Annotated in this window: 100 protein-coding genes, 2 tRNA genes and 3 pseudogenes (2 of these 105 running past the window's edge); 57 read left to right on the plus strand and 48 right to left on the minus strand. The window is 64.1% G+C overall.

The window, feature by feature from the left end; genetic code table 11:
- The 4 genes in view from B9Z01_RS03140 to B9Z01_RS03155 are tightly spaced (at most 13 nt apart) and all read left to right on the plus strand, a layout consistent with a single transcriptional unit that may run on beyond the window.
- On the plus strand, window positions 1-802 hold the end of the coding sequence (locus B9Z01_RS03140; RefSeq protein WP_085480781.1) for an efflux transporter outer membrane subunit. The gene continues 830 nt to the left of window position 1, outside the view; only the last 802 of its 1,632 coding nucleotides appear in the window; its start codon lies off the left edge, out of view; the stop codon is at window positions 800-802.
- A gap of 11 nt (window positions 803-813) precedes the next feature.
- A complete protein-coding gene (locus B9Z01_RS03145; protein ID WP_085480782.1) occupies window positions 814-3,030 on the plus strand; it encodes an FUSC family protein in 2,217 nt (738 codons plus the stop codon).
- Window positions 3,020-3,220, plus strand: coding sequence for a DUF1656 domain-containing protein (locus tag B9Z01_RS03150; protein ID WP_085480783.1), 201 nt, complete (start codon window positions 3,020-3,022; stop codon window positions 3,218-3,220). Before B9Z01_RS03145 ends, B9Z01_RS03150 begins: the two co-directional genes overlap by 11 nt.
- A gap of 13 nt (window positions 3,221-3,233) precedes the next feature.
- A complete protein-coding gene (locus B9Z01_RS03155; protein ID WP_085480784.1) occupies window positions 3,234-4,109 on the plus strand; it encodes an efflux RND transporter periplasmic adaptor subunit in 876 nt (291 codons plus the stop codon).
- A gap of 93 nt (window positions 4,110-4,202) precedes the next feature.
- Here the strand turns inward: B9Z01_RS03155 and B9Z01_RS03160 are convergent, their stop codons facing one another.
- Window positions 4,203-5,918: a methyl-accepting chemotaxis protein gene (locus B9Z01_RS03160; RefSeq protein WP_085480785.1), complete on the minus strand. Its 1,716-nt coding sequence runs from the start codon at window positions 5,916-5,918 to the stop codon at window positions 4,203-4,205.
- A gap of 478 nt (window positions 5,919-6,396) precedes the next feature.
- Here B9Z01_RS03160 and B9Z01_RS03165 point away from each other — a divergent pair, with 478 nt between their 5' ends.
- The 7 genes and pseudogenes from B9Z01_RS03165 to B9Z01_RS03190 all read left to right on the plus strand — a co-directional run.
- Window positions 6,397-7,650 carry an MFS transporter gene (locus tag B9Z01_RS03165; protein WP_085480786.1) on the plus strand — a complete coding sequence of 418 codons (1,254 nt, stop codon included), beginning with the start codon at window positions 6,397-6,399 and terminating at the stop codon, window positions 7,648-7,650.
- Between the two features lie 424 nt (window positions 7,651-8,074).
- A complete protein-coding gene (locus B9Z01_RS03170; RefSeq protein WP_143808799.1) occupies window positions 8,075-8,656 on the plus strand; it encodes a hypothetical protein in 582 nt (193 codons plus the stop codon).
- A gap of 160 nt (window positions 8,657-8,816) precedes the next feature.
- The gene (locus B9Z01_RS03175) at window positions 8,817-9,323 is read left to right on the plus strand and encodes a lysozyme inhibitor LprI family protein (protein WP_143808800.1); all 507 of its coding nucleotides are present in this window, start codon (window positions 8,817-8,819) and stop codon (window positions 9,321-9,323) included.
- Window positions 9,324-9,407: 84 nt separating this feature from the next.
- Window positions 9,408-9,872: a lysozyme gene (locus tag B9Z01_RS03180; protein ID WP_244195913.1), complete on the plus strand. Its 465-nt coding sequence runs from the start codon at window positions 9,408-9,410 to the stop codon at window positions 9,870-9,872.
- An 82-nt stretch (window positions 9,873-9,954) separates the two neighbouring features.
- Complete coding sequence (locus B9Z01_RS34620; protein ID WP_143808801.1) at window positions 9,955-10,407, plus strand: hypothetical protein; 453 nt, start codon at window positions 9,955-9,957, stop codon at window positions 10,405-10,407.
- A 195-nt stretch (window positions 10,408-10,602) separates the two neighbouring features.
- Window positions 10,603-10,906, plus strand: a pseudogene (locus B9Z01_RS03185) (IS5/IS1182 family transposase); the annotation flags it as partial.
- 258 nt (window positions 10,907-11,164) lie between these two features.
- Window positions 11,165-13,081, plus strand: a pseudogene (locus B9Z01_RS03190) (propionate--CoA ligase); the annotation flags it as partial.
- A 157-nt stretch (window positions 13,082-13,238) separates the two neighbouring features.
- Here the strand turns inward: B9Z01_RS03190 and B9Z01_RS03195 are convergent.
- From B9Z01_RS03195 to B9Z01_RS35830, 3 genes are read right to left on the minus strand one after another with little or no spacing between them, the layout of a single operon-like run.
- Window positions 13,239-14,081: a 5'-methylthioadenosine/adenosylhomocysteine nucleosidase gene (locus B9Z01_RS03195; protein WP_244195914.1), complete on the minus strand. Its 843-nt coding sequence runs from the start codon at window positions 14,079-14,081 to the stop codon at window positions 13,239-13,241.
- 8 nt (window positions 14,082-14,089) lie between these two features.
- Window positions 14,090-16,441 carry a UvrD-helicase domain-containing protein gene (locus tag B9Z01_RS03200; protein WP_085480790.1) on the minus strand — a complete coding sequence of 784 codons (2,352 nt, stop codon included), beginning with the start codon at window positions 16,439-16,441 and terminating at the stop codon, window positions 14,090-14,092.
- A complete protein-coding gene (locus B9Z01_RS35830) occupies window positions 16,417-16,704 on the minus strand; it encodes a hypothetical protein (RefSeq protein ID WP_208625843.1) in 288 nt (95 codons plus the stop codon). The genes B9Z01_RS03200 and B9Z01_RS35830 overlap by 25 nt, the downstream gene beginning before the upstream one ends.
- A gap of 651 nt (window positions 16,705-17,355) precedes the next feature.
- On the opposite strand from B9Z01_RS35830, the gene B9Z01_RS03215 reads away from it, so the two are divergent.
- Window positions 17,356-20,244 carry a valine--tRNA ligase gene (locus B9Z01_RS03215; RefSeq protein WP_085480791.1) on the plus strand — a complete coding sequence of 963 codons (2,889 nt, stop codon included), beginning with the start codon at window positions 17,356-17,358 and terminating at the stop codon, window positions 20,242-20,244.
- A 67-nt stretch (window positions 20,245-20,311) separates the two neighbouring features.
- Complete coding sequence (gene galU, locus B9Z01_RS03220) at window positions 20,312-21,193, plus strand: UTP--glucose-1-phosphate uridylyltransferase GalU (RefSeq protein ID WP_085480792.1); 882 nt, start codon at window positions 20,312-20,314, stop codon at window positions 21,191-21,193.
- Window positions 21,194-21,378: 185 nt separating this feature from the next.
- Here galU and B9Z01_RS03225 read toward each other — a convergent pair whose 3' ends face one another.
- From B9Z01_RS03225 to B9Z01_RS03240, 4 genes are all read right to left on the minus strand, one after another.
- Window positions 21,379-21,606 (minus strand): sulfurtransferase TusA family protein, encoded by a 228-nt coding sequence (locus B9Z01_RS03225; protein ID WP_026225937.1) that lies wholly within the window; start codon window positions 21,604-21,606, stop codon window positions 21,379-21,381.
- 163 nt (window positions 21,607-21,769) lie between these two features.
- Window positions 21,770-22,846 carry a Gfo/Idh/MocA family oxidoreductase gene (locus B9Z01_RS03230; protein ID WP_085480793.1) on the minus strand — a complete coding sequence of 359 codons (1,077 nt, stop codon included), beginning with the start codon at window positions 22,844-22,846 and terminating at the stop codon, window positions 21,770-21,772.
- Window positions 22,846-23,862, minus strand: a complete 1,017-nt coding sequence (gene iolG, locus B9Z01_RS03235) for an inositol 2-dehydrogenase (RefSeq protein WP_085480794.1) — start codon at window positions 23,860-23,862, stop codon at window positions 22,846-22,848. The genes B9Z01_RS03230 and iolG overlap by 1 nt, the downstream gene beginning before the upstream one ends.
- Entirely contained in the window at window positions 23,855-24,739 is an 885-nt protein-coding gene (locus tag B9Z01_RS03240; protein ID WP_085480795.1) for a MurR/RpiR family transcriptional regulator, read from the minus strand. Before B9Z01_RS03240 ends, iolG begins: the two co-directional genes overlap by 8 nt.
- Before the next feature lie 277 nt (window positions 24,740-25,016).
- On the opposite strand from B9Z01_RS03240, the gene B9Z01_RS03245 reads away from it, so the two are divergent.
- The 7 genes from B9Z01_RS03245 to iolB all read left to right on the plus strand — a co-directional run bounded on the left by B9Z01_RS03245 (window position 25,017) and on the right by iolB (window position 34,239).
- Window positions 25,017-26,063, plus strand: a complete 1,047-nt coding sequence (locus B9Z01_RS03245; protein WP_085480796.1) for a sugar ABC transporter substrate-binding protein — start codon at window positions 25,017-25,019, stop codon at window positions 26,061-26,063.
- A gap of 203 nt (window positions 26,064-26,266) precedes the next feature.
- Entirely contained in the window at window positions 26,267-27,457 is a 1,191-nt protein-coding gene (locus B9Z01_RS03250) for an ABC transporter permease (RefSeq protein ID WP_085480797.1), read from the plus strand.
- Between the two features lie 11 nt (window positions 27,458-27,468).
- Window positions 27,469-28,275 carry an ATP-binding cassette domain-containing protein gene (locus B9Z01_RS03255; protein WP_085480798.1) on the plus strand — a complete coding sequence of 269 codons (807 nt, stop codon included), beginning with the start codon at window positions 27,469-27,471 and terminating at the stop codon, window positions 28,273-28,275.
- Window positions 28,276-28,372: 97 nt separating this feature from the next.
- Complete coding sequence (locus B9Z01_RS03260) at window positions 28,373-30,424, plus strand: bifunctional 5-dehydro-2-deoxygluconokinase/5-dehydro-2-deoxyphosphogluconate aldolase (protein WP_085480799.1); 2,052 nt, start codon at window positions 28,373-28,375, stop codon at window positions 30,422-30,424.
- Window positions 30,421-32,484: a 3D-(3,5/4)-trihydroxycyclohexane-1,2-dione acylhydrolase (decyclizing) gene (iolD, locus tag B9Z01_RS03265; RefSeq protein WP_085480800.1), complete on the plus strand. Its 2,064-nt coding sequence runs from the start codon at window positions 30,421-30,423 to the stop codon at window positions 32,482-32,484. Before B9Z01_RS03260 ends, iolD begins: the two co-directional genes overlap by 4 nt.
- Window positions 32,485-32,494: 10 nt before the next feature.
- Complete coding sequence (iolE, locus tag B9Z01_RS03270) at window positions 32,495-33,436, plus strand: myo-inosose-2 dehydratase (protein ID WP_085480801.1); 942 nt, start codon at window positions 32,495-32,497, stop codon at window positions 33,434-33,436.
- Between the two features lie 2 nt (window positions 33,437-33,438).
- Complete coding sequence (gene iolB, locus B9Z01_RS03275; RefSeq protein WP_085480802.1) at window positions 33,439-34,239, plus strand: 5-deoxy-glucuronate isomerase; 801 nt, start codon at window positions 33,439-33,441, stop codon at window positions 34,237-34,239.
- 64 nt (window positions 34,240-34,303) lie between these two features.
- On the opposite strand, the gene B9Z01_RS03280 is transcribed toward iolB, so the two are convergent.
- From B9Z01_RS03280 to B9Z01_RS03290, 3 genes are all read right to left on the minus strand, one after another.
- Window positions 34,304-36,736: an LPS-assembly protein LptD gene (locus B9Z01_RS03280; RefSeq protein WP_085480803.1), complete on the minus strand. Its 2,433-nt coding sequence runs from the start codon at window positions 36,734-36,736 to the stop codon at window positions 34,304-34,306.
- Between the two features lie 6 nt (window positions 36,737-36,742).
- Complete coding sequence (gene bamA / locus B9Z01_RS03285) at window positions 36,743-39,037, minus strand: outer membrane protein assembly factor BamA (RefSeq protein WP_338047354.1); 2,295 nt, start codon at window positions 39,035-39,037, stop codon at window positions 36,743-36,745.
- A 751-nt stretch (window positions 39,038-39,788) separates the two neighbouring features.
- Entirely contained in the window at window positions 39,789-40,229 is a 441-nt protein-coding gene (locus tag B9Z01_RS03290) for a hypothetical protein (RefSeq protein WP_085480805.1), read from the minus strand.
- A 624-nt stretch (window positions 40,230-40,853) separates the two neighbouring features.
- Between B9Z01_RS03290 and B9Z01_RS03295 the strand changes: the two genes are divergently transcribed.
- Window positions 40,854-41,996, plus strand: coding sequence for a porin (locus B9Z01_RS03295; protein WP_085480806.1), 1,143 nt, complete (start codon window positions 40,854-40,856; stop codon window positions 41,994-41,996).
- 305 nt (window positions 41,997-42,301) lie between these two features.
- Here the strand turns inward: B9Z01_RS03295 and B9Z01_RS03300 are convergent, their stop codons facing one another.
- On the minus strand, window positions 42,302-43,300 hold the full coding sequence (locus B9Z01_RS03300) for a cupin domain-containing protein (RefSeq protein WP_085480807.1): 999 nt from the start codon (window positions 43,298-43,300) through the stop codon (window positions 42,302-42,304).
- Window positions 43,301-43,414: 114 nt separating this feature from the next.
- Between B9Z01_RS03300 and B9Z01_RS03305 the strand changes: the two genes are divergently transcribed.
- A complete protein-coding gene (locus B9Z01_RS03305) occupies window positions 43,415-43,954 on the plus strand; it encodes a carboxymuconolactone decarboxylase family protein (protein ID WP_085480808.1) in 540 nt (179 codons plus the stop codon).
- Between the two features lie 77 nt (window positions 43,955-44,031).
- Here B9Z01_RS03305 and B9Z01_RS03310 read toward each other — a convergent pair whose 3' ends face one another.
- The 9 genes from B9Z01_RS03310 to B9Z01_RS03350 form a co-directional block, all read right to left on the minus strand.
- A complete protein-coding gene (locus B9Z01_RS03310; protein ID WP_085480809.1) occupies window positions 44,032-44,754 on the minus strand; it encodes an ABC transporter ATP-binding protein in 723 nt (240 codons plus the stop codon).
- Window positions 44,751-45,599 carry an ABC transporter ATP-binding protein gene (locus B9Z01_RS03315; protein WP_085480810.1) on the minus strand — a complete coding sequence of 283 codons (849 nt, stop codon included), beginning with the start codon at window positions 45,597-45,599 and terminating at the stop codon, window positions 44,751-44,753. Before B9Z01_RS03315 ends, B9Z01_RS03310 begins: the two co-directional genes overlap by 4 nt.
- A complete protein-coding gene (locus B9Z01_RS03320) occupies window positions 45,596-46,888 on the minus strand; it encodes a branched-chain amino acid ABC transporter permease (RefSeq protein WP_085480811.1) in 1,293 nt (430 codons plus the stop codon). The genes B9Z01_RS03315 and B9Z01_RS03320 overlap by 4 nt, the downstream gene beginning before the upstream one ends.
- A 133-nt stretch (window positions 46,889-47,021) precedes the next feature.
- Window positions 47,022-47,960 carry a branched-chain amino acid ABC transporter permease gene (locus B9Z01_RS03325; protein WP_085481167.1) on the minus strand — a complete coding sequence of 313 codons (939 nt, stop codon included), beginning with the start codon at window positions 47,958-47,960 and terminating at the stop codon, window positions 47,022-47,024.
- A 14-nt stretch (window positions 47,961-47,974) separates the two neighbouring features.
- Window positions 47,975-48,424 carry an acyl-CoA thioesterase gene (locus B9Z01_RS03330; RefSeq protein WP_085480812.1) on the minus strand — a complete coding sequence of 150 codons (450 nt, stop codon included), beginning with the start codon at window positions 48,422-48,424 and terminating at the stop codon, window positions 47,975-47,977.
- A gap of 141 nt (window positions 48,425-48,565) precedes the next feature.
- Window positions 48,566-49,714 carry an iron-containing alcohol dehydrogenase gene (locus B9Z01_RS03335; RefSeq protein ID WP_085480813.1) on the minus strand — a complete coding sequence of 383 codons (1,149 nt, stop codon included), beginning with the start codon at window positions 49,712-49,714 and terminating at the stop codon, window positions 48,566-48,568.
- A 114-nt stretch (window positions 49,715-49,828) separates the two neighbouring features.
- A complete protein-coding gene (locus B9Z01_RS03340) occupies window positions 49,829-50,359 on the minus strand; it encodes an NUDIX domain-containing protein (RefSeq protein ID WP_085480814.1) in 531 nt (176 codons plus the stop codon).
- A gap of 77 nt (window positions 50,360-50,436) precedes the next feature.
- Window positions 50,437-51,468: a threonine aldolase family protein gene (locus tag B9Z01_RS03345; protein ID WP_085480815.1), complete on the minus strand. Its 1,032-nt coding sequence runs from the start codon at window positions 51,466-51,468 to the stop codon at window positions 50,437-50,439.
- 167 nt (window positions 51,469-51,635) lie between these two features.
- Window positions 51,636-53,021, minus strand: coding sequence for a YbfB/YjiJ family MFS transporter (locus B9Z01_RS03350; RefSeq protein WP_085480816.1), 1,386 nt, complete (start codon window positions 53,019-53,021; stop codon window positions 51,636-51,638).
- Between the two features lie 100 nt (window positions 53,022-53,121).
- Between B9Z01_RS03350 and B9Z01_RS03355 the strand changes: the two genes are divergently transcribed.
- Complete coding sequence (locus B9Z01_RS03355; protein ID WP_085480817.1) at window positions 53,122-54,072, plus strand: LysR family transcriptional regulator; 951 nt, start codon at window positions 53,122-53,124, stop codon at window positions 54,070-54,072.
- Window positions 54,073-54,331: 259 nt separating this feature from the next.
- Here the strand turns inward: B9Z01_RS03355 and alaS are convergent, their stop codons facing one another.
- Complete coding sequence (gene alaS, locus B9Z01_RS03360; RefSeq protein ID WP_085480818.1) at window positions 54,332-56,968, minus strand: alanine--tRNA ligase; 2,637 nt, start codon at window positions 56,966-56,968, stop codon at window positions 54,332-54,334.
- Between the two features lie 305 nt (window positions 56,969-57,273).
- On the opposite strand from alaS, the gene B9Z01_RS03365 reads away from it, so the two are divergent.
- On the plus strand, window positions 57,274-58,494 hold the full coding sequence (locus tag B9Z01_RS03365) for a CaiB/BaiF CoA transferase family protein (protein ID WP_085480819.1): 1,221 nt from the start codon (window positions 57,274-57,276) through the stop codon (window positions 58,492-58,494).
- 197 nt (window positions 58,495-58,691) lie between these two features.
- On the opposite strand, the gene B9Z01_RS03370 is transcribed toward B9Z01_RS03365, so the two are convergent.
- A complete protein-coding gene (locus B9Z01_RS03370) occupies window positions 58,692-59,261 on the minus strand; it encodes an RBBP9/YdeN family alpha/beta hydrolase (protein ID WP_085480820.1) in 570 nt (189 codons plus the stop codon).
- 139 nt (window positions 59,262-59,400) lie between these two features.
- Complete coding sequence (gene ggt / locus B9Z01_RS03375; RefSeq protein ID WP_085480821.1) at window positions 59,401-61,185, minus strand: gamma-glutamyltransferase; 1,785 nt, start codon at window positions 61,183-61,185, stop codon at window positions 59,401-59,403.
- A gap of 412 nt (window positions 61,186-61,597) precedes the next feature.
- On the opposite strand from ggt, the gene B9Z01_RS03380 reads away from it, so the two are divergent.
- Together B9Z01_RS03380 and B9Z01_RS03385 are read left to right on the plus strand one after the other, a co-directional pair.
- A complete protein-coding gene (locus B9Z01_RS03380; RefSeq protein ID WP_085480822.1) occupies window positions 61,598-63,322 on the plus strand; it encodes a glutamine--tRNA ligase/YqeY domain fusion protein in 1,725 nt (574 codons plus the stop codon).
- 49 nt (window positions 63,323-63,371) lie between these two features.
- The gene (locus B9Z01_RS03385; RefSeq protein WP_085480823.1) at window positions 63,372-64,433 is read left to right on the plus strand and encodes a transporter substrate-binding domain-containing protein; all 1,062 of its coding nucleotides are present in this window, start codon (window positions 63,372-63,374) and stop codon (window positions 64,431-64,433) included.
- Between the two features lie 41 nt (window positions 64,434-64,474).
- On the opposite strand, the gene B9Z01_RS03390 is transcribed toward B9Z01_RS03385, so the two are convergent.
- Window positions 64,475-64,942, minus strand: a complete 468-nt coding sequence (locus tag B9Z01_RS03390) for an NUDIX hydrolase (RefSeq protein WP_085480824.1) — start codon at window positions 64,940-64,942, stop codon at window positions 64,475-64,477.
- A 112-nt stretch (window positions 64,943-65,054) separates the two neighbouring features.
- Complete coding sequence (locus tag B9Z01_RS03395; protein ID WP_085480825.1) at window positions 65,055-65,438, minus strand: hypothetical protein; 384 nt, start codon at window positions 65,436-65,438, stop codon at window positions 65,055-65,057.
- Window positions 65,439-65,733: 295 nt separating this feature from the next.
- On the opposite strand from B9Z01_RS03395, the gene B9Z01_RS03400 reads away from it, so the two are divergent.
- The gene (locus B9Z01_RS03400) at window positions 65,734-67,296 is read left to right on the plus strand and encodes a metal-dependent hydrolase family protein (RefSeq protein ID WP_143808804.1); all 1,563 of its coding nucleotides are present in this window, start codon (window positions 65,734-65,736) and stop codon (window positions 67,294-67,296) included.
- A 90-nt stretch (window positions 67,297-67,386) separates the two neighbouring features.
- Here the strand turns inward: B9Z01_RS03400 and B9Z01_RS03405 are convergent, their stop codons facing one another.
- Window positions 67,387-68,238 (minus strand): glycosyltransferase family 2 protein, encoded by an 852-nt coding sequence (locus B9Z01_RS03405; RefSeq protein ID WP_085480826.1) that lies wholly within the window; start codon window positions 68,236-68,238, stop codon window positions 67,387-67,389.
- A gap of 822 nt (window positions 68,239-69,060) precedes the next feature.
- On the opposite strand from B9Z01_RS03405, the gene B9Z01_RS36040 reads away from it, so the two are divergent.
- Together B9Z01_RS36040 and B9Z01_RS35405 are read left to right on the plus strand one after the other, a co-directional pair.
- Window positions 69,061-69,225, plus strand: coding sequence for a tyrosine-type recombinase/integrase (locus B9Z01_RS36040; RefSeq protein WP_244195927.1), 165 nt, complete (start codon window positions 69,061-69,063; stop codon window positions 69,223-69,225).
- Window positions 69,226-69,591: 366 nt separating this feature from the next.
- Entirely contained in the window at window positions 69,592-69,744 is a 153-nt protein-coding gene (locus B9Z01_RS35405) for a hypothetical protein (protein ID WP_167387405.1), read from the plus strand.
- Window positions 69,745-69,937: 193 nt separating this feature from the next.
- On the opposite strand, the gene B9Z01_RS03415 is transcribed toward B9Z01_RS35405, so the two are convergent.
- Window positions 69,938-70,219 (minus strand): hypothetical protein, encoded by a 282-nt coding sequence (locus B9Z01_RS03415; RefSeq protein ID WP_085480827.1) that lies wholly within the window; start codon window positions 70,217-70,219, stop codon window positions 69,938-69,940.
- On the minus strand, window positions 70,200-70,718 hold the full coding sequence (locus B9Z01_RS03420; protein WP_085480828.1) for a DUF2778 domain-containing protein: 519 nt from the start codon (window positions 70,716-70,718) through the stop codon (window positions 70,200-70,202). The genes B9Z01_RS03415 and B9Z01_RS03420 overlap by 20 nt, the downstream gene beginning before the upstream one ends.
- A gap of 212 nt (window positions 70,719-70,930) precedes the next feature.
- On the opposite strand from B9Z01_RS03420, the gene B9Z01_RS03425 reads away from it, so the two are divergent.
- A complete protein-coding gene (locus B9Z01_RS03425) occupies window positions 70,931-71,158 on the plus strand; it encodes a hypothetical protein (RefSeq protein ID WP_085480829.1) in 228 nt (75 codons plus the stop codon).
- Between the two features lie 328 nt (window positions 71,159-71,486).
- Window positions 71,487-71,951 carry a hypothetical protein gene (locus B9Z01_RS03430; protein ID WP_085480830.1) on the plus strand — a complete coding sequence of 155 codons (465 nt, stop codon included), beginning with the start codon at window positions 71,487-71,489 and terminating at the stop codon, window positions 71,949-71,951.
- A gap of 829 nt (window positions 71,952-72,780) precedes the next feature.
- Here the strand turns inward: B9Z01_RS03430 and B9Z01_RS03440 are convergent.
- The 3 genes from B9Z01_RS03440 to B9Z01_RS03450 all read right to left on the minus strand — a co-directional run bounded on the left by B9Z01_RS03440 (window position 72,781) and on the right by B9Z01_RS03450 (window position 74,327).
- Window positions 72,781-73,020: a hypothetical protein gene (locus B9Z01_RS03440; protein WP_143808807.1), complete on the minus strand. Its 240-nt coding sequence runs from the start codon at window positions 73,018-73,020 to the stop codon at window positions 72,781-72,783.
- Window positions 73,021-73,186: 166 nt separating this feature from the next.
- Window positions 73,187-73,263, minus strand: a tRNA-Arg gene (locus tag B9Z01_RS03445).
- A 233-nt stretch (window positions 73,264-73,496) separates the two neighbouring features.
- The gene (locus B9Z01_RS03450; protein ID WP_085480833.1) at window positions 73,497-74,327 is read right to left on the minus strand and encodes an undecaprenyl-diphosphate phosphatase; all 831 of its coding nucleotides are present in this window, start codon (window positions 74,325-74,327) and stop codon (window positions 73,497-73,499) included.
- 637 nt (window positions 74,328-74,964) lie between these two features.
- Here B9Z01_RS03450 and B9Z01_RS03455 point away from each other — a divergent pair.
- From B9Z01_RS03455 to B9Z01_RS03475, 5 genes are all read left to right on the plus strand, one after another.
- Window positions 74,965-75,873, plus strand: coding sequence for an aldose epimerase family protein (locus tag B9Z01_RS03455; RefSeq protein ID WP_085480834.1), 909 nt, complete (start codon window positions 74,965-74,967; stop codon window positions 75,871-75,873).
- A 335-nt stretch (window positions 75,874-76,208) separates the two neighbouring features.
- Window positions 76,209-76,919, plus strand: a complete 711-nt coding sequence (locus B9Z01_RS03460) for a peptidoglycan DD-metalloendopeptidase family protein (protein WP_085480835.1) — start codon at window positions 76,209-76,211, stop codon at window positions 76,917-76,919.
- Window positions 76,920-77,065: 146 nt separating this feature from the next.
- A complete protein-coding gene (locus tag B9Z01_RS03465; protein ID WP_085480836.1) occupies window positions 77,066-77,392 on the plus strand; it encodes a hypothetical protein in 327 nt (108 codons plus the stop codon).
- A gap of 906 nt (window positions 77,393-78,298) precedes the next feature.
- On the plus strand, window positions 78,299-78,607 hold the full coding sequence (locus B9Z01_RS03470) for a DUF2288 domain-containing protein (RefSeq protein WP_085480837.1): 309 nt from the start codon (window positions 78,299-78,301) through the stop codon (window positions 78,605-78,607).
- Window positions 78,604-79,959: an MATE family efflux transporter gene (locus B9Z01_RS03475; RefSeq protein WP_085480838.1), complete on the plus strand. Its 1,356-nt coding sequence runs from the start codon at window positions 78,604-78,606 to the stop codon at window positions 79,957-79,959. Before B9Z01_RS03470 ends, B9Z01_RS03475 begins: the two co-directional genes overlap by 4 nt.
- A gap of 545 nt (window positions 79,960-80,504) precedes the next feature.
- On the opposite strand, the gene B9Z01_RS35410 is transcribed toward B9Z01_RS03475, so the two are convergent.
- Window positions 80,505-80,675, minus strand: a complete 171-nt coding sequence (locus B9Z01_RS35410) for a hypothetical protein (protein WP_167387423.1) — start codon at window positions 80,673-80,675, stop codon at window positions 80,505-80,507.
- Window positions 80,676-80,851: 176 nt separating this feature from the next.
- Between B9Z01_RS35410 and B9Z01_RS35415 the strand changes: the two genes are divergently transcribed.
- From B9Z01_RS35415 to B9Z01_RS03500, 6 genes are all read left to right on the plus strand, one after another.
- Window positions 80,852-81,028 (plus strand): hypothetical protein, encoded by a 177-nt coding sequence (locus B9Z01_RS35415; RefSeq protein WP_167387424.1) that lies wholly within the window; start codon window positions 80,852-80,854, stop codon window positions 81,026-81,028.
- A 445-nt stretch (window positions 81,029-81,473) separates the two neighbouring features.
- A tRNA-Pro gene (locus tag B9Z01_RS03480) sits at window positions 81,474-81,550 on the plus strand.
- A gap of 591 nt (window positions 81,551-82,141) precedes the next feature.
- Window positions 82,142-82,408, plus strand: coding sequence for a translation initiation factor IF-1 (gene infA, locus B9Z01_RS03485; RefSeq protein WP_085480839.1), 267 nt, complete (start codon window positions 82,142-82,144; stop codon window positions 82,406-82,408).
- A gap of 325 nt (window positions 82,409-82,733) precedes the next feature.
- Entirely contained in the window at window positions 82,734-83,024 is a 291-nt protein-coding gene (locus tag B9Z01_RS03490) for a hypothetical protein (protein ID WP_085480840.1), read from the plus strand.
- Window positions 83,025-83,099: 75 nt separating this feature from the next.
- Window positions 83,100-83,339, plus strand: a complete 240-nt coding sequence (locus B9Z01_RS03495; RefSeq protein ID WP_085480841.1) for a hypothetical protein — start codon at window positions 83,100-83,102, stop codon at window positions 83,337-83,339.
- Window positions 83,340-83,409: 70 nt separating this feature from the next.
- Window positions 83,410-83,625, plus strand: a complete 216-nt coding sequence (locus B9Z01_RS03500) for a hypothetical protein (protein WP_085480842.1) — start codon at window positions 83,410-83,412, stop codon at window positions 83,623-83,625.
- Window positions 83,626-83,700: 75 nt separating this feature from the next.
- Here the strand turns inward: B9Z01_RS03500 and B9Z01_RS36045 are convergent, their stop codons facing one another.
- A complete protein-coding gene (locus tag B9Z01_RS36045; protein ID WP_085480843.1) occupies window positions 83,701-83,925 on the minus strand; it encodes a hypothetical protein in 225 nt (74 codons plus the stop codon).
- A gap of 188 nt (window positions 83,926-84,113) precedes the next feature.
- On the minus strand, window positions 84,114-84,317 hold the full coding sequence (locus tag B9Z01_RS03510) for a cold-shock protein (RefSeq protein ID WP_085480844.1): 204 nt from the start codon (window positions 84,315-84,317) through the stop codon (window positions 84,114-84,116).
- A 511-nt stretch (window positions 84,318-84,828) separates the two neighbouring features.
- On the opposite strand from B9Z01_RS03510, the gene rpsU reads away from it, so the two are divergent.
- Window positions 84,829-85,041, plus strand: a complete 213-nt coding sequence (gene rpsU / locus B9Z01_RS03515) for a 30S ribosomal protein S21 (protein ID WP_085480845.1) — start codon at window positions 84,829-84,831, stop codon at window positions 85,039-85,041.
- A gap of 170 nt (window positions 85,042-85,211) precedes the next feature.
- Here rpsU and B9Z01_RS03520 read toward each other — a convergent pair whose 3' ends face one another.
- Both B9Z01_RS03520 and B9Z01_RS03525 read right to left on the minus strand, forming a co-directional pair.
- Window positions 85,212-85,409: a hypothetical protein gene (locus tag B9Z01_RS03520; protein WP_085480846.1), complete on the minus strand. Its 198-nt coding sequence runs from the start codon at window positions 85,407-85,409 to the stop codon at window positions 85,212-85,214.
- 237 nt (window positions 85,410-85,646) lie between these two features.
- Window positions 85,647-85,934 carry a hypothetical protein gene (locus B9Z01_RS03525; protein ID WP_085480847.1) on the minus strand — a complete coding sequence of 96 codons (288 nt, stop codon included), beginning with the start codon at window positions 85,932-85,934 and terminating at the stop codon, window positions 85,647-85,649.
- A gap of 640 nt (window positions 85,935-86,574) precedes the next feature.
- On the opposite strand from B9Z01_RS03525, the gene B9Z01_RS03530 reads away from it, so the two are divergent.
- Both B9Z01_RS03530 and B9Z01_RS35840 read left to right on the plus strand, forming a co-directional pair.
- Window positions 86,575-86,862, plus strand: coding sequence for a hypothetical protein (locus tag B9Z01_RS03530; protein ID WP_085480848.1), 288 nt, complete (start codon window positions 86,575-86,577; stop codon window positions 86,860-86,862).
- A gap of 208 nt (window positions 86,863-87,070) precedes the next feature.
- Window positions 87,071-87,355, plus strand: a complete 285-nt coding sequence (locus B9Z01_RS35840) for a hypothetical protein (protein ID WP_085480849.1) — start codon at window positions 87,071-87,073, stop codon at window positions 87,353-87,355.
- 17 nt (window positions 87,356-87,372) lie between these two features.
- Here B9Z01_RS35840 and B9Z01_RS36050 read toward each other — a convergent pair.
- Both B9Z01_RS36050 and B9Z01_RS03540 read right to left on the minus strand, forming a co-directional pair.
- A pseudogene (locus tag B9Z01_RS36050) lies at window positions 87,373-87,488 on the minus strand (IS30 family transposase); the annotation flags it as partial.
- Window positions 87,489-87,540: 52 nt separating this feature from the next.
- Window positions 87,541-90,021: a GcvT family protein gene (locus tag B9Z01_RS03540; protein ID WP_085480850.1), complete on the minus strand. Its 2,481-nt coding sequence runs from the start codon at window positions 90,019-90,021 to the stop codon at window positions 87,541-87,543.
- Window positions 90,022-90,420: 399 nt separating this feature from the next.
- Here B9Z01_RS03540 and B9Z01_RS03545 point away from each other — a divergent pair, with 399 nt between their 5' ends.
- The 11 genes from B9Z01_RS03545 to B9Z01_RS03595 all read left to right on the plus strand — a co-directional run bounded on the left by B9Z01_RS03545 (window position 90,421) and on the right by B9Z01_RS03595 (window position 102,965).
- Window positions 90,421-91,233: a DeoR/GlpR family DNA-binding transcription regulator gene (locus tag B9Z01_RS03545; RefSeq protein ID WP_085480851.1), complete on the plus strand. Its 813-nt coding sequence runs from the start codon at window positions 90,421-90,423 to the stop codon at window positions 91,231-91,233.
- A 246-nt stretch (window positions 91,234-91,479) separates the two neighbouring features.
- Window positions 91,480-92,655, plus strand: coding sequence for a 2-aminoethylphosphonate--pyruvate transaminase (locus tag B9Z01_RS03550; protein ID WP_085480852.1), 1,176 nt, complete (start codon window positions 91,480-91,482; stop codon window positions 92,653-92,655).
- Window positions 92,656-92,666: 11 nt separating this feature from the next.
- Window positions 92,667-93,929, plus strand: a complete 1,263-nt coding sequence (gene phnA, locus B9Z01_RS03555) for a phosphonoacetate hydrolase (RefSeq protein ID WP_085480853.1) — start codon at window positions 92,667-92,669, stop codon at window positions 93,927-93,929.
- Window positions 93,930-94,053: 124 nt separating this feature from the next.
- Window positions 94,054-95,502 carry a phosphonoacetaldehyde dehydrogenase gene (gene phnY, locus B9Z01_RS03560; RefSeq protein WP_085480854.1) on the plus strand — a complete coding sequence of 483 codons (1,449 nt, stop codon included), beginning with the start codon at window positions 94,054-94,056 and terminating at the stop codon, window positions 95,500-95,502.
- Window positions 95,503-95,565: 63 nt separating this feature from the next.
- Complete coding sequence (locus B9Z01_RS03565) at window positions 95,566-96,597, plus strand: 2-aminoethylphosphonate ABC transporter substrate-binding protein (RefSeq protein ID WP_085480855.1); 1,032 nt, start codon at window positions 95,566-95,568, stop codon at window positions 96,595-96,597.
- Window positions 96,597-97,751 (plus strand): ABC transporter ATP-binding protein, encoded by a 1,155-nt coding sequence (locus B9Z01_RS03570; RefSeq protein WP_085480856.1) that lies wholly within the window; start codon window positions 96,597-96,599, stop codon window positions 97,749-97,751. Before B9Z01_RS03565 ends, B9Z01_RS03570 begins: the two co-directional genes overlap by 1 nt.
- A complete protein-coding gene (locus B9Z01_RS03575; RefSeq protein WP_085480857.1) occupies window positions 97,744-98,646 on the plus strand; it encodes a 2-aminoethylphosphonate ABC transporter permease subunit in 903 nt (300 codons plus the stop codon). Before B9Z01_RS03570 ends, B9Z01_RS03575 begins: the two co-directional genes overlap by 8 nt.
- Window positions 98,630-99,427 (plus strand): ABC transporter permease subunit, encoded by a 798-nt coding sequence (locus B9Z01_RS03580; protein ID WP_085480858.1) that lies wholly within the window; start codon window positions 98,630-98,632, stop codon window positions 99,425-99,427. The genes B9Z01_RS03575 and B9Z01_RS03580 overlap by 17 nt, the downstream gene beginning before the upstream one ends.
- A 113-nt stretch (window positions 99,428-99,540) precedes the next feature.
- A complete protein-coding gene (locus tag B9Z01_RS03585; RefSeq protein WP_085480859.1) occupies window positions 99,541-101,220 on the plus strand; it encodes a Na/Pi cotransporter family protein in 1,680 nt (559 codons plus the stop codon).
- A 301-nt stretch (window positions 101,221-101,521) separates the two neighbouring features.
- Window positions 101,522-101,980, plus strand: a complete 459-nt coding sequence (gene sixA, locus B9Z01_RS03590) for a phosphohistidine phosphatase SixA (RefSeq protein ID WP_085480860.1) — start codon at window positions 101,522-101,524, stop codon at window positions 101,978-101,980.
- Between the two features lie 172 nt (window positions 101,981-102,152).
- On the plus strand, window positions 102,153-102,965 hold the full coding sequence (locus tag B9Z01_RS03595; protein ID WP_085480861.1) for a GNAT family N-acetyltransferase: 813 nt from the start codon (window positions 102,153-102,155) through the stop codon (window positions 102,963-102,965).
- Between the two features lie 143 nt (window positions 102,966-103,108).
- Here the strand turns inward: B9Z01_RS03595 and ppx are convergent, their stop codons facing one another.
- Window positions 103,109-104,758: an exopolyphosphatase gene (ppx, locus tag B9Z01_RS03600; RefSeq protein ID WP_085480862.1), complete on the minus strand. Its 1,650-nt coding sequence runs from the start codon at window positions 104,756-104,758 to the stop codon at window positions 103,109-103,111.
- 204 nt (window positions 104,759-104,962) lie between these two features.
- On the opposite strand from ppx, the gene ppk1 reads away from it, so the two are divergent.
- Window positions 104,963-107,026, plus strand: coding sequence for a polyphosphate kinase 1 (ppk1, locus tag B9Z01_RS03605; protein ID WP_085480863.1), 2,064 nt, complete (start codon window positions 104,963-104,965; stop codon window positions 107,024-107,026).
- Between the two features lie 39 nt (window positions 107,027-107,065).
- Here ppk1 and B9Z01_RS03610 read toward each other — a convergent pair whose 3' ends face one another.
- The 8 genes from B9Z01_RS03610 to pstS form a co-directional block, all read right to left on the minus strand.
- Window positions 107,066-108,238: a Fic family protein gene (locus tag B9Z01_RS03610; RefSeq protein ID WP_085480864.1), complete on the minus strand. Its 1,173-nt coding sequence runs from the start codon at window positions 108,236-108,238 to the stop codon at window positions 107,066-107,068.
- Between the two features lie 347 nt (window positions 108,239-108,585).
- Window positions 108,586-109,899: a phosphate regulon sensor histidine kinase PhoR gene (gene phoR / locus B9Z01_RS03615; RefSeq protein WP_085480865.1), complete on the minus strand. Its 1,314-nt coding sequence runs from the start codon at window positions 109,897-109,899 to the stop codon at window positions 108,586-108,588.
- Window positions 109,900-109,967: 68 nt separating this feature from the next.
- On the minus strand, window positions 109,968-110,669 hold the full coding sequence (gene phoB / locus B9Z01_RS03620; protein ID WP_085480866.1) for a phosphate regulon transcriptional regulator PhoB: 702 nt from the start codon (window positions 110,667-110,669) through the stop codon (window positions 109,968-109,970).
- A gap of 26 nt (window positions 110,670-110,695) precedes the next feature.
- Window positions 110,696-111,400, minus strand: coding sequence for a phosphate signaling complex protein PhoU (gene phoU, locus B9Z01_RS03625; protein ID WP_085480867.1), 705 nt, complete (start codon window positions 111,398-111,400; stop codon window positions 110,696-110,698).
- 28 nt (window positions 111,401-111,428) lie between these two features.
- Complete coding sequence (gene pstB, locus B9Z01_RS03630; RefSeq protein WP_085480868.1) at window positions 111,429-112,277, minus strand: phosphate ABC transporter ATP-binding protein PstB; 849 nt, start codon at window positions 112,275-112,277, stop codon at window positions 111,429-111,431.
- A gap of 17 nt (window positions 112,278-112,294) precedes the next feature.
- Window positions 112,295-113,191 carry a phosphate ABC transporter permease PstA gene (gene pstA, locus B9Z01_RS03635; protein WP_085480869.1) on the minus strand — a complete coding sequence of 299 codons (897 nt, stop codon included), beginning with the start codon at window positions 113,189-113,191 and terminating at the stop codon, window positions 112,295-112,297.
- Entirely contained in the window at window positions 113,188-114,189 is a 1,002-nt protein-coding gene (gene pstC / locus B9Z01_RS03640; RefSeq protein ID WP_085480870.1) for a phosphate ABC transporter permease PstC, read from the minus strand. Before pstC ends, pstA begins: the two co-directional genes overlap by 4 nt.
- A 176-nt stretch (window positions 114,190-114,365) precedes the next feature.
- On the minus strand, window positions 114,366-114,789 hold the end of the coding sequence (pstS, locus tag B9Z01_RS03645; protein ID WP_085480871.1) for a phosphate ABC transporter substrate-binding protein PstS. 608 nt of this gene lie beyond the right edge of the window; the window shows 424 of its 1,032 coding nt (coding positions 609-1,032); its start codon lies beyond the right edge, outside the window; the stop codon is at window positions 114,366-114,368.

The following is a 114,789-nucleotide window of genomic DNA, read 5'->3' on the forward strand; positions in this document are numbered from 1 at the left end:
GTCGCTCGCCGCGCCCGCCGGTCTGCCGTCCGCGCTGCCCGCCGACCTGATCGGCCATCGGCCCGACGTCGTCGCGGCGCGCTGGACGGTCGCCGCGCAGGCGCGCGGCATCGACGTCGCCAAGGCCGACTTCTATCCGGACATCAACCTGCTCGCGTCGATCGGCGGCTATGCGGCAATGGGGCCGCTGTTCCAGTTCCTGAAGAATCCGTCGCATAGCTGGAGCGTGGGTCCGGCGCTGTCGCTGCCGATCTTCGACGGCGGCCGGCTGCGCTCGCAGCTCGGCGCGGCATCGGCGGGCTACGACGAAGCGGTGGAGCGCTACAACCAGTCGATCGTGAGCGCGCTGAAGGACATCTCCGACCAGGTGATCCGCATGCGTTCGCTCTCGACCCAGGCCGACGACGCCGACCGCTCGGTCGCCGCGGCCCGCAAGAACTACGATCTCTCGCGCGAAGGCTACCGGCGCGGCCTGACCGACTATCTGAACGTGCTGGTCGCGCAGAGCCAGTTGCTGCGCGCGCAGGAAGGCGTCGCGAAGATCCAGGCCGAGCGCCTCGGCGCGCATGCGTCGCTGATGACCGCGCTCGGCGGCGGGCTCGACGAGCCGGCCAATGGGCCGCAGGACAGCGAAACGCTGCCCGCGCATGGCAAGGGCAAGAGCGGCGCGGCGGGTAGTGAAGCGGCGAAAGTGGCGGCCGCCGGTGCGGATGGGCATGCGGATGCAAGCGCAAGCGCGAACACCGCCGCTATCGCCTCGCGCACCACCCACGCGCCCGCTTCTGCTTCCGCTCCCGAGTAAGGCAAACGGCCATGTCCGCCTCTCCTTCCTCCACCGCGCGCCCGGCGTCGCTTGCCGCGTGGTACGCGGCCGCCGCCGAATGGGCGCGCACCGACGGCCTCACGTGGGTCTATCTGTTCAAGGCGCTCGCCGCGTGCTTTCTCGCGCTCGGCATCGCGATGAAGCTCGACCTGCCGCAGCCGCGCACCGCAATGACCACCGTCTTCATCGTGATGCAGCCGCAAAGCGGCGCGGTGTTCGCGAAGAGCTTCTACCGGATCTGCGGCTCGCTCGTCGGCCTCGTCGTGATGCTCGCGCTGATCGGCCTGTTCGCGCAGCAGCCTGAGCTTTTCATCCTCTCGACGGCGATCTGGGTCGGCATCTGCACCGCGGGCGCCGCGCGCAACCGCAACTTCCGCTCGTACGGCTTCGTGCTGGCCGGCTATACGGCCGCGCTGATCGGCATTCCCGCCTCGCAGCATCCGGACGGCGCGTTTCTGAGCGCGCTCACGCGCGTCGCGGAAATCGTGGTCGGCATCATCTGCGCGGGCGCGGTGAGCGGTCTCGTGTTCCCGCAGTTCGCCGGCATGCAGATGCGCAGCACCGTGCGTGCGCGTTTCTCGGGCTTCGTCGAATACGTGTCGGCGTCGCTTGCCGGGCGCAACGACCGCGCGCAGATCGAAGCGACCAATGCGCGCTTCGTCGCCGATATCGTCGGCTTCGAGGCGGCGCGCAGCGTCGCGGTATTCGAAGGCCCCGATTCGCGCATGCGCGGCGGCCGGCTCGCGCGTCTGAACAGCGAATTCATGACCGCCTCGACGCGCTTTCACGCACTGCATCAGTTGATGAACCGTCTGCGCGCGAGCGGCACGCATGGCGCGGCCATCGCGATCGCGGCGCTGGAGCCCTACTTCAAGGAGATCGCGCCGCTGCTCGCGAAGTCGGGTGAACCGGTGCTCTCCGCAGCCGATGCCGCGCACGCCGCGGCCCAGCTCGACACCTACAAGGCCGAGCTGCCGAAGCGCGTGCGCGCGACCCGCGCCGAACTGGAGACGCACCCCGACGCGCCGCTGCTCGACTTCGACACCGCCGCCGAACTGCTGTATCGCTTCATCGACGATCTGCACGCCTACGCGGCCACCTATGCGTCGCTCGCGGTCGACACGCACGAGCGCGAGCGCTGGATCGAGCGCTACGAGCCGAAGACCAACGCGATCGCGGCGGGCGTCGCGGGTCTGCGCGCCGCGATCGTGATGGTCGTGCTCGGCGCGTTCTGGATCGCGACCGCGTGGCCGAGCGGCGCGACGCTCACGCTGAACGCGGCGGCGATCTGCGCGCTGGCGTCGTCGGCGCCGGATCCGAAGCGTACCGCGTTCCAGATGGCGGGCGGCACCATGCTCGCGGCGCTGATGGGCATGATCGCGGTGTTCGGCGTGTTTCCGCACATCGACGGCTTCGCGATGCTGTGCGTCGCGCTCACGCCGTTCCTGCTGCTCGGCGTGTTCATGACCACGCGCCCGGCGCTCGCAGGCTACGGCGTGGGCTACTGCATCTTCTTCTGCTTTCTCGCCGGGCCCGACAACGTGATGCACTACGACCCGAGCTCGTTCATGAACGACGCGCTCGCGCTCGTGCTGTCGATACTCGTCTCGTCGATCGCGTTCGCGGTGCTGTTGCCGCCGTCGACGCCGTGGCTGCGCAACCGCCTGCTCATCGACCTGCGCCGTCAGGTCGTGCTGGCCGGCAGCGCTGGCATGCGCCGTGTACGTTCGCGCTTCGAGAGCGGCGCGCGCGATCTGATGTTCCAGATCAACGCGCTGTCGCAAAACGCGCCCGAACTGAAGCGCGACACGCTGCGCTGGCTCTTCTCGGTGCTCGAAATCGGCAACGCGGTCATCGATCTGCGCCACGAAGTAGCCGCGCTGCCCTCGCATGCGTGCCACGCAAAAACGGCGCCGTGGCGCGTCGCGCTGCGCAGCCTGATCGATGCCTTGAGCGCCCTCTTCGAGCGGCCGCGCGAGGAGTGCTTCGAGCGCGCGCTCGCGGCGACCACCGCTGCCATCGCCGAAGTGCAGCAGATGATGGCAGGCTTCACGCCGTCGCGCGAAGAACGCCACCAGTTGCTGCGCATCCTCAGTCAACTGCATTTCATCCGCACCGCGCTGCTCGATCCGCAGTCGCCGCTTGCCTCGGCGATGCATGGACGCGGCGGCGCGTCAGAAGAAGAAGGAGTTCCTCATGCCACGTGATATCGCCGTGCTCGATGCCTACGTGCCGGCCATCGTGCTGCTTTTCATCGCGGGCGCCGCGCTCACCTGGCTGCTGGACCGCGCGATCGCCTATACCGGCCTCTATCGCGTGGTGTGGCATCCCTCCCTGTTCCGGGCCAGCTTGCTCGTATCTGTGTGCGGCCTTCTCGGCCTCGCCGTTTATCGTTGATCAAAGTCGAAACATGACCATCCGAAATCTTGTGGGCTTCATCGCGACAGCCGTCATTTTTGTCGTCGCGATACTGATTGGCCGCGTGCTGTGGATTCACTACATGGACGAACCGTGGACCCGCGACGGGCGCGTGCGCGCCGAGATCGTCAACGTGGCGCCCGACGTGTCGGGCGCGATCGTCGATCTGCCGGTCAAGGACAACCAGTTCGTGAAGAAGGGCGACCTGCTCATGCAGATCGATCCGTCGCACTACCAGATCGCGGTCGAGCAGGCGCAGGCGGCGGTCGCCGCGCGCAAGGCTGAATTGCAGATGAAGCGCGACGACGCGCAACGGCGTGCCGACATGGACGCGCTCGTGGTGTCGAAGGAAAGCCGCGAAAACGCCACGCATACCGCGTCCGCCGCCGATGCCGCGTACCAGCAGGCGCTCGCCGCGCTCGACGCCGCGAAGCTGAACCTCGAGCGCACGCGCGTGGTGTCGCCGGTCGACGGCTACGTGACGAACCTCTCCGTGTTCCGCGGCGACTATGCGACGGCAGGCGCCGCGAAGCTCGCGATCGTCGACAGCCACTCGTTCTGGGTCTACGGCTACTTCGAGGAGACCAAACTGCCGCACGTGCGCATCGGCGACAAGGCCGAAGTGCGGCTGATGAGCGGCGGCACGCTGCAGGGCCACGTGGAAAGCATCTCGCGCGGCATCTACGACCGCGACAATCCGCAAAGCCACGAACTGCTCGCGGACGTGAACCCGACCTTCAACTGGGTGCGCCTCGCGCAGCGCGTGCCGGTGCGCGTGAAGATCGACTCCGTGCCCGATGATGTCGTGCTCGCGGCGGGCACGACCTGCACGGTGATCGTGCGGCCGGGGGCGGTGAAGGCGAGTTGATGGGGGCGCCGCGGCGGTCGCTGCTGCGGTTATTGCGGCGGTCACTGCGGAGCGGAGCGAAGCCGCGCTTGTGCGGCGGTTTCGGCTTCGGCCTCACAGCCTGAACTGCCCCACCATCGCCTTCAACCCGCGCGCCTGATCGTCGAGCGAGCGGGCCGCGGCGGTCGCCTCCTCCACCAGCGCGGCATTCTGCTGCGTGCCCGCATCCATCTGCGTGACGGCGAGATTGATCGCCTCGATACCCGCGCTCTGTTCAGACGAGGCCGCCGAAATCTCGCCCATGATGTCGGTCACGCGCTTCACGGCCTTGACCACTTCGTCCATCGTCTGACCGGCGTCGGTGGCGAGCGCCGAGCCGTTGCTCACGCGCTCGACCGAGGTCTGGATCAAGCCCTTGATCTCCTTGGCCGCCGCCGCGCTGCGTTGCGCGAGGTTGCGCACCTCGGCGGCGACCACCGAAAAGCCGCGCCCTTCCTCGCCCGCGCGCGCCGCCTCGACTGCCGCGTTCAGCGCGAGGATATTCGTCTGAAACGCGATCCCCTCGATCACGCCGATGATGTCGCCGATGCTGCGCGCGCTCTCGTCGATGTCGTTCATCGTCGCGACCACGCGGCTCACCACCGCACCGCCCTGCTCGGCAATCGCCGACGCGCTGTTCGCAAGCGTGCTCGCCTGCTTCGCGTTGTCGGCGTTCTGACGGACCGTCGAGGTCAACTGCTCCATGCTCGTCGCGGTGCGCTCGAGCGCCATCGCCTGCTGCTCGGTACGCTGCGACAGATCCAGGTTGCCCATCGAAATCTGCCCCGACGCGGTCGCGATCGCATCCGCGCTCGACGCGATGCCGGCAACGGTCGACGCGAGTCCGCTTTGCATGTCGCAAAGCGCGTAGAGCATGCTCGAACGATCCTTGCCGCCGAGCGCGATGCGGTTCGACAGATCGCCCGCGGCAATGCGGCTCGCGATTTCCTTCGCGTACGCGGGTTCGCCGCCGAGTTGCGCGGTGAGCCGCCGCACCACCCACGTGCTGATACCGGCCGCGAGCACGATCAGCGCGAGCGTCATCACCGCGATCATGACGAACGACGAGTGATAGATGAAGCCGGACGCGTCGATGGTCGCCTTCGCGGCGGTGGCGCGTTGCGCGACGAGTTCGTCGACGAGCTTTTCGAGCTTGCCGGTTTCGACGAGCAGCGACACGTCCTGCGTGCCGACTTGCCAGTTCATCTGCGACAGGTCGAGCGGCTGCGCCTTGACGAGCGTCACGAAGTCGCGCAGATGCGCGCTCCATGCGGCGACCGCGGCGGCAAACGCCTTCTGCTTGCCGGCCGCCTTCGCGTCGGACGTATCGACGTAGCGTTGCAGCGTGCCGAGCTGGCCGCGGAGACCGGCGAGGCCGCGCTCGATGTCCGCGCCGAGTTCGTCGCGCTCCTTCGCGGTGGTCGCGGTCAGCAGCATCTTTTGCGCGCGGCTTGCGCGCAGCATGTGGCCGCGCGCTTCTTCGGCGGCCCGGCTCGCGACGTGGCCCTGGTCGTAGATCGATTGCGCGGATGCATTCAGGCGGCTGATCTGCGCGAGCGAGAACACGCCGATCAGCAGCGTGCCGGCGAGCAGCACCGCGAAGGCGATGCGCAGCGTCGCCTTCACCGACAGGCCGCCGGGCTTCGAGCCCGCGCGGGCTGACGGGCCGCGTGGCCGTGCATTGGCTGGGCCGGTTGTTGGGTTGTCTGTTGGGTTGCTCATCGGCCCGTCGTCCGGCCCATTCCCCAGCAAGCCCGCGCCGTCCCGGCCGCTTCGCGCCACTACTTTCATATTCCCCGTCCCCACGTGTAGATCGACCGGAAAGGTCGGTTCCGGCATGACCGCTTATCTCACCGGGTCTACGGCAGCAACGTCGATGATCTTGAATACGGCTTGCGCAGAGCCACGGGCCGCCTTACCAGCCGCACGACGGCGAGCGCTTTATACCTGGCCCAAAAACCGGCCAAAAAGTTTCAGCCCGATTGGTCCGATGATTCCCCGTTTATTCGTAATGGCCGCCTCTCGCTCTCATTGACATCCGATTCGTGTCCGATTCGCGACAAAACTTGTCCGTACAATTGGCTCAAGCCACATTACACTTCGACTAAATGCTTGAAAGTTCCGGTTGCCGCGGCGAAATGCTGCGGATTTTCGTGAAATCCCCGCGAGACGCTGCAAAAAAAACCAAAAAGTTACGAACGGCTCGCCACGCACCGGCCGCCGCCGATTTCTCACCTCAATGTTTGCCTTGATCTCCTTCATCTAGCGTATGGAAACGAGCCTCGATAAAAACGCCCTCGCCGGCGCATCCTCGCCGCCCTCATCCCCGGCCGCGCCCGCCGTCGCCAAGGCCCAGCGCACGGTGTATTCCGTGCTCGGTGCGATCAGCTTTTCGCACCTGCTCAACGACATGATCCAGTCGCTGATTCTGGCGATCTACCCGATGTTCAAGGAGAACTTCTCGCTGTCGTTCGGGCAGATCGGCCTCATCACGCTGACCTACCAGATCACGGCGTCGCTGCTGCAGCCGCTCGTCGGCAGCTACACCGACAAGCATCCGAAACCGTACTCGCTGCCGGTCGGCATGGGCTTCACGCTCACGGGCCTGCTGCTGATGTCGGTCGCGCCGAGCTTCGGCGTGCTGCTCGTCGCCGCGGCGCTGGTCGGTTGCGGTTCGTCGGTGTTCCATCCGGAATCGTCGCGGGTCGCGCGCATGGCTTCGGGCGGCCGTCACGGCCTCGCGCAGTCGCTGTTCCAGGTCGGCGGCAACGCGGGTTCGTCGCTCGGGCCGCTGCTCGCCGCGCTGATCGTGATTCCGCACGGCCAGCGCAGTATTGCGTGGTTCTCGGCGGCGGCGCTCGTCGCGATCGTCGTGCTCACGCAGATCGGCCGCTGGTACAAGCGCCATCCGTCGGTGAAGAAGGCGCGCGGCGAGGCGGCTCACGCGATGCTGCCGCGCCGCCAGATCGCCATGGCGATGAGCGTGCTGGTTCTGCTCGTGTTCTCGAAGTACTTCTACCTCGCGAGCATCAACAGCTACTTCACGTTCTATCTGATCGACAGGTTCCACCTGTCGGTGCAGGCCGCGCAGATCCATCTGTTCGTGTTCCTCGCGGCGGTTGCGGCGGGCACGGTGATCGGCGGGCCGATCGGCGACAAGATCGGCCGCAAATACGTGATCTGGGTGTCGATCCTCGGCGTCGCGCCGTTCACGCTGCTGCTGCCGTACGCGAACCTGTTCTGGACCGGCGTGCTGACGGTCGTGATCGGTGTGGTGCTGGCGTCGGCATTCTCGGCGATTCTCGTCTACGCGCAGGAGCTAATTCCCGGCAAGGTCGGCATGGTCGCGGGCCTCTTCTTCGGCTTCGCGTTCGGCCTCGGCGGCGTTGGCGCAGCGGTGCTCGGCCAACTCGCCGACGCGACCAGCATCGCATTCGTCTACAAGGTCTGCTCGTTCCTGCCGCTGATCGGCGTGCTGACTGTGCTGCTGCCGGACGTGGAGGGTAAGCGCGTGAAGGCGTGAGTGGTTTGAGTTGATGTTGCGTGCGGATGCATGCAGGGAAAGGCGCCTTGGGGCGCCTTTTTCTTTTGGGGCGTCCTGCATGGGCGCACTCTTGTGGGGCTAGTCCTTCTATGGGCTGAGGAGCGTCCGTTTTAACGGCCACATTAGGCGATTTTTGTGCTTTTTATCTGCTTCGCATGATCTGCAGACAGATTTCAGAGTTATCTGACTGTATTGGGGGCAAGTCTACTGTAGCGTTGATTTAGAAGCGGTTCTCGTTTTGGGTTTCGCCATCTACACACCGAAAGGGTGTTTTTCTAAACGTAAGAGGAAGTTGGCAAGAGTGGCACAAGACATCTTTTTGAAGATTGACGGCATCACGAGCGAATCGCAAGACGCAAGAGGACCACAGTATTCTGCACTTTGCTTATAAAGCAATAGAGAAATGAGTCCGGTCATTGTTCATGCAATAGCACAAACAGATATGCCCGTCGTTCGTTCATGCTGGGACGACGATGGCCTAACCGTATCCTGTGAAGTCGAATACATTCCTGCGCATCCACCGGAGGAACCGACACTTAGCGAGAAACTGGACCAGCAATTTAATATTGCCACACCCAGCTATATCTTAACGGGCGGCACTTTTTCGATGATCCTTGATTCGCAGAAACGAATCAAGAATTGGGACATGTTTACAAACCCGGCTCGGTGGAATCGGGGGGCACGTCCTTTCATCGAAGCCATACCTGCGACACTCCATATTGACACAGCATTCGACGAGAATGGACGCGGCGCTGACATGGGAGAGCAGGAAGTTTTCTATGAACCGCAACGGGGTACGCTTTACATTTCGTGGGGCGACGCAACGAACTGGTATTCCATCGGACCATCTCTCGCTCTGGGCGTAACGAGTGAGAGCCATTTCGTGCAAATACGTCTGGACGGCCTGGTCGTACCAGAACCCGAGCACAAGAATCCGGGCTTTTGGGAGAGCTTGCGCAAGCGCTTTGGCTTCGGTTCTACGTAGTTTCAAAGCTACCACGTTATGCCAAAGTGCTCAGGCGTATCGGGTCAATCATGGCCGCGACACGAACAGTCCGTGTTACGGAATCACTTTGCATTGCAACAACTCACTCTTGCCCGGCCCCGTCAATCGGAAGCACGTGTTTTTGCACGAGGAATTTACGATGCAAGCCACTAGATATTTGGTCGCTTTGGCCACAGCATGCGCCATTTCCGCATTTGCCTTTAGTTCAGCCACACACGGAAAAACCGTTTATTCCGTCCCATTTGATTATAAAATATTCCCCTCGTCATCGATCTATTTCACGGGAAAGACGCCCAAAGAAATCGACCATCTCTGCAAAACTGGCAAGCATGCTTCCAATGGCGATATCGCCGCATGCGAGCAGCGAGACTTTGAACGCCTGAACTCGGAACTGAACTTGACATACTCGAAGCTGTTGAAGAAGACAAAAGAGACCGACGAAGAATTGAAAGCGTCCGGCGACCCTCTCGCTGAACCTGACTTCATCAGTGCACAGGACAATTGGATAAAGTATCGCGATAGCTACTGTTACGCCTATGTCTATGCAATGGGTGAAGCATCCGCGCGTTACATTTACTTTTGGGGCTGCATGAAAGGAATCACTCAGGACCGAATCAAGCAGTTGGAAAAATTTCTGGATGCCTAAGGAGGTAACCAACGCGGCATACCGGTCACAGGGAAACGTAGATGCACAATCGAATCGTATTTATCTTGTCCATAAGGAGACTGAATGCCTGATGCACTTGGAACAGCGGTAACAAATACGAATCCGGACTCGTACGTGGTGGTTCAATCCGGACGACTAGGCAAACCTTGGAAGATTTCACAACAAGGGATAACTTTCATTGCAGGTTGGGAAGCCTTTATGCCGCATATGTACGACAATGACGGCGCTGGTAATGGAGGCAATACAACTGTTGGGTATGGGCATCTGGTTCATATGGGACCAATATCTGGTGCGGCATCGGAAGCGCCTTTTCGCAATGGCATAACAATTGCCCAGGCGCGAGAATTATTGCTGCTTGATCTTGAATACCCGGAGCGTATTGTAAATAAGAAAATTCACGTCCCACTATATCAGCATGAGTACGATGCACTCGTTTGCTTTGTATACAATCTTCCAAGTGGTAATACTAGCTTGTTAAATCTTGTTAACTCCGGTCACTATGACCGTGTGCCCGCAAAATTTTCGTAATACACATTGGCTAGCGGTATGCGTCCGCGTGGACTGGTCAAGCGTCGTCACTCAGAAGGCTATCTTTTTAAAGAGGGAAATTATGACCACAGTCATTAAGGCCATGATGGCTGTGATAATCGCATTGATATCTATTTCCGCGTTTGCGGATATTTTATGTGAAGAAAAGGCAAAAACGCGAAATGATTTTCTTGCCTGCACAAATGCCGACACAGAAAAAATTCTCGTTGACGCAGAGAAGCTGTATCGAGGCATCAGGAAGGTGACGCCGGGAGACAAGCAAATTGCCCTGGACAGAAATTTTGAAATCTGGAATGAGAAATTCTCATCGGACTGTTCATTAATTGGTTATTCGTTTAACGGATGGGGTGATCGCTATGCCCCTGACACGGGCTTTCAGGTTGCGGAATGTCGTTTGAAGATCGCATCGCAGGAACTCGAATTCTATAAGTGGCTGGCTTGCCCTGAAGATATGGAAACATCAAAAACTCCCAAATGTGCTGCGATCAATAAATCACTTCGAAGAAGTCAATAAAAAGGATTATGAGAGCGACGCAATGAATTTGTGCACGACATCTATTCGATCAAAATGAGTTGAACGCCCCGTTTCGGCAGGGCTCCGTAAAACCGGAGTATGCAGGCAAGCGGCACCACCACGATTAACCATACCGACTGACTGTGAGTAGTCGACCCTGAACAATTCGCGAAGATTTGTGCAATAAGCCACAGTGGCTGCAAGGGCATCGCTATTGAAGGCGTGAAGTCTGTCATCCGGGTTGCGACATGACATCACGCGCGACCTGTGAGCGATGATCCGGCGACGCAGCGCGATCGAGCCAGCCATCGGGCATATGAAGGCCGACGGCAAGCTCGATCGGAATTGGCTGAAGGGCACGCTGCGCGATGTGATCCATGCGGCGTTGCGGGGAGCCGGCCATAACCTGCGGATGATCCTGCGCAAGCCGCGGTTTTTTTCCGCTCTGATTCTCGTCGCTTTGTCCGACTTCAAAACCGTTGCGTCGTCGGCACCCTGATCTCATCCGCGTGCCGAAACGAATCGCTCAGAGGCGACTCATTATTTCCTCCCGCGCCCCACTCCCACGACCTATGTCCACGCCCCAAGTCCGCGACCCAAGCCCGTAGCCCACGCGTCCACTCATGGTGAACCCGCGTTGCCCGCCCCACCCCACGTGTCTATGCTTGTGCGGACACCCGCGCCGCAACACGCGCCGCATCCGGGCGCGGAATTTGCGTAGCCTTTTCATCCGAACCCGCCCACACACGCCGCACGAGGATCGCCGCAGATGACCCGCTACCGCGACTTCCACCGCCGTTCGATCGACGACCCCGAGGCTTTCTGGCGCGACGAAGCCAGACGCATTCACTGGCACACGCCGTTCGACAGAGTGCTCGACCGCTCGAATCCGCCGTTCGCGCGCTGGTTCGTCGGCGGGCGCACGAATCTCTGCCACAACGCGGTCGACCGTCATCTCGCCGAGCGCGCGCAGCAGAACGCGCTCATCTACGTGTCGACGGAAACCGGCATCGAGCGGCGCTACACGTACGCCGAGCTGCACGCGGAAATCAACCGGATGGCCGCCGTGATGCGCTCGCTCGGCGTCAAGCGCGGCGACGTCGTGCTGATCTATCTGCCGATGATCCCCGAGGCGCTCTTCGCGATGCTCGCCTGCGCGCGGCTCGGCGCGATTCACTCGGTCGTGTTCGGCGGTTTCGCGGCGCCCAATCTCGCGGCCCGCATCGACGACGCGAAGCCCGCGCTGATCGTCACCGCCGACGCCGGCGCGCGCGGCGGCAAGGTGATCGACTACACGCCGCTCGTCGACGAAGCGCTCGCACGCGCTGCGCACAAGACGCCGCACGTGCTGCTGATCGACCGCCAGCTCGCGCCCGAGCGCCTGAACGCGCAGTACCTCGTCGCCTACGAGCCGCTGCGCGAGCAGTTCTTCGATGCCCACGTGCCGTGCGAATGGCTCGAATCGAACGAGCCTTCGTACGTGCTGTACACCTCGGGCACGACCGGCAAGCCGAAAGGCGTGCAGCGCGACGTCGGCGGCTACGCGGTGGCGCTCGCGGCGTCGATGGAATACATCTTCGAGGGCAAGGCCGGCGACACGATGTTCACGGCGTCGGATGTGGGCTGGGTGGTCGGTCACAGCTACATCGTCTACGCGCCGCTGATCGCGGGCCTCACCACCGTGATGTACGAAGGCACGCCGATTCGCCCGGACGGCGGCATCTGGTGGCGGCTCGTCGAGCAGTACAGGATCAACCTGATGTTCACCGCGCCGACCGCGCTGCGCGTGCTCAAGAAACAGGACCCGGCGCTGCTCAAGGCGGCAGATCTGTCGAGCCTGCGCACACTCTTTCTCGCCGGCGAGCCGCTCGACGAACCGACCGCCGCGTGGATCACGGGCGCGCTCAACAAGCCCGTGATCGACAACTACTGGCAGACCGAGACCGGCTGGCCGATGCTCGCGATCCCGCGCGGCGTCGAAGCGCTGCCGACCAAACTCGGTTCGCCGGGCGTGCCGTCGGCCGGGTTCAGCCTGACCCTGCGCAACGAGCTGACCGGCGAGCCGTGCGCGGTCGGCGAGAAAGGCGTGCTGACACTCGACTATCCGTTGCCGCCGGGCTGCATGTCGACGGTATGGGGCGACGACAGCCGCTTCGTCAGCACCTACTGGTCGAGTATTCCGGACCACCAGGTCTATTCGACGTTCGACTGGGGCGTGCAGGACGAGGACGGCTACGTGACGATCCTCGGCCGCACCGACGACGTCATCAACGTCGCGGGCCACCGGCTCGGCACGCGCGAGATCGAGGAGGCGCTGTCGAGCCACGCGACCGTCGCCGAGGTGGCGGTAGTCGGCGTAACCGATACGTTAAAGGGTCAGGCGGCGATGGCCTTCGTGGTGCTGCGCGACGCGCGGCCCGATATGGACCCCAGCGAGCGCGCCCGGCTCGAAGCCGAATTGATGGCGACGGTCGACCGCCAGCTTGGCACGATCGCGCGGCCCGCGCGCGTGGTCATGGTGCAGATGCTGCCGAAGACGCGCTCCGGCAAGCTGTTGCGCCGCGCGATTGCGGCGCTCGCCGAAGGACGGGAGCCGGGCGATCTGCCGACGATCGAAGATCCAGCCGCATTGCAGCAGGTGCGCGATGCGTTGAGAGAGCGCGGGAAGTCGTGAATTGCCGGCGCGTTGGGGGTGAAGCTACCGTGAGCGCGGCTAGAGCGCAAAGCGGCGGCATGCAGCCCGGGCACGGAGCGCCGGGCGCGGCCCCGCCGCCTATCAGCCAAATACCGGCCAGAAAACTCCGCAGCCAGCAAAAGCCAACCCCGCGCCGTCAACCCGCCGCGCCGCGCGCTTCGAGAAACCGCGCCAGAATCGCGTTCGAATACGCGCCCGCGATCTCGGTGAGGAACGACACGAACGACGCCGGCGCGTGATCGTCTGCAGTATCGGAAATGGTGCGCACGACCGCGCACGGCACGCCGTACTCGTAGCAGACCTGCGCGATCGCCGCGCCTTCCATCTCGACCGCGAGCGCATCGGGCAACGCCTCGCGCAGCGCGTTGACGGCCGCCGCGCTCGCGACGAACTGATCGCCGCTGACGATCAACCCGCGATGCACACGCGGCTCACGCGTGCCGAAGCGCGCCGCGCAGGCCGCGCCCTCTTCGGCGACGAACCGCTCGCACGCGGCGGCGAGCCGCCCGGCGAGCGCCGTATCGGCGGCAAAACGCGACACGCCGAGCAGCGGCACCTCGAAGCGCGGAAACAGCGGCGACGCGTCGAGATCGTGCTGCAACAACGTCTCGGCGACGACGATATCGCCGACCCGCACCGCGCTGCCCACCCCGCCGGCGACGCCCGTGAACACGATCGCCTCGACGTCGAATTCGTGGATCAGCGCGCTGACCGTGGCGGCCGCCGCGACCTTGCCGACGCGCGCGAGCGTAACGACGCAAGGCGCGCCGCGCACGGTGCCGACGTGATAATCGCGCTGGCCGTGCGTGATCGTGCGCACGCCGGACTCGGCGCGCATCGCTTCGATCAGGTCGCCGAGTTCCTGCGGCAACGCGGCCAGAATGCCGAGCGGCCGCGGCGAAGCAGCGGTGGTGCCTGCGGTGGCGCTGGTAGTTGCGTTCGGCGTCGTGCCCGGGGCTGCACCCGTGGCTGTAGTCATGGGCGCGCTCATTCGACCGCCTGCAATTTAGCCACCGCGAGCGCGAGCCACTTCTCGCCGTGCCGCTTGAATTTGACCTGCGCCTTCGCGTCGGCGCCACCGCCTTCGAGCGCGGTGATCGTGCCTTCGCCGAACTTCGTGTGGAAGACCTGCTGGCCGACCCGGAAACCCGTTTCCGCCGCGCGCTGCTCGTTCGCGAAGGCCGGCAGCGTGGCCGGCGTCGACGACACGGCGCCCGTGTAGCCCGGCCGCGCGAACCAGTCGCGCCCATAGCCGGCGTTGTCCGAGCGGCCGCCCCAACGCGAGCCCGCCTCGACTTTCGGCGTGAGCCACTTGAGCGTGTCCTGCGGCAGTTCGTCGAAAAAGCGCGAACGGATGTTGTAGCGCGTCTGGCCGTGCAGCATCCGGCTCTGCGCGAACGAGAGATACAGCCGCTCCTTCGCGCGCGTGATCGCCACGTACATGAGGCGCCGCTCTTCCTCGAGACCGTCCGCCTCCATCGCGCTGTTCTCGTGCGGGAACAGCCCCTCTTCGAGGCCGGTGATGAACACCGCCGTGAATTCGAGCCCCTTTGCCGCGTGTACCGTCATCAGTTGCACGGCTTCCTGGCCGGCCTGCGCCTGGTTGTCGCCGGCTTCGAGCGACGCGTGCGACAGGAACCCGGCGAGCGGCGTCATCGTGTCGGGGTTTTGCGCCGGATCGGCGAGGTCGGGCGCGTCGAGCACGACCGTGCCCGGATCGTCGGTGGCGACCGCGAGTTCCGGCGCGGCGCTAGCGCCTGGGCGCAACGGAATCGAGCGCGCGGGCGTATCGAGCCCGTAGCCCTCTTCGCTGACGAACGCGGCCGCCGCGTTGACCAGTTCCTGCAGGTTCTCGAGCCGGTCCTGGCCTTCGCGCTCGTTCTGATAGAACTCCGCGAGACCGCTCGTGCGGACCACGTATTCGACGGTTTCCGGCAGGCTCATCTGCTGCGTTTCCGCGCGCATCCGGCCAATCAGGTTCGCGAACGCGGCGAGGCTCGAACCGGCTTTGCCCGCGACGTACGGAATCGCCGCGGCCATCGAGCAGTTGTACAGGCGCGCCGCGTCCGCGAGCTGCTCGATCGAACGCGCGCCGATGCCGCGCGTCGGGAAATTGACGACGCGGCCGAACGCGGTGTCGTCGTTCGGGTTGTCGATGAGGCGCAGATAGGCGAGCGCGTGCTTGACTTCCTGGCGCTCGAAAAAGCGCAGGCCGCCATACACGCGATACGCGATGCCCGCATTCACGAGCGTGTGCTCGATCGTGCGCGACTGCGCGTTGCTGCGATAGAGCACCGCGATTTCGCTGCGCGACGTGCCGGTGCTGATGAGCGCCTTGATTTCCTCGACGATCCAGCTCGCCTCCTGCGAGTCGGTTGCCGATTCGTAGACGCGCACCGGTTCGCCGTGGCCCGCGTCGGTGCGCAGATTCTTGCCGAGGCGCCGCGAGTTGTTCGCGATCAGTTGGTTCGCGGCATCGAGGATATGGCCGTGCGAGCGGTAGTTCTGCTCGAGCTTGATGAGGTGACGCACGTTGAATTCGTGCTCGAAGTCGCGCATGTTGCCGACGTTCGCGCCGCGGAACGCATAGATCGACTGGTCATCGTCGCCGACCGCGAAGATCGCGTTGTGCTGGCCCGCGAGCAGCTTGAGCCACGCGTATTGCAGCTTGTTGGTGTCCTGGAACTCGTCGACGAGGATGTGCCTGAAACGCGCCTGATAATGCGTGCGCAGCGGCGGATTGTGCGCGAGCAGTTCGTAGCAGCGCAGCAGCAGCTCGGGGAAATCGACCACGCCTTCGCGCTGGCACTGCTGGTCGTAGGCCTCGTAGAGTTCGACGAACTTGCGGTTGAAGTTGTCGGTCGCGTCGACGTCTTTCGGCCGCAGCCCCTGCTCTTTCGCGTTGTTGATGAAGTACTGGAGATTTTTCGCCGGGTACTTTTCGTCGTCGATGTTGAGGCCTTTCATGAGGCGCTTGATCGCCGAGAGCTGATCCGCGGTGTCGAGAATCTGGAACGTGGCCGGCAGCCCCGCGTCGCGGTGATGCGCGCGCAACATGCGGTTGCACAGGCCGTGGAAGGTGCCGATCCACATGCCGCGCGTGTCGATCGGCAGGAGCGCCGAGAGGCGCGCCATCATTTCGCGGGCGGCCTTGTTCGTGAAGGTCACCGCGAGGACCGTCGCGGGGGACGCGAGGCCGTGCTGGATGAGCCACGCGATGCGGGTGATGAGGACACGGGTTTTGCCGCTGCCGGCGCCCGCGAGGATCAGGGCGGGCTCGTTGGGGAGTGTGACGGCGGCGTGTTGTTCGGGGTTCAGATGGGCGAGCAGATCGGGCATTTTCTCGAGGGGACGGCAGGTCGAAACACATTATATGCCCCGGCGGGGGCTCGCTTTTTTTGTTCTTGTGGTGTTGGTCTTTTCTTGTTTTCTTGTTGGGGTGTTGGTGTTTGCCCTTTTGCGGGGCGGGCGCTTGTTTTCTTTGTTCCTGCGGTGTTGGCCTTTCCTTGTTTTCTTATTGGTTTATTAGCGTTGCCCCTGTGCGGGGCGGCACCTACTTTCTTTGCGGCTGCAAAGAAAGTAGGCAAAGAAAGCAGCTTCACACCGCCAGCTCTTAAGCGGGTCCCCTGGCTCGGAGGGGGCAGTGGTGCATCTGGAATCTGTCTCCTCGCACATTTGCCGTAAGTGACAAGGCAGTCATTCTTCCGGCGGCGCTGCGCGCCCCGAACCCCTGTTCAAAAACCATCGGCTTTTTTTTTGGCGCGTCGCCGAGGCGAAGCGGATGGCTCCCACAGAGCAAGGCTCGCCTCACGGGTTTCCCTTGCAGACCCGTCCGCGACGCACGTAGTGCGGAGTGGGAGCGGATGATGGCTTTGTCACCAGCGTGCAATGTGCGGGGGCACAGATTCCAGATGCACCACTACCCCCTCCAAGCCAGGGGCCCCACTTAAGAGCTGGCGGTGTGAAGCTGCTTTCTTTGCCTACTTTCTTTGCAGCCGCAAAGAAAGTAGGTGCCGCCCCGCACAGGGGCAACGCCAATAGACCAATAAGAAAGCAAGGAAAGGCCAACGCCGCATGAACAAAGAAAGCAAGCACCCACCCCGCACAGGGAGCACAGCCAACACCCCAACAAGAAAACAAGGAAAGGCCAACACCGCATGAACAAAGAAAGCAGCGCCCCGCAAAGGCACACTCCCCCTCCCAGCTATAATCAACCATTCTTTGCTTCCAAAATCCTGCCTTTAACCAGAAACATGAGCGACACCCCGCCCGACACTACCTCGACGCTTGCCAAAAGCTTCGAACCCCACACCATCGAAGCCCACTGGGGCCCTGAATGGGAAAAACGCGCCTACGCGGCGCCCGCCTTCGACGCGAATCGCAAGGATTTCTCGATCCAGTTGCCGCCGCCGAACGTCACGGGCACCCTGCACATGGGCCACGCGTTCAACCAGACCATCATGGACGGCCTCACGCGCTACCACCGCATGCTCGGCGAAAACACGCTGTGGCTACCGGGCACGGACCATGCCGGCATCGCCACGCAGATCGTCGTCGAACGGCAGCTCGACGCGCAGGGCGTGTCGCGCCACGACCTCGGCCGCGAGAAGTTCGTCGAGCGCGTGTGGGAGTGGAAGCAGCAGTCGGGCTCGACCATCACGAACCAGGTGCGCCGCCTCGGCGCGTCGGTCGACTGGTCACGCGAGTACTTCACGATGGACGACAAAATGTCGGCCGCCGTGCGCGACGTGTTCGTCCGCCTGTATGAACAGGGCCTGATCTATCGCGGCAAGCGCCTCGTGAACTGGGACCCGGTGCTGCTCACCGCGGTGTCCGATCTCGAAGTGGTCAGCGAGGAAGAAAACGGCCACCTGTGGCACATCCAGTATCCGCTCACGGACGGCTCGGGGCATCTGACCGTCGCCACCACCCGTCCGGAAACCATGCTCGGCGACACCGCCGTGATGGTGCACCCCGAAGACGAGCGCTACGCGCACCTGATCGGCAAGACCGTCACGCTGCCGCTGTCGAATCGCGAAGTGCCGATCATCGCCGACGATTACGTGGACCGCGAGTTCGGCACCGGCGTCGTCAAGGTCACGCCCGCGCACGACTTCAACGACTACCAGGTCGGCCTGCGCCACAAGCTGCCGCAAATCGAAATCCTCACGCTCGACGCGAAGATCAACGACAACGCGCCGGAGAAATACCGCGGCCTCGACCGTTTCGAAGCCCGCAAGCAGGTCGTCGCCGACCTCGAGGCGCTCGGCGCGCTCGAATCGGTGAAGGCGCACAAGCTCATGGTGCCGCGCGGCGACCGCACGGGCGTCGTGATCGAGCCGATGCTGACCGACCAGTGGTTCGTCGCCATGAGCAAGCCGGCGCCCGATGCAACATTCGGCACGTTCAATCCGGGCAAGTCGATCGCCGAAACCGCGCTCGAGGTCGTGCGCAACGGCCAGATCAAATTCGTGCCGGAAAACTGGACCACCACGTACTACCAGTGGCTCGAAAACATCCAGGACTGGTGTATCTCGCGCCAGCTCTGGTGGGGCCATCAGATTCCGGCGTGGTACGGCGAAAACGGCGAAGTGTTCGTCGCGAAGACCGAGGAAGACGCGCGCGCGAAAGCCGCCGCGGCCGGCTACACAGGCTCGCTCAAGCGCGACGAGGACGTGCTCGACACGTGGTTCTCGTCCGCGCTCGTGCCGTTCTCGTCGCTCGGCTGGCCGAACGAAACCGAAGAACTCAAGCACTTCATGCCGTCGTCGGTGGTCGTCTCGGGCTTCGACATCATCTTCTTCTGGGTCGCGCGCATGGTCATGATGACCATGCACTTCACGGGCAAGGTGCCGTTCGAGACGATCTACATGCACGGTCTCGTGCGCGACGCCGAAGGCCAGAAGATGTCGAAGAGCAAGGGCAACACGCTCGATCCGATCGACATCGTCGACGGCATCGGCCTCGAAGCGCTGGTCGCGAAGCGCACCACCGGCCTGATGAATCCGAAGCAGGCCGCGTCGATCGAGAAGAAGACCCGCAAGGAATTCCCGGAGGGCATTCCGGCGTTCGGCACCGACGCGCTGCGCTTCACGATGGCCTCGATGGCGACGCTCGGGCGCAACGTGAACTTCGACCTCGCGCGCTGCGAGGGCTATCGCAACTTCTGCAACAAGCTGTGGAACGCCACGCGCTTCGTGCTGATGAACTGCGAAGGCCACGACTGCGGCTTCGGCCAGGCGGGCCCGTGCGGCACGTGCGGGCCGGACGGCCATCTGCACTTCTCGCCGGCCGACCGCTGGATCGTGTCGCTGCTGCAACGCGTGGAAGCGGAAGTCGCCAAGGGTTTTGCCGACTATCGCTTCGACAATGTGGCCAACGCCCTATACAAGTTCGTATGGGACGAATATTGTGACTGGTATCTCGAACTCGCAAAGGTCCAGATCCAGACGGGGCAGCCGAACCAGCAACGCGCCACGCGCCGCACGCTGCTGCGCGTGCTCGAAACGGTGCTGCGCCTCGCGCATCCGGTGATTCCGTTCATCACCGAAGCGCTGTGGCAGAAAGTGGCGCCGCTCGCGGGACGCTACCCCGAGGGCAAGGCCGATGGCGAAGCGTCCATCATGGTGCAGCCGTACCCCATCGCGGAGCCGTCGAAGATCGACGAAGACGCCGAGCGCTGGGCGGCCGACCTGAAAGCGGTGATCGACACGTGCCGGAATCTGCGCGGTGAAATGAACCTGTCGCCGGCGGTCAAGGTGCCGTTGCTCGCCACCGGCAACGCGGAGCGCCTGCGCGCGTTCGCGCCGTACGCTCAGGCGCTGGCGCGTCTGTCCGACGTGCAGATCATCGCCGACGAGGCAACGCTCGACGCGCAGGCGGATGGCGCGCCGATTGCTATCGTAGGAAATGACAAGCTCGTCCTGAAGGTCGAGATCGACGTCGCGGTCGAACGCGAACGTCTGTCGAAGGAGATTGCGCGGTTGACCACCGAGATCGCCAAATGCAACGGCAAGCTGCAGAATGAAAGCTTCGTTGCCAAGGCGCCCCCGGCGGTCGTTGAACAGGAACAGAAACGGCTCGCTGATTTCGAAGCAACCGTTGGCAAGTTGAAAGCCCAACTGGCCCGCTTGCCGGTCTGATCGACGTGCCTTGCCCGCCGCTGCAACAGCGGGCAAGGCCTTAAACCAGAGGACTCAGGGTAATCACATGCTAAAAGTTACAAAGGCGGTATTTCCGGTAGCCGGTCTTGGCACCCGATTCCTCCCTGCCACGAAGGCGAGCCCGAAAGAGATGCTGCCGATCGTCGACAAGCCGCTGATTCAGTACGCGGTCGAAGAGGCGATGGCGGCCGGCATCACCGAAATGATCTTCGTCACGGGCCGCAGCAAGCGCGCGATCGAGGACCATTTCGACAAGTCCTATGAGATCGAGGCCGAACTCGAGGCGCGCGGCAAGGACAAACTGCTCGAACTCGTGCGCAGCATCAAGCCGAGCCACGTCGACTGCTTCTACGTGCGTCAGCCGGAAGCGCTCGGCCTCGGCCACGCGGTGCTGTGCGCGGAAAAGCTCGTCGGCGACAACCCATTCGCCGTGATTCTCGCGGACGACCTGCTGTACGGCACGCCGCCCGTGATGACGCAGATGATCGAAGTGTTCGACCACTATCACAGCTCGGTGATCGGCGTCGAAGAAATCCCGCCTCAGGAGACGAAGTCGTACGGTATCGTCGACGGCAAGGAGTGGGAAGACTCGATCATCAAGATGTCGGGCATCGTCGAGAAGCCGGAGCCGAGCGTGGCGCCGTCGAATCTCGGCGTGGTGGGCCGCTATGTGCTGAAGCCCCGCATCTTCGACCACATCCGCTCGCTGAAGCCGGGCGCGGGCGGCGAGTTGCAGCTCACGGACGCGATCCAGTCGCTGCTCGCCGACGAACAGGTGCTCGCGTACAAATATCACGGCACGCGTTTCGACTGCGGCAGCAAGCTCGGCTATCTGAAGGCGACGGTCGAGTTCGCGCTGCGTCACCCGGAAGTGGCCGCCGATTTCGACGAATATCTGCGCACCCGCTCGCCGGTTCTCGAAGGCTGACGGCTTCGCATCGAGTTTCGCGTGCGGCCTTCAGGTGGCCCTCGGGTAGCCTTCAGGCTGCTTTCGCGAAGCACGCACTGCAGGCCGAAACGAAGAAGGCGCTGTCCCCCGCATGGGGCACAGCGCCTTCTTTTTTACATCGCACGCGCAATTTTGCCGGACGCCGCCGAAACCGGCTCCAACATTTAACGGCGCCGCATCAGGAACGTGAACACCTTGTCGTGCGCCGAGCTCTCGACGATCTCGTTGCCGGTCTGCTTCGCAAACGCGGCGAAATCGCGCTGCGAGCCGGGATCGGTGGCGAGCACCTTGAGAATCTGGCCGCTTTCCATGTCGGCAAGCGCCTTCTTGGCGCGCAGGATGGGCAGCGGGCACATGAGCCCGCGCGCATCGACTTCCTTGTGAATCTGAATTTGCATCGACGATGACCTTCGGGACGGGGCGTCGCTGACGACGCCGGACGGAGGGTCAAATTCTACAGCAGGCGGAGCGCCGCCGCCGGGCATCGCACGGCGGGAAGCGCCGCGACGAGGTCTGCTCCCACTCGCCAGCAGCGGCGCACGCCACGCGGCGCCGCTACAGCGTCACCGCCTGCCCGCTGCGCAGCGACTCGCGCAGCGCCACGCCAATGCGCGTCGCTTCGAGCGCATCGGCAAGCGTCGCGCCCGCCTGCGCCGCTTCACCCTGCACTGCTTCATCCTGCACGACCCCACCCCGCACGGCCCCGCCCTGCACCGCCGCCACGAACGCACGCGCCTCGTGCAGAAACGCGTCCTCGAAACGGTCGAAGAAGTTCGGCGTGCATTCGTTGCGAATGCCTGTCGCGTCATAAATCTCGACGCGATTCGCGCGCGGATTGTGGCCGATCGCGAGCGCGCCGGCCGTGCCGATCACTTCGCTGTGCGTATCGTTGCCGTGCGCCTGGGTGCGCGACGCGTAGAACATGGCGAGCTTGCCGCCCTCGAATTCGCAGATCGCGACGCCGTTGTCGACGTCGCCGAATTCGCGCAGGCCCTCGTGCAGCGCGACCGCGCCCGCCGCGAACACGCGCGTCGCACGCGGCTTGCCGAGCAGCCAGCGCGCGACGTCGATGTCGTGCACCGTGCAGTCGAGGAAGATGCCGCCCGAGGTCGCCGCGAAGCGCACGAAGAAGCCGTCGGTGTCGTTCTGGTCCGTGGTCTGCGAACGCACGAGAAACGGCCGGCCGATCCGGCCCGCGGCGATTTTGTCGAACGCGTCCTTGTAGCTCGGGTCGAAGCGCCGCATGAAACCGATCATCGCCCGCAGATGCGGATAGCGCGCCGCTTCCGCGAGCACGCGCTCGCATTCGGCCACGTCGAGCGACAGCGGCTTTTCGCAAAACACGTGCTTGCCGGCGCGCAACGCGTCGACGATCTGCTGCGCGTGCAGCGACGACGGCGTGACCAGCCACACCGCATCGACGTGCGGATCGGCGAGCAGGTCCGCGTAGTCGTCGTACAGACGCGGCTCGGGCAGCGCGTCGCGCGCCCATGCGAGTTCATCCGCGAGCGGACTGCACGCGGCCGCGAGCAGCGCGCCCGGCACGCGGTACGCGAGATTTTCCGCGTGCCGCTTGCCGAGCCGCCCGAGGCCTACCACACCGAACCGTAACCGCTGCGCCGCCGGCTTCATCATGCCGCTCCGTCGAGTTTGACCGCGCGGCCCTCGCGCCACGAGCGCGTCGCGGCTTCGGCGAGTTCGAGCGCCTTGAGGCCGTCGGCGACGGTCGTGCGCACCGGCTTGCCGTGCGTGACCGCATCGAAGAAATGCGCGATTTCGAGCGCGTAGGCCGCACGATAACGCTCGAGAAAGAATGCCTCGGGCACATCGGTCGATACCGCGGTTTTCGAATACGCGGTGACTTCGGTCGGCCGCACGTTGCCCGCCTGCAGCATGCCCGCGCTGCCGAGCACTTCGAAGCGCTGGTCGTAGCCGTACGCGGCGCGGCGCGCGGTGTTGATCTGGCACAGGCGCCCGTGCTTCGTGCGGATCGTGACGGCGGTCGAATCGATGTCGCCCGCCTCGGCGATCGCGGGGTCGCTCAGGCAACTGCCGGTGGCGTGCAGCGTGTCGGCTTCGTCGTCGAGAATCCAGCGGAAGATGTCGAAATCGTGAATCAGCATGTCCTTGAAGATACCGCCCGAATGCCGGATGTACTCGACGGGCGGCGCGCCCGGATCGCGGCTCGTCACGACGAGCATTTCCGGCGTGCCGATCTCGCCCGCGTCGATGCGCGCCTTCAATGCGGAAAACGTCGGGTCGAAACGCCGCTGAAAGCCGATCATGCACACGACGCCCGCGCGCTCGACCGCTTCCGCGCAGATCCGCGCGCGTTCGAGCGTCAGATCGACGGGCTTCTCGCAAAACACATGCTTCTTCTGCGCCGCCGACTTCACGATCAGGTCCGCATGCGTGTCCGTGCTCGAACAGATCACGGTCGCGCCGACCGACGCATCGCCCATCGCGCCATCGATATCGGCCACCTGCGCGCCATGCTGCGCGGCCAGCGCGGCGGCCGCCTCGCGATTCACGTCGACCACGTACTTGAGCCGCACGCCCGGCTGCCGCGCGAGGTTGGCCGCATGAATTTTGCCGATGCGCCCCGCGCCGAATACCGCGACGTCGATCGTGCTTACCGCGTCAGTCATCGTAGCCTCCAGTGTCGTTGGATTCTTCAACGTTCAGTTCGAGCTTGTACGCCAGTGCGATGAAGAGCGCCTGGCACAGGCAGATCGTGCTGGTCAGCGAGCGGAATGCGAACGCGCTGCCCTCTTTCACATACAGTAGCGTGCTTGCGTAGCGCGCGAGCGGCGATAGTTGGCTATCCGTAATGACGAGCGTCTTCGCCTGATGATGATGCGCGACGCGCAGACAATATTGCGTTTCCTTGCCGTAGGGTGCGAAGCTGATCGCGATCACGACGTCGCCCTTTTTCACGCTGCGAATCTGCTCGCGATACATGCCGCCGAAGCCGGACACGAGATGCACGCGCTTGGGCGTATGCTGCAACGCGTAGACGATGTAGCTCGCCACCGGAAACGAGCGCCGCACGCCGATCACGTAGATGTTGTCGGCCTGTTGCAGCATCTTCACGGCGGCGTCGAACTGCTTGTCGTCGAGCCCCGCTTCGAGTTCTTCGAGACCGCCACGCGACGCCGCGATGAATTCGCGCGCGACCGAGCCGCCCGACAACGTGCCGGGCTTCTCGTCGATGAGCTTGCGAATCCTGCGCTGATAGCTCGACGAGGACACGCCCTGCCCCGTATAAGCCTGACGAAATACCGCCTGCAGATCGGAGAAGCCGGAAAAGCCGAAGCGCTGCGCAAACCGCACGACCGCCGACGGATGCACGCCGCAGCTTGCGGCGATGTCGCTCGTGCGGTCCATCATCACGCTCGAGCGATGCTGCTCGATATACGTCGCCACGTTCTTCAACTGACGCGGCAGCGTCTCGTAGTTTTCCGCGATGCGCTGCATCAATTCTTCGACGCTCGGCAACGCCTCTTCAGTGCTCGGTTCCGCCATGACAGCCTCTCGGGTGCTTTTGCGATGCGGCAGACGCGCCTGCGGCCCGCCGCACGCGCTTCCGACGCTGCCGATTATAGGCAGCCGCCTCGCCAAATGGAACGCATTTTCCATTTTTATTTTTTATGAAATTTTCTTTGCAAGGCCTCGGAAGATGACCTACTCTTGGTCGTGAGCGATGGTGCTTCGGCCTCGTTGTGCTGGTCAGCATGGGAAGGAAAGCCGCCCGCCAGACGCTCCCTCAATAACGAACGACAGACCGAGAAAGGTGGAGACAATGAGACTTTGCAGAGGCAAGGCAACGCTCAGGATTCTGGTGACGGCGTTGACGTTGGCGGCGGGATTCGGCGCGGCGACGGCCGCCCGCGCGGCGGACGCTCACTTCGTGCTGATCAGCCACGCACCGGATTCGGATTCGTGGTGGAACACGATCAAGAACGCGATCAAGCAGGCCGACGAGGACTTCAACGTTCAGACCGACTACCGCAATCCGCCGAACGGCGACATCGCCGACATGGCGCGTCTCGTCGAGCAGGCGGCCGCGCGCAATTACGACGGCGTGATCGTCTCGATCGCCGACTTCGACGTGCTGAAGAGCTCGATCGGGAAGGTCACCGAGAAACACATTCCGCTCGTCACGATCAATTCGGGTACCGAAGAGCAAAGCGCGAAGCTCGGCGCGATCATGCACGTCGGCCAGCCTGAATACGCGGCGGGCAAGGCAGCGGGTGAAAAGGCGAAGGCCGCGGGCATCAAGTCGTTCCTGTGCGTGAACCACTACGCGACGAACCCCGCTTCGTTCGAACGCTGCCGTGGTTTCGCCGACGCAATCGGCGTCGACTTCAAGACCTCGACGCTCGACGCGGGTCAGGACCCGACCGGCGTGCAGTCCAAGGTCAGCGCGTTCCTGCGCAATCATCCGGACACCCAGGCGGTACTCACGCTCGGGCCGCTGTCGGCCGACCCGACGCTCAAGGCGCTGCAGCAGATGGGCCTCGCCGGCAAGATCTGGTTCGCCACGTTCGACTTCGACAGCGACATCGCGAAGGGCATCCAGGACGGCACGATCCAGTTCGCGATCGACCAGCAACCGTATTTGCAAGGCTATATCCCGGTCGCCGTGCTCGCGATCGTGAAGAAGAATCACACCACCGATCCGGTCAAAATCCGCGAAATCCTGCAGGCGAATCCGAAGTTCAAGGAACGGCTTGCGACCTACGGGCTCGCGCCGTCGTACGGGCCGCGCAATATCGGCTCGGGCCCGGGCTTCATTACGAAAGCCAATGTCGACAAGGTGCTCAAGTACGCGGGTCAGTACCGCTAATCGCACGGCAAGGCATCGCCTGACGAGGCCGCCGCGATGGCGGCAGGTATGAAAGAGGCGAAGACCGGTTAGACGCGTTTCGTCTTGCCGGTATTCGCCCGCCCGGCGCGTTTTTTCCGGGCACACGCACCGTCTCTACATGTTTCAACGCCACACGGCGCTGCGTCGACCAGTCGCCCGCCGGCGTATCAAGGAGAGCTTCAATGGGTGTCGCCGACCTTTTCCATCCCCATCACCGCAAGCCGCCCCCGCCCGATCCGCAGGACCCGTCGAATCCTGCTTCGTCACCGGCTTCGTCGTCCGTGACCGCGGACGAGCGCGTGCGCCGGGAATCGCGGTTCCGGCATCTGCTCGGCCGCCCGGAATTCGCGGCGCTGGCCGGCACCGTCATGGTCTTCATCGTGTTCGGCGTGGCGGCCGGCAACTCGGGGATGTTCAACCTCGACGGCATCATGAACTGGTCGCAGGTCGCGGCCTATCTGGGGCTGATCTCGGTGGGCGCGTGCATGCTGATGATCGCCGGTGAATTCGATCTGTCGATCGGCTCGATGATCGGCTTTGCCGGCATGATGGTCGCGCTGCCGACCATGTATTTCCACTGGCCGATCTGGCTCGCGATCGGGTTCGCGTTCCTCGGCTCGATGCTGCTCGGCGCGCTCAACGGCTATCTCGTGATGCGCACGCGGCTGCCGTCGTTCATCGTCACGCTCGCGTTCCTGTTCATTCTGCGCGGCCTCACGCTGGCCCTCTCGGTGATGTTCGCCGACCGCACGATCATTTCCGGCGTCGGCGACGTTGCACGGCAAGACTGGTTCGCGCACACGTTCTTTCAGGGCGTCGCGTTCAAGGGCCTGTTCGTCTGGCTCGGCCACCTCGGCCTCGTGAAGATGCTCGACAACGGCATGCCGCTCGTGCCGGGCATTCCCAAAGTGCTGCTGTGGTGGCTCGTGCTCGCCGTGGTCTGCGCGTTCACCCTCGCGAAAACCCGCTTCGGCAACTGGATCTTCGCGGTCGGCGGCGACGCCAACGCGGCCAAGAACGTCGGCGTGCCGGTGCGCCGCGTGAAGATCACGCTGTTCGTGCTGACCGCGTTCTGCTCGTGCCTGTATGCAGTGCTGCAAGTGTGCGATATCGGTTCGGCCGCGGCCGACCGCGGTTTGCAGGCGGAATTCGAGGCGATCATCGCCGCGGTGATCGGCGGCACGCTGCTCACGGGCGGCTACGGCTCGGTGGTCGGCGCATGCTTTGGAGCCCTGATCTTCGGCGTCGTGCAGATCGGCATCACCTACACCAATGTCGATTCGGACTGGTTCCGCGTGTTCCTCGGCGTCATGCTGCTGTTCGCCGTGCTGTTCAACCACTACGTGCGCGGCCGCGTCGCGGCTTCCCGCTAGAGGAGTTCATGATGACCGCCCCCGAACAGAGCGCAGACGACTACATCCTGTCGCTCGAAAACGTCAGCCGCTATTTCGGCAACATCATCGCGCTCAACGACATCACGCTGCGGCTCAAGCGCGGCGAAGTGCATTGCCTGCTCGGCGACAACGGCGCGGGCAAGTCGACGCTCATCAAGACGCTCGCGGGCGTGTATCAGCCGAGCGCGGGCACCTACCGGGTGGACGGCAAGCCCGTGCACTTCACGTCGCCGAAAGACGCGCTCGATTTGGGCATCGCGACCGTCTATCAGGATCTCGCGCTGGTGCCACTGCTCTCCGTCGCGCGCAATTTCTTCATGGGCCGCGAGCCGCAGAAGAAACTGTTCGGTTTCCTGAACATAATGGACCTCGAAACCTGCGCGACGGCCGCACGCGAGAAGCTCGCCGAAATGGGCATCAACGTGCGCGACGCGCATCAGCCGATCGGCACGATGTCGGGCGGCGAGCGGCAATGCCTCGCGATCGCGCGCGCGATCCACTTCGGCGCGCGCGTGCTGATTCTCGACGAACCGACCGCCGCGCTCGGCGTGAAACAGAGCTTCAACGTGCTGAAGCTGATTCACAAGGCGCGCGCCAAGGGCATCTCGGTGATCTTCATCACGCACAACGTGCACCACGCGTATCCGATCGGCGATTCGTTCACGCTGCTCAATCGCGGCCGCTCGCTCGGCACGTTCACGAAAGAGACGATCAGCAAGGACGAAGTGCTCGACATGATGGCCGGCGGCGCCGAAATGCAGAAAATGATCGGCGAACTCGAAGGCGCGACGATCTGATCGAATCCGGTCGACCCGGCGCGCGGATCGTCCGCCGCCTGCGCCGCCTGCACAACCTGCGTGGCTTGCGACCGCGCCTAGCTATTCAGGACTATTCATGGACCATTCCAGTACATCGAGCGGGGCCACGCCGGGTTCGGACGCGCATTCAGGCGCGGCGGGCGGCAGCCGTTTCGCGCCGGGGCGCAGCCGCGACATCGTCTGCCTCGGGCGCCTCGCCGTCGATCTGTACGCGCAGCAGGTCGGCGCGCGGCTCGAAGACGTGTCGAGCTTCGCGAAGTACCTCGGCGGTTCGTCGGCGAATATCGCCTTTGGCTGCGCGCGGCTCGGGCTCAATGCGGCGATGCTCGCGCGCGTCGGCGACGATCACATGGGCCGCTTCCTGACCGAAACGCTCGCGAAGGAAGGCTGCGACGTGAGCCACGTGCGCATCGATCACGAACGGCTCACCGCGCTCGTGCTGCTCGGCCTCAAGGACCGCGACACGTTCCCTTTGATCTTCTACCGCGAAAACTGCGCGGACATGGCGGTCGATGAAACCGATTTCGACGAGGCGTTCATCGCATCGTCCAAAGCATTGCTGATTACGGGCACGCACTTCTCGACCGAACAGGTGAACCACACGAGCCGGCGCGCGCTCGACTACGCGCGCCACAATCAGGTGCGCACCGTGCTCGACATCGACTATCGCCCGGTGCTGTGGGGACTCACGGGCAAGGCGGACGGCGAGACGCGCTTCGTCGCAAGCGAAGGCGTCAGCGCGCATTTGCAGCGTATTCTGCCGCTCTTCGATCTGGTGATCGGCACCGAGGAAGAATTCCGCATCGCCGGCGGCAAAAGCGAACTGATTGACGCGCTCGCGATGGTGCGCGCGGTGACACCGGCCACGCTCGTGCTCAAGCGCGGGCCGCTCGGCTGCCAGATCATCGACGGCAAGTTGCCCGACTCGCTCGACGACGCGCCGGTTCACGGCGGTGTCGAAGTCGAGGTGCTGAACGTGCTCGGCGCGGGCGATGCGTTCGCCTCGGGCTTTCTCTCGGGATGGCTGCGCGATCAGCCGCTCGACGCGTGCGCGCGCGCCGCGAACGCGAGCGGCGCGCTGGTCGTCTCGCGGCACGGCTGCGCACCGGCCATGCCGACGCCGGCCGAGCTCGATTACTTCCTGCGCGAAGCACACGCCGATCCGCAACGGATGCGCCGCCCCGATCGCGATGAGAAGCTCGCCCGCCTGCATCGCGTGTCGCCGGCTCGCAAGCCGTGGCATGAAGTGCTCGGCTTCGCGTTCGATCATCGCAACCCGTTCTTCGAACTCGCGCAGCAGACCGGCGCCGACGAAGCGCGCATCGCGCCGCTCAAGCGCCTTTTCGTCGAAGCCGTCGCGCAAACCGAAACCGCTTTGGGCTTGCAGAATCGCATCGGCGTGCTGATCGACGACCGCTACGGGCAGGACGCGCTCAACGCCGCGACAGGCCGTGGCTGGTGGATCGGCCGCCCGGTCGAGTTGCCCGGCTCCGTGCCGCTCGTGTTCGATCACGGCCGCTCGATCGGCACGACGCTGCTCGCGTGGCCGCAGGAACACGTGGTTAAGTGCCTCGTGCAGCTCCACCCCGATGAGCCCATCGAGCAGCGGCTCGAACAGGAAGCGCAATTGCGCGCGCTCTACGACGCAACGCAGGCAAGCGGCCACGAACTGCTGCTCGAAGTGATTCCGCCGAAGCACGCAGCGCTGCCGCAAGGACCGGACATCGTGTATCGCGCGCTCAAGCGCCTGTACAACCTCGGCATCTATCCGGAGTGGTGGAAGCTCGAACCGATGGACGCCGCGCAATGGCAGGCCATCGACACGCTGATCGGCGAACGCGACCCGTACTGCCGCGGCGTCGTGCTGCTCGGTCTGTCGGCGGCCGTCGAGCAGTTGAGCGAGGGCTTTCGCGCCGCCGCGCAATCGGCCACGTGCCGCGGCTTTACGGTCGGCCGCACGATCTTTCACGAGCCGAGCCACGCGTGGCTTGCCGGAGAAATCGGCGACGACGAACTGATCGCGCGCGTGCGCCAGACGTTCGAAACGCTGATCGCCGCGTGGCGAGCCGCACGCGGTGCGCGCGCACAGGGCGCGCCGGATCATGTTCATCAGGAGCAGGCCGCATGAACGAGCGCAGCATGCATGACGAGACTTCATCCGCGAGCGGCGCCGCGCAAACGCAGGCGCACGCGCGGGCGCGCGCACAAACGCACTCCCAAACGCACACACAGGCGCACACCGAGGCGCATGCGCGCTCCGGCGCCACGCTGCGCCTGACGATGGCTCAGGCGCTCGTGCGCTATCTCGCCGCGCAGCGCGTCGCCACCGAAGACGGCAACGGCGTCGAGCCGCTGTTCGGCGGCGTATTCGCGATCTTCGGTCATGGCAACGTCGCGGGCATGGGCGAAGCGCTGTATCAGCATCGCGACGCATTGCCGACCTTGCGCGCGCATAACGAGCAGGCGATGGCGCACAGCGCGATCGCGTATGCGAAGGCGCATTTCCGCCGCCGCATGATGGCGGTCACGACGTCGATCGGCCCGGGCGCCACCAATCTGCTGACCGCCGCCGCGCTCGCGCATGTGAACCGCTTGCCGGTGCTGCTGTTACCCGGAGATATCTTCGTGTCGCGCGCGCCCGATCCGGTGTTGCAGCAACTCGAAGATTCCGGCGACGGCGGCGTCTCCGCCAACGACGCGTTCAAGCCGCTGTCGCGCTACTTCGACCGCATCGTGCATCCGGCGCAATTGCTGAGCGCGCTGCCGCGCGCGATACGCGTGCTGACCGACGCCGCGCTGTGCGGCCCCGTTACGCTCGCGTTGCCGCAGGACGTGCAGGCGCAGGCCTGGGATTTTCCGGCGGACTTCTTTACGCCGCGCGTGATCCGCTTTCATGCGCCCGCGCCGCGGATCGACGATATCGATGCTGCGAGCGCGCGCTTGCGGCAGGCGAAGCATCCGCTGATCGTCGCGGGCGGCGGCGTGCTGTACGGCCGCGCGGCCGAGGCGCTGCAGCGCTTCGCGAGCGCCCATGGCGTGCCGGTCGCGGAGACCCAGGCCGGCAAAAGCGCGCTCGCGTGGAACGATCCGCTGAACACGGGCGCGCTCGGCGTGACGGGCTCGCCGGCCGCGAACGCGCTCGCGCACGACGCCGATTGCGTGCTCGCGATCGGCACGCGCTTGCAGGACTTCACGACCGGCTCGAACACGCTGTTCACGCAGGCCGATGTGATCGCGATCAACGCCAACGCGTTCGACGGCCTCAAGCATCGCGCGCTCGTCGTCGAAGCCGATGCGCGGCTCGCGCTCGATGCGCTCGACGAAGCGTTGCAAGGCTGGCACGCGGAGCGCACGTGGACCGCAAGCGCGCACAAGCTCGCGGCAAGCTGGCGCGACACCGTGAACACGCTCACACATGCGCCGCAACGCGACGCCGTGCTGCCCTACGAGGGCGACGTGATCGGCGCGGTGCAGCGCTCGAGCGCGCATTCGGCCACGGACGACATCGTCGTATGCGCGGCCGGCACCCTGCCCGCCGAATTGCACAAGCTGTGGCGCGCGGGCAAACCGGGCGCGTATCACGTCGAATACGGCTATTCGTGCATGGGCTACGAGATCGCGGGCGGGCTCGGCGTGAAGCTAGCGCGGCCCGAGCGCGAGGTGATCGTGATTCTCGGCGACGGCAGCTACCTGATGCTGAACAGCGAGATCGCCACCTCGGTGATGCTCGGCGCGAAGTTGATCGTCGTCGTGCTCGACAATCGCGGCTTCGGCTGCATCAACCGTTTGCAGCAGGCGTGCGGCGGCGCGCCGTTCAACAATCTGCTCGAAGACTGCATGCAAGGACCCGGCGGCGCGCCGCGCATCGATTTCGCCGCGCACGCGCGCGCGCTCGGCGCCGAAGCCGAGCACGTGGGCAATATCGCGGAACTCGAAACGGCGATGCAGCGCGCACGCGCGGCCAATCGCACGTACGTGATCAGCATCGATACCGATCCGGCGCGCACCACCGGCGACGGCGGCTGGTGGTGGGAAGTCGCGGTGCCGGAGGTCTCGACGCGCGATGCGGTGCGCGAGGCGCGCGCGAAATACGACGCGCAGCTCGCCGCGCGCACGGAACCGCCCGCACCGGCAACAACGCATCGCCCGGGTCGCGGGGACCCAGGCGATCGCAACGATCACGAATGAGGACGCCCGTATGACTGCTTTCGACGTACGCATCGGCATCAACCCGCTCTCGTGGATGAACGACGACTTGCCCTCGCTCGGCGGCGAAACGCCGCTCGAGGTCGCATTGACCGAGGGCCGCCAGATCGGCTATCAGGGCTTCGAACTCGGCAACAAGTTTCCGCGCGAGCCGCAGGCATTGAAGACGCTGCTCGCGCAGTACGACCTCGCGCTCGTCTCCGGCTGGTATTCAGGGCAATTGGCGAAACGCGGCGTCGCCGAGGAAATCGCCGCGGTCGGCCCGCATCTCGAACTGCTCGCGCAAAACGGCGCGACGGTGATGGTGTATGGCGAAGTCGCCGATTCGATCCAGGGCGCGCCGCGCCCGCTCTATCAGCGGCCGCGTTTTTTCAGCGACGCGCAATGGGCCGCGTACGCGGCACGTGTCGACGAATTTGCGCGTTATACGTTGAGCCGCGGCGTACGGCTTGCGTACCATCATCATATGGGCGCGTACGTCGAAACGCCGGCCGACGTCGATCAGCTGATGGCGCGCACGAGCGACGCGGTCGGCCTGCTGTTCGACGCGGGGCATATCACGTTCGCGGGTGGCGATGCGCTCGCGGTGCTCGAGCGGCATATCGCGCGCGTGTGCCACGTGCACTGCAAGGACGTGCGGGCCGCCGTGATGAAGCTCGCGCGCAATCGCAACTGGAGTTTTCTCGACGCGGTGATCGCGGGCGCGTTCACCGTGCCGGGCGACGGCGCGGTGAATTTTGCGGGCATTATCGGCAAACTGAAGCGGCATGGTTATAGCGGCTGGCTCGTCGTCGAGGCCGAACAGGACCCGGTGATCGCGCCGTCGTTCGAGTATGCTCAGAAAGGCTATAAAACGTTGCGCGCGCTCGTCGATGCGCCGCTCGATACGCTCGACGGCACCGAGCCGCAACGATCCTGCATGGGAGCGGAGTAAGCATGAGTTTACTGGTGAAGGCACAGCGCGAAGGCCAAACGATCGCGCGAGTCACGCCGCAGTCGGCCTGCTGGCGTTATGTGGGATTCGCCGCGTACCGGCTCGGCGCGAGCGAAGTCGTACACGTGTTCGAGCCGTCGCGTGAGGTGTGCATCGTCGTGCTGACGGGCGCGGTCGATATCGAAACGCCCAGCGCCTCGTGGAGCTCGCTCGGTTCGCGCGACAGCGTGTTCGAAGACGCCGCGCCGTATGCAGTGTATCTGCCGCCGAACGTGCGCACGACGGTGCGAGCATGCCGCGATGCCGAGATCGGCGTGGCGAGCGCGCCGGCCAAAGGCAAGTATCCGGCGCGGCTCATCGAGCCCGCGTCGATGAAGCGCTCGACGCGCGGCAAGGCGCTCAATACGCGCTACGTCTGCGATATTCTTCCGCAGACCGAACCCGCGGAAGCGCTGCTGGTGGTCGAAGTGAGAACGCCCGGCGGCCATGCGTCGAGCTATCCGCCGCACAAGCACGACACCGACAACATCCCTCACGAGAGTTCGCTCGAAGAAACCTACTATCACCGGCTCGATCCGCCGCAAGGCTTCGCGTTCCAGCGCGTCTACACCGATACGCGCGATATCGACGAATCGATGGCCGTCGAAGATCACGACGTCGTGATGGTGCCGCGCGGCTACCATCCGGTCGTCGTGCCGTACGGCTATGACTCGTATTATCTGAACGTGATGGCGGGCGGTCAGCGGGTCTGGCATTTCCACAACGACCCGGCACACGAGTGGATCATCAATAAGAATGCCTGACTATCCGCGCTGCGCGGCGGTTCGAGAACGCCGCGCAGCGATGTGTATGACGCGATGAGTCAGGTTAGGGATAGTTCGAGAACGGCGATGCGGGAGACGGAGACGGCGCGGTCGAGTACCCGGGTACGTTCGCGCGGAATTGCTGCAGCAGGCCGTTGTCGATCTTGCTCACGCCATTCAACTGCAACTGCATGAGCACGCGCGTGCCGGTGCTCGGCGTGGTCGTCGAGCTGACGTTCGTGTACTTCTCGAACGCGAGGCTCAGCGCCCAGCAGTCGGCCGCGTATTGCAGGCCAAGCAGGCCGCTGATAATCCGGTGGCTCACCAGGTCGTAGTTCATCAGCCCGACGCCGGAGAGCCGCCGGGTCAGCGGCCACTGGCCCGAGAGGAGCACCTGGTTCTCCGCCTGGTCATCGAGCGTCGCGTTCGCTTGCGCATACAGGTACCCCACGTTGACGACCTTGCCGTTGGCCGGCTTCCAGCTGAAGCCCGCCGTCGCCTGCGTGAACTCCGAGCTCGACTGGTTGTACGCGAAGCCTTGCTGGATCGACAGGTTGTTGCCCAGGTTCAGCGAGCCGCCGACAACGAGGTTCGACGGCCCGACCGTTGGAGGCGAATCGCCGGGCATCGTCACTTGCGTCGAGCGGAAGTAGTACTCCTGAGCGAGGGTGAAGCGCGCGAGCTCCACGCCGGTCGCGGCGTCGATGAAGCGCGTGGTCAGCCCCGCCGTCAGGCGGTTCATGTCGGCCACGCGGTCGCCGCCGACGAACCGGTTGCTCGTGAATATTTCAGACAGCCCGAAATCGAGCGGCGCGGTGTCGAAGACCGGCGCATAGTTCTGGTTCCGGTACGGCGTGTAGACGTAGTAGAGCCGCGGCTCGAGCGTCTGGATCAAGCCGACGCCGAACAGGCTCACGTTGCGCTCGAAGGTCGCGCCCGAATCGAGCGACAGCGTCGGCACATTGAAGTTGAAACTCTTTGGCTGGCCTGCCGGCGCAGTGCTGCTGATCGACGTCAGATCGTACGACGCGAAATGCCACTGCAGCTTCGGGATCACGTACCAGCCTGGCCGCTGGATCGGATAGCTGACATAGGGATCGAAAGTCAGCCGTTCGCCCTGTGTCGAGTCCGCGGTCGGAATGGTGAAGCGGGTCGCGTCGGCGGTGGCGCCGAAATCGAAGCCGTCGACGCCGTAGCGCTCATACTTCCCGTTGAGTTCGGGCATCCGGTTATAAGGCGGCGAGCTGTTCGAGAACGACTGCCAGTTCTGCACGCGCACGAGGGCGGACCACGGACCGCTGTTGTACCTGAGCCCCGCTTCCTGCTGGAACAGGCTCTGCCCGCCGAGGACGATCGAGCTTGTGCTCGCCAGATCGGTCGTCACGTTTGCGTCCGATACGCGGTTGTAGTCCACGTACGCGGAAAAGCCGTCGCCGAGCGTCTGCTGATGCTTGAACGTGATCGAATAGCGGTTGGTCTTCGTGAGCGCGTCATCGGGCAGGAACGCGGCCGACAGGGTGCCCGAATAGGTCGGCGTCAGATAGCGGTAGTCGGCCGAGAGCATCGCGCCGCGCCTCGATATCAGACGCGGGGTGAGCGTCAGGTCGTAGTTCGGCGCGAGGTTGAAGTAAATCGGCACCGTGAGGTCGTAGCCGTTGGTCGAGCTGATCGAGAACGTCGGCGGCAGCACGCCGCTGCGGCGCTCGCCGTTGAGCGGAAACGACATCCACGGCGAGGCGAAAATCGGCACGCCGCCGAAGAACAGCACGCTGTTGTACGCGACACCCTGACCGTCCGCATTGTCGAGATCGAGCCGGGACGCGCGTAGATACCACGTCGGGTCGTCGACGCACTGGCAGGTCGAATAGGTGCCGTCGTAGATGGTTTCGCGCTGGTTGTCGAGCAGATCGATGCGCGCAGCGTGCCCCCTCCCGTCCGTGAGGATGAAGTGGTAGGTCGGCGTCGTCATCGTGCCTTCGCTCGAGTCGACGTGCAGATGCGCGTCGGGCCCGATGAACTCGTTGCCGTCGCGTGTGAGCTTCACGTGGCCGAACGCGTCGGCGACATCGCGATCGACGTCGTAGTGGATCGCGTCGGCCTGCACGACTGCCGTCACGCGGCGCAGTTCGGCGCTGCCTTTCAGCGACAGATCCTGGTTGAGCGTGCCGGTCGCGTTGCTGGCTATGCCGAAAGTCGCGGCCTGCATCCCCGGCGCGAGCGGATGCTCCTCGAGCTGGGGCGCGAGCGACAGGCTCCACGGCCCGTCGATCGGTTCGGGTTGCGCGGCCGCGCTGCTTAGCTGTGCGGATGCGCCAAGCGGCACCCAGACGGGCAGGATAAGCAGCACGTCCAGTGAGCGCCGGACTGTCCACGCGATCAGGCACCGGCAGCGACGCCGGCGTACGCCCCGCCGCAGGCAGGCCGCGTCACCGAGGAAAGCCCTGAGCACGGCAGTGATCGCGCGGCCCGCGACGAGCCGTGTGCCTGCAAGCTTCATGCGCTGCTAGAAGGCTGTTCCGATCTGGAACTGGAACGTCTGATATTGATCGCCCGCGTGCCTGACGACCGGCAACGCGTAGTCGAGCTTTAGCGGACCGATCGGCGAAATCCACTCGAGACCGATGCCATAGCTGTAGCGCAGGCCATTGGCCCCGGTGCTGTTGCCCTCGGTGCCCCAGACGTTGCCGCCATCGAGGAACGTGAATACGCGCAGCGTGCGATCGTAGCCCGTGCCCGGCAGCGGGAATGTCAGTTCGACGTTGCCGACGACCATCTTCGAGCCGCCGATCGGATCGCCGGTCGTCGCGTCGCGCGGACCGAGCGAGCCCGGCTCGTACCCGCGCACCGAGCCGATGCCGCCGGCGTAGTAGTTCTTGAAGATCGGATACGGCTTGCCGTCGAGGCCGTTGCCGTAGCCGCCCTGAAAGTTCAGACCGAGAACGAAGCCGCGTGAGAACGAGTAGTAGTACTGCGCTTGCACGTCGGTCTTGTAGTACGTCGTCGTCTCGATCGGCGTGCCGTATTCGGCATTGGCCTGCATGAAGTAGCCGCGGCTTGGCACGAGAGCGCTATCGCGATTGTCGCGCGACCAGCCGATCGAGAGCGGCAGGTTGTTCGACACCCGGCCGAAGTCCTTGACGTAGTCGATGTAGCTCTGGGGCGTGGTCGCATCGACATCGAGCCGGTTCTGTTCGAGTCCGAGCCCGAAGTAGACCGTGTCGGCTTCCGAAAACGGAATGCCGAACTTCATATCAGCGCCGAAGGTGATGACGCGAAAGCTCGTGTCCGTCGTCGCCGAGTAGTACAGCGGATACGACGTTCTGTAATAGACGTCGGTGATCCGCTTGATGCCGTCGATCGTGAAATACGGATCGGTCTGTGACAAGGAAAGCGCGCGGTTGGTCGTCGAGGTGCTCACGTTGAGCGCGAGGGATGTGCCGGACCCGAACACGTTGTCCTGCGAAATGCCCGCCGATACGATCGGCCCTTCCCCCGAACCGTAGCCGAGGCCGAGCGACAACGTACCGGTCGGCTTCTCCGTCACCTTGACGTTGATGTCGACCTGGTCCTGCGTGCCTTCCACCGGCACGGTCGTCACGTCGACGTCGGTGAAGTAGCCGAGCCGGTTGATCCGGTCTTTCGACAGTGCAAGGCGCGACGAATCGAACCACGCGCTTTCGAATTGCCGCATCTCGCGGCGCACGACTTCGTCGCGCGTGCGGGTATTGCCTTCGATGTTCACGCGCCGCACGTAGACCCGGCGGCTCGGATCGACGGTCAACGTCAGGTCGACTTTGTGGTGCACCTCGTCGACCTGCGGCGCGGCGTTGACCGTCGCAAACGCGTAGCCATACTGGCCGAGCTTGCCGACGAGCGCCTTCGTCACTGCCTGCAGCTTCTCCGCGGAGAAGAGCTCGCCCGGCTTGATCGTGACGAGCTTGCTCAGCTCGGCTTCCCGATCCAGCAGGTTGCCCGCGAGCCGGATGCCGGAAACCGTATACGGCTGTCCTTCATGCACCGTGATCGTCAGGTACATGTCCTGCTTGTCGGGCGAAAGCTGTACCTGCGTCGATTCGATGGTGAATTCGAGGTAGCCGCGATTCAGATAGAAGTCGCGAACGTTCTGCAGGTCGCCCGTGAGCTTGTCTTTCGTGTACAGATCATTCTTCGTGTACCACGAGAACCAGTTCGGCGTGGATTCCCGCATCTCGTCTCTCAGCGTGCTGTCGTCGAACGCGTGGTTGCCGATGAAGTTGACCTGGCGGATCTTCGCGCTCGGCCCCTCGACCACCGAGAACAGAATGCTGACCCGGTTGCGGTCGATTGGCGTAACCGTTGTCGTCACTTCGGCCGCATAGTAGCCACGGGTCAGATACTGACGCTTGAGTTCCTGCTCGGCCTTGTCGATCAATGCCTTGTCGTAATAGTGGCCCGCCGTGAGCCCGACGCTATTGAGCGCCTTCGTCAGGTTGTCCTTGTCGAACTCGTGAATGCCGGCAAAATCGACCCCGCCGATCGCGGCGCGCTCGGCGACCTGCACGACCACGACGTCACCGTCCGCGGCGACCTTCACGTCGTTGAAGAAGCCCGTTGCGTAGAGCTTGCGGATGATCTCCGTCGCTGTCTCGTCGTTGAAGGTATCGCCGCGCTTGATCGGCAAATAGTTGAAAAACGTACCTGCCTCGATCCGCTGAAGACCTTCGACGCGAATGTCGCGAATCACGAACGGCGTCGCGGCATACACGGTGGGCCCGATCAGCGCGCAGAACGTAGCTGCGGCGATCTTCTCGAAGGCCAGTTTCCGTCGGAGACTGCGCATCCTCAGATTCCTTTGTAATGCAGAAGCTCACGATGCGACCGGCTTCGGGGATTTTGTATGAGATGCCCATGGAACTGCATTCCGGCCACCGGATTCACTGCATAGTCGACGCTCTGGCTTACCGCTGCATAGCCGACGAACGCTGGGGCTTCCATCATTGCCCGTGGCGCGTATTCCCCGTGGGAAATAAATCGATCGAGGTGGTACTTGCTGTCAGGCCAACACGCCCATTCGGTTCGATGCAGGTTCAACGTAACGTTTCCTACTCGGTGATCCCGTTCGCTAACAGTTTGAGCGTTTTGCACTGCCATCAGATGTGCTGTCCGAATCAACATGGCGTAGAAACTTGCGATAAGCGTTCTTGACATGACCGTACCCCTTTCAATTCAAACGAACGATACGTAGGTACGATAGACATCAACCACGCAAGTTGAGTTACCGCTTCTTTACCCAGGTTTACCGTCTACTCGCATTGAGCACGCGTGATGGCACACGGCGTCTGTGTTTCGCCGGGTGCGCCATGCACACGCGATGCAGGAAAACGATTTTTAAAAAGGATAACGAAGTACTTTTATGAGGGAGGCGTAATTCAAGGCAAGCCCACAACCCATTTTTTTAAATCACGCGAACGCGCCTTTGCGCTCGCAGTATAAAGAGAGATGAGCGCTGGGCGCCGCCGCAATGCAGGCGCGAAGGCGCGTTCGCAAGCCCGTTATTGCGTGACCAGACACTAGTTCAACAGTACGTCGGGCGCACGACTCACTGGCGGCTTTGCGCTGAGCGCCTGAACCAGGCGCTGGACGCTTTGATCTGGCAGCGCATAAGCAGTCCAGCCCGATCCAGCGTGCCGAAGCAGCAGCACAGCTCCGAGAAGCGGTGAATGATCGACATGCCAGGAAGGATCGATTTCAAGCGGATAGTCCTGAGTCTTTACCGGTTCGACGGATGGCGGAGGAGTCATGCTGACGCGCACCAGAACCAGTTGCCGGATGAGTTCGTCCACGTCTTCGGTCCGAAGCAAGGCAGACCGATCGGCAATTCTGAAGCAAAGCGCTGCGTCACCACCACCGTCCTTGTTCACTACTTCCAATGTCATCAAGTCATACATGGAACATTCCTGATCCGCTACGGTCTTGTCCGCTTGCGCGAGCAACACCTGGTTATTCACCATTGCATTTCGCGGAGTCACAACAACAGCCGCGTGACAGCAACTGAAGTCTAGGCCACAAGACTGGGAAACATATTTCCACTTCATTTCGGAGCGTTACAGAACGGTGATGCGATCTTCAGAAGCGAACGAAGCAGCGATCATCATGAGCACGGAAAACAACGTGCAGGCACGAATGAAGATGTCGATATGTCGATATTGATGTTCGTTCAACGACGAAATCCATACGAATATTACCGAAACGAGTTGTTCGAAATATTGTGCTTTCCGACTGGCAGATATTTTCCAATCTTTCCGTGAGTTTCGGCATATCACAGCCGAAGTCATGTGCTCTGCTGCATTCGTGTGGAAAAGAAGCAGGAAATCCTTTATGGACAAGACGCGATTCCCGACGACGCCAAATAATTACCAGCAATACGTTGTTACAGGCGGCGTGCGCAGAAACAGTCCGTAAATAGGGGCGTTGCCGCTGCCCCACAGCCGCTTCGCTTCTCTCAGTTCTAATGCGCATTCAACGGGCGCCATACAGGTTGAGCCCGTTGCATTGCGGCGCATTGAGTCACTTCCTGAAAGTTCGCATGCGTGGGACTTCATGCGCCGCTTCATTTTTGCTCGATGGAGAATCAGATGAAAAAATCATTGATGGTGCTCGGAGCGGCGAGCGCATTCGCTTTCGCATCTGCCGCACATGCGCAAAGCAGCGTGACGCTCTACGGACTTATCGATGCCGGCCTCACTTATACGAACAACCAGGGAGGCAGCGCCAACTATCAGATGAGCAGCGGTTCGGTCAACGGCAGCCGGTTCGGTTTGCGCGGCTCGGAAGATCTGGGTGGCGGACTCAAGGCCGTGTTCGACCTCGAAAACGGCTTTAGCATCGCCAACGGCAAGCTCGGTCAAAACGGTCTCGAGTTCGGCCGTCAAGCATTCGTAGGGCTGGCGAGCGATCAATTCGGCGCGGTCACGCTAGGCCGGCAGTACGACTCCGTCGTCGATTATCTTGCACCGCTGGCTCTCACCGGAACGGGCTATGGCGGCACTCAGGCGGCGCACCCATTCGATAACGACAACCTCGACAACTCGTTTCGAATCAACAATTCGATCAAGTACTCGAGCGTCAATTACGGCGGCCTGAAGTTCGGCGGCTTGTATGGCTTCTCCAACAGCGCGGGCGACTTCGCGACGAATCGCGCATACAGCGTCGGCGCATCGTACGACTTCGGCCCCTTCAATCTTGCAGCCGGATACCTGCAGTTGAACAACAGCGGCACGGATCTGAACACGGGCGGCGCCGTGACCAACGACGCGACCTTCACCGCGAGCACACAACGCACCTGGGGCGTGGGCGGAAATTACACGTTCGCCAACGCGACCGTCGGGCTCGTCTTCACGCAGACTATCCTGGGCGGCCTGGACGGCATCGGCGAGTCGGCATCGGGAACGTCGAATGGACTTTCGCTTATCAACAATAGTGCGCGCTTCTCGAACTATGAGTTGAACGGACGTTATCAGCTCACGCCGGCGGTTTCGCTCGCTGCGGCCTACACGTTCACCGACAGCCACATCGACGGCGTTTCGCCGAAGTGGAATCAGGTCTCGCTGCAAACCGCCTATGCGCTGTCCAAACGCACTGACGTCTATCTGCAAGGCGTGTATCAGCACGTGAGCGATACGGGCGACAGCGGCATCCATGCGGTCATCAATGGCTTGTCGATGTCGAGCACCAACACTCAGGTGGCCGTCACGGCTGGTTTGCGCGTGCGCTTCTAGGAGACAGCCAGGCCACGCACGCGGCCTCGTTCACTCAGCGATGTCACGCATGTCGCTTACTCGGCGATCCATGAGAAAGCGCGCGATCTGGTCGGCGGATGGTCGAACGCCGAGCAGATCGCGGTCAATAACGCGCTGCCAGGAGACGTGATCGAGCCGTTGGTTGTGGCCGAGGCGCCGCGCTACTGCTTCGCGGCTTCTTCGCTGCTTCTTCGCTTCTACCCTGGTTCGCTCCGGTGATGAACACCCGCGATACGTCGAGACCGGAGCGCGTCAATCGTTCATCGTCCGAAGACGGCGGCCGCCTATTCCGATGGCTGGTCAGCGTCCGCCGTGATACCGCCTGCCGGTTCCGTTCTGGAAACGCGCCGCCACTCCCCCGGCGTCATGCCCATCCAGGCCGAAAACGCTCGCCGGAACGCGGCGACGGACTGATAACCCACCGACTCGGCCACCGCCTCTGTCGGGATGCTCGACTGCTTCAAGGTATTGGCAGCCAGCCCCATGCGGACGTCCGTCAGAAATTCAAAAGCGGAGCGGCCCAGATGGTCCTGGAAATGACGTATGAACGTGGCGCGCGACATCTTGCACAGCGCGGCCAGGTCCGGCAGCCGCCAGTCGCGATCAGGCTCGCTGAACATCGCCAGCAAGGCCGGCGTGAGCCGGGGTTGGCCCGCCAGCGCCAGCAATCCCTGGCGGGGCTGTTGTGCATCGCTGGCCGCGCGCAGCACCAGAGTAAACAACGCCGCCGAAAGGGCATTGAGCATGGCGCGTCCACCCAGACCAGCGCCCGCCGCCTCCGCACGCATCAGGCCCACGAGGCCGGCCAGTTGTTCAGATGGCAGGTCTTCATCCGCGCCCTCGCCGTCCCGCCGGGTTGCGCTGACGACCACCCTCGCTGGCAGATAGTCCCGCACCAGGCGATCGTATGGCGCGGCAATGCGAAAGCGCCCGCACAGCATGTCCAATCGCGCTCCCGTGCCTGTGTTGGTGCTGAGGCTCAGGTTCAGACCCGGCTCCAGCGTCGCAAGCGGCGCGGGCAAGCCGCTGCCGTCATGAAGAACATGCGAGGACCCGTGCGGCAGCATCACGATGTCTCCCGCATGCAGTTCGCGCAAGGTTTCGTCCTCGGCATTTTCGACAATGGCCTTGCCGCGCAGCACGATGTGGTAAGGAATTTCTCGCGCCGTGGCCTGCTCGTACGCGATGCGCCACGGTGCGCCATAGGCGCAGCGTATCTCCAGTTGCCCAGTCACGGTCATCATCGCCAGCCACTGGCTCAGCCAATCTATTTGCGGTTTCATCGGGATGCCGTTGGATTGATACTAATGAGCATTTTATTGAGATTTAATGGTCTCGAAAATATCAAACCGCAGACCTACAGTAGAGGCTCCTTCACACCGCTTCAGGAGCAAACCATGAGCCGCATCACCATCCCCGCCATCGAATCCGCGACGGGCGCCACTGCCGACGTCTACGAACAAGTCCGCAAGGTTGCGGGAGGCCGCGTGCCCAATCTGTATGCCGCGCTGGGGCATCTGGCGCCGCAGTCGCTCGCAGCCGTGCTCAATGCCGATGGCACGCTCGCGCGCGCCAGCCTGGATCGCAAGGATCTGGAAACCATCAAAGTGCTGGTGAGCGAACTGACTGGCTGTGATTATTGCCTGGCGGCCCATTACATGTTGGGCAAGATGGCGGGGCTTTCCCCAGCCGTGCTGGGCGCCATCCGCAGCGGGCAATCCACGGGCGACGCGAAGCGTGATGCACTGGTGAGTTTCGTTCGGGTCATCGTGGAAACCCGTGGGACGCTGGCGCAGTCCACGGTGGATGCGGTGCGGGCGGCGGGCTATACCGACACGCAGCTTGCCGACATCTCTTTGGCCGTCGCGCTGATGACCTTCACCAACACGTTCAATCGCATCAACGATACCGAGGTGGATTTCCCGGCGGCTCCATGATGTCTGCAGCCAGGCGGCGAATGCCGTCTGGCTGTGCTCCGCCGCTCAACCGCCGTTCAACCGCCGCTCAACCGATATCAACCGACGCCCAGCCACTCGCGCATCACGTCGTCACGCGAGAGAAACGACGCGAGCGCGCCGTCGAACACGATCTCGCCATGCCCCATCACGGCGACGCGGCTCGCGATTTCCCGCGCGATCACGAGGCGCTGCTCGATCAGCAGCATCGCGACGCCGCGTTCGCGCAATGCGTGCAGACACTCGGCGACCTGCTCCATCACGCGGCTGGCGAGACCCTCGCCGGGCTCGTCGATCAGCAGCAGGTCGGGGTCGCCCAGCAGTGCCCGCGCGAGCGCGAGCATCTGCTGCTCGCCGCCCGACAGCGCACCGGCGCGCGTGCGCTTGCGCTCGGCGAGCACGGGGAACAGCGCGTAGGCGTCGTCGAGCGTGAAGCGTGGGGTGTGGCCGCGCGCACGCGGTGCGGCGGGCGCAATCCCGAGCAGCAGATTTTCGTGGACGCTCAGCGCCGCGAACACGTCGCGATGTTCGGCCACATAGCCGAGGCCGAGGCGCGCGATTTCGAACGTGCGCAGACCGGCAAGCGAGCGGCCCGCGAAACGCAACACGCCCTCGCTGCGCACGAGACCCATGATCGCGCGCGCGAGCGTCGAACGGCCCGAGCCGTTACGGCCGACGAGCGCGAGCACTTCGCCGGGTTCGATGCTGAGCGTGACTCCGTGCAGCGCCTGGCTCGCGCCGTGCCACGCGTTCAGTTCGCGGATCTCGAGCAGCGCACTCATTTGGCGGCACCTTTGTGGGCTTCTGTGTTCGCTCCCTCGCCTGCCGCTCTCCGTGTTTCATCACCACCACGTTCGCCCGGCCGCGCGTCAGCGCGTCTGTCGAAGCGTTCGCCCAGATACGCGGCACGCACCGCCTCGTCCGCACGAATCGCCGCCGGCGGACCACTCGCGATGATGCGCCCCTGCACGAGCACCGAAATGCGATCGGCGATGGCGAAGACCACATCCATATCGTGCTCGACCATCAGCAGCGTGCGGCCCGCGGTAGCTTCGCGAATCAGTTCGATCGCGTGCGCCGCTTCCGCGCGATTCATGCCCGCGGTCGGCTCGTCGAGCAGCAATGTATGCGCGCCGCTCGCGAGCGCAATGCCGAGATCGAGCGCGCGCTGCTCCGCATAGCTGAGCGTGCCGGCCTGCACGTCGCGGCGCGCGCCGAGACCCACCGCATCGAGCACCTCGGCGGCACGCGCATCGACCGTGGACGAACCGGTCAGACGCTGCCACCAGCGCGTACGGTCGCGCTCGGCCAGCAGCGCCGCGCAGCGCAGATTGTCGAACACGCTGAGCCGCGCGAACACGCTCGTGCTTTGGAAACTGCGCGCGAGACCACGGCGCGCGATCGCGGCCGGCGCGAGCCGCGTGATGTCCGCGCCGAACAGATGGATGCTTCCCGCGCTCGGCCGCGCGCCGCCCGCGATCAGATTGAACAGCGTGGACTTGCCCGCGCCGTTCGGGCCGATCAGCGCATGCCGCTCGCCGGGCTCGATTTCGAGAGCGACGCCGCGCAGAACCCGCGTCGCGCCGAAACGCTTTTCGATGCCGTAGAGCGCGAGCGCGGGAATCATCGCGAGTCTCCGGTGGATAGCGCAGCGCTTGCGTCGCCTGCGTTGTCTGCGAGACGCGCCTGCGCGCGCATCGCGTGGCGCGTGCTCAGCGTGCCCAACGCGGCGAGCACGGCAAGCGCGATGGCGGGCCAGAAGGGTGACGCGCTCCACGCCGACAGCAGCGGCCCGTTGCCGATACCCACGTTGGCGCCGAGGCCGAAGATCACACCCGCCGCGCCCTCGTCCGCGCCGAACCGCGCGGCATACGCCCACTGCACGGCGAGCACGATGGCCGCCAGCCACAGCAGCGCCGCAAGCGCGCTCCACAGGTAAGCGGCACGGCAACGCCGCCAGCCATGCGTCGCGACGCGCGCCGTGTGCCGCGCGCAAAAACCCGCGAGCCCATCGGGCGCCGCCATCACGACGACGACGAAGAACATCCCAAGGTAGAACAGCCAGGCCCGCGTGACACTCGCCACGATCACGCTGAAAAACGTCAGCACGAGCGCGCCCGCGACCGGTCCGAAGAACGCGCCCGTCCCGCCGATCACGGTGGCGATCAGCACCGCGCCCGAGCGCATCATGCCGACGCTTTCCGTCGACACCAGCTCGATATTGACGAGCCCCATCGTCCCCGCGATGCCCGCGAAAAACGCCGACAGCACCACCACGCCATAGCGGATACGCGGCGGGTAGCAGCCGATCGCCGCCGCACGCGCCGGATTGTCGCGCACCGCATTGGCGAGACGCATGAACGGCGTGCGCGACAGCGCGAACATCGCCACGCTCGCCGCGAGACACCACAGCGCGATCAGCGCATAGGCTTCGCGCGCCGGACCGAAGCTCAGGCCGAAGAAGCTCTGAGCGATGAAGCGCGGGCCGCTCGTGCGATCGATCGCAATGCCGGCCTCGCCGCCGAACCAGCCGGGCAGCGTCCACGCGGCCGCGACCACGAGTTCGCCGAGGCCGAGCGTAATCATCGCGAACGCGGTGCCGGAACGCCGCGTCGCGATCAAGCCGAACAGCGCGCCCACGAGCGCTGCGCCGAGCCCGCCGACGAGCGGCAGCAGCACGAGCGGCACGCCGATCCGGTTGAACACCTGCGCGGCGATCAGCGCGCCGAGCCCCGCATACGCGGCATGACCGAACGACAGCAGCCCGGTCTCGCCGAGCAGCAGGTTATACGAGAGCGCGAACACGATCATCGCCGCGCTTTGCGCGAGCCATGCGAGCAACCAGCTCTGCGGCCACACGAACGGCGGCACCGCGAGAAACGCAATGAGCGCGAGCCATGGTGCGAGCGTGCGCATCCGGGTGCGGGAGGGCGCGGCCGGTGGCGCAGGCAGTGGCGCAAGCAGTGGCGCAGGCGGTGGCGCAGGCGGTCGCGCAGGCGGCACGGGCGGCGGCATTGCGTCTTTCGCCGCCTCTGAACGCGCGCCGCGCTTACGCATGATCCTCACGCCGTCCGAAAAGCCCGCGCGGCCTGAGCGCCAGCACCGCGACGAGCAGCAGATAAGGAATCAGCGGCGCGAGTTGCGCGAGCGTCAGCGCGTCCCACTCGGGCGGCAGCGAGGCGCCAGCGACCGACACCACGTCGCCCAGCGACACGTCGCTCGCCACCGCGAGCGTCTGCACGCAGCCCACCAGCAGCGACGCGGCGAGCGCCCCGCTCAGCGAGCCGAGCCCGCCGATCACGACCACGACGAAGACGATCGAGCCGAGCGATTCCGCCATCGCCGGTTCGATCACGAAGAGCGGCGCGCCGATCACGCCGGCGAGCGCGGCGAGCGCCGTGCCGGCCGCGAACACGCCGGTGAAGACGCGCGGCACGTTGTGGCCGAGCGCTTCGACCGCATGCGCATGGGTGAGCGCGGCGCGCACGATCAGGCCGGTGCGCGACACGCTCAGCACCGCGACGAGCGCCGCGAGCATCACGAGCGACACCGCCATCATGAACGCGCGATAGCGCGTGAAGACCGCACCGTAAAGCGAAAACAGCGGGCCGTCGAGCACGGCCGGAACCGGCGCGGAAAGCGGACTCAGTCCCCAGCCGAGTTTGACCAGCTCGCCGAGCAGATACGCGGCGCCGAACGTGAGCAGCAGTTCGGGCAAATGGCCGTGCGTACGCACGCGCCGCAGCAGCCAGCGCTCGAGCGCTGCGCCGAGCAGACCGACGGCGAGCGGCGCGACCACGAGTGCGCTCCAGAACCCGGCGCGCGCGGCCACCGAAAAACCGACATAGGCGCCGAGCATGTAGAAGCTCGCATGCGCGAAATTCAGCACGCCGAGCATGCTGAAAATCAGCGTGAGCCCGGCCGACAGCATGAACAGCAGCAGGCCGTAGCTGAGGCCGTTGAGCAGGTTGACGACGAGCGACTGCACGCGCGTGATCCACCCTAGTTCGCCGGCGCGCAAACGCTCAGCGGTTCGAGCGCCGCGCGCAGACCGGCAGGCAGGTTCACGGGACGGCGCGTCGCGCGATCCACGTAGACATGCACGAAATGTCCCTGCGCGGCGGGCTCGGCGTCGCCTTCCCTGAAGAGCCCGACTTCGTAGCGCACGCTCGACGTGCCGAGCCGCACGACCCGCAAGCCCGCATCGATGCGATCCGGAAACACGAGCGGCGCGAAGTAGTTGCATTGCGTCTCGACCACGAGCCCGATCGTCGCGCCATGCTCGAAATCGAGCACGCCCGCGCGGACCAGATACTCGTTCACGACGGTGTCGAAATAGCTGTAGTAGACGACGTTGTTCACGTGGCCGTAGACGTCGTTATCCATCCAGCGGGTCGTGATGGACAGGAAGTACGGATAGGCGGCGCGTGGCGTGGGAGCGGGTTTGTTCATTGGTATCTGCTCATGAGGCGTGAGGTTGTATCGGCGGCCTGGGGCACGTGTCGTTGCCTGTCGTTGATTTTTCGCGGCGGCGGTGCCGCCCGGCGCGGCCGCTGCCGTTGCCGTTGCCGTTGCCGGGCTCGCGCGGCTTCGTCACAGCGACTCGCTCAGCATGCGGCGATAATCGTCGGCCGTCGCTTCGCGCGGATTCGTGCGATGGCAATGGTCCACGAGCGCGCCCTGCACGACCTTGTCGAACATGCTTTCGTCGACACCCATCTGCTTGAGGCCGGTCGGCAGACCGAGCCGCGCCGTCATGTCGAAAAGCGCCTGCGCGAGATCCCCGTGGTCCGGCAAACCCATCGCGCGGCGCATCCGCGCATAACGGCGCTCGGCCACCACGCTCGGCGCGCGCTCGTTAAAGCGCAGCACCGCGGGCAGCACGACCGCGTTCAGCGTGCCGTGATGCAGCGACGTGCGCCCGTTCACCTTCAGGCCGCCCAACGGATGCGACAGCGAGTGCACGCAGCCGAGGCCCTTCTGGAACGCCATCGCGCCCTGCATCGACGCGCTCATCATGTTCAGCCGCGCTTCGCGATCGCTGCCGTCCGCGCACACACGCTCGATGCTGGCCCATGCGCGCTCGAGTCCGTCGAGCGCGATGCCGTCAGCGGGCGGATTGAAGGCGGGCGCGAGGAAGGTCTCGATGCAGTGCGCGATCGCGTCCATGCCGGTCGCCGCGGTCAGACCCGGCGGCAGACCGAGCGTCAAGCCCGGATCGCAGAGCGCCGCTTTCGGCAGCAGATGCCACGAGTGAAAGCCGAGCTTGCGGCCGTCGTTGAGAATCACGATCGCGCCGCGCGCGACCTCGCTGCCCGTGCCCGCGGTGGTCGGAATCGCGATCAGCGGCGCGACGGCATCCGTGATCTTCGCGCTGCCGCCTTCGATCGTCGCGTACTGCGTGAGCGGTCCCGGATGCGTGGCCGCAATCGCGACGCCCTTCGCGAGATCGATCGACGACCCGCCGCCCACCGCGATCAGACCATCGCAGCGTTCGTCGCGATACATCTGGGCGGCCGCGAGCACCATCGCCTCGGTCGGGTTCGACGGGGTGTCGTCGAAGAGCGGCACGTCGCCGAGCTTCAGCGCGTCGAGCGCCTGTTTCGCGATGCCGGCCACGACGACGCCCTTGTCGCTGATGACGAGCGGCCGCTCGATGCCGATGCGCGCGCACTCGGACGGCAGTTGCGACAATGCTTCGTAGCCCAGATGAATATGAGTCAGGTAGTAGATGTAGGCCATGCCGTGCTTCTCCTGAGCGTTTGCTGATTGATCGCGGGTTGGTCGCTGCCTGATTGCCGCCTGATTGCCGCTTGATCGCCGATCGACGCGGGACCGTTGTTCCCGATGCGGCGCCTACTGCCCCGGTCTCTCGACGAATTCGAACGGCAGACCGCGCCGCCGCATCCATTCGCCGAGCGCCTGGCCGGTGCCTGCGCGCCACGGCCGCAGTTTGGCCGGCTCGACGAGGCGGTACTCGAGCAATTCCGGCGACAGCGAAATCGTCCCGTGCGCCTTCACGTGATAGGCGATGATCAGTTCGTTCTTGCGCATGAATTCGTACACACCGATCAGCTCGACCGACTCCGTATGCAGCGCCGTCTCTTCGTGCACTTCGCGCGCGATGCCCTGTTCCGGCGTCTCGCCATTTTCGAGGAAGCCCGTAATCAGCGCGAACATGCCCTCGGGCCACGCGGCATTGCGCGCCAGCAGAATCTGCCCCTCGTATTCGACGATCGCGGCCACGACCGGCAGCGGGTTATTCCAATGGACGTAGCCGCACTCGGTATCGGGGCAGCTTTGGCGGATGCGGCCGCCCTCGTGCGCGGGGTCCGCGCGTTCGGTCAAAGGCTTCGCGCAGCGCGGACAGAATCGGTAATCGGTCATGAAGGGAACGTCTCTTTATCTCGTATCTGTATTTATCAGCGACCTCGCGTGCGGCGGGACGCGCCGCGCGCTCTGCGTCACGCCGCGCACAACTCGCGCACTTCGGTGGCGAAACGCTCGACCGTTTCGGGCTGCGTGTCCCATGCGCACATCAGCCGGCAACCGCCCGCGCCGATGAACTCATAGAACTTCCAGCCGCGCGCGCGCATCGCCTTCGCGGCGTGTGGCGGCAACTGCGCGAAGACCGCATTCGATTCGCCCGGAAACATGATGCTCACGCCCGGAATTTCCTGCAACCGCGTTTGCAGCAGACGCGCCATCGCGTTCGCGTGACGCGCGTTGCGCAGCCACACGTCGTTGTCGAGCAGGCCGAGCCACGGCGCGGAGATGAAGCGCATCTTCGAGGCCAGTTGCCCCGCCTGCTTCAGGCGATAGGCGAAATCGTCGGCGAGCGCGCGATCGAAGAACACCACCGCCTCGCCGACCGGCAAGCCGTTCTTGGTGCCGCCGAAGCACAGCACGTCGACGCCCGCGCGCCACGTGATCTCCGACGGATGCACGTCGAGCGCCGCGACCGCGTTCGCGAAGCGCGCGCCGTCCATGTGCACTTTCAGATGACGGCGCTTCGCAATGGCCGCGATGGCCCGCACTTCCTCGACGCTGTAGACAGTGCCGACCTCGGTCGACTGGGTCAGCGTGACGACCTTCGGCTTCGGATAGTGGATGTCGGCGCGGCGCGTGACGACCGCTTCGATCGCATCGGGCGTGAGCTTGCCGCCGATGCCCGGCGCGGTCAGCAGCTTCGAGCCGCCCGAAAAGAATTCGGGACCGCCGCATTCGTCGGTCTCGATGTGCGCGAGTTCGTGGCAGATCACCGAGTGATACGACTGGCACAGCGACGCGAGCGCGAGCGAATTGGCCGCCGTGCCGTTGAACACGAAGAACACTTCGCAATCGGTCTGGAAGAGTTCGCGCAGACGGTCGCAGACCTGGTTGGTCCAGGAATCGTCGCCGTAGGCCGGCTCGTGGCCGCTGTTGTTGGCGGCGATCAGCGCGTCGAGCGCTTCGGGACAGATGCCGGCGTAGTTGTCGGACGCGAAATGTTGCATGGTGGCACGACGCGCCCGGCGACAGGCGCGTGGGGATGACGGAAAGCGGTCATTTTAGTGCGCCCGTGCGATATATGTTCCGGAGGCGGGTGTTTTATGGGCGGGGTTTCAGGAGTGCCCTTCGCTTTCGTGCTCCCCGCTTTTCGCGCCGTTGAACACCTTGACCGTTAGTTGCACCCGCAATCCGGCATGCGGCCGCGGCCACGCGGCACGTGCGCCACCGCGATCAGCCCCGCCGCGCCCGCCAGCAGCGCGAGTGCGGCCAGCCACAGCGCCGGCGAAAACGATCCCGTATGCGCCGCAATCGGCGCGGCCACGAGCGGACCGGCGATCTGACCGATGCCATAGGCCGCCGTCGCGTAACCCATCAAACCCGCCGCGTCGTCGCCACGCAGACGCCGCGCCTCGCGCATCGCAAACAGCGTGATCGCGGTGAACGGCAGGCCGATCAGGATGCTGCCGAGCGAAAAACCGCCCGCCGTCGGCCACACGATGCCGAGCGCGATGCCCAACGCCTGCAGCACATAGCAGCCCGCGAGCAGCACGCGGTTATCCCAATGCGTAGGCAGGCGCGCGCCCGCCAGTGCGCCGACGATCAGCGCGGCGCCGAACATCGGCCAGAACAGGTCCGGCCACGCCGAACCCGGCAACGCGTGCCGCGCGATAACGGGCAGGAAAGTCGCGGTGATGATGTAGCCGAAGCCGGGAATGCCGTAGAGGAGGATCAGCCAGAACGCGTCGGCCCGATGGGCGGCGGGAGTCGGGTGAGCGTGGGCTGGGTGGGGCTGGGCTACGTTCGCCTGGAATGCGGCGGCGGCTTTTTCACTGGCGACGTTTGCGGTGGCGGCCTTTGCGGTGGTGGCCTTTGCGGTAGCGGTCATCCCAACGGTCTTCGCGGCGGCCCTTGCGGCAGCCTTCTCCGCAGCAAGCTTCGCCGCCTTCACACGCGGCGCGTCGCCGAACACCGGCCAGACCAGCGCCGCCAACACCGCGCCGATCACCCCAAAGCCGATCCACCCCACCTGTGCGCCGTAACCGCCCGCGACGCTGACCAGCAAGCCCGTCCCGACGATGCCCACGCCCGGCCCCGTGTAAATCACCCCGCTCCACGCGTGCGCGCCGAGTTCGGCGAGCCGCCGCAAACCCCACTGCGAAGCGAACACGAAGGTCCACGCGCTGACTGCGCCAGCGACGAAGCGCACCACCGCCCATACCCAGAACTGTCCCGTGACGCCCATTGCGAGCGTCAGCAGAACCGTCGCGACGAGCCCCACGCGCACCATGCGCGCCGGATCGGTGCGCAGCGCCGCGCACGTCACCGCACCGGCGAAATAGCCGGCGTAATTGAACGACGCCAACCAGCCGCCTTGCTGGATGTCGAGATGCGGTTGACCGGACGCGGCGCCGTGCAGCATCAGCGGCAGCAGCGGCGTGAAGGCAAAGCGCCCGATGCCGAGCACGACGGCCAGCGTCACCATGCAGGCGAGCGCGGCGCGCCGGGCGGCGTGCGGCTCATGGAAGCGTTCGTATGGATGAGAGGCGAGGTCGTTCATGGCGGACGGTAAAACAACAGTGAATTGAAACTATGGTAGCTTGACCAAGCAATCTCTAAAAATGAATAATTAGGATATCAACCATCGCTCGGAGAGAATCATGGATCTGGCCGCCCTGACTATTTTTCGCGCTGTCGTACGGGAAAATGGCGTGACGCGTGCCGCCGCCAAGCTCAATCGCGTGCAATCGAACGTGACGACGCGCATCAAGCAGCTCGAAGAGCAGCTCGGCACCGACCTTTTCATCCGCGACGGCCGCCGTCTCGTGCTGACGCCGGCGGGCGAAACGCTGCTGCCCTACGCGGAGCGCCTGCTCGCACTCGCCGACGAGGCGCGTCACGCGGTGCGCGAGGATCGTCCGAGCGGGCGTCTGCGGCTGGGTACGATGGAAAGTGTCGCGGCGACGCGTCTGCCCGGGCTACTCGCGCAATATCACCAGCAGTGGCCCGCCGTCGCGCTGGAACTGGAGACCGGCACGACCGGCAAGCTGATCGAGCGGGTGCGCGAGTTCGAAGTGGATGCCGCGCTGGTCGCGACGCCGCTCGACCCGGCCGTGCTCAACGATCTGTTCGAGACCGTGCCGATCTTTCGCGAGGAACTGGTGATGCTGACGCCGCGCGGACATCGGCCGATTCGCGAGGTGCGCGACGTATCGCTATCGACGCTGATCGCGTTCGAGCGCGGCTGCGCTTACCGCTCGTATATCGAGAAGTGGTATCTGGAACACGGCGTGCGGCCAGCGCGGGTGCTGGAACTCGGCTCGTATCACGCGATCGTCGCGTGCGTGGCGGCTGGCGCCGGCGTCGCGGTTGCGCCGCGTTCGGTGCTGGATCTGCAGGCCGACGCGAGCAATATCGCGGTGCACGAGTTGCCCGATATCGGCATGATCGAGACGCTGCTGGTCTGGCGGCGCGGACATTTTTCGTCGGCGCTCAATGCGTTGCGGCAGACGCTGGTGGCGTCGGAGGATGCGGCGCCGACGGCCGAGGCAGCCGGGACAGATTTGCCGCGCGCAGATGCGGCGGCGCGAGTGAATGCAGATGTTGTCTGATTGTTGAATCCCGGCGGGGAAAGGATCCGGCGCTGGCGCTGCTTACTGCTGCCGCGCACTACCCTGACTCACTACTCTGGCTCACTACCCTGACTCGCTGGCGTAACTCACTGCTGTAACCCGCTGCCGCAAAAGCGCAGGGGCCACGCGCTACGCCGCTCTTACCGGCGCGCCGCGTGGCCCCTGCGGGTCGCTCGTGGTTCCTCTATCAAACCCGGCTCAACGTCGAATCAAGCCGGGTTCAACCCCGCATCACAAATCAAAGCTGCCCTTCGACCCAGGCCTTGACTCCCGCGAGCGCCGCGGGCAGTTTAGCCGGCTCGGTACCGCCAGCCTGAGCCATGTCCGGACGGCCGCCGCCCTTGCCGCCGACCTGCTGGGCGACGAAGTTGACCAGTTCGCCCGCCTTGACCTTCTTGCTCGCGTCAGCGGTCACACCAGCAATCAGGCTAACCTTGCCGCCTTCGACAGCAGCCAGCACGATGGCCGCGCTCTTGAGCTTGTCCTTGAGCTTGTCGACCGTTTCACGCAGCGTCTTGACGTCCGCGCCATCGAGCGTCGCGGCCAGCACATGCACGCCGCCGACTTCGATGGCCTGGCCCGCGAGTTCGTCGCCCTGGCTCGACGCCATCTTCGATTTCAGCGCGCTCAGTTCTTTCTCGAGCGCCTTGACTTGATCCTGCACCTGGCCGATGCGCTGCGTCAGTTCCGCCGGTTGCGCCTTGAGCGCCGCCGCGGCCGCGTTGACGCGCGCTTCCAGTTCCTGCACATAGCGCACCGCGTTGTCGCCGGTGATCGCTTCCAGGCGACGGATACCCGCCGCCACACCGCCTTCCATCACGATCTTGAAGAAGCCGATGTCGCCCGAGCGGCTCACGTGCGTGCCGCCGCACAGTTCACGCGAGAAGCCGAGGTCGAGCACGCGCACTTCGTCGCCGTACTTTTCGCCGAACAGCGCCATCGCGCCGCCCTTCACCGCTTCGTCATACGACATCAAACGCACGATGCCGGGCGCGTTGGCGAGCACTTCGGCGTTGACGATTTCCTCGACACGGCGAATCTGCTCGTCCGTCATCGGCGCGTTATGCGCGAAGTCGAAGCGGGTCTTCTCGGCATCGACGAGCGAGCCCTTCTGCTGCACGTGCGCGCCGAGCACCTCACGCAGCGCCTTGTGCATCAGGTGCGTGGCCGAGTGGTTGCGAGCCGTGCGGGCGCGGCGCACCGCGTCGATTTCCGCCTTGACGATGTCGCCGACCTTCAGCGTGCCCTGCTCCAGCGTGCCGTGATGGCCGACCACGTCGGCCTGCACCTTCAGCGTATTGGCGACCGCAAAGCGCGTGCTTGCGTTCGCGAGCACGCCCTGGTCGCCGACCTGGCCGCCCGACTCCGCATAGAACGGCGTGTGATCGAGCACGACGACAGCCTGCTGGCCGGTGTGCGCCTGCTGCACCGACGCGCCGTCCACGTAGAGCGCGATCACCTTCGCGTCGTCGAAGACGATTTCCTCGTAGCCGTGGAACGTGGTCTTCGCGCCCGAGTATTCGAGGCCCTGCGCCATCTTGAACTTGCCCGCCGCGCGTGCCTGCTCGCGCTGGCGCGCCATGGCTTCGTCGAAGGCCGGTTCGTCGACCGTGACTTCGCGCTCGCGGCACACGTCCGCGGTCAGGTCGAGCGGGAAGCCATAGGTGTCGTGCAGCTTGAACGCGAGTTCGCCGTCGAGCGTCTTGCCGCTGGTTTTGCCACCTGCTGCTTCGAGGTCGGCGAGTGCGGCCTCGAGAATCGACATGCCGTGCTCGATCGTCTCGAAGAAGCGCTCTTCTTCCTGGCGCAGCACGTCGGTGACGCGTTGCTCGGCCTGCTTCAGTTCCGGATACGCATCGCCCATCTGCGCGACGAGGTCGGCGACGAGGCGATGGAAGAACGAACCCCTCTTGCCGAGCTTGTAGCCATGGCGGATCGCGCGGCGCACGATACGGCGCAGCACGTAGCCGCGGCCCTCGTTGCCCGGAATCACGCCGTCGACGATCAGGAACGAGCACGCGCGGATGTGGTCCGCAATCACCTTCAGCGAGTTGTTCGTGAGATCGCTCACGCCCGTTTCGCGGCCCGCGGCCTCGATGAGCGCCTGGAACAGGTCGATCTCGTAGTTGCTGTGCACGTGCTGCAGCACTGCGGCGATACGTTCGAGGCCCATGCCGGTGTCCACGCACTGCTTGGGCAGCGGCGTCATGTTGCCTTGCGCGTCGCGGCTGAACTGCATGAACACGAGATTCCAGATCTCGATATAGCGGTCGCCGTCTTCCTCAGGCGATCCCGGAGGACCACCCCACACGTCCGGGCCGTGGTCGTAGAAGATTTCCGAGCACGGGCCGCACGGGCCGACGTCGGCCATCTGCCAGAAGTTGTCCGACGCGTAGCGCGCGCCCTTGTTGTCGCCGATGCGGATGATGCGCTCGACCGGCACGCCCACTTCCTTCGCCCAGATGTCGTGCGCTTCGTCGTCTTCCTGATAGACGGTGACCCAGAGCTTCTCTTTGGGCAGCTTGTAGACCTCGGTCAGCAGTTCCCACGCGTAGTGGATCGCGTCGCGCTTGAAGTAGTCGCCGAACGAGAAGTTGCCGAGCATCTCGAAGAACGTGTGGTGACGCGCGGTGTAGCCGACGTTTTCCAGATCGTTGTGCTTGCCGCCGGCGCGCACGCTGCGCTGCGCGGTCGTGGCGCGCGAATACGGACGCGATTCCGCGCCGAGGAACACGTCTTTGAACTGCACCATGCCCGAGTTGGTGAAGAGCAGCGTCGGGTCGTTGCCGGGCACGAGGCTCGACGAACGGACGATCGTGTGGCCCTTCGATTCGAAGAACTTGAGGAATTTCTCGCGGATTTCAGCGGCTTTCATAGCGTGCGGGGGGACGGGTCCTGACTATTCCTGACTGTTACCGGCTGCATCGTGAGATGCGCCAACTGTTTGTTTCTTAACCGGCTGATTATACGGGATCGGCGAGCCTGCGCGGCGGCGCGCCCGGTGCAGCCAGCCATCCGGCCAGGTGCGGGCAGGCACGGCGAGACAGTCACGCGGCGTGTCGCCTCGCCCGATCCGCGCTATGACGTTCGGCTGAGTGCGTCCGCGGGCGGGAATCGCTTAAGATGGCTCATCCGCTGAACCTCGCACGACATCGCTTAAATCAGGAGACATTCAGGAATATGGGCGCTCTCAGTCACATCCGCGTGCTGGATCTCACCCGCGTGCTCGCCGGCCCGTGGTGCGCGCAGACCCTCGCCGATTTCGGCGCCGACGTCATCAAGATCGAACGTCCCGAAGTCGGCGACGACACCCGCCACTGGGGGCCGCCCTATCTGAAAACGCCCGAAGGCGCGGACACGCGCGAGGCCGCCTACTATCTCGCGGCGAACCGCAACAAGCGCTCGGTCACGGTCGATATCGCGTCGCCCGAAGGCCAGCGCATCATCCGCGAGCTGGCCGCGCAAAGCGACGTGGTGCTCGAGAACTACAAGGTCGGCCAGTTGAAGAAGTACGGGCTCGACTATGAATCGCTCAAAGAAGTGAAGCCCGACCTGATCTACTGCTCGGTCACGGGCTTCGGGCAAACCGGGCCGTATGCGCAGCGCGCCGGCTACGACTTCATCGTGCAGGGCATCGGCGGCTTCATGAGCATCACCGGCGAGCGCGACGGCCAGCCGGGCGGCGGTCCGCAGAAGGCCGGCGTCGCGATCGCCGACCTCATGACCGGCATGTATTCGACCATTGCCGTGCTCACTGCGCTCACGCACCGCGACCGCACGGGCGAAGGCCAATACATCGACATGGCACTGCTCGACGTGCAGGTTGCGATGCTCGCCAACATGAATTCGAACTACCTCGCGAGCGGCCGGCCACCGGTGCGCTGGGGCAATGCGCATCCGAACATCGTGCCCTACCAGACCTTCCAGACGAGCGACGGCTGGATCATCGTCGCGGTCGGCAACGACGGGCAGTTCCGCAAATTCGTCGAAGTGGGCAGCCGCCCGGAACTCGCCGACGACGACCGCTTCGCGACCAACCCCGCGCGCGTACGCAACCGCGACATCCTCGTGCCGATCCTCGCTGAGATGGTGCGCCTGCAAGGCAAGCAGCAATGGATCGCCACGCTCGAAGCGGCGGGCGTGCCGTGCGGACCGATCAACGACCTCGACGAGGTGTTCGAGAACGAGCAGGTGGTGGCGCGCGGCCTGCAGGTCGATCTGCCGCATCCGTCGGGCGGCACCGTCAAGCTCGTGCGCAATCCGATCAACATGACCGGCACGCCGCCGCAGGCGCTGAGTCATCCGCCACTGCTCGGCGAGCATACCGAGCGTGTCTTGCACGACGTGCTTGGGTATGACGCGGCGCGCATCGAGGAGCTGAAGAGAAAATCGGTGATCTGACGGGAGAGACTGGAGACCGTGCCGGTTGAGCGGCTACGCTTTAGCCGGCTCCAGCCGCCTCGTGGCGCGCTTGCGCGAGCGCAAGGCTGTCGTGGCTGTCGTGGCTGCCGCGTTAGTCGCGATGTTCCACCGCGCGGTCCGGCAGCATCACGGATGCGGCAGCCCTGCTCCCCTTGCCGATGCCGGCGCCGCCGGGCTCAAGCCCAACGCGCCGCCCCCAGCGAAGCCAGCCAGCTTCTCCCTTCGTCCCAGTCGCCGAGGCCGCTGTCCGCGTTGATATGGCCGCGCGCGCCGAGGCCGATCCAGCGGCTGCCCCACGCGTTCGCGCAGCTTTGCGAAAACGGCACGCCGCCATACGGGTCGTCGCTGCTTGCCACGACGATCGTCGCGAACGGCAGGCGGCGCGTGAGCGGCACTGGCGCGAAGCCGGCCGCGTCCGGCGGGAAATGAGGCTCGGCGGGATCGGGCACGGCAACCAGCAACGCGCCTGCCACCTTCGCGAGTTGCGCCGCGCTCGCGTAGTGCAAGGCCCAGAAGGCCGTGGTCAGGCAGCCGAGGCTATGGGCGGCGAACACGACAGGCGCTTCGGCGGCGGCCACCGCGGCGTCGAGCGTGCGGCACCATGCGTCGCGCGAAGGATGGTCCCAGTCCGGCATCCGCACGCGCGCGAACGCCGGATCGAGCGCTTCCCAGCGCGTTTGCCAGTGCCCTGCGCCGGAGTTCAGATACCCGGGCAGCACGAGTGTGTTCAGTTTTTGTCCGCTCATCGCGCTTCCCGCGCTCCGCGTTGGTGGTGTGTCTATTGCAAATCCGGTGCGAATCCGGTGCGAATCTGCAACGGGTCTGCCGCAAATCCGCCCACGGCGAATTACCCGTTGCAGTTCGTTCGACCGAACCGCCAACCGCCTACCGTATCACCCGCGCCACCCCGGCGCCGCGCGGATCGCTCGCCGGCTCGGGCGTCGTGCCATCGACGCGAATCATCTGCACGTCGCCGTTGAACGACTGCTGTTCGAGCGTGTAGCCGAGCGCCTTCAACTGCGCGGCCAGATCATCCGGAACAGGATGGTACGGCTCGAAGTAGATCGTCTTCTGCGGCAGCAACTGATGATGAAAACGCATCGCGGCAAGGGCGTCCGTGGGCGTCATGCCGAAGTCGTACAGATTCGTCATCACCTGGAAAATCGTCGTCAGGATGCGCGAGCCACCGGGCGTGCCGATCGCGAGCGCGACCTTGCCGTCCTTCAGCAGCAGCGTGGGCGTCATCGACGAAACCGGGCGGCGCCCCGGCGCGACCGCGTCGAGGTCCGCGCCGGCCGCGCCAGGCGTGGCGGCCGCGCCATTGACGGCCGGCTTGATGACGAAATCGTCCATCGCATCGTTGAGCAGGAAACCGCCGCCGTCCACCACGACGCCCGAACCGAAATCGCCGTTCAGCGTGTAGGTGTTCGACACGGCATTGCCCCACTTGTCGACTACCGAGAAATGCGTGGTCTGCGCCTTCTCGGCCGCCGCCTCGCCGAGACCGGGCTTGACCGGCGCCGCGCCCGGCACTTCGTCGGGTTTGACTTCGTCCGCGCGTTGCGCGAGGTACGCGTCGTCGATCAGCTTCGCGGCCGGCACCGGGGTCGCGTCCGGATCGCCGATGTAGCGCTGCCGGTCGGCGAACACGCGGTCCTCGATCTGCGCGATCAGGTGAATGTACGGCGCCGAATTCAGCGCGAGGCCGTCGAACGCGGGCTTCAGATCGGCCTTCATCTTCAGCATCTGGATCAGCCCGATGCCGCCCGAGCTCGGCGGCGGCGCGGTAATCACGCGGTAGCCGTTCCAGTCGGCGGCGAGCGGCTCGCGCCACACCGCTTTGTACTGCATCAGGTCCTGCTTCGTAACGATCCCATGACCATACATCTGCTGCGCGATCAGCTCCGCGGTGTGCCCTTCGTAAAACTCACGGCCGCCGTCGCTCGCGATCCGCGAGAGCGTTTGCGCAAGCTCCGGCTGACGCAGCGTCGCGCCCGCCTTCAGGTTCGCGAAATACGCATCGAAATTGGTGCGGCCGGCGAAACTCTTCGCGGCCACATCACGGCGCTGCGGCAGGCGCGAGTCGACCTGGAAGCCGTCGGTCGCATAGTGGATCGCGGGCGCGAGCACCTGCTTCCATTTGAGCTTGCCGAAACGCCGCTGCGCTTCCCACATGCCGTCGACCGTGCCCGGCACGGCTACCGCGCGATAGCCGACGGTGCTCGTGCCGGGCAACACGTTGCCCTTATCGTCGAGATACATGTCGCGGGTCGCCTGCTGCGGCGCTTGCTCGCGGTAGTCGAGAAAATACGGTTTGCCGTCCACGAACAGCGTCATGAACCCGCCCCCGCCGATGTTGCCCGCATCGGGCCGCGTCACGGCCAGCGTGAAGGCGATCGCGACGGCGGCATCGACCGCGTTGCCGCCTTCGGCGAAGATCTGCTGCGCGGCGTCAGCGCTATAGCTGTCGGGCACGGCTACCGCCGACGCGTCGAGCGCGGGCTTCGGCGGCGGCGTTTTCGCTGCGGCGGGAAGCGGCGCGGCAAGACTCCCGGCCAACGCGGCGAACCACGCCGAAGCGAGCGCGATGCGGATTCGGGAAGAGAACGGACCCGCCGAGGAAGCGGAAGCGAAAAGCGCGCGGGACGCGCCGTGCATCGGGACAGACATCCGAGAAACTCCGGCAACGAGGGCAGCCATGGTGCACGAACGGCTGGGGTTCGCGCAAGGCGACAGGAACAGGGACGGGCAAAGCGGCGTGCGGCAGCGCAAGCCAGGCGGCACAAGCCACCGTGCGCAATGCGCCACGCGCCGCGCGGAAAGACGGACCGCCAGGCGGGCTATGCCGCTCGCATCCTAAGTCGCCGGCGCGCAGCCCGACAAACCGTTTTACCTCCTGTTACAGCACCGGTACAGCATAGCCTGAAGCGCCGCCAGGCTGCCCCTTGCCGCCTCCGCCCCGCGCAAAACGCTCGCGCGCGTTGGCCTCGCGCCGCACCGGCCTGCCGCGAGCGGGCTCGTCAGGTAGAATTGAATGCTTAGCGGGCGCATTGCGCGACCCCACGGACTCTCACCTTCTCGCATGAATACCGAACGCAAAGACGCTGAACGCAACGACGCGCCCGCGGCATCCAATTTCATCCGCAACATCATCGACGACGACAACCGCACCGGCAAGTGGAGCCAGCGCGTCGAAACGCGCTTCCCGCCCGAGCCGAACGGCTATCTGCACATCGGTCACGCGAAGAGCATCTGCCTGAATTTCGGCGTCGCGCGCAGCTATGGCGGCGTGTGCCATCTGCGCTTCGACGACACCAATCCGGAGAAGGAAAGCGTCGAGTACGTCGACTCGATCGTCGACTCGGTGCGCTGGCTCGGCTTCGAATGGGCAAAGGACCGCACTGAGCATCTGTACTACGCGAGCGACTACTACGACAAGCTGTACGAGTTCGCCGAACTGCTGATCCAGCGCGGCAAGGCATACGTTGACAGCCAGTCGGCCGAGGAAATCCGCGCGAACCGCGGCTCGGCTACCGAAGTCGGCACGCCGTCGCGCTTTCGCGAGCGCACGGTCGAGGAAAATCTCGACCTGTTCCGCCGCATGAAGGCGGGCGAGTTCAAGGAAGGCGAGCACGTGCTGCGCGCGAAGATCGACATGGGCTCGCCGAACTTCAACATGCGCGACCCGGTGATCTACCGCATTCGCTTCGCGCATCATTACCGCACCGGCGACACCTGGTGCGTGTACCCGATGTACGACTACACGCACTGCATCTCGGACGCGCTCGAAAACATCACGCATTCGCTGTGCACGCTCGAGTTCGAAGACCACCGGCCGCTCTACGACTGGATCCTGAACGAACTGGCCGAAGCCGGCGTCTTCACGCGCCCGCTGCCGCAGCAAATCGAGTTTTCGCGCCTGAACCTGACCTACGCGATCACGAGCAAGCGCAAGCTGCTGCAACTCGTCACCGAAGGCCACGTGGACGGCTGGGACGACCCGCGCATGCCGACCATCGTCGGCGTGCGGCGGCGCGGCTTCACGCCCGAGGCGATCCAGCTGTTCTGCGAGCGCATCGGCGTGACCAAGGTCGATTCGTGGATCGACATGAGCGTGTTCGAAGGCGCGCTGCGCGACGACCTCGACGCGAAGGCGCCGCGCACCGTCGCCGTGCTCGACCCGGTCAAGCTCATCATCGACAACTTCCCCGAGAACCTCACCGAGCAGTGCAGCGCGCCGGTGCATCCGCATCACCCGGAACAGGGCCTGCGCGAATTCCCGATTTCGCGCGAACTGTGGATCGAGCGCGAGGACTTCACGGAAACGCCGCCGAAGGGCTACTTCCGCCTGTTCCCGGGCAACAAGGTGCGCCTGCGCTATGGCTACGTGATCGAATGCACGCACGCGGACAAGGACGAGAACGGCAACGTCGTCGCGGTGCACTGCAACTACTTCCCGGACAGCAAGTCGGGCACCGAAGGCGCGAACAACTACAAGGTCAAGGGCAATATCCACTGGGTCAGCGCGGCGGCGGCATGCCCGGCCGAAGTGCGCCTCTACGACCGTCTGTTCAAGGAGCCGCAGCCGGACGCGGGCGGGCGCGACTTCCTCGAGGCGCTGAATCCGGATTCGAAGCGTGTGGTCCAGGCCTACCTCGAAACGGGCGCGCGCCATGCGCTGCCGGAGCAGCGCTACCAGTTCGAACGCCACGGCTACTTCGTCGCCGACCGCGTCGATTCGCAACCGGGTAAGCCCGTATTCAACCGCATCGTCAGTCTGCGCGACAGTTGGGGGAAGCCGGCGTAAGCCGGCGTCGATCTCGTCGGTGGCGTTCCTGACCGATCCGGGAGGTCCGATGAAAATCGCAGCACGCCGCGCAACAGGTACTGGGGATACGGCTCGAATCATCTATTGCCCGCGCTTTCCGCGCCGCGCGCTGGCACGTGCGGCGGCGAGCCGCACTACTCGCGTCCCTCACATCCCTCGTGCCCATCCTGAACCGTTCGCCCGGATCGCGGGCGCCGCGCGCGGCGTGCTCCTCGCGCTGGCCGCGTGCGGCGCGGTCTTGCTCAGCGGCACGGCCCACGCGGACGAACTCACCGGCACGCTGAAAAAAATCCACGACGACGGCGTTATCGCGCTCGGCGTGCGCGAGGCATCGATTCCTTTCTCCTACTTCGATGGCACGCGCACGGTCGGCTACTCGCAGGCGATCGCGATGCAGATCGTCGATGAAATCAGAAAGACGCTCGGCATACCGCAACTGCGGGTTCATGAGGTCACCGTGACCTCGGCGAACCGCGCGCCGATGCTGATGAACAACCAGATCGATCTGGAATGCGGCTCGACCACGCACACGGTCGAGCGCGAAAACGTCGTCGCCTTCTCGGACAGCTTCTTCCAGTACGCAGTGCGCATGATTACGCGCAAGAACAGCGGCATCACCGACTTCGCGGACCTGGCCGCGAAACCGGTCGTGACGACCGCGGGCACGTCCGACGAACGCCTGCTGCGCCGCCTCAATACCGACAAGCAGTTGAACATGCGCATCCTGAGCACGCGCGATCATCAGGAAGCGTTCACAGCGCTCAAGGAAGGCCGCGCAGTGGCCTTCGTGATGGACGAGCCGATCGTGTACGGCTTCAAGGCGGCCGACCCGCATCCCGACGATTTCGTCGTGACGGGCACGCCGCTCGGCTACGAAGTCTATGCGTGCATGTTCCGCAAAGGCGACGAGCCGTTCCGCGATCTCGTGAACCGCGTGATCGCGCACTCGCAGACGTCCGGCGATGCGGAGCGTCTGTACAAGCAGTGGTTCACAGAGCCCATCCCGCCGCTCGGCATCAATCTCAATTTCCCGATGTCGGAGTCGAACCGCGCGCTGTTCGCGCATCCGAACGACCGCGCGCTCGATTGAAGGCGACGCGCGTCGTTATTTGCTGGCTTTATTCGTTGCCGTTATTCGTCGCCGTTTCGTCTTAGCGAGCGATGCAGTTCCGCGAGCGACAACGTCGTCTCGAAGAGCCGTGTGAGACTGCGGCTCGCGTACTGGGGGATCTCTTCGATCGACGCCCAGCGGTACGCGTCCATTTCAGGGATCAGCGTGCCGTCCGAGCGGCGCGGAAACAGCGACGTGCAGGTGCAGACGCTCAGATCGAATTCACCGGCGCGCGCGCGCGCGGCGAACAGGTGCAAATCCTTGTCGCGCCGGTAGACGAAGAGGCCGAGATCTTTCAGGCGCTCGGGCTCGAGCGCGATGCCGGTCTCTTCCACCATCTCTCGCAGCGCAGTGACGCGCGGCAGCTCGCCCTCCTCGCCCTGTCCTTTTGGGATGTCCCAGTGCGACGTTTCCGTGGCGTGCGCGAGCAGCACCCGGCCGTCCGGGTCGAGCAGCACGATCCCGCATGACACGATTCGCGGGCTCATCGCCGCACCTCAACCTCGGCGCCCACCCCAGGCTCACCACAACGACGCGCAGCAACCGCACATAGCCGCAACGGCGCCAGAGCGGCGCGCGGCGCCGTCATCCCACGCATGCTCAGCGCTTCTGCAGGTGCCAGACTCCGCCGTCCTTGCAGAAGCTCGGACGCAGGTTCATCGACTGCCCCTTCGCATTGAGCACGACGGCAAGGGAACGGCAGGTGTGCCCGCCATCGGTCGAGGTGCTGTCCAGCGTGATGTTCGCGTCGATCTTCACGCTATTGCCGGTGCCTTCGTTGTCCCATGTGACGCTCTCGCCGTCTTTCTTGTCATCGAGCGCGCTGAAAACCGCGTGCTTGATCGAGTCGACGTCGCGCTGCTTCATGTAGGTGATCGGCGTGTCGTTCAGAAAACCGAGGTTCGCCGCCTGCGCGCCGATAGCGGCGCCCAGCAGCAGGCTCGCGGCACTCAGGCGGAACAGCACGCGGGTTCGCATCGACATGATGGGTTCTCCTCGAAAGAAAGTGTGCGCGGCGCTCGCGAGCGCGCGGCGGTTTTTGATCCAGACCTCAAAAGCATAGCATGCAGGCTTCCGGAGACTGTATGGCAAATGGCAGGGTGCGAGCGGCCGGCGGAATCGAAACGGAGATGCGCGACGGCGCCGGTTGCGAGGCCAAAGCAAGCTGCTAAGATGCGCCGAGTGCACGATGAACGCCTGTCCCGGCGCAACGTTGGGTCGACGATTGTGTCGGCGGCGGCGTCCCTTTTGAGCCTGGTTCTGAGCCTGGGAGTCTCGAATGGAAATGCAAGCATCGCATGGTCAAACGCGTGTCGCCGGTTGGAGGTGCATCTGCCACAGCCCGTCGTTTCTGCGGCTCAATGCGCGCCTGAGCGAGGCGCTCGGCGAGGCGCCGGAGCCGTCGTTCGGCCTGCCGTCCTCTTCCCATGACATCGTGCCGCGCGAGGCGAATGCAGCGAATGCGGCAACTCCGGCGGCCGCGGCCGGCGGGTCCGCACCAGCATCGCAAAGCGCAGCGCAAACCGCCTCGCAGCGAGGCGCGTCCGCCGCATCGCAACCCCATCCACCCGCCGTCGCCTTCACGAACATCCGTCTCTTCGACGGCAAGAGCAAAACGCTGCGCAGCGGGTATCGCGTCATCGTCAGCGGCAACACGATCACCGCCGTCGAGCCCGACGACGGCCAGAAGCTCGACGGCATGCAGGTGGTCGACGGCGGCGGACATACGCTGATGCCCGGGCTCATCGACGCGCACGCGCACATCATGATGACCTCGCTCCCGATGAATCAGTTGATGGTGGCCGACATCGGCTTCATTCATCTCGCCGCCGCGAGCGAAGCCGAACGCATGCTGATGCGCGGCTTCACGAGCATCCGCGACATGGCCGGGCCCGCGTTCTCGCTGAAGAAGGCGATCGATCTCGGCATGATGACGGGGCCACGCATCTGGCCGTCGGGCGCGATGATCTCGCAGACCTCGGGGCACGGCGACTTCCGCATGCCCTACGAGATTCCCTCGCATCCGGGACAATCGCTCTCGCGCGGCGAAACGCTCGGCGCCGGCGCGATCGCGGACGGCACGGCCGAAATCCTCAAACGCGCGCGCGAGCAGTTGATGCTCGGCGCGAGCCAGCTCAAGCTCGCGGCGGGCGGCGGCGTTGCGTCAAGCTACGACCCGCTCGACGTCTCCCAATACACCCAGGACGAGTTTCGCGCGGCCGTCGACGCCGCCGAGAACTGGGGCACCTATGTGGCCGTCCACGCGTATATGCCGCGCGCGATCCAGACGGCCGTGCGCGGCGGCGTCAGGTGCATCGAGCACGGCCAGTTGATGGATGAAGGCACCGCGAAGCTGCTCGCCGCCGAAGGTATCTGGATCAGCCTGCAGCCGTTTCTCGACGATGAAGACGCGATCTTCTTCCCCGAAGGTTCGCCCAGCCGGCTCAAGCAGATCGAGATGTCGAACGGCACGGACACGGCCTACGAACTCGCGAAAAAACACGGCCTGAAAACCGCATGGGGCACCGATACGCTGTTCGACGCGAAACTCGCGACTCGCCAGGGCGCGCAACTCGCGAAGATGGCGCGCTGGTACGAGCCCGCCGACGTGCTCACGATGGCGACCCGCATCAACGCGGAACTACTCGCGATGGCGGGACCGCGCAACCCCTACCCCGGCAAGCTCGGCGTGATCGAGGCGGGGGCGCTCGCGGACCTGCTGATCGTCAGGGGCGATCCGCTCGCGAACATCCAGCTTATCGCCGACCCCGCGAGCAATCTCGCGCTCATCATGAAGGACGGGCGGATTTTCAAGGATACGTTGGGAGTGGCGTTCAACTGATGCCGACGCAAGCGCGGCGGTATGGAAAACGGCTCGAAAACCCGACTGGCCCGGGATACCCGACCGGAACGAATCATGAATCAGTGTGCGTTAATGCCTGATGAGCAACCATGCAATGACGATCAGCAACCCTGCAATCACGCTTGCATAGCCCATATGCACGTATCGGAGCGTCCGCCTGTATCGCGAAGAAAAGAACGGCGCAAACTCTTTCATACGCTTGCCGAACACGCTGATGGGGTTCTCCATGAAAGACTCATAGGCACCCCTGTTACGCGTGTAGATAAGACGCTGCGATTCCTCGACCTTTCCCAATGTCACCAGTTCGGTTGACCGTGAGCTTTTCTTCACGCGGTAAAGATACATCGGCGCATCGATAAAGCGCACCTTCGATGCAGGGTTCAGAAGCCGCACGTAGAACTCCCAATCCTCGAACCCGTGAATCATTTCCGATGAATAGCCGCCGACACGAAAGAAGGCGTCGCGCCGGTACATGGTCGTATTGACGATCATGTTTTGCCAGAGCAGTTTTTCATAGCTGTACTCGGGCAAACGCCAGATTTTTTTCGACTCCCCGATACGCTGCGTTTTGCAGTGAACAAGATCGGTGTCCGGTTGTTCAGTGAAACACGCGAGGGCTCGCCGCAGAAAATCAGGGTGAATCTGGTCGTCACCATCGAGGGGGACGAACAGATCGCCACTTGCCTGCGCGAAGCCGAAATTTCGCGCCGCCGCGACGCCGCCGTTTTCCCTTGTGAACGACAGAAACCGGGGATCCTTCTCCGCATAGCGTTGAATAACAGCCGCTGATCCATCCGTCGAACCATCGTTGACAACGATACATTCCCAATCGGTGAACGACTGATGCAACACCGATTCGAGCGTTTCCGCGATGAATTCCTGCTGGTTAAAGCATGGAACAACGATAGATATTTTTGTCATGGCTCTACGCAATGTTGATGTGGTGCCGAGTCTAGCCTAGCGACGCTCTGAAGCGTCGCGAATTTCGACGGATGCGCATAGACGGGCACGAAAGCACGCGCGGTGCTGATGGGAATTGTCGCCGCGCTCACTTCAAGACGCGATCTGCCGGTTTGGCGCGGACGCTTGCTGACCGGAGTCGTCGGTCTTTTCGTTCGGGGATACGGGCGTCGTGACCAGGGATCACAGGGAGAGCAGGCGCCGTTACAGGCCATTGGAGACCATCGACAACACGCCTTTCCCGCTCGCGCGGAGCGCCGGCGCACGCGTGGAAAAGCGGCTTCGCTCATCTGCGCGCGAAAGAAGGATGGCTGCGGGACGCATCTCCAGGTTGCCTGCGCAGAGATGCCGCAAGAATGGTTCCGCGGCGAATAAAACCACTGCCCAGCACGAACCGACCCGCAAACCCTTACCAGTATTGGCACGGCAGGAGGGGCTCGAACCCCCGACCCTCGGCTTAGAAGCGATTCGCCCCATGCCCGTGGCACGGCACTCCAAGGCCGATGCTCTGCATTTTGCCACAATCTCGCCACACGGCGACCGACGAAAGGATCGCAATGGCAACTATCAAACACCGGGAAGGCAAGTGGCAATCCCAAGTTCGTAAGAAGAGATACGGTCGTGCATGAGCCAGGCATGTCCCGTGAATGAGGAATCGTCCTGCCCGGTGGCGTGCCCCAGGTCATCAAGCCCCGCTTGCCCGCTGGCAGGGACCGCCGCGCGCGGCGCGACGAGCTACAGGCAATCATTGACGCCACAGAATCCGAAGTGCTTGGGGATGTAGTGCGCTTCGCTGTCGCAACGGGAATGCGCCGAGGCGAGATAGTTACGTTGCGTTGGGAGTATGTCAACCTAGATAGGCGCACGGCGTATCTGCCTGTAACCAAGACAGACACGCCCCGCACTGTACCGCCACAGCGTGGCCGTAGCGGTCCTATAGGCCCGTAGAGAGGTCGGGTGTACGTACCCTTCCGTGACCGACAGCGCGGTCTCTCGGGCCTTTTGTCGCGCTGTACGGCGGGCACGCAAGACCTGCGAATCGACGTGCCGTGTATGGGATCGGCCCATAGATTCGCGCTGGCTTATCGGCATCCGATTCCACGATCTACGGCATGAGGCAACAAGCAGCCTTTTCGAACGCGGGCTTAACATGATGGAAGTGGCGAGTATCACGGGACATAAGCGCGCGGCAATCCCGGTGGACGCGGCGCGAAGATTGTGCGGTCCACCGATAGCACCGCACATGAGCCGCCAACGTTGGCACAGTAGGACATCTCGAAGGATCAGTCGTCGCAGTGGCAACAGCTTGCTGACGTGCCAAAGGAAACATTCGAAGCAGTTCTTGCGGACAAGAGCGAGCCGATCAGCGCGCAGCACGTGTTCGAGATGCGCGAGCCGGATGTGCTGCAACTGCGTGAATTGGGCGGAGCGCGAGGTGATCTGTCGGGCGATCCCGAGGCTGACTGATGCGCCGCCCGCTGGAAAAACGAAAGCCCCGGCTGCACGGTACAGTCCGGGGCTTCAGCACATGCTAGTGACGCGCGTCAATCGGGGCGTTTTGCCGCCGTCATCTGCCACATCAGCACAACCGCAGCGAATCCTGGTTACGGCTTCGCGCGGTTAAACGATTTGGCCGGCGCCTACACAGCAGGTTCGGAAATCATGTTCCGCCAGTCCCGGTGGGATGTTTGCTCCGATAGCATCGCCAAAGTCTCATGATCGCCAGATACGCCAGCACCGCCACGATCAGTTCGATAGTTATCCACACCATGATAAACAGGTCATCGGGATCGCGGATACCAAGCCAATCGGAGGCATTCCACCATGCACGCGCCTCGCTTTCCGACCAATCGTAATGGTACGGGCCGACATAAAGAATCGACAGAAAAAACAGGCCGAAAAACAATGCAACCTTGAAAAGCCTACGGACAAGTGTTGCCATATGTAACTACCTCGATCGTTCCGTACGCGTGGAGCCCTGAATTACGTACAGGGATAGTCGCGGTGTGTAGAAGCGCGTTCCGGATAGCCAAAAAATCAGTAAGGCGCGGCAGAGTGATGCAGCCTAACGAAGTACCGTGGCCGCCTGCCGGATGCAGGCGGAACTGCCCTCGCTTGACCCCATTGACCCACGTCACATCATCAATCGCCCCATCATCCCGATACAGGGCGAACCATTCGCCGTGATTCGACGGATGGCCCCAAATGGAATTCCACTCGTCTTTTAGCCACGCTAAAGCCTTTGAGCGGATGCCGCCAGTAGGACGCGCGACGATCCAGTATTTACCAGCGGGAATCGGACCGTTATTGGGCACCGCCGTGCAGCCGCCCCGATTGCGGTATTGCTTGTCGCCTGAATACGCGTTAAATGTGCCGAGGCCGACAAAGATGAGCGGTGATAGAGGCTCGTTATTTACCAGAAATTTTCCCGTATAAGCCATCCGTCTTGATGTTCTCCATTGGTAAATTTATGAGCGTTGCACAATTGCGGACCTTACTCGAGGAGATGCGCGCTATGCGAACGCTTCATTTTTTACCGAGGTGCATTCTTGATCGCAATGGGCTTGCGCCCAATCTTGGCCGCAAATCAAATATTTAACGGTTCTTTGCAGAATCACAGGAAAACGCGCGGCTCCAGTATCCTGAGTCCGCGATGCGGCGCTCGATTGACAGCAGGATGACCCACAGGAGGCAACATGAAGCCCACCCCCAACCCTGCGAAAAATACGCGCACCTGCTGAACGCACGCGGCCCCGTGCTCGACGCCGTGGTGCGCGGCAAAGTGCTCGACATGAAACCCGGTACACCAACTGACGCCGAGGCCAAGGCCCTTGCGAAACGGATTGTTGCGGCGAACGAATGGCGGTTCGGCAAGCAGTAAGGCCAGAGTGTGGGCCCGGCGCAAAGGCCCTGGGAACGCCCGCGCGCGGGCGTCCCTTTACGGCCCCCCCTCGGGGCTCTCTCAGGTCCTGGCTCGACATTCCTGCATCGCGGCGTGTTTTTCGTCCAGCCAGGAATTTGAAAAGTTGTCCGCACCGGAGCGACGATGGCCGAGCTAGTGAGTGCACGGGAGTTTGCGCGGCGTGCCGCCGTGGATGAACGGCAGGTGCGCCGCGTAATCGCTTGCGGGCTCCTCAATCGCAACACTGACGGCCTGCTCGATGTGCGCCAGCTACGCACACGCTGGCGCTCCCCAAATTCCCGTACACATGAGCGGGAGCCGTCACGCGCCATTCAATGGCAACCTCGCTGCGGTCCTGCTCGAAAAAGAACGTGCTCTCGCCGGATTGCACACGCTCGAACTCGGCGTGAAGTCGAGCCAGTTGATACCGTTTGAGCAGGCCGAGCGGGTGATGTTCGAACACGCGCGAGCAATGCGCGATGCGTGGCTGAACGGGCCCGCGCGAGTCGGGGCTACGATGGCGGCTGAACTCAATATTGATGTGGACCGGGTGACGCGTATGCTCGCCTGCCTCGCGCATCAGCACCTGAGTGAGATGGCAGCCCCCGTCTTGATGCCGGGTTATGATGCATGGCAATCAGGCGATGAGAGAAAATGGCTACACTGCCCGAAGATGCACCGGCCACCGAGCGGGACAAATCGCATCGCGGTAACGCGGGCCAATTTTTTGTCGCGGGCGAATTATGCCGAAGAGGCTATGCCGCAGTCGTGACGCTAGGCAACACGCCGAACACGGATATTCTGTGCAGCAACAGGGCGGGGACAAGGTTCGTCCACATTCAGGTGAAAACGTATGATCCGCGTAAGCCCACGTGCAGTGTAGGCGTGAAGGCAGAGCGTACATTTGGGCCAAACTTTTTCTGGGTTCTGGCGGGCATCCCGGGACCTGGCGCTGACGGAGATTTTCGTTATTTTGTTATCCCATCGGCAGAGATGGCGCAAAACGTGAGTGCGAAGCATCGACGCTGGCTCGCCACACCGGGCAAAGGCGGCATCGCCCATAAGGACAATCGCGTTCGCGCGGTCAGTATCCCGCCGTTCAGCCGGGACTACTTCTGGAGCGTGGACGGGTATGAAGACCGATGGGACCTGATAGACACGGCGATGACATGCGATCCGCCCATCGTTATTCTGCCAGCGGACGCCTCCAAGCCGACATAGCTAATTGATTGCGGCGATAGCTGCGATGCCCGCCAATCGGACGTAATATCAGTTCGAGAACATCGGCAAGCCTTCGGTTGCTCGCCATCAGCTGCCCGCCTCGCGCGGGCTTTTTTGTGCCCGCATTTCTGTCTCATCGATGGACGCAACCGCATTGAGGCCTGCAGGCGCACGAGCGCTCGAAAAAGACGCCAAGGCGAGAAATCATGAAGCCGAACGCACCGCGCAGGAAATCCGCGTGCGCGCTGAGATTCGCGCGGGCGAACTGCTCAAGGCGACGGCGAAGCAGGCGGCGGCGCGGGGGTACTGATAGCAATCGATATCAAAAGATGGACTTCCATAAAGGTAGTCCACCTCGACAAGTGACTGATCTCGGTCGATCATTGCTTGTTCGAGCGGGGCACGAGGCGTTGCTTAGCCGGTTTTCCGGCGCGGTTGAGTTCGACCTTGGGCTTCGGTTGTTGCTCGAACTCGCCCGGCGTGTACGTGAGGAGCGCTTTCGCCAGCATGCGTCCGCCAACGCGCCCGGAAGGCGCATCGAAGCGCAGCGCAATCTCCGCCAATCTTTCGCGGTCGGTATCGGCGAGCCATACAACGGTGGATGGGCAGAATCGTGACATGGCGGCCTCGCACACGTGATGGGCGACGCCGCGATTATCGCGCCGGGAATCAGGTGCGGAACGCGGGCCGGAAGGCATGGCGAAAAATTACTTACACCCGCACTTACACAGGTTTCAGAAAGCAAAAAGCCCGGTCATCGAAACCGGGCTAACTGCTTGATTTTACTGGTACGGCAGGAGGGGCTCGAACCCCCGACCCTCGGCTTAGAAGGCCGATGCTCTATCCAGCTGAGCTACTGCCGTATTGATCGATCTCTGCGTGAAACCCGCGCTCGCCTCGAGCTGTCAATTCCATGCAGACTGAAATTCTAACTGACCGGACAGAAGACCGCGAATTGCGCTCCGCGCGGCGCCGCATTTTCCGCCATCGTGCCCGGAATCGCCGGCCATCACACCGTACAAGAACCACTGGCCACCCGCGCCGGGCCCGGATTATAACCGATCGATCCAGGCACCACGGCGCGCGCCCTGCGCCATCAAACCGGCTGCGAATGCAGCATGAACCAGCCGAGGAACAGAATCCCCGCGATCACACAGTACACACCGAACGACGCGAGACGGCCGCGGCCTTCGAAGTAGCGCATCAGGAAGCGCACGCTCAGGTACGCGGCGATCGCGGTCAGCACGCCGCCGAGCACCGCGTCCGCGAGTTGGCCCGGCGCATGGAACAGCTTCGGCAATTCGAGCACACCGGCCGCGAAAATGATCGGCGTGCCGAGCAGGAACGAAAACTCGGCGGCTTTCTCGGCGCTCAGGCCGGCCGCATTGCCGGCGATCATCGTCAGGCCGCTGCGCGAGAAGCCAGGAATCAGCGCGCCGACCTGCGCGAGACCGACGAAGAATGCCTGGCGGAACGTCAACTTTTCCGGCGCCTGATGCGCGCGCGAGCGCTGCAGGCGATCGCCGAACCACAACAGCACGCCGTTGACGATCAGCGCGATCGCGACGATCCGCAGGTCGTGAAAAATCCGCTCGAGCCGCTTTTCCAGCAGCAGGCCGACGAGACCCGCCGGAATCGTGCCGATGATGAGCGCCCACATCATGTGGCCGTCGTCGTTGCGGCGGCCGCCGAGCGAGGCAAAAAAGCCGCGCACGAGCGAGTACCAGCGCTTGCGGAAGTACCACAGCAGCGCGAACGCGGTACCGAGATGGAGTGCGACCAGGAAGGGCAGCAACTGCGGCGCATGCTTGTCGATATGCATGCCGAACAGCGCGGGCACGAGCAGCGTGTGCCCAAGGCTACTCACCGGAAACAGTTCGGTGACGCCTTGCAGCACGCTCAGGAAAATTAGAAACGACAGGTTCACGCGGCGGTCCTTGTAAGGAAAGTGTCGGGGAACTGCGCGCCGCACAAATAGAAAGCCGGCGCGTCAAAGGCGCACCGATTATGCCTGGCTGCACACTCAGCGCCAAGCGGTTGGATCGCATTCTGGGAAATATTGACGCGCTGCGTCACAACTCGACACCGTTGTTACGTCGCGGCAAGGAAATGGGCTGCGCCGGATCGCAGCGCTACGCTGCGGGCGGCGAGTCAATCAGGCTCGATCGGCATCGGCGAGGAAGCGATAGGACCGATCTTGCGCGCAACTCGCACGGCGGATTCGAACCGGTTCGATCCGTCCGGCCTGTGCGCCGCTCGCGCCGGCGTGGGGTGGAACAGCCGCTGAATCAGCGTTCGAGCGAGTGGAAGAAATAATACGTGCTTGCCGCGAACATGCCGAACAAAGCTACGGCCATTGCCATTGCGAGATCCATGAGGCCTCCTGAGCCAATCGCGCCCGGGAGTCGGACTTACTGGGGGGCGATTCGGTAAATTATCGGTAAGGTTCGTGCTTTTCCGACACCCGCAATTTCCCGGGAAGGGTTTCCCCGTAGCGCAAAGCAGCGCAAAATCGCTGTTTCGTCACGCGCGACCCTCAACTTTTATTCAGCGACCCATTCACCATGCCTCTCTCCCCGGAACAGGACATTCTCGAGATCGACCAGGACACTGCCGTGCTCCGCTTTTCGCCGCAGGCCGGCGGCCGTCTGCTGTCGTGGACGATCGACGGCGAAGAGGTCATCCACTGGCCCGAGCACGCCGACTGGAGCGTACCCGCGCGGATTCGCGGCGGCAATCCGCTGCTCTTTCCGTTTCTCGGCCGGCATCGCGTCGATGGCAAGATCGGCTACTGGCGCGACGCGCAAGGCACGGTGCGCGAACTGCCGATGCACGGCTTCGCGCGCGACCTGCCGTTCGAGGCACACGCCGACGTGCATGGCGCGGGTCTGCGGATGGTCCTGACCGACAGCGAGGCGACCCGCGGCTTCTATCCGTTCGGCTTCCGTTTCGAGGCCGCCTACAGTCTCGCCGACGCGCGCACGCTCGACGTGACGCTCACCACCACCAATACCGGCGATGCGCGCCTGCCCTACTACGCCGGCCATCACTTCTACTTCACGCTGCCGCACACGCAGCGCGGCGCGACCACGATCGAGCTGCCGCCCACCGTGCGCCATCGCCAGCTCGAAGACGGCTCGATCAGCGCCGCCGAGCCGGGTGAGCCGCGCTACACGCTCGACGAAGAGCGCATCCACGATCGCTTCCATTGTCTGACCGGCACGCCCGATCAGCCGGTGCGGATCGTCGCGCCGGGCATCAACCGCATCATCACGATCGATCTGCAGCGGCCGGGTTCGGTGCCCTGGTACTGCGTGACGACGTGGACCGAAACGCCGCAGTCCGATTTCTACTGCGTCGAGCCGTGGCTCGGGCTGCCGGATGCGATCCACAACGGCATGGGGTTGCGCTGGCTCGAACCGGGTCAAACCGAAACGGCGGCACTGCGTATTCACGTCGAAAAGACGCGCTGAGGGGCGGCGTTTTGGGGCGGTGTGGAGCGATGCGGGACGGCGTGGGGCGATGCGGGACGGCGCGGGTTACGGCGCGCTTGGCGGTGTGGCTTTTGCCCTTGTTTTCGCGCTGGTTTTCGCCGCGATCCGTGTGCCGCTTTCGCGCCAGCCCGCCTACCGCTCACTGCACGGCACACCCCGCTGCATCGCGCCGGTCGAAGCCGCCTGCAACGCCACGCGACATCCCCCGCGCGCCCATTTGCGAGTGCTGCAACGCAAAACCGTTAAAATCAGACGCTTTGTCTCTCTCTGCCGCGTGATCGGGATCAGCGCGCGGCAGCGCTTTGCGAGGTCCAATGCTGGAAACAACAAGAATCAAACGACTCGGCTGCTCGTTATTGCTGGCACTGCTCGCCGCGTGCGGGTCGGCGCCGGTGGGACCGGGCTACTACCGGGTCGAACGGGGCGATACGCTGTCGAAGATCGCGCGCAGCAACCGGCAGTCGGTGCAGAGCATCGCACGCTGGAACAACCTGACCAACCCCGACAGCATCGAGGTCGGTCAGGTGCTGCGCGTTGCGCCGCCGGGTGGCGCGGCGTCGACGAGCGGCGCCGTACGCAGCAATGGCGGTAATGGCAGCGCGAGCGCGTCGGCCGCGCCGAGCCAGGCGCCCGCCAACAGCACGTCAGCGCCGCCCGCGTCGATCTCGCTCATGTGGCCCGCCGACGGCACGGTGATCCGCCGCTTCGACGGCGCCAATTCGAAGGGTATCGACATCGCGGCGGCCCCCGGCACGCCGGTCGTCGCCGCGGCGTCGGGCACCGTGGTGTACGCGGGCAATGGCCTGCGCGGTTACGGCAATCTGCTGATCCTCAAGCACAACGCCGACTACCTGACCGCTTACGCGCACAATCGCGTGTTGCTCGTGAAGGAAGGCGAATCGGTCGCGCGCGGCCAGAAAATCGCCGAAATGGGCGACACCGATACCGATCGCGTGATGCTGCACTTCGAGCTGCGCTATCAGGGCCGCTCGATCGATCCGTCGAAGGCGCTGCCGCCGCGCTAGGCGCACGGAAGCACGGCGTATCCGCGTCGATGCGCAGCGTCGCTGGCACGCGCGCGGCCAGGTGGGCGCGGGAACCCCGCGTGCTATAAACGTTCATTCGAGGCGGCCTGGCTTCTTGGGCCGCCGTTATTTGCAAGGAATCTGAAATGAAGAGCGCATTGGCATGCGTCGCGACGGCTGCGACGATCGGTCTTGGCCTGCTGACGCTCGGTAGCCTCGGCGGCTGCTCGAGCACGACCACGATGACCTACCTGCCGAGCGGCGACACTGGTTTCGCCATCAACTGCAGCGGCAGCGACGCGAGCACGACTTGGGCCGAATGCTACAAACGCGCGGGCGAGGTCTGCGGCAATTATGGTTACGACGTGGTGTCGAAGGACGTCGACAACGGCGCGACCTCGGGCGGCTCGGTCGGCGGCATTTTCGGCGCGAACGTGAAGAATCGATCGATGGTGGTGCGCTGCAAGCAGTAAGCGAAATCCCCTGCGAAAATCCCCGCGACTCCCAGCGAAAAAAAAGCCCGGCACGAAGCCGGGCTAACGGGGGTTCGGCGCATATCGGCAAAGGACCGGTTCACCATGCGCCAGAACGAAATCTAACAACCTGCATTTACAAGCGCAATCCATTAATTTTGCGGCCAATGTGACACGCCGTACCGATTCCGCAACCCGCGAATCGGATATGTCGCAACCAGACCGGCTAAATACGCCGCGCGATCCGATATAAGGCGAATCCAATCGCGCAAATGGAAATGCGCCGGCGCGCCGTCTGTCAACGGACCTGTCACGTCTGCGGAAATCGCCAGAAAAACACCTGAGGAAAGGATGTTGGCCGATTTTAACTAATGCATTCCGTGCAAAGCCGGCTTTTCCCCCGCCATATAAACTTGGTGCGCCAACGCACGTAACGAATCGATTAGTCCGCCAGATCGATTTGAATAAAATCTTCTTATTTATTCACAACAAGATTCGCGAATAGCGAAATATTAATCCGACGAATTCATCGGGAAATTGTAAAACCGCATTCAAACGATGTTTCAAATCCGGTTTAACAGGATGATAAAAGCCGGGTACACCCATGTGCTGTTCGTGCGCAGCGACTGCGTGTTCGTCACGCACGCCGTTGAATCTCGCAGTTGAATCCCGCCGTTGAATCCAATCTCATGAAGGTTCAGAATCCAGAAGCTAAAGGATCCGGAATGAAACCCGCGGGCCAAAACCCGCGGCCCGCAACCCGGTTCTGCAAGCAGACTCGACTACGGATCCCATTCCAATGGCTCCAGCAAGCTCGAGGAAAGCCCCGGCGAACCGGTGCGCGCACCGCGCCCGGCGGCCCGCGCCGATGGTTTATAGTAACGGCCCCGTCCGACCCCGCTTACGATGACTTCCAACGACGCCACCCACAGCCCCCTCTACGCCAAACTGCTCGGCGAAACCGCCAAGATCGGCTGGAGCGAACTCGAACGTTTCTTCGCGCGCGGCATGTTGCTGCGCGTCGCACGCGACCTCGATCTGGTGAGCGTCGCCGAAGCGATCGCCAGCGACGACACCGCGCAGGTCACGCAATGGCTCTCCGCCGGCCTCGTCGAGCGGGTGCAGTCGGAGACCGCCGCCGATTTCGCCGCGCGCGACCCCAACCTCTGGGCGGTGGTCGTGTCCCCGTGGGTCTGCGTGCAGGAGCGCCATTGAGCGAAGCCGCGCAGGGCGCCGACACGCTCGCGCCCGCCCTGCCGGTGCGCTGGCATCGGCGCGTGCTGACGCTCGCGTTTCCGATCGTCCTCGCCAATCTGACGCAGCCGATCCTCGGCGCGGTCGACACCGCCGTCGCCGGTCATCTCGACGGCGCGTCGTATCTCGGCGGCGTCGCGCTCGGCGGCCTCTTTTTCAACTTCGTGTTCTGGGGCTTCGGCTTCCTGCGCATGGGCACGACGGGTCTCGTCGCGCAGGCGCACGGCGCGGACAACCAGGACGAGCTGCGCTACACCGTCGTGCGCGCGCTGCTGATGGCGGGCGTGATCGGCGCGGCGGTGCTGCTGTTGCAACAACCGCTGATCGGCTACACGCTGCGCCTGATCGGCGGCAGCGACGCTGTGCAACAGCACGCGCAAATCTATTGCCACGCGCGCATCTGGGCCGCGCCGCTCGCGCTCGGCAACTACGTCGTGCTTGGCTGGCTGCTCGGCACACAACAAGTGCGGCTCGCGCTGCTGTCGCAGGTGTTCATCAACAGCGTGAACATCGTCGCCGTGCTGCTCTACGTGTACACGTTCCATGGAGGCGTGGCCGGCATCGGCGCGGCCACCGCCACCGCCGACGCGTTCGGCTTCGTGCTCGGCCTCGCGCTGCTATGGCACGGCAGACCACGCGGCCTGCCGAAGCTGAATCGCGCCGCCCTGTTCGATGCCGCTGCGCTCAAGCGGCTCGTCGTGCTCAATCGCGACATTTTCATGCGCACGCTGTGCCTGCTGTCGTCGTTCGGCTGGTTCGCGCACCTCGGAGCACGCCAAGGCGACGCGACGCTCGCCGCCAATGCGCTGCTGCTCAATTTCCAGACCTTCATGGCGTACGGACTCGACGGCTTCGCGCACGCGGCCGAGGCGCTCGTCGGCGCGGCGATCGGCGCGCGCGACCGCCATGCGTTCACCCAGGCGTTCAAGGTCACCGCGTTATGGTCGGCGATGGGTGCGGTGGGATTCGCGCTCGTCTACTGGGGCGCGGGCGCGTGGATCGTCGAACGGCTGACCGACCAGACTGCGGTGCGCGCCGCGGCCGAAACCTATCTGCCATGGGCGGCGCTTTCGCCGGTGATCTCGGTGTGGGGCTTTCTGCTCGACGGCGTGTTCATCGGTGCGACGCGCACGCGCGAGCTGATGCTGTCGATGGTGGTGTCGCTCGTGGTGTTCGTCGCGGCATCGTCGGCATTGCTCGCGCTGCATGGCAATCACGGCTTGTGGATCGCGCTGCTGATCTTCATGGCCGCGCGCGGCGTCACGCTGGCGCGTTATCTGCCGGGGGTCTCGCGAGGGATAGCGGCGGCGTAGTGTGGCGTACGCAGCCTGCGCATTCTAAGTGCCGTAGTCAGGCGTAGTGGCTCGGGGTGCATTGCAAAGAGCTTCGTGCGGACGGCATGGCGCAAGCGTAGGGCTCGCGTGCCTGCATATGCATGCCTGTGCTCGCGCGCAAGTGCGCTTTTTCACGAGAGACAGCGTGCGCGACATCACATCGGCTGATTCGCGCGCTCCGTCGTGCCGCGTATCTCTTTGTGTCGAATATCTCTTTATTGCGGCGCAAACCGTTGCCGGCCCGGGCGTGCGAGCAGAGCACGCGCTGTTTCGTCGGTTTTTCGTATGGCGACAGCCGGTTACGGCTTGAAACAAGCGCATACATATCGCATAACGTGCGCGTCTTAAAATGATTTCAGCCCGTGCTCTCCGCGCGAACAGTCAGCGCGGGTCAGAAGTGCCGGCGTGCCCGCGCCGGTGCTTCGCCTCCCCTCATAGCTGTCATTCCGGTCATTCCCCCACCCGTTCCACGCACTTCTTCATGCGCTGCCGGCAAACGCCCGGCCGCGCGCGATGCGGCTCGCTCACTGCGGCACGGACCCGGGGACCATCGAGGGCGGCCGATCGTCGGTGGGCACGCCGTGATAATCGGCGGGATCGTGCGGCGGCGGGCCGCCGTGGTGGCCGGACGGATTGTCGGCGCAGCCGGCAACACCGGCGCACAGCAGCAAGGCAATAGTCAGAACGCGGATCATCAGCAATCGTCTCCGGGGCAAAAGATAGGCGGACAGGCGTCCGCCGGCGCGCCGAGAGTCTACCCGCAAAGCGCGTTCGGCGCCGCCGCGGCGGGCGACCCCATCCGCCCATTTCGTGAGATTTCGCGCGGTGTGACCTACTATAAGCACATGGCCGCATGTTTCAGGAGACTGCCATGGACGCTGAATCGATCGCGGGTCTGATCGGGCTTGCAGTGGGTCTGCTCGTGCTGTTGGCGCTGTCGATTTTCGAATCGAGAACCTATCGGCGCGAACATGGTGGTGAGGGTATGCTGCACCACTGGACTCATCAGCATCTGCATATGCCGCACTGGAGGTGGCCGCGGCATTGATCGCGGTGCATCTGCAGGCATCCGTCGCCGGCCGACAGGCGGTGGATGAACCGCCTGTTGGCCGGCGACGGATGCTCGAATTCCGCTTCCGGTGAAGGATGCCGTGATCGGCAGTGTGATGACTGCGCGCGTCGGTTGCCGTACAGCGATGCGCGTGTGACATCGGGTCTTGCGCCTGTTATTCGCCTCGCGCTCACCCTGCGGTGAACGCGCGTTGATGCGCTGCGCCGTCTATGCTCGCGGCGTCATGAGCGCACGCGATCTGCGCGACGTTTTTCTTCCCGTTTTTCTTCTCTTGTCCACTCTGACGACGGCGCATCACCGCGTCGGTCTCCACGCGCATCGCAAGACGGCTTCATCAGGCGTGATCGCGTTGCTGTCGACAGGATCCATAGGCCAAGGGATTGACGCCATCATCCGGCTCCACCTATAATCTCTGGCTCGTCGGAGCGTAGCGCAGCCTGGTAGCGCATCTGATTTGGGATCAGAGGGTCGTAGGTTCGAATCCTATCGCTCCGACCAAGGGAATCAAGGGGTTACGAGAGTGTTCTCGTAACCCCTTTCTCGTTTATAGGTCCGTGTAGGCCAATACGATCTGCAGCATAAACAGCCGCGGGATGGCTCGCACCAGCGAGTCGTACAGTCCGCGCCGCAGTCATCGCAGCCCGCCGTTGGCAATTAATTTGCCGAAGCGGCAATAAAAGGTGGCTCCGTTGGCCTCGCCTGTGCAGACGGCGGCCTTCGGTTACAATACAACTCTCCCCTCTTCGCACGATACCGACAAGACACGCGTTGGTTTGTAGCGAATCCTCCTTTGACTGATCGCCCAGTAAGGCCGGCGAGAGCAGCGCCCGTTGGACTGCACACCCCGAGTCCCAACAGATTGGTATTGCGGGCCGCCGTGTCCGACCCCCGCCGCATCCGACCCAACTCCCTCGCGTACATGACTGATCGCCCGGGCAAGGGCAGTATCCATGACGTCCAGGACGCGGGGGCCGCCCACCAAAGCCCGTGCTTCCGACTTATCATGCGCGTGCGCAAATCGACGCTCGCGGCTTCCTTCTCAGCAGGGCATCGCACACCGATGTCCCTCGAATTAATCAGGATCCTTGAATGGCAAAAGAAGAATTGCTGGAACTCGACGGTATCGTCGACGAAGTGCTGCCGGACAGCCGCTACCGCGTCACGCTCGACAATGGCGTGGTGGTCGGCGCATATGCGTCTGGCCGCATACGCAAGAATCACATCCGCATCCTTGCGGGCGATCGGGTAACGCTGGAACTCTCGGTGTATGACCTGACGAAGGGCAGAATCAATTTTCGACACAAGGACGAGCGCAGCGGCGGCTCAGCGCCAAGACCGGCATTTCGCCGTCGTTGAAGCGGCAGTATGTGAAGGTCGGTTGCGGCCTCACTTTCGTCATGATGCTACGCGGATGCCCGTGTTCGACGCACGTCATCCGGTTCGCGTCCAAAGCGGGATTCAGAAAACTTTCGCTGTACAAATCCCGCAATGCGCGTAGCATGAAATCGCTGATTGACCCTCGCCCGTTCCCGGCGCCTCCCCGGCCGCCCTTTCCAACGGAATCGGGCCGCTCACTTTCATCGCAGGCCGAACAACGCGGCCAATCGTGTGGAGACTGAATCCGGTCGTTCACACTCCCTCTCTGTTCCGCTGCGTGGTGATGCGGCCTCGAAGGTTTCTCATGACAACTGGTTTCCGCCTCTACCGTGGACTGGAAGTTTATCCACTGGTCTATCCGCATCGTGCCACCGAGCCCGGAAGTGGGCATAACTACGATGAGGGGTTCGACGCTGCCGTGCGTATCCAGGAGCCGGGAAGCTCGGACGGAGTGCCGCGCAGCCGCGTATTCAGGCTTGCGTTGACCAAGCCCTTCCAGAGCGCCGGCGACGCGCGGCGTGCATCGACGGCATATGCGGAACACCTCATCGACACGTGCTCTCAGGACACGAACGTCCTCGATCTGGAGTTGTGATTCGCGCCCCGCTCCACGCCGGAACCCATCGGTGCACGTCTGTGGCAGGACACGCAGATAACATTGGAGTTTGATATGGACAGGACTGACCTGCTGAAGCGGATTCGACGCGACGGTCTCGGCATTGTCGACGGGTTTCTGCCGCTGGGGGCTCGTGCCGATCTGGAAGGCGTCATTCGCGACGGTCGTCACGAGGTCGATTCGGACGCCTATCTGATGTTCGTCTCAATTCGCGCACTGCTACGCAATGACGGCATGGCGAGCTGTGATTCGGATCGTGAGGCTGGCCAGATCATGGCCCTTCTGAATGCGTGACGTGGCCCTTCCCATCCACCCGACGCTCCGCACCGATCATAGCCATACGGCAGTTGGGCAAGGAAAAACAATGCACTTCAATTCGACGCGATTCATCATCGACCCGACGCCACGCAGGGCCGACGGCGAGTACATGGCCCATGCCCGCATCAGCACCAGCCGCGTGGACGGGAGCGAGTACGACATTCATCTAAGTGGTGATCTTGCGGGCTTCGACGTACGCGAGGACGCAATTGCCTATGCGAAAAACTGGGCGCAGGAGTGGTTGGGCTCGTGCTTTGGCTGAGGGGTCTTACAGTATCGAAGGGCGAGGACTGTGTGGACGGCGCTATGTGGACAGCGTCGAAACCGATGGGCGTAATTAGCCGCGCGTATCGATCCAGCCGCGCGCCCATTGGTCGGAATAACCAAGTGCGTCTTCTTCGCTGCTGAAATATCCGAGCGAGTAAAACTCGTAAAGCGCGGGTCCGGAACGGACATCGGACCGTGCGAGCGTCACGTTCGAGGAAAAGCAGCCGTCAGGCAGAGTGTGAGCAGACGGCCGGACCGCATAACCGCGGTATTGTCTGGTGGTAGAAATTTGCATGATTACCGATGAAATTAAAATGAATGCAGGACTCCTCTGTCCCGGAAAGGGGACATTGATTCGCGCTTATGCAAGAGCAAGTCGGGGATGAATGCAGACTGGGAAGCGCTCCGGGAACCGAAAAGTCGGCCGGTGCGCTCCTGCGGCGGGGCAGCGTCCGATGCTTGAGCAGCGGACGCCTGAATGAATTAAAGCGGCTTGATGTTCGATGCCTGAAGACCCTTCGGGCCTTGCTTCGTCTCGAAGCTGACCTTCTGGTTCTCAGCCAACGTTTTGAATCCGTCACCCGTGATTTCCGAAAAATGCGCAAACAGGTCTGCGCCGCCTGCGTCCGGAGTGATGAAACCAAAGCCCTTGCTGTCGTTGAACCACTTGACGATACCGGTATCCATAACGAATCCCTCAAAAAAATAAATTGATCATTCCCGCTCCACATGGAGACGGGGAAGCATTAAAGAGGGAGAAGGAGGACAACGAACCCCGCACAAATGGCGGACATGAGACGAGCACCAACTGAACTTCCTGAATACTTCAGTAAGCGACAATACGCGTAAAGCCCGACCGGGTCAACCTATTTCGCGATACCAAACGTAACAGCACGAATTGCACGGAATTCGCCGGTCATTGAGTGAGAAATGTCGCTACGCAGCGGGGCATCACGCGTATAGTGACCACGCGCAGACCGCTGTGCTCCACCCTCTTCGATTATTGGGAATTCGAACTATCTCCGATGCGATCGAGGGTCATCGTACGCACCACCAGAGCAGAATTGCGGCCCACGAAGCGCACCGATAAGGTCTTTATCTCCTTCATCGAACGCCATTCATCCTCGACGGAAAAGAGCAGCGAATACCGTCGCGGACGTCCACAATTCACGACACAAACCTACAACGAGGAAAAGAATTGACTACCGTCACCGTCAAGCTGAACGAACCGGTGGAAGTCGCGTTGCGCCGCTTCCGACGTTCGATCGAGAACACCGGCCTGATAAAGGAACTGCGAGCCCGGGCGGCTTATGAAACGCCGACTGCGAAGCGCAAACGGAAAAAAGCGATGGCAGTGGCTCGATTGCGAAAACAGATAAGACGGTCGTTGCCGCCGAAAAAGCTGTACTGAGCGGAAGCTGTCGTGCGGATATACCGAGAGGATGTCCTCCCGCAACGCGCGAATCCTCTATCTGTTTGTTGCGCGGGACACCCCGCGGGACACCCATAAAAGGCGGCGGGAACTCATGCGTCCCGTCATCGCCGTGTGGCTAACGCTTCGCTCATCTCAGTACCCTCATCTCAGTACCTTCGGGCATACCCTTCGCGCCACAAGGCAGCGCCCACGGACGTCAGCAACGCAATGTCACTCTCGCTCAGACCATCCCACGCGCCGGCCAGCCATTTTACGAAGCCCGTGCAGGCATGATCCAGATCGATCGCGGCGCGACCTTCGCGATTCAGTTGCTCGAAGACAGAGATCAGATCATCCGGGGTCATCGTCACTTCCTCTTTGGCCGTTAGAACTGCGATGGAATTCGAATGTATCGTCGATCATTCCAGCGCCGGGATCCGGCTCGTTCAGGCAAGAATTCATAGACCGCCTGATGTGACCGTGATCTCCATGCCCGGTGGAATCGCGAATCACGACTCCACGACACGTTCGAACGGCCACGATCATCCTGTTCGCTCGCCGGCGAGCGCATCCCGGCGCGTGATCTGCTGTCGCTCGGCCACTCAGGCGGATTCCCAGATGGTGCGATCGGACCCGTCACCGTCGATCAACATTTCGGCATAAGCCACGGACGCGCGCCGTGCGTCGCCGGCATTCACGAAAGGACGCTTACCGGGGGGCACGCGGAATAAGCGGCTTCGGGGGCTGTCCATCACGGAATCTGGCTCGCTGATACGAATCGACGCATCGAACCCATCCTCGTAATTGTGACCGTATCCCGTCTGGGTCGCGTGATGGGGATACACGAGCAGGGAAATATCGAGACCTCGATAATGGCGAATGGTTGTCATTAGATAACTCCTTCTGGCCGCAATACGCAGCCGTTTTTTTGATCGTTGTGCGGGTTTGGCCGAAGGCGATATTCGAAACGCCTGGCGAGCCGCACCAACGAGGCAAAGCGGCCCGTCTACCGGATTTCTCAGCGAGAAACCCGTAGACGGGCAAGACAGTGATTCAAGCGGCTTTGCGCCGGCCCCGCCGGCGAGCTTCGTCCTTCACATCGGCAAGCGCCTGCTTAGCCGGCATTCCGCTTACGTCTGCCGGATCGAACACCGCGCTGCCCTGAACTAGCGAAGCGGGTCATTGCCAGCCTCGCTTTACATTCGCCACATCATGGGGGCCGCATGGGTCGCTTGTATGACGAAGCCGGTATCCTGGCTCCGCTTCATCGCGCGGCAGGCACGCGTGGTTGTCGGTGAATGTTCTTGAGGAAGTCGCCACGTACAGTGGCGGTGGAACGAGGCTGATAGCCGTCGTCAGGTCATCTGGAATAACCTATGGCAGTGTGTGCAGCAATCCACTTTACAGACCACATGGTTCACCATAAGCGCGAGGGCACCTTCGGTCAATTCAATTCTGGTAACAGTCTCCGCGCCGCCCTACGTTGCCCGTTTCAGCGTATAGTGAGTCGTCCCCAGTGGAGTGACCAACATGTCGACATACCCGCTTCTTCTCTACAAGGGGTACGAACTTTATCCCCTCGTCTTCGCCCGCACATTCAATCGCTTTGATGGACATTCCCGTTACGCCGAAGGGTATGACATTGCGGTACGGATATGTCGCCCGGGTGCGATAGCCACCTCCACCGCAAGCCGTGTTTTCAGGCTGAACCAGTCGCATACATTCTCCGACTTCGGTATGGCAAGGCGTGCCGCCCGGCAGCAGGGAAAGGACATCATCGACGGAAAGGTGAGCGGAGCTTCGGTCAACGACATGTGAAACGCCTGCCGGCGTGTGGCATCAGCTGATTTATCGGGCAACGAATTACTCTCTCCTTGATGGCCGATTCGACCGTCGTCGTTTCATAAAAATGGCCACTGGCGGAGAGCATCCTTCGGCGCATTTCTTCGTTCGGTCAAAAGCAGCGGTCGGTCACGGCGGCGCGAGAAGCTGAACGCACGCATTCTTCCGCACCGGTGTCGCCTCCATGCAAAATAATCGCCATGCGATTCCGTACTACCTCGTATTGCGTCATGGCTGTCTGCCGTACGTTCTGAACGCAGACCGCCATGTCCTGCGCCGCGAGGCCAGCCTTCTCCTGCAAGCGTTCGCGAGAACACGCGGCGCACCGGGTTCGATCGCGGACGACGCGTGGAACGATTTTTCCTGCTCGGAATCCATTCCGCTCCTTGAGCGCGCGCAGGTGCGGGTCTACGCACTGGTTCGCGGGGCCGAAAGTGAACATCAACTCCGGTTGTTGACCGCTCTCTGACCGCGCCAACGTGCGCACTCCTTGCCGACGATCTTCACCAGCATCACGAACCGGGTTTGACGTTCGACCAACGCCGCCATCTGACTGTTTGCACTGCCAAACACTGCTCGCCTTCCCAGTGGCCCGGTATCGCGCCGCGCCCGCCAGCGTGAACCGGCGTCTTGCCGCCACGAGAGCGCGCGCGTTCAACTCTTCACGCGCAGCGAACGCGGATCGTACGGCGCGTTCAGATGCACCGTCGCGGGAATCCGCTCGCCCGCCACGTCGATCGTGTAGCGTCCGCCAGTGATCCATGCGGCGTCGACGGCGCCGTCCGCGCGTTCGAGAAAGCCCATCGCGACCGGGCAGCCGAGCGTATGGCCGAAGGCCGCCGAGGTGAGCGAGCCGACCGGCTCGCCGTCGCGCAGAATCGCCTCGCCGCCCCACAGCATCCGGTCGCTGGAGCCCTCGGTGGTAAGCACGACGAGCCGGCGCCGCAATGGCTGGTCGCGCAGGCGCAGAAGCGCGTCGCGGCCCCGGAACGGAATGTTCTTGTCGAGCTTGCACGCGAACGCGAGACCGGCCTCGAAGGGATTGCAGTCGGGCGAAAGCTCGCGCCCCCAGGCGCGGTAACCTTTTTCGAGCCGCAGCGAGTCGATCGCGTAATAGCCGGCATTGACGAGCCCGAACGCCTTGCCCGCCGCATGCAGTGTCTCGTAGACGCCCACCGCGAACTCGACCGGAACATACAGCTCCCAGCCCAGCTCGCCCACGTAAGTGAGGCGCGCCGCTCTCACGGTCGCGTAGCCGATGTCGACCTCGCGGCTTTGCCCGAACGCAAACGCCTCATGACTCCAGTCCGCCTTCGACACGCTTTGCAGGAGCGCGCGCGCATGCGGTCCCATCACGCCGAGCACCGCGTACTGGCTCGTGACGTCGACGAGCACGCAGTGCCGCTCGGGGGGAATCGCCTTCTCCAGATAGTCGAGATCGCGCGTCGCCTGGGCGGAGCCGGTCACGATGAGGTACTGATCGTCGGCGAGACGCGTGAGCGTCACGTCCGATTCATAGGTGCCGCGCTCATTCAGCAATCCAGAATAAACCGTGGAGCCGACCGGCACGGCCACGTCGTTCGCGGCGATGGCCTGCAACACATCTTGCGCATCGCGTCCTTTGACAAGCAGCTTCGCAAACGAAGTCATGTCGAAGAGCGCGACACCCTCGCGGCAGGCGCGGTGCTCCGCGCCGCTCCACGGCAGCCAGTTCTGCTGGCCGAACGCGTATTCGATGCGCGCCTCTTCAGGGCTGGGCGCGAAGAAGTTCGCGCGCTCCCAGCCCATCTTGCTGCCGAAGCACGCGCCGCTTTGCGCGAGCTGGGCATAGAGCGGCGAGCGGCGGAACGGGCGCGCCGTGTCGAGCTCGCGGTTCGGCCACGGCATTGCATAGTGCAGCCCCAGCGTTTCCTTCACGCGATCGTGCAGCCACGTGTCGTTGCCGTTGAAGCGCGCGAAGCGGCGGATGTCGACGGGCCACAGATCCATGGTGGGCTCGCCGGCGACGATCCACTCGGCGAGCGCCATGCCCGCGCCGCCCGCCGAGGCGATGCCCATCGAGTTGAAGCCCGCCCCCACGAAGAAGCGGCGCAGCTCGGGCGCCTCGCCGAGAATGAAGTTGTTGTCGGGCGTGAACGATTCCGGTCCGTTGTAGAACTGGCGGACCTGGGCGGTTTCGAGCGCCGGCACCCGCTGCAGCGCGTTTTCCATCAGTACTTCGAACTGATCCCAGTCGTCGGGCAGTAGCTGGAACTCGAAATTCTCCGGGATCCCGTTCATGCCCCACGGTTTCGCGTCGGGCTCGAAGCCCCCCATCACGAGGCCGCCCACTTCCTCCTTGAAGTAGATGAACCCGTCCGGGTCGCGCATGACCGGCAAATCGGGATGCACGCCCGCGATGCGCTCGGTCACGATGTAGTAATGCTCGGCCGAATGCAGAGGCACGGTGACGCCGCACATCCGGCCGATTGCCTTTGCCCATTGCCCGGCGCAGTTCACGACGATCTCCGCGTGCAGCGTGCCCTCTTCACCCGCCTTGTTGCGCCAGGACACGCCGGTGGCGGCGCGGCCAGCAGGCGTCGCGCCGGTATGGACCGCAGTGATGCGCGTGTTCTCGACGATGCGCGCACCGCGCTCACGCGCGCCCCGCGCGAGCGACTGCGTGAGATCGGTCGGGTTCGCCTTGCCGTCGCCCGGCAGCCAGACCGCGCCGAGCAGGTCGTCCGTGCGCATCGCCGGCCACAACTCGCCGGCCTCGCGCGGGCCGATTACGTCGCAGACCACGCCGTAGGCCCGCGCGGAAGCCGCCGTGCGCTTGAGCTGCGTCATCCGCTCCTGCGTGCGCGCCACCGAGAGCGAGCCGCACTGCTTCCAGCCCGTGGCCAGCCCCGTCTCGGCCTCCAGTTCGGCGTAGAGGGCCGTCGAATAGCGGATCAGCTTCGTCATGCTGTGCTGGGCCCGCAACTGGCCGACGAGGCCCGCTGCGTGCCAGGTCGTGCCGCACGAGAGCATGCCCTGCTCGAGCAGGACGACGTCGCTCCAGCCGAGCTTCGTGAGGTGATACGCAACCGAACAGCCGACGATGCCGCCGCCGACGATGACGACCTTGGCATGCGTGGGAACAGGGGTGGACATAGGGATGGGCCTCGATGCGAAAGGACGATGCCAAAAGAAGATGACGTGGCGAGGATTGGCGGAAAACCAAAGAATGCAACAAAATATCTCATAAAACAACATTCAATCATTGTATTCCGCAGAAATCCCGGAACCCCTTGCGTCAATCGTCCTTGGGGCTGAGAAGATTACATCCGCTATCACAAGCGCTAATGTCACAGCGCTTTTCTCCCCGTTTTTCCATTCTCCCGGGCCGTGCAACGCCAGTCACAGCGCCCTCATACCCAGTCGAAGCTCGCCATGATTTGTGGTATTTTGTGACTTAATATGTGTTAAAGCCCGAAACGGCATACCGGAGCTGTCTGGCTCACGGGCACCGGCGCCCCGCTCGCCCGCCTCCCTTGTCCGAGAAACGACACCATGGCCGATAACCTCTCCGCCCCACCCGCCGCGCTGCTGAACCGGCGCCTCGCCGTCGGCCGGATCGACTACATCCTGCAAAGCCTCGATGCGAGCGGTTCGGTGAGCGTCGCGGACATGTCGGCAACGCTCGGGGTCTCGCGCGAAACCATCCGCCGCGACCTGAAGGCGCTGGCCGAGCAGGGCCGCCTGAGTCTCGTGCATGGCGGCGCCGCCAGGCGGCCGCTCGCCGAGCCGTCGCTCGCCGCGCGCGAAGCGGCGAATGCCGGGGGCAAGGCGGCGATCGGCGAGGCCGCGGCGCGGCTCGTGGCGAACGGCATGGTCGTGCTCATCGACTCGGGCTCGACCACCTGGGGCCTCGCGGCCTCGCTCGTGAACCACAGCGACCTCACGGTCATCACCAACAGCCTGCCGATCGCGATGCTCCTGTGCCGCTCGCCAGGCGTGAAGGTCATCATGCTCGGCGGCGACATCGAGCCCAACGACGAAGCGGCATTCGGCGTCGAGACCATGGCGGCGCTCGCTCATTTCCGCGTCGATCTCGTGTTCCTCGGTGTCGGCGGCATCTCGCCCGAAGGCGAATTCACCGACTACTCGCGGCTCGCCGCGGAACAGCGGCACCTCATGATGAAGTCCGGCAAAGAGGTATACGTGCTCGCGGACCACAGCAAGTTCGAGCGCGGCACACCCGTGCGGATCGCGCCCGTGCCGCACATCGCCGGGCTGATCGTCGATGCGCCGCCGCCCGCGCGCATGGCCCGCGCGTTCGCGCAGAACCAATGGCGCGTCGTCGTCGCCGGCGGCCAAAGCTGACGCGCATTCGCGCGCCCATCGCCTCGCGGCGGCGCTCGCCGCCACTCCCTCCCCTCCGCTCGAAACCGGCCGCGCCGTCCTGGCGCGCCGCCGTTCACAACAGACGCCTGAAATGCAAGCACCAGCGTATCGGTATATCTCCTGGTATGTGGCAATTTATGGCGTATTGACTGTTTTTGTTGCAAGACCTACAGTGACTCCAACGCAGTAACGCAGCGTCAGAACCGACCTTCACGGAGACACCTCATGACAGCTTCTTCCAGGTCTTGCCCGCCCGCCGCATCCGAAACCGGCGATCCGCTTCTGCTCACCCCCGGCCCGCTCACCACCTCGCGCACCGTCAAGGCCGCGATGGTCCATGACTGGGGATCGCGCGACGCGAATTTCATCGAAATCAACCGCTCGGTGCTCGCGCGCCTTGCCGGCGTCGCGAATGGCGCAGACGACTGGGTGACCGTGCCGATGCAGGGCTCCGGCACGTTCGCGGTGGAAGCGATGCTCACCACCTTCGTGCCGGCGAACGGCGAAGTGCTGGTGCTGATCAACGGCGCCTACGGCAAGCGTGCGAAGCGCATTCTCGAGATTGCCGGGCGCAAGACCGTGGTGCACGAAACGCCCGAGGACACGCCGCCCGACCTCGCGCAGGTCGAAGCGCTGCTCGCGAGCAAGCCGTCCATCACGCATGTGTTCACGATCCATTGCGAGACCACCTCGGGCATCCTCAATCCGATCGCGCAGATCGGCGCGCTCGCCGCGAAATACAACAAGGGCTATCTCGTCGATTCGATGAGCGCCTTCGGCGCCTTGCCGCTCGACGTGCAGACCATGCATATCGATGCCGTCGCCGCCTCGTCGAACAAGTGCATCGAAGGCGTGCCGGGCCTCGGCTTCGTGATCTGCCGGCGCGAGGCGCTCAAGCGCACCCAGGGCAACGCCACCACGCTCGTGCTCGACCTGCACGAGCAGTGGGTCAACATGGAAAAGACGAGCCAGTACCGCTTCACGCCGCCCACCCACGTGATCGTGGCGTTCCACCAGGCGCTCAACGAATTCGACGCCGAAGGCGGCGTCGCCGGGCGCGGCGGCCGCTACCGCCACAACTGCCGCATCCTGCTCGAGGGCATGCGCGCGCTCGGCTTCAAGCCGCTGCTGCCCGACGCGCTGCAGGCGCCCATCATCGTCACGTTCCATATGCCCGAAGACCCGCGCTTCGTCTTCTCGCAGTTCTACGAAAGCCTCAAGGCGCGCGGCTTCGTGATCTATCCGGGCAAGCTCACGGTGGCCGACTCGTTCCGCATCGGCTGCATTGGCCGCATCGGCGAAAAGGAAATGCGCGCCGCGCTCGCCGCGATCGGCGAAGTTCTCGATGAGATGGGTATGGCCGGCGCGGGCACAGCCGGCCAGGCCCTGAAGACGGCTTGAAGGGAGGCACCATGAGCACACTGCACGACTCCGTCGTGGCCGTGAACGGCCGCGAATACCGCTTTCCCGCCACGCCCGTCGTGGTGATCTGCCTCGACGGCTCCGAGCCGGCCTATATCGAGGAGGCCATCAAGGCCGGGCGCGCGCCCCACCTCGCGAAGCTGCTGCGCACCGGCACGAGCCGCATCGCCCAATGCGTGATTCCGAGCTTCACGAACCCGAACAACCTCTCGATCCTCACCGGCCGCCCGCCCAGGGTGCACGGCATCGCGGGCAACTACTTCTACGACCGCGCGAGCGGCGAGGAAGTGATGATGAACGACGCGCGCTTCCTGCGCGCGCCCACGATCTTCGAGGCGTTCCACGAGGCCGGCGCGAAGGTGGCGGTGGTCACCGCGAAGGACAAGCTGCGCACGCTGCTCGGCAAGGGGCTCGATTTCACCTTCGGCCGCGCAATCGCGTTCTCGGCAGAAAAAGCCGATCAGGCGACGCGCGCGGGCAATGGCATCAGCGACGTGCTGGACTTCGTCGGCAAGCCGCTGCCCGACGTCTACTCGGCCGAGCTCTCGGAGTTCGTGTTCGCCGCGGGCGTGAAGCTGCTCGACACCTTCCGCCCCGACCTGATGTACCTGTCGACCACCGACTACGTGCAGCACAAGGCCGCCCCCGGCGCGCCGAAGGCCAACGACTTCTACGAGATGTTCGACCGCTACGTGGGCCAGCTCGACGCGGCGGGCTGCGTGCTCGCGATCACCGCCGACCACGGCATGAACGGCAAGCACCGCGCGAACGGCGAGCCCGACGTGCTCTACCTGCAGGATCTGTTCGACGAGTGGACCGGCAAGGGAAACGCGCGCGTGATCCTGCCGATCACCGATCCGTACGTCGCGCATCACGGCGCGCTCGGCTCGTTCGCGACCGTCTATCTGCCGCAAGGCGCGGATGCGACGGCGCTGCTCGAGCGCCTGCGCAAAACCGAGGGCGTCGAGCTCGCGCTCGACAGCGAGGCGGCGTGCGAACGCTTCGAGCTGCCACCCGACCGCGTCGGCGACATCGTCGTGACCGGCACGCGCCACAAGGTGTTCGGCACGAGCGCCACGCGCCACGACCTCTCCGGCCTCACCGAGCCGCTGCGCTCGCACGGCGGGCTCTCGGAGCAGGACGTGCCGCTCATCGTCAACCGCAAGACCGACTGGCCGCAGGGCCGCGCGCTGCGCAACTTCGACATCTTCGACGTCGCGCTGAATCACGTCGCGCAAACCGCAGCCGCATAACGCCCCCTGTGCGCCCGGCGCACTGTACGCACCCTGCGCGCGCCGCCCGCCTTCGCGGACGGCGCGCGCAGACCCCAAACAAAAATCACCGGTTAATCCACCGGATCATCGAACGAGGTATGCGATGAACGTCATGACCAAACCCGCACTCAAGCAGGAGTCCATGCGCATCGCCGGCCGCCAGGTCGCGACCGACGAAGTGATCGAAGTCCTGAACCCGTACACCAACGAAGTGGTCGGCACCGTGCCCGCGGGACGTCCCGAGCACGTGGCGGAAGCCTTCGCCAAAGCCCACGCGGCACGCCCGCAGCTCACGCGCTTCGAGCGCCAGCGCATCCTGCAGACCACGGCCGAAGTGCTGCGCGACCGCAAGGAAGACTTCGCGCGGCTCATCACGGCGGAGTCGGGACTTTGCTGGAAGGACACGCTCTACGAGGCGAGCCGCGCCTACGACGTCTGGTCGTTCGCGGCCCAGCTCACGATCCGGGACGACGGCGAAGTCTACGCGTGCGACATCAGCCCGAACGGCAAGAACCGCAAGATCTTCACGACGCGCCTGCCGCTGCTCGGCGTGATCTCGGCGATCACGCCGTTCAATCACCCGCTGAACATGGTGAGCCACAAGCTCGCGCCGGCCATCGCCACCAATAACCGCGTCGTGCTCAAGCCCACCGAGCTCACGCCGCTCACCGCGCTCGCGCTCGCCGATGTGCTCTACGAAGCGGGCCTGCCGCCCGAGATGCTGAGCGTCGTCACCGGCAATCCGCGCACGATGGGCGACGCCATGATTACGGACCCGCACTGCGACCTCGTCACCTTCACGGGCTCGGTGCGCGTGGGCAAATACATCGCCGAGCATGCGGGCTACCGCCGCACGGTGCTGGAGCTCGGCGGCAACGATCCGCTCATCGTGATGGAGGACGCCGACCTCGATCGCGCCGCCCAGCTCGCGGTGACGGGCGCGACCAAGAACTCGGGCCAGCGCTGCACGGCGGTCAAACGCATTCTGGTGGTGGAGAGCGTCGCGGATGCGTTCGTCGAGCGCGTGCTCGTGCACGCGAAGAAGCTCAAGTGCGGCGACCCGATGGATCCGACCGTCGACGTAGGCACCGTCATCAACGAGGCGTCCGCGCAGCTCTTCGAGCGCCGCGTGGCCGACGCCGAAGCGCGCGGCGCGCGCGTGCTGCACGGCGCCCCGCGGCGCGGCGCGCTCTTCGCGCCCACCGTCGTCGATCACGTGCCCTACGACTGCGAGCTCGTGCGCGAGGAGACGTTCGGCCCGGTGATTCCGATCATCCGCGTGCCGGACCGTATCGAAGAGGTGATCCGCATCTCCAATTCGACCGCCTTCGGTCTTTCCTCGGGCATCTGCACGAACCGGCTCGACTACACGACGCGCTTCGTCAGGGAGCTGGAAGTGGGCACCGTGAACGTCTGGGAGGTGCCGGGCTACCGCACCGAGATGTCGCCGTTCGGCGGCATCAAGGATTCGGGCAACGGCTACAAGGAGGGCATGGTCGAGGCGATGAAGAGCTATTCGAACGTGAGGACATGGTCGCTGCCCTGGGAGTGATGTGAGTGGCGCGGCCACATGAGGTTTTTCCTGCATCCGAACTCAACGCAAGGAAGGATGGATATGAAGACTCAACTGATCGCCGCGGTGACCTGCGCTTTCGCCTTCGCAGCGGCCCCCGTCTACGCGCAATCCAGCGTCGTGACCGTGTACAGCGCGGATGGTCTCCATGATGGATCGCCCAGCTGGCTCGGCAACCAGTTCGAAGCCTTCACGAAGGCAACGGGCATCAAGGTGCAATACATCGAAGCCGGATCGAGCGGCGTGGTGGACCGCCTCGGCAAGGAGAAGTCGAACATCCAGGCCGACGTGCTCGTGACACTGCCGCCGTTCATGCAGAAGGCCGCCGCCGACGGCTTGCTGCAACCCTATACGCCCGCCGGTGCGGACAAGATCGATGCGCGCGACAAGGATGCGAAGGGCATGTATGTCGCGATGGTCGATAACTATCCCACCTTCATATACAACTCGGCCGTGCTCAAGACCCCGCCCAGGACCTACGCGGACCTGCTCGCGCCGCAGTACAAGCAGAAAGTGCAGTACTCGACGCCGGGCCAGGCCGGCGACGGCACGGCGCTCATGCTGCAGACGTTCCATGCATTCGGCGGCAAGGACGGCGGCTTCGACTATCTGCGCAAGCTCCAGGTGAACAACCTCGGGCCGTCCGCGTCGACGGGCAAGCTCACGGCGCTCGTGAACAAGGGCGAGCTCTACATCGCCAACGGCGATCTGCAGATGAACCTCTCGCAGATGCGCGAGAACCCGAACATCTCGGTGTTCTTCCCCGCCGGCCCCGACGGCAAGCGCACCACGTTCTCGCTGCCCTACTACATCGGTCTCGTCGCCGGCGCGCCGCATGGCGATAACGGCAAGAAGCTGATCGATTTCCTGCTGAGCGCCGAGGCCCAGCAGGATGTCAGCAAGAGCGCGTACGGCCTGCCGGTGCGCACCGACGTGCATCCGTCGGACAACAACTTCAGGACGCTCAGCACGGTGATGCAGGGCGTCGACATCTGGGTGCCCGACTGGAACCAGGTCATGCGTGACCTGAAGTCCGACGTGGCGACGTACAACCACGCGATTTCGAGCAACTAATGACCAATACCATCACCATGGAACGGGGGCCTCAGCAGCAGGCCTCCACGGTGCCGGCCGCGGTCGCCGCGGGCGCGAGCGGCATCGGCTTCGAGAACGTGTCGGTCGCGTACGGCGGGCAGACCATCCTCGAGTCGCTCACGCTCACCGTGAAGCCCGGCGAGATCGTCGCGCTCATCGGCCCCTCCGGCTCCGGCAAGACCACCGCGCTGCGGGCCGTCGCGGGCTTCGTGCAGCCGAGCGCGGGACGCATCGTGATCGGCGACAAGGACGTGACGCGGCTGCCGCCCTACGCGCGCAACATCGGCATGGTCGTGCAGAACTACGCGCTCTTTCCGCACATGCGCGTCGAGGACAACGTCGCGTTCGGGCTGCGCGCGCGCGGCGCCGACGCGAGCGTGATCCGCGAGCGTGTGCCCGAATGCCTCGGCCTCGTCGGCATGTCGAAGTATGCGAAGCGCTATCCGCGCGAACTCTCGGGCGGGCAGCAGCAGCGCGTCGCGATCGCCCGCGCGCTCGCGATCCGGCCTCAGGTGCTGCTGCTCGACGAGCCGCTCTCGGCGCTCGACGCGCAGATCCGGCGCTCGATGCTCGACGAGCTGGCGAAGCTGCACCGCAGCCTGCCCTCGCTGACCGTGCTGTACGTGACGCACGACCAGACCGAGGCGCTGACGCTCGCGAACCACATCGGCATCATGCGCGACGGCAAGCTCGTGGCCTACGGCGACACCCAGGGGCTGTACCGGCATCCGCCGAACCGCTTCGCCGCCGAATTCCTCGGGCGCGCGAACGTGCTGGCGGCACAGCAGCTCGAGCCCACGGCCGACGGTCTCGCGCGGGTGCGCTGCGGCGACTTCACGATCGAAGGGCGCAATCATCACGGCCTCGCGGCGGGCAGCACCTGCTACGTGTGCGTGCGGCCGCACGACCTGCACTTCGAGCCGAGCCCGCCGAGATCCAATTGCGTGACGGGCATCGTGCGCAGCGTGCAGTGGCTCGGCGAGCTGCACAGCATCGCGCTCGAAGTGGGTGGAGAGACGCTGCGCCTCACGCGCGCGCCGCTCACGAGCCCGCCGGAGCCCGGCGCCGTGCTGCCCGTGCATTTCCATGCGACGGACGTGACACTCGTTCCGGAGGTCGAGAGCCATGGCTGATCTCGCTATTTCACCCCCGTCGCCATCGGTGCCGCCGGCTAGCGCCGGCCGCTCCACGGAGCACTGGCGCGGCCTCTGGGTCGCGCCGCCGCTCGTCGTGCTCGCGGCGATCTTCTTCTACCCGTTTGGCCTCATCGTGATGCAGGCGCTCGGCGGCGACACGCATACGCTGACGCTCGCGAACTTCGCCGAAGTGCTGCATTCGCGGCAGTTCCTGAGCGGTCTGTATCACACGATAGCGATCGCCGTCAGCGCATCGGCCGGCTGTCTCGTGCTCGGCTTCGTGTTCTCGCTCGTGATCGCGTTCGTGCCGTTTCCGGGCGCGCGCCTCGTGGGCCGCCTGATCGACACGTTCATCGCGCTGCCGACGTTTCTCGTCGCGCTCGCGTTCACGTTCGTGTACGGCTCGGCCGGGCTCCTGAACCAGTCGCTGATGACGCTCTTCCACCTCAATCTGCCGCCCATCGACTTCCTGTACACGCAGTGGGGCGTCGTGCTCTCGGAGGTGACGGTCTACACGCCCTTCATCATGCGGCCGCTGCTCGCCTGCTTCTCGCAGATCGACAACGCGCAGATCGAAGTGGCGAGCAACCTGGGCGCGCGGCCGCTGCGCATCATCCGGCAGATCATCCTGCCGGCCGCGCTGCCCGCCCTGCTCGCCGGCGGCAGCCTCTGTCTGCTCCTGACCGTCAACGAGTTCGGCATCGTGCTGTTCATCGGCGCGAAGGACGTCATCACTCTACCGCTGCTGATCTACGGCAAGGCCATCCAGGAGTTCGACTACACGACGGCCTGCGTGATCGCCGTCATCAACATCGCGCTGTCGCTCGGGCTCTACGCCTGCTACCGCACAGTCGTGTCACTTTTCGGAGGCCGCCGTGCTGCTCTGGGCTAGATGGGCAAGAGTATCGACATGGAGCGTCGCCGCGCTGCTGTTCTGCGCGATCTACGGGCTACCGGTGGCGATGATCGCGCTCGCGAGCGTGAGCGGGCAATGGAACGGCATCCTGCCGAGCCACCTCACGCTCGCGCACTACGCGCGAGCGCTGCACGGCGACTCGGCCGACCTGCTGCACGTGAGCGTGCTCACCGGCGCGCTCGCGAGCGGCGCGGCGCTCGTGAGCGGCACGTGGGCGGCGCTCGCGCTGCGCCGGATGAAGGGCATCCCCAAGCGCGCGCTCGACGTGATCTTCTTCGTGCCGAGCGCGGTGCCGTCGGTCTCGATCGGGCTCGGGCTGCTGGTGGCGTTCAGCCAGCCTCCCGTGCTGCTCAACGGCACGGCGACGATCGTGTTCCTCGCGCACTTCCTGCTGATCTCGGCGTTCACGTACGGCAACGTTTCGGCGGGGCTCTCGCGGGTCGCGCCCGAGTACGGCGAGGTGGCCGAAAGCCTCGGCGCGCGGCCCTTCTACGAGCTCACACGCGTGACGCTGCCGCTCGTCGCGCCGTACCTGCTGGCGTCGTTCAGCCTGAGCTTCGCGCTCTCGATGGGCGAGCTCGGCGCCACGCTGATGATCTATCCGCCGGGATGGGTGACGCTGCCCGTGGGCATCTTCGCACTGTCCGACCGCGGCGCGATCTTCGATGCGTCGACCCTCACGATGGTCCTCGGCGCAGCGACGCTGCTCGTGCTGCTCGGACTCTCGCGCATCTCGACCAAGGCGGCGGTGCGCTGATGCGCGGCTCACCGGTAGGCCGGCGCGGATACGGGGCGCGCTGAAGAAACTCGAAAGGCAATTGCGGCAGTCACGCAGTTGCGCAGGCAAAAACAACGCAAAGGAGGTGCCGCGTGATCCTGACCGTGCTTCATCTTGCGGGCGGCGTGGCGTTGCTCACATGGGGCCTGCACATGGTCGAGTCGGGGCTGATGCGCGCGTTCGGCGCGTCGCTCAAGCGCTTCATGGCGCGCAGCCTCGGCAACCGGTTCAACGCGTTCTGCGCGGGGCTCGCCATCACCGGCGCGCTGCAAAGCAGCACGGCAACGGGCATGATCGCGTCGTCGTTCGCGGCGCGCGGGCTGATGCGGCCCGTCACGGGGCTCGCCGTGATGCTGGGTGCGAACGTGGGCTCGACGCTCATCGTGCAGGCTTTCTCGCTCGACCTGAGCTGGATCTCGCCCGCCTGCCTGCTGGTGGGCATGGCCCTGTTCGAGAAGGGCAAGGGCTCGCGCAACCGCGACATCGGCCGCGCCTCGATCGGCCTCGGCCTGATGCTGCTCGCGCTCACGCTGCTCGTCTCGACGGTGCAGCCCGCCGAGACCGCGCCCGCGCTGCGCACGGTGCTCGGCGCGCTGGCCGGCGAGCCCGTGCTCAACGCCGCGCTCGCGTGCCTGCTCACGTGGGCCGCGCATTCGAGCATCCCCGTCGTGCTGTTCGTGATGTCGCTCGCGAACCTCCACACGGTGCCGATGGACAGCGCGCTCGCGATGGTGCTCGGCGCCAACGTGGGCAGCGCGCTCAACCCGTATTTCGAGGCCGCGAAAGGCGACGACCGCAGCCGCCGCAGACTGCCGGCCGGCAACCTGCTGCTGCGCGGCGGCGTGTGCGTCCTGATGCTCGGCCTGTGCTCGCCGCTCGCGCGGCTGCTGGACGGCCTGCCCGGCGACGCGAGCCGCACCATCGCCAATTTCCACACCGGCCTGAACGTGGCGATCGCGGTGCTGTTCATCGGCCTGCTCGATCCGGTGGCGCGGCTGCTCGAACGGCTGCTGCCCGCGCCGGGCGCCGGCGACGATTCCGACGCGCCGCGCTATCTCGACGAAGCCGCTCTGGAGACACCCTCGCAGGCGCTCGCCTGCGCGGCGCGCGAAGTGATCCGGATGAGCGAGATCGTGGAAGCGATGCTGCGCGCGAGCGTGCCCGTGCTGCTCGCCAACGACCGCCGCGCCGTGAGCGAGATCGCGGACCGCGACGATGCCGTGGACATGCTGCACGACGCGATCAAGCACTATGTCACCGAGGTGACCCGCGTACCGCTCGGCGAGGAAGACCGGCGCTGGGCCTCGGCGATCATGACGGCGGTGATCAACCTCGAGCATATCGGCGACATCATCGACAAGAACCTGCTGGAAATCGCGCAGAAAAAGATCAAGGCGCAACTGAGCTTTTCGCCCGAAGGCGCCGAGGAGTTGCGCACGCTGCACCGCTCGGTGACCGACAGCTTCCACCGCGCCCAGGCGCTGCTCGTCTCGGGCCGCACGCAGACCGCCGCGCTGCTCATCGCCGACAAGCAGTCGCTGCGGCGTCTCGAGCGCGCGGCGCGCGACCGCCACCTCGAGCGGTTACGCGAGGGGCAGCCCGACAGCATCGCCTCGAGCTCGCTGCATCTCGACGTGCTGCGCGACCTCGTGCGCATCCAGTCGCACATCTGCGCGCTCGCGTATCCGCTGCTCGAACGCGAGAAAGCGCAGGCGGAAATAGCGGAAAACGGGCAAGCGCAGATGAGCGACACGCCGTGCGAAGGTTCGTGATGGACCCGCAGGCGGGCAACTTTTCGTTCAGCGCCCGAACTTCATCAGGCGTTGGGGGTCTCGTGCGTACGTTGCCCGCCACCAGTTCATAGCCGCCGCGCGCGGCGTCGGCGTCCCCGATCGCGCGCACTCGCGTATCTGCGCGTATCTCCGTATCTCCGTGTATCGCCCCCTCCTCGCGCATACACTCGACTCAAGGCACTCGCCTTGCACCCCTCAGTCACGCATGCGACAGTGCTCACGAACAGCACGCGCCTCGCGAGCCCACGCGAGCGCGCCATCCACGAACAAGGAGACACTCATGGACCTGATCCTCTGGCGTCACGCCGAAGCCGAAGACTTCGCCTCCAGCGATCTCGCCCGCGCGCTCACGACGCGCGGCCGCAAGCAGGCGCAAAGCGTCGCCAAATGGTTGCGCGCCCGTCTGCCCGAGGACGCCGTGGTGCTCGCGAGCCCCGCGGTGCGCACCATCCAGACCGCCGAGACCCTGAGCGACCAGTACCGCGTGGTGCGCGAACTCGCGCCGAATGCGAGCACCGGCGACGTGCTCGAAGCAGCCGGCTGGCCCGAGGGCGTGGCACAGACTGTTGTTATCGTCGGACACCAGCCGACGCTTGGGGCTGTCGCCGCACACTTGCTCGGCGACAGCCAGGCCAGCTGGCCGCTCAAAAAAGCCGGCGTGTGGTGGATTGCGAGCCGCGAGCGCGACGGCGAGGCGCAGGCGGTGTTGCGCGCCGCCATCAGCCCTGATCTGATCTAACCCGCTTATCTGATCCAACCCGCTTTCCGGGCGCACGCTCCCGGCTTTCCAAGCGCGTACGCGAGACTTACGGGCAGTCATCCAATCGTCATCGGTTTGCCATGCAAGCGTCACCAGGCGTTACTACATTGGCGAAAAAAGAAATTCACACTCTTTTCGACCAGGACCGCCCATGCGAGAACTGCCGACGCCCACCCTGCCCTTCGCCTCGCTACTCGAGTCGCGCCGTCTGCCGCGCGCCGAGGAAACGGTCACCGCGCAACATCGACTGCAGGTTTCATGGGCGCGCACCGACGAGGAATTACGCGAAGCGCAACGCCTGCGCTACCGCGTGTTCGCCGACGAAATGGGCGCGCGCCTCACCGGCCCCACGGGCCTCGATGTCGATGCATTCGATTCGTACTGCGATCATTTGCTGGTGCGCGATCTCGACACGCTGAAAGTAGTCGGCACGTATCGCGCGTTGCCGCCGCATCAGGCCGCGCGCATCGGACGTTTGTACGCGGAGAGCGAGTTCGACGTGTCGCGCCTCACGCACCTGCGCGCGAAGATGGTCGAGGTGGGCCGCTCGTGCGTGCATCCCGACTATCGCAGCGGCTCGGTCATCATGTCGCTGTGGGCGGGCCTCGCCGCGTACATGAAGCACAACGGCTACGAGACGATGCTCGGCTGCGCGAGCGTCGCGATGGTCGACGGCGGACACTATGCGGCGAACCTCTATTGCTCGCTGCGCGAGAACGCGCTGACCGCGCCGGAATATCGCGCGTTCCCGCATACGCCGCTGCCGGTCGACGACTTGCAGACGGGCGCCGCCGTCGCTCCGCCGCCGCTCGTCAAGGGTTATCTGCGGCTTGGCGCGAAGATTTGCGGCGCGCCGGCATGGGATCCCGACTTCAATACCGCGGACTTCCTGACGCTGTTCCGTCTGTCCGACATCAATGCGCGTTATGCCCGTCACTTCCTCGGCGATGCGCTGCCGCGTTGAAGTGAGTGGGAAGGGCCGTCGCTGACAGGCGGTGAGAAACAGACGCCGAAAAGCGGAAAAGCCCGGCAAAACGCCGGGCTTTTCCATTCATATACCGCGCAAGCCGAAGCACGCATTCGACGCGCGTGCCGATCGGGCGCGCGTTAATCCTCCGTATAGACCACACGGTACGGAATGCCGACCTTCTCCCATTCCGCCGCTTCCTGGATCAAGCTGTAGTCGGTCAGCGGATTGTTGACCACCCACCCGTTCGGCAAACGCACCTCGTAGCCGCCGTTGACCTGCGCAACCGAGATCCACGGCAAGCCGACATCGGCACGCCGCCGGCACAGCAGCGCCGCGAGCCGCAGGCAGAACAACAGCGGCCATTCGACGTCGCGCGTCTGCGACAGCTTGCCGAGCTTGCCCGCATGACCGACCACGAGCGCGGCGACGCGCGCCTGATCGGTGCGCGAGAAACCCGGCATGTCGGCGTTGCTGGCGATATAGGCCGAATGCTTGTGATAGGCGCTGTGCGAAATGGACAGCCCGATCTCGTGCAGCGAAGCCGCCCAGCCGATGAACATGCGGTTTTCCGCGCGGCGCTCCTCGTCGGGTTCGGTGAACTGGTCGTAGAAGCTCATCGACAGATCGCTGATACGCCCCGCCTGCGCGCGATCGACGCCATAGCGGCGCATGAAGCCTTCCACCGTGACCGTGCGCATGTCTTCGTGCTGCGAGCGGCCGAGCAGGTCGTACATGACGCCGAGGCGCAGCGCGCCGTCGGTGGTATCGACATAGTCGACGCCCAGTTCGTCGAACACCGCGATCATGATCGACAGGCCGCCCGCGAGCACCGGCACGCGGTCGCTCTTGAGCGACACGAGCTTCAGGCGATTGACGTTCTCGGCCTTGATCAGCGCGCGCTTGAGCCGCTCGAGGCCGCCGCGCGAAATGCCGTGCGTGACGCCCGCATCGTTGAAGCTGTTTGCCTCGACGAGCTCGGCAAGCGCGCGCGCCGTGCCCGACGAGCCGATTGCCTGCTCCCAGCCGGTTTTCTTGTACTCGGCGGAAATGATCTGGATTTCGCGGCGCGCGGCGAGTTCGGCCTGGCGCATCGTGTATTCGTCGACGTTGCCGGCCGGGAAAAACGCGCGGCTATGACTCACGCAGCCGATATACAGGCTTTCCATCTTGATCGGCGTGTAGTGCGAGCCGATGATGAATTCCGTCGAGCCGCCGCCGATGTCGACGACGAGGCGCTTGCCCGCGCTCGCCGGCACCGAGTGCGCCGCGCCCGCGTAAATCAGGCGCGCTTCCTCGCGCCCCGCGATCACTTCGATCGGAAAACCGAGCGCGGCCTGCGCCTCGCCCAGAAATTCGCCCGCGTTCTTCGCGATGCGCAGCGTATTGGTCGCGACCGCGCGCACGTGGTCGGGATGGAAGTCGCGCAGACGCTCGCCGAAACGCTTCAGCGCGTCCCAGCCACGCACCTGCGAGGCGCGGTCGAGCATCTTGTCGCGCGACAGGCCGGCGGCAAGGCGCACCGGCTCGCGCAATGCGTCGACCTGATAGATCTGGCTGCCCGCGTCGGTTTCCTCGACCCGGCCCACGATGAGCCGGAAGCTGTTCGAACCGAGATCGACGGCGGCGAGGAGTTGAGGGGTATTGGCCATCGGGTAAGCGGACTCCATGCGCGCAAGCGCGGCGGCAGCTACGGCGGCAGGCGCGGAGGCCGGCAGCGCCGCGCGCTGGCCCGGTGCCTTCGGCGCGTGCTGCGCATCGCGGCCGGCCGCACTGTTCAAAGACGCCATTTTAAGCGTACCGGGCCTCACAATGTCACCTCGCAGCGCTGGGAGACCCCTATCGTCGCATAAGCAGTGCGTCATATTGACGACAGGCGACGATTGCGGCGTAAAATCGTGAAAAGATAGCAGATGTCATAAGGGCGTCATCAAACTGTGAGAATTTCCGAGCGTCTTTCCGTCTCCATTCCAGACATTCCAATCTCGCTGCCGATGTCCATCCGCTATCCCTTATTGAATCGCGAACTGGGCATTCTGGGTTTCAACGAGCGTGTGTTGGCACAAGCCGCCGACCCAGCCGTCCCCTTGCTCGAACGCCTACGCTTCATCTGCATCACCAGCAGCAACCTCGACGAATTCTTCGAAGTCCGCATGGCCGGACTCCAGGAGCAGATGCGCGACAACCCCGGCGCCCTGTCGCCCGACGGCATGTCGCTGCTGCACGTGTACGACCTCGTGGTCGAGCGTGCGCAGAAACTCGTGCATCGCCAGTACACGATGCTGCACGACACGGTGCTCACCGCGCTCGAACAGGAAGGCATCTATTTCCACGGCACCGAAGCGTGGAGCGACGCGCAGACCGAATGGGCGCGCAACTACTTCTTCGACGAACTGCTGCCGGTGCTCACGCCGATCGGCCTCGACCCCGCGCATCCGTTTCCGCGCGTGCTCAACAAGAGCCTGAACTTCGTCGTCGAACTCGAAGGCAAGGACGCGTTCGGCCGTCAGGCGATGATGGGCATCGTCCAGGCGCCGCGCGCGCTGCCGCGGCTCGTGCGCATGCCGCAGGAACTGTCGGGTTATTCGCATGGCTTCGTGCTGCTCAGCTCGCTGTTGCAGCACTTTGTCGGCGAGCTGTTTCCGAGTCTGGTGGTGCGTAGCTGCAACCAGTTTCGCATCACGCGCAACAGCGAACTCTTCGTTGACGAAGACGAAATCACCAATCTGCGCGTCGCCTTGCAGGGCGAACTGCCGGCGCGGCATCTCGGCAATGCGGTGCGGCTCGAGGTGTCGGCGGAAACGCCCGCGCACGTGGTGCGGCGCCTGCTCGACGAAAGCGGTCTCTCGAACAAGGACTGCTATTACGTGGACGGCCCCGTCAATCTCGTGCGGCTCATGCAGCTGCCCGAGATGGTCGACCGGCCCGATCTGAAGTTCGTGCCGCATATCCCGTCCACGCCCACGCAGATCGCCAACAGCGCGAGCATGTTCGACGTGATCGATCAGGGCGACGTGCTGCTGCATCATCCGTACGAGAGCTTCCAGCCGGTGCTCGAGCTGCTGCTGCAGGCCGCCAAGGACCCGAACGTGGTCGCGATCAAGCAGACCATCTACCGCACCGGCACCGACTCGCCGCTCATGGACGCGCTCATGCAGGCCGCGCGCAACGGCAAGGAAGTCACCGTGGTGGTCGAGCTGCTGGCGCGCTTCGACGAGGAAACCAACATCAACTGGGCCTCGCAGCTCGAAGCGGTCGGCGCACACGTCGTGTATGGCGTGGTGGGCCACAAGTGCCACGCGAAGATGATGCTGATCGTGCGGCGCGTGTCGTCGGGCGGCAAGACGACGTTGAGGCGCTACGTGCACCTGGGCACCGGCAACTATCATCCGCGCACCGCGCGCCTCTATACCGACTTCGGCCTCATGACCGCCGATCAGGATATCTGCGAGGACGTGCACCACGTGTTCCAGCAGCTGACGGGCATCGGCGGCGAACTGAAGCTGCATGAGCTATGGCAATCGCCGTTCACGCTGCACCCGAAGCTCGTCGAGGCGATCCGCAAGGAAGCCGAACATGCGCGCGCCGGCAGGAAGGCGCGCATCGTCGCGAAGATGAACGCGCTGCTCGAACCGACGGTGATCGCCGAGCTGTACGAGGCGTCGCAGGCGGGCGTGAAGATCGATCTGATCGTCCGTGGCGTGTGTTCGTTGCAGCCCGGCGTGCCGGGACTCTCGGAGAACATCACGGTGCGCTCGATCGTCGGGCGCTTTCTCGAGCACCATCGCATCTACTACTTCTACGACGACGGCAAGGAACAGGTCTATCTGTCGAGCGCCGACTGGATGGATCGCAACCTGTTCCGGCGCGTGGAAGTCGCGTTCCCGGTCAATAACCGGCGCCTGAAGCGGCGTGTGATCGCGGAAGGTCTGTCGGCGTTTCTCGGCGACAACCAGTCCGCGTGGCTCATGCAAAGCGACGGGCACTATCGCCGGCGGCGGCCGGGCAAGTCCTCGCGCAATGCGCAGATGAGTCTGCTTGGAAAGTTCTGTTCGTAGATCAGCTTTCCTACCTGCAGCCAGCGAATGGGCAGCAAGTCAGCCATTGTCCGAGGGCGTATCGAGGTGAGCCGTGTCCGCCGGCCCCCATCCCGGGATGCTCAGGTAATAGCGGGTCGAGCGGCCGGCGCCGACCTTGTTCAGCAGCCCCATGTCCTCGAGTTCGATCAGTTCGCGCGACGCTGTGGCGCGCGAGGTGCTGCCGATGCCCTCGTACTTCCTCGTGCTCATCCCCCCTTCGAAACCATTGGGACCGGCATCGAGCAGAAGGTTGACGACTTTGCGCTGCCGAGCCGTAAGTGTCTTGTCCTGATGGTTCATCCAGAAAATGGCCTTGCCGAGCGCGGCGTCTACGGCGCTGGACGCTTCATCCCAGGACACCCGCACCTGTTCCACAAACCACAGAACCCATTCGGTCACGTCCAGCTCGCCACGCTGGGCGCGTTCGAGCTGCTCGTAGTAGTCGCGGCGCTTCTCAAGCAAGCGCTGTGAGGTACGAATCAAGCGGCTAACCTCACCGGTGTCATGCGCGAGGACCAGGTCAATGAGGACTCGACCGATGCGGCCATTCCCGTCTTCAAAGGGATGAATCGTCTCGAACCACAGGTGAGCGAGCGCTGCTTTGACCAGACTGTCGTGCTCGCTCCTCGCGTTGAACCACGCGAGGAACGTCTCCATCTCAGCCGGGACGCGGGCCGATGACGGCGCTTCGTAGTGGACCCGTTCGCGTCCGACGCTCCCGCTCACGATTTGCATCGGCTCTGCATGCCCACGGTAGGCCCCGACAAGAATTTTGGTCATCCCCGAGTAGCCGGTTGGGAAGAGAGCCGCCTGCCAGGCGCACAAGCGCTCATGTGTAAGGGGCGCGTCCCTCTGCCGCACCGCGTCATCCATGATGTCGAGCAGGCCTTCGACATTTCGGGGCGCGTTGGGGCCATCCTGATTCCCAACGCCTAGGCGCCGTGCCACGGACGACCTCACTGCCGTAAGGTCAATGCGTTCGCCCTCGATGGCGGCCGTCGCAACTGCATCCTGGCTCCAGGCCTCGGCGGCGAGTGCGAGGCGCTGTTCGAATCCAAGACCCGCCAGCTTGCCTTCAACGATGCCCTGGGCTCGGTGCGCGCGTGCGAGCTCGCTGCCGACGCGAACAACGTCGTAGTGCATGCCGGGCCAAGTGGGCACTTGCCAGATAAAAGATGGGGCTGGTGACATGGTGCTGGATGAGTGTTGAGGCGATTGCAGGCTCTATTCGCCTCATTTTTTGAGTCGAATATAAGTATAGTCGGCTTTGAGGCGATTGAGCGCTTAATCGACTCAAATTATGAGTTGATATTCATTCGCTCTGCGGACTGAGGAGGAGCAGAAGGACCTGACATGAAGAGGCCCCTGTCAGTCAGCGGCTAACAGAGGCTATTTGAGGGGCTATTTGCAGAATCAGAACCGGCTTCTCAACAGGCTAAGCGATAGGCTTGCTTTTCGGGCGGCTTTTTATTTGCTCGGGCCGGTCGAACTGCTGCGATCGAACTGCTCCGGCCTCCCCCGCAGCCGACCCGCTTCGCTCAAACCTGCGCCGTCTGGCAGCGCGCCGTGCGATACACCGGAAAGCGCACGGTAAACGTGCTGCCGCGCCCTTCTTCGCTCTTCACGTCGAGCTGCGCATCGTGCCGCTGCAGCACGTGCTTGACGATCGCGAGACCGAGCCCCGTGCCGCCGGTGTCGCGCGAGCGGCTGCGGTCGACGCGATAAAAGCGCTCGGTGAGCCGTGGAATATCCGCGGCCGGAATGCCGAGGCCGCTATCTGTAACCGAGAACACCGCGTGGCCGCCCTGCGCATGCCAGCCCACCTTGATCGTGCCGCCGTCCGGCGTGTAGCGGATCGCGTTCGTCACGAGATTGCCCAGTGCGCTGAAAATCTCGGTCTCGACGCCGGTGACGGTGAGTCCTTCGTCGACATCGAAAGCGATGCGGTGATGATCGCTCGAAAGACTCTCCGCGTCGTCGCGCAGATGCCGCAACACCGCGCGCATGTCGATCATGTGATCGCTCGGCGGTTTGTTGTCGCCTTCGAGCTTCGCGAGCACGAGCAGATCGTTGACGATATGGCGCATACGCGCCGCCTGCTGCTCCATCAGCTCGAAATAGCGCGCGCGCTCGGCTTCACCGAGCGGCAGCTCGCGCATCGTTTCGAGAAAACCCGACAGCACGGTAAGCGGCGTTTTCAGCTCATGCGAGACATTGGCGACGAAGTCGCGCCGCATCGCATCGGTACGTTCGAGTTCGGTGATGTCCTGCGACAGCACGAGCTTGCGATTGTCGCCATAAGGAAACACCTGCACCGACAGCACGTTCTGGCGTTTGTCGCCCATGCCGCGCATGATGAGCATTTCCTCGTACCGATGCGAATTCAGATAGCGCACGAAATCCGGATGACGCACCAGATGCGTGATGTGCTGCCGCAGATCGCGCTTCGCATCGAGCCCGAAGTGGCTTTCGGAAATCGCGTTGCACCACTCGATCTGATCGTGGTCGTCGAGCATCGCCACGCCGTTCGGCGACGCCTGGATCGCCTGGATGAAGCGCGAATGCTGCTGCTCGACCTGGCGCACCTGAGCGTGCCAGCGCTTCGCGAGCTTGTGCAGACGGTAGTAGATTTCGCCCCAGATGCCGGGGGCGCTCGGCACTTCGCCGTACACCGGCGCATCGAGCAGACGCCACAGGCGCTGCTTGTGGAATGTACCGAAGATACTCTGCGCGAGCAGCATGACGACCGCGAGGGCGAGTCCTGCCTTGACGTTCACCAGTGCGCCGACCACCACGCACAGAACAGCCAGCAGCACGACCGACACGATGGAGCGCGCCCAGATGATGTTCATGGTCTAGCGATCGAAGAGAAAAAACAGCGCAGGAGGGAGAGGACGACGCGGTGTGCCGCCCACGGCTTTCAGGCGCTCTTCGCCAACCTGTAGCCGCTACCGCGTACCGTCTCAATCATAGCATCGCACCCGGCCGGCTTGAGTGCCGCGCGCAAGCGCTTGATGTGCACGTCCACCGTGCGTTCCTCGACGAACACGTGGTCGCCCCACACCTGATCGAGCAGTTGCGTGCGGCTGTGCACGCGCTCCGGGTGCGTCATGAAGAAGTGCAGCAGACGGAATTCGGTCGGGCCGAGATCGAGCTTGATCTCGCTGCCCTCCGCGTGCGCGGCGACGCGATGCGTGGCCGGGTCGAGCTTCAGGCCGTTGATCGCGACCACGTCTTCGGTCAGTTGCGGCGCGCGGCGGCGCAGCACCGCCTTGATGCGCGCCATCAGCTCCTTCGGCGAGAACGGCTTCGTTACGTAGTCGTCGGCGCCGATCTCGAGGCCGAGCACCTTGTCCTGCTCATCGCCGCGCGCGGTCAGCATGATGATCGGAATGTGCTTCGTGCGCTCGTTGTTGCGCAGATCACGCGCGAACGAAATGCCCGATTTACCCGGCAACATCCAGTCGAGCAGGACGAGGTCGGGCAGCACGTCGCTGATCAGGTTCTGCGCCTGCTCTGCGTTGTACGCGCGAATCGGGCAGTGTCCGGCGTGTTGAAGATTGACCGAAATCAGTTCGGAAATGGCGGGCTCATCTTCAATGACGAGAATGCTGCTGGGCATCGGCACCTCTGTTCCTTATCTCTGGATTAGCTGAGCGCTTCGCGTTCGAGCGCGTCGCGCGACTGGTGCCGCACGTCGGTGCCCTTCACGATGTAAATGATGAATTCGGCGATGTTTTTCGCGTGGTCGCCGATCCGCTCGATCGCCTTGGCGATGAACAGGAAGTCGAGACCCACCGAAATCGACCGCGGATCTTCGGTCATATACGAAATCAGCTTGCGCACGAAAGCGCGGAATTCCTCGTCGATCGCCTTGTCGTCGCGCACGATCTGCGCGGCCGCAACCGTGTCGAGGCGCGCGAACGCGTCGAGCGCGCGGCGCAGGATCGTCACGGCCATCTCACCCGAGAGCTTGATCTCGGCGATGTTGATCGTGCGCGATGCGCCGTCTTCCATGAGGCGCTTGGTGCGCTTCGCGATCTTCTCGGCTTCGTCGCCGGCGCGTTCGAGGTTCGTGATGGTCTTCGAGATCGCAATCAGCAGACGCAGGTCGCGCGCGGCCGGCTGACGGCGCGCGATGATGTTGCTGCATTCCTCGTCGATCTCGACTTCCATCCTGTTCAGACGTTCTTCGGCCGCGATCACCTGCTCGGCGATGTTGAGGTCGAATTCGTTGAGCGCCTGCATCGCGTTGACGATCTGCGATTCGACGAGGCCGCCCATTTCGAGCACCTTCGACGAAACCAGATTCAGGTCGGCGTCGAACTGGCTGGACAGATGTTTATCGGACATGTCGTACTCCGTTGTATTGCCCGGCGGATCAGCCGAAGCGGCCAGTGATGTAGTCCTCGGTTTCCTTGCGGACCGGTTTGATGAAGATCTTTTCGGTGTCGCCGAATTCGATCAGTTCACCGAGGTACATATAGGCAGTGTAGTCCGAACAGCGGGCCGCCTGCTGCATGTTGTGCGTGACGATCACGACCGTGTAGTCGCTCTTCAGCTCGGCGATCAGTTCCTCGATGCGGCCCGTGGAGATCGGGTCGAGCGCCGAGCACGGCTCGTCGAGCAGCAGCACTTCAGGACGGATCGCGATGCCGCGCGCGATGCACAGGCGCTGCTGCTGGCCGCCCGACAAACCATAGCCGCTCTGGCCGAGCTTGTCCTTCACTTCGTTCCACAGCGCCGCCTTCGTGAGCGCCCATTCGACGCGGTCGTCCATTTCCGAGCGCGACAGCGATTCGAACATCTTCACGCCGAACGCGATGTTGTCGTAGATCGACATCGGAAACGGCGTCGGCTTCTGGAACACCATGCCGATGCGCGCGCGCAAAAGCGAAATATCGCGGCGCGTGGTCAGCAGGTTCTCGCCGTCCATGAGGATCTCGCCCTCGGCGCGCTGCTCCGGATAGAGCGCGTACATCTTGTTGAACGTGCGCAGCAGCGTGGACTTGCCGCAACCCGACGGGCCGATGAACGCGGTCACCTTGCCTTCGGGAATCGCCAGATTGATGTTCTTCAGCGCGTGATACTTGCCGTAGAAGAAGTTCAGGTCGTTGACCTCGATCTTCGGACGCGCCGGCACCTGGGCCTGGCCGCTTTGCGCGGGATCGGAACCGGCCGGCGCAGCGACGCGCTCGACGGTATTGAGTTGAGTTTCTGCCATATTCATCGGATTACACTCCGCCCTTACTTGTTCGAGAAGATCGTGCGCGCGAGGATATTCAGTCCCAGCACCGCGAGCGTGATCAGGAAGACGCCGGCCCACGCGAGCGATTGCCACTGCGCGAACGGGCTCATCGCAAACTTGTAGATCGTGACCGGCAGGTTCGCGATCGGCTGGCCGAGGTCGAGCGAGAAGAACTGGTTCGACAGCGCGGTGAAGAGCAGCGGCGCGGTTTCGCCGGCAATCCGCGCGACGCCGAGCAGCACGCCGGTCACGATGCCCGCGATCGACGCCTTCAACGTAATCGACAGCACCATCTTCCACTTCGGCGTGCCAAGCGCGAAGGCCGCCTCGCGCATCGCGTTCGGCACGAGCTTGAGCATGTTTTCCGTGGTGCGGATCACGATCGGAATCTGCAGCAGCGCGAGCGAAAACACACCGGCCCAGCCGCTGAAGTGCCCCATCTTCGCCACCACGAGCGCGTACGCGAAGAGGCCGATCACGATGGACGGCGCGGACAGCAGGATGTCGTTGATGAAGCGCGTGAGGCTCGCAAGCCAGCCCTTCTGGCCGTATTCGGCGAGATAGACGCCCGCCATGATGCCGATCGGCGTGCCGACGAAGGTCGCGAGCGCCACCAGCATCAGGCTGCCGACGATCGCGTTGGCAAGCCCGCCGCCGTCGGTGTTCGGCGGCGGCGTCGACTGCGTGAACAACTCGACCGACAGACCGCCGATACCGAGACGCAACGTCGTATAGAGAATCCACACGAGCCACAGCAGACCGAACGCCATCGCGGCGAGCGAAAGCGTCAGCGCGATCGCGTTCGTCAAACGGCGGCGCCGTTGCAGACGCGTGCGCATCGCTTCGAGCGTCGCCGCGTCCTTCAGGCCCGGCATGTTCAGAGAGGACTCGCTCATTTCGCGCCCTCCCCTTTTTCGAGGCGAAGCAGCATGATCTTCGAAATCGACAGCACGATGAATGTAATCACGAACAGGATCAGGCCGAGTTCCATCAGCGCCGACGTATGCAGGCCCGGGTCCGCTTCCGCGAACTCGTTGGCGAGCGCCGACGTGATGCTGTTGCCCGGCGAAAACAGCGAAATGTTGTCGAGCAGATTGGTGTTGCCGATCACGAACGTGACCGCCATCGTCTCGCCGAGCGCGCGGCCGAGGCCGAGCATCACGCCGCCGATCACGCCGGTCTTCGTGAACGGCAGCACGATCCTCCACATCACTTCCCACGTCGTGCAGCCGATGCCGTACGCCGATTCCTTGAGCAGCACCGGCGTGACTTCGAACACGTCGCGCATCACCGAGGCGATGTACGGAATGATCATGATCGCGAGAATCACGCCCGCGCACAGAATGCCGATGCCGATCGGCGCCCCCGCGAACAGCGCGCCGACGATCGGAATGCCGCCGAGCACCGCGCCGAGCGGTCTCTGGAACCACTGCGCGAAGATCGGCGCGAACACGAGCAGACCCCACATGCCGTACACGATCGACGGAATCGCGGCGAGCAGCTCGATAGCGATGCCGAGCGGCCGGCGCAGCCAGGCGGGTGAGAGTTCGGTCAGAAAGAGCGCGATGCCGAAGCTGACCGGCACCGCGATGATGAGAGCGATGAGCGAGGTGGCGATGGTGCCGTAGATCGGCACGAGCGCGCCGAACTGCTTGCTGGGCGGATCCCAGACCGCCGTCCACAGAAACGCGAGACCAAACTCGCGGATCGACGGCATCGAGGAGATGATGAGCGAGACGATGATGCCGCCGAGCAGCAGCAGCGTGACGATGGCGGCAAGGCGAACGAGGCCGCCGAAGATCACGTCACCGGAGCGGCCAGGCGCTTTCTGCTGCGACGCGCTGCCAGGCGGGGTGGCCCGGCTTGCACCGGACGCTAGATGAATATCGGACATGAGAGTCTGATGGACCTGTTGACCTGTTCCAGTTACCGGGCCGCCCGTGCTGCGCGGCCGGTGATGCGGCAGCGGATGCCGGTTCAATGCATTGGCCGTCCTCTCGCGAGGACGGCCAATTTGCGGCCCTGGCACGGCGGCGGACTGCCGCTATGCCAGGTGACGCCATGCTTCGCTCAATCGGCGATCGGCTTACCCGATGCGTCCTTGATCTTCTGCTTCCACTGCGTGCGGATTTCCGACACCACCGACTCCGGCAGCGAGATGTAGTCGAGGTCGTTCGCAGCCTGAGCGCCATTCTTGAACGCCCAGTCGAAGAACTTCAGCGTCTCGGTGCCTTGCGCCGGCTTGTCCTGCGCCGTGTGCAGCAGCACGAACGTCGCGCCGACGATCGGCCATGCGTTCTTGCCCGGCTCGTTCGTCAGGATCTGGTAGAACGACTTCGACCAGTCCGCGCCAGCCGCTGCCGCCTTGAACGTTTCCGTTTGCGGCTGAACCACAGCGCCGGATTCGTTCTTCATCGCGACGTAGTTCATGTGGTTCTGCTTCGCGTACGCCCATTCGACATAGCCGATCGAGCCCGGCAGACGCTGCACGAAC

Origin of the sequence: Paraburkholderia susongensis, from assembly GCF_900177725.1 — a bacterium.
In the GTDB taxonomy this organism is placed as follows: Bacteria; Pseudomonadota; Gammaproteobacteria; order Burkholderiales; family Burkholderiaceae; genus Paraburkholderia; species Paraburkholderia susongensis.

Excerpts from the sequence above, each read along its gene's own strand:
- pstB (WP_085480868.1), bottom strand. The coding sequence starts at position 112,277 with ATGAATATGGCAGAAACTCAACTCAATACCGTCGAGCGCGTCGCTGCG.
- iolB (WP_085480802.1), top strand. The coding sequence starts at position 33,439 with ATGAGTTTACTGGTGAAGGCACAGCGCGAAGGCCAAACGATCGCGCGA.
- B9Z01_RS03425 (WP_085480829.1), top strand. The coding sequence starts at position 70,931 with ATGCGGCGCTCGATTGACAGCAGGATGACCCACAGGAGGCAACATGAA.
- phnA (WP_085480853.1), top strand. The coding sequence starts at position 92,667 with ATGAGCACACTGCACGACTCCGTCGTGGCCGTGAACGGCCGCGAATAC.
- B9Z01_RS03405 (WP_085480826.1), bottom strand. The coding sequence starts at position 68,238 with ATGACAAAAATATCTATCGTTGTTCCATGCTTTAACCAGCAGGAATTC.
- B9Z01_RS03365 (WP_085480819.1), top strand. The coding sequence starts at position 57,274 with ATGGGCGCTCTCAGTCACATCCGCGTGCTGGATCTCACCCGCGTGCTC.
- B9Z01_RS03330 (WP_085480812.1), bottom strand. The coding sequence starts at position 48,424 with ATGAACAAACCCGCTCCCACGCCACGCGCCGCCTATCCGTACTTCCTG.
- phoR (WP_085480865.1), bottom strand. The coding sequence starts at position 109,899 with ATGAACATCATCTGGGCGCGCTCCATCGTGTCGGTCGTGCTGCTGGCT.
- B9Z01_RS03525 (WP_085480847.1), bottom strand. The coding sequence starts at position 85,934 with ATGACAACCATTCGCCATTATCGAGGTCTCGATATTTCCCTGCTCGTG.
- B9Z01_RS03260 (WP_085480799.1), top strand. The coding sequence starts at position 28,373 with ATGGACCATTCCAGTACATCGAGCGGGGCCACGCCGGGTTCGGACGCG.
- B9Z01_RS35410 (WP_167387423.1), bottom strand. The coding sequence starts at position 80,675 with ATGATCCGCGTTCTGACTATTGCCTTGCTGCTGTGCGCCGGTGTTGCC.
- ppk1 (WP_085480863.1), top strand. The coding sequence starts at position 104,963 with ATGTCCATCCGCTATCCCTTATTGAATCGCGAACTGGGCATTCTGGGT.
- B9Z01_RS36045 (WP_085480843.1), bottom strand. The coding sequence starts at position 83,925 with ATGCAAATTTCTACCACCAGACAATACCGCGGTTATGCGGTCCGGCCG.
- B9Z01_RS03460 (WP_085480835.1), top strand. The coding sequence starts at position 76,209 with ATGCTGGAAACAACAAGAATCAAACGACTCGGCTGCTCGTTATTGCTG.
- B9Z01_RS03230 (WP_085480793.1), bottom strand. The coding sequence starts at position 22,846 with ATGAAGCCGGCGGCGCAGCGGTTACGGTTCGGTGTGGTAGGCCTCGGG.
- B9Z01_RS03240 (WP_085480795.1), bottom strand. The coding sequence starts at position 24,739 with ATGGCGGAACCGAGCACTGAAGAGGCGTTGCCGAGCGTCGAAGAATTG.
- B9Z01_RS03455 (WP_085480834.1), top strand. The coding sequence starts at position 74,965 with ATGCCTCTCTCCCCGGAACAGGACATTCTCGAGATCGACCAGGACACT.
- B9Z01_RS03540 (WP_085480850.1), bottom strand. The coding sequence starts at position 90,021 with ATGTCCACCCCTGTTCCCACGCATGCCAAGGTCGTCATCGTCGGCGGC.
- B9Z01_RS03595 (WP_085480861.1), top strand. The coding sequence starts at position 102,153 with ATGCGAGAACTGCCGACGCCCACCCTGCCCTTCGCCTCGCTACTCGAG.
- B9Z01_RS03430 (WP_085480830.1), top strand. The coding sequence starts at position 71,487 with ATGAGCGGGAGCCGTCACGCGCCATTCAATGGCAACCTCGCTGCGGTC.
- B9Z01_RS03200 (WP_085480790.1), bottom strand. The coding sequence starts at position 16,441 with ATGCCCGATCTGCTCGCCCATCTGAACCCCGAACAACACGCCGCCGTC.
- B9Z01_RS03145 (WP_085480782.1), top strand. The coding sequence starts at position 814 with ATGTCCGCCTCTCCTTCCTCCACCGCGCGCCCGGCGTCGCTTGCCGCG.
- B9Z01_RS03470 (WP_085480837.1), top strand. The coding sequence starts at position 78,299 with ATGACTTCCAACGACGCCACCCACAGCCCCCTCTACGCCAAACTGCTC.
- pstA (WP_085480869.1), bottom strand. The coding sequence starts at position 113,191 with ATGAGCGAGTCCTCTCTGAACATGCCGGGCCTGAAGGACGCGGCGACG.
- B9Z01_RS03305 (WP_085480808.1), top strand. The coding sequence starts at position 43,415 with ATGAGCCGCATCACCATCCCCGCCATCGAATCCGCGACGGGCGCCACT.
- B9Z01_RS03440 (WP_143808807.1), bottom strand. The coding sequence starts at position 73,020 with ATGTCACGATTCTGCCCATCCACCGTTGTATGGCTCGCCGATACCGAC.
- B9Z01_RS03180 (WP_244195913.1), top strand. The coding sequence starts at position 9,408 with ATGCCTGATGCACTTGGAACAGCGGTAACAAATACGAATCCGGACTCG.
- B9Z01_RS03155 (WP_085480784.1), top strand. The coding sequence starts at position 3,234 with ATGACCATCCGAAATCTTGTGGGCTTCATCGCGACAGCCGTCATTTTT.
- iolG (WP_085480794.1), bottom strand. The coding sequence starts at position 23,862 with ATGACTGACGCGGTAAGCACGATCGACGTCGCGGTATTCGGCGCGGGG.
- B9Z01_RS35415 (WP_167387424.1), top strand. The coding sequence starts at position 80,852 with ATGGACGCTGAATCGATCGCGGGTCTGATCGGGCTTGCAGTGGGTCTG.
- pstC (WP_085480870.1), bottom strand. The coding sequence starts at position 114,189 with ATGTCCGATATTCATCTAGCGTCCGGTGCAAGCCGGGCCACCCCGCCT.
- B9Z01_RS03255 (WP_085480798.1), top strand. The coding sequence starts at position 27,469 with ATGACCGCCCCCGAACAGAGCGCAGACGACTACATCCTGTCGCTCGAA.
- ppx (WP_085480862.1), bottom strand. The coding sequence starts at position 104,758 with ATGGCGTCTTTGAACAGTGCGGCCGGCCGCGATGCGCAGCACGCGCCG.
- B9Z01_RS03380 (WP_085480822.1), top strand. The coding sequence starts at position 61,598 with ATGAATACCGAACGCAAAGACGCTGAACGCAACGACGCGCCCGCGGCA.
- B9Z01_RS03310 (WP_085480809.1), bottom strand. The coding sequence starts at position 44,754 with ATGAGTGCGCTGCTCGAGATCCGCGAACTGAACGCGTGGCACGGCGCG.
- B9Z01_RS03490 (WP_085480840.1), top strand. The coding sequence starts at position 82,734 with ATGACAACTGGTTTCCGCCTCTACCGTGGACTGGAAGTTTATCCACTG.
- B9Z01_RS03565 (WP_085480855.1), top strand. The coding sequence starts at position 95,566 with ATGAAGACTCAACTGATCGCCGCGGTGACCTGCGCTTTCGCCTTCGCA.
- B9Z01_RS03385 (WP_085480823.1), top strand. The coding sequence starts at position 63,372 with ATGAAAATCGCAGCACGCCGCGCAACAGGTACTGGGGATACGGCTCGA.
- B9Z01_RS03170 (WP_143808799.1), top strand. The coding sequence starts at position 8,075 with ATGAGTCCGGTCATTGTTCATGCAATAGCACAAACAGATATGCCCGTC.
- B9Z01_RS03320 (WP_085480811.1), bottom strand. The coding sequence starts at position 46,888 with ATGCGCACGCTCGCACCATGGCTCGCGCTCATTGCGTTTCTCGCGGTG.
- B9Z01_RS03300 (WP_085480807.1), bottom strand. The coding sequence starts at position 43,300 with ATGAAACCGCAAATAGATTGGCTGAGCCAGTGGCTGGCGATGATGACC.
- B9Z01_RS03245 (WP_085480796.1), top strand. The coding sequence starts at position 25,017 with ATGAGACTTTGCAGAGGCAAGGCAACGCTCAGGATTCTGGTGACGGCG.
- B9Z01_RS03545 (WP_085480851.1), top strand. The coding sequence starts at position 90,421 with ATGGCCGATAACCTCTCCGCCCCACCCGCCGCGCTGCTGAACCGGCGC.
- infA (WP_085480839.1), top strand. The coding sequence starts at position 82,142 with ATGGCAAAAGAAGAATTGCTGGAACTCGACGGTATCGTCGACGAAGTG.
- galU (WP_085480792.1), top strand. The coding sequence starts at position 20,312 with ATGCTAAAAGTTACAAAGGCGGTATTTCCGGTAGCCGGTCTTGGCACC.
- B9Z01_RS03415 (WP_085480827.1), bottom strand. The coding sequence starts at position 70,219 with ATGGCAACACTTGTCCGTAGGCTTTTCAAGGTTGCATTGTTTTTCGGC.
- B9Z01_RS03530 (WP_085480848.1), top strand. The coding sequence starts at position 86,575 with ATGTCGACATACCCGCTTCTTCTCTACAAGGGGTACGAACTTTATCCC.
- phoU (WP_085480867.1), bottom strand. The coding sequence starts at position 111,400 with ATGTCCGATAAACATCTGTCCAGCCAGTTCGACGCCGACCTGAATCTG.
- B9Z01_RS03340 (WP_085480814.1), bottom strand. The coding sequence starts at position 50,359 with ATGACCGATTACCGATTCTGTCCGCGCTGCGCGAAGCCTTTGACCGAA.
- B9Z01_RS03160 (WP_085480785.1), bottom strand. The coding sequence starts at position 5,918 with ATGAAAGTAGTGGCGCGAAGCGGCCGGGACGGCGCGGGCTTGCTGGGG.
- B9Z01_RS03165 (WP_085480786.1), top strand. The coding sequence starts at position 6,397 with ATGGAAACGAGCCTCGATAAAAACGCCCTCGCCGGCGCATCCTCGCCG.
- B9Z01_RS03395 (WP_085480825.1), bottom strand. The coding sequence starts at position 65,438 with ATGTCGATGCGAACCCGCGTGCTGTTCCGCCTGAGTGCCGCGAGCCTG.
- iolE (WP_085480801.1), top strand. The coding sequence starts at position 32,495 with ATGACTGCTTTCGACGTACGCATCGGCATCAACCCGCTCTCGTGGATG.
- ggt (WP_085480821.1), bottom strand. The coding sequence starts at position 61,185 with ATGTCTGTCCCGATGCACGGCGCGTCCCGCGCGCTTTTCGCTTCCGCT.
- B9Z01_RS03295 (WP_085480806.1), top strand. The coding sequence starts at position 40,854 with ATGAAAAAATCATTGATGGTGCTCGGAGCGGCGAGCGCATTCGCTTTC.
- B9Z01_RS03215 (WP_085480791.1), top strand. The coding sequence starts at position 17,356 with ATGAGCGACACCCCGCCCGACACTACCTCGACGCTTGCCAAAAGCTTC.
- B9Z01_RS03570 (WP_085480856.1), top strand. The coding sequence starts at position 96,597 with ATGACCAATACCATCACCATGGAACGGGGGCCTCAGCAGCAGGCCTCC.
- B9Z01_RS03290 (WP_085480805.1), bottom strand. The coding sequence starts at position 40,229 with ATGGTGAATAACCAGGTGTTGCTCGCGCAAGCGGACAAGACCGTAGCG.
- B9Z01_RS03195 (WP_244195914.1), bottom strand. The coding sequence starts at position 14,081 with ATGACTACAGCCACGGGTGCAGCCCCGGGCACGACGCCGAACGCAACT.
- iolD (WP_085480800.1), top strand. The coding sequence starts at position 30,421 with ATGAACGAGCGCAGCATGCATGACGAGACTTCATCCGCGAGCGGCGCC.
- B9Z01_RS03420 (WP_085480828.1), bottom strand. The coding sequence starts at position 70,718 with ATGGCTTATACGGGAAAATTTCTGGTAAATAACGAGCCTCTATCACCG.
- B9Z01_RS03150 (WP_085480783.1), top strand. The coding sequence starts at position 3,020 with ATGCCACGTGATATCGCCGTGCTCGATGCCTACGTGCCGGCCATCGTG.
- B9Z01_RS03520 (WP_085480846.1), bottom strand. The coding sequence starts at position 85,409 with ATGACCCCGGATGATCTGATCTCTGTCTTCGAGCAACTGAATCGCGAA.
- B9Z01_RS03465 (WP_085480836.1), top strand. The coding sequence starts at position 77,066 with ATGAAGAGCGCATTGGCATGCGTCGCGACGGCTGCGACGATCGGTCTT.
- phnY (WP_085480854.1), top strand. The coding sequence starts at position 94,054 with ATGAACGTCATGACCAAACCCGCACTCAAGCAGGAGTCCATGCGCATC.
- B9Z01_RS03575 (WP_085480857.1), top strand. The coding sequence starts at position 97,744 with ATGGCTGATCTCGCTATTTCACCCCCGTCGCCATCGGTGCCGCCGGCT.
- B9Z01_RS03175 (WP_143808800.1), top strand. The coding sequence starts at position 8,817 with ATGCAAGCCACTAGATATTTGGTCGCTTTGGCCACAGCATGCGCCATT.
- B9Z01_RS03495 (WP_085480841.1), top strand. The coding sequence starts at position 83,100 with ATGGACAGGACTGACCTGCTGAAGCGGATTCGACGCGACGGTCTCGGC.
- B9Z01_RS03510 (WP_085480844.1), bottom strand. The coding sequence starts at position 84,317 with ATGGATACCGGTATCGTCAAGTGGTTCAACGACAGCAAGGGCTTTGGT.
- B9Z01_RS03315 (WP_085480810.1), bottom strand. The coding sequence starts at position 45,599 with ATGATTCCCGCGCTCGCGCTCTACGGCATCGAAAAGCGTTTCGGCGCG.
- B9Z01_RS34620 (WP_143808801.1), top strand. The coding sequence starts at position 9,955 with ATGACCACAGTCATTAAGGCCATGATGGCTGTGATAATCGCATTGATA.
- phoB (WP_085480866.1), bottom strand. The coding sequence starts at position 110,669 with ATGCCCAGCAGCATTCTCGTCATTGAAGATGAGCCCGCCATTTCCGAA.
- B9Z01_RS03400 (WP_143808804.1), top strand. The coding sequence starts at position 65,734 with ATGGAAATGCAAGCATCGCATGGTCAAACGCGTGTCGCCGGTTGGAGG.
- B9Z01_RS03500 (WP_085480842.1), top strand. The coding sequence starts at position 83,410 with ATGCACTTCAATTCGACGCGATTCATCATCGACCCGACGCCACGCAGG.
- B9Z01_RS35840 (WP_085480849.1), top strand. The coding sequence starts at position 87,071 with ATGCAAAATAATCGCCATGCGATTCCGTACTACCTCGTATTGCGTCAT.
- B9Z01_RS03355 (WP_085480817.1), top strand. The coding sequence starts at position 53,122 with ATGGATCTGGCCGCCCTGACTATTTTTCGCGCTGTCGTACGGGAAAAT.
- B9Z01_RS03370 (WP_085480820.1), bottom strand. The coding sequence starts at position 59,261 with ATGAGCGGACAAAAACTGAACACACTCGTGCTGCCCGGGTATCTGAAC.
- sixA (WP_085480860.1), top strand. The coding sequence starts at position 101,522 with ATGGACCTGATCCTCTGGCGTCACGCCGAAGCCGAAGACTTCGCCTCC.
- B9Z01_RS03350 (WP_085480816.1), bottom strand. The coding sequence starts at position 53,021 with ATGAACGACCTCGCCTCTCATCCATACGAACGCTTCCATGAGCCGCAC.
- B9Z01_RS03550 (WP_085480852.1), top strand. The coding sequence starts at position 91,480 with ATGACAGCTTCTTCCAGGTCTTGCCCGCCCGCCGCATCCGAAACCGGC.
- alaS (WP_085480818.1), bottom strand. The coding sequence starts at position 56,968 with ATGAAAGCCGCTGAAATCCGCGAGAAATTCCTCAAGTTCTTCGAATCG.
- B9Z01_RS03610 (WP_085480864.1), bottom strand. The coding sequence starts at position 108,238 with ATGTCACCAGCCCCATCTTTTATCTGGCAAGTGCCCACTTGGCCCGGC.
- B9Z01_RS03280 (WP_085480803.1), bottom strand. The coding sequence starts at position 36,736 with ATGAAGCTTGCAGGCACACGGCTCGTCGCGGGCCGCGCGATCACTGCC.
- B9Z01_RS03335 (WP_085480813.1), bottom strand. The coding sequence starts at position 49,714 with ATGGCCTACATCTACTACCTGACTCATATTCATCTGGGCTACGAAGCA.
- B9Z01_RS03345 (WP_085480815.1), bottom strand. The coding sequence starts at position 51,468 with ATGCAACATTTCGCGTCCGACAACTACGCCGGCATCTGTCCCGAAGCG.
- B9Z01_RS03250 (WP_085480797.1), top strand. The coding sequence starts at position 26,267 with ATGGGTGTCGCCGACCTTTTCCATCCCCATCACCGCAAGCCGCCCCCG.
- B9Z01_RS03390 (WP_085480824.1), bottom strand. The coding sequence starts at position 64,942 with ATGAGCCCGCGAATCGTGTCATGCGGGATCGTGCTGCTCGACCCGGAC.